Genomic DNA, 115343 nt, shown 5'->3' on the forward strand with positions numbered 1-115343 from the left:
ACGCGACCCAGACCATTGAACAACTGGCCTTTCGCAATGAACGAAACTCACGCCTCATCGCAAAAAGCTGAACCCTTCAGCGCCGCCAACGCCGTCGCGGCCGGTATCGACTTTGCCGAACTGCAGGTCGGCGCCCAGGGTTTGTTCTGGAACGAGTACCGCCCGGAGGATGCCGCGTGCCGGATCTGGCACTGGCGCGATGGCGTGGCCCACTGCCTGACGCCACCGCCGTTCAGCGTGCGCAGTCGGGTGTACGAATATGGCGGGGGCGCGTTTTGCCTGACCGGTGACGGCGTGGTGTTCGTCAATGAGGCCGATCAGCAACTGTATCGCCAATCGTTGCAAGGTGAGACGCCCCAGTTGCTGACGTCCGGCTTGTGTCGATACGGCGATCTGCAGTTCGCTAATGGCCAAGTGCTGGCAGTCGAGGAAAACCGCAATGAACACCGCCTGGTGGCGATCGACCTGGCGGATGGCACGCGGCATTTGCTGGCCGAAGGCGCGGACTTTTACGCCGCACCGACCTTGAGTCCCGAGGGGCAACGACTGGCCTGGATCGAGTGGAGTCGCCCGGACCAGCCGTGGACCGCGACCCGCTTGATGGTCGCCCATCGCCAGGCTGATGGCAGCTACGCCAGCCCCTTCTGCGTGGCTGGCGACCAATCCCAGGAGTCGCTGCAACAACCGCGCTTCGACAGTAACGGCCACTTGTACTGCCTGACCGATCGCGCTGGATACTGGCAGCCTTGGGTGGAGTCGGCCGATGGCCTGAAGCCGTTGCCCTGCGCCGCCGCCGACCACGGCCCGGCGCCCTGGCAACTGGGCGGCTGCACCTGGCTGCCACTGGGCAAAGGCAGCTACCTGGCCAGCTGGACAGAAGGCGGTTTCGGCCGACTGGGGCTTTGCGCTACCGGGTGCGACGACTTTACCGGCGACTACAGCCGCTTCCGCCATCTTGCCCTGGATGAGCGGTTCATCTACTGCATCGCGGCGTCCCCCGTCAGTTCCGCGGCGGTGATCGCCATCGATCGCCAAACCCGCCAGGTGAAGGTCCTCGCAGGCGGCATCGCACCGCTGCCCGCCGAGCAAATCAGTCGCCCACAAACCCTGCGCTACCCAAGCGGCTCGAGTGAAGCCCACGGCTTTTTCTACCCGGCCATGACCAGCGACGCCAGGCCGCCACTGGTGGTGTTCATCCATGGCGGCCCGACTTCGGCGTGTTATCCGATGCTCGATCCGCGCATCCAGTACTGGGCACAGCGCGGTTTCGCCGTGGCCGATCTCAACTATCGCGGCAGCAGCGGTTACGGCCGTGCCTATCGCCAGGCCTTACATTTAAGCTGGGGTGAAGTGGATGTCGAAGACGCTTGCGCGGTGGTCAGCCATCTCGCTGATCGTGGCATGATCGACGGCGACAAGGCCTTCATTCGCGGCGGTAGCGCCGGAGGCTACACCGCGCTGTGCGCGCTGGCGTTCCACCAGGTGTTTCGTGCCGGCGCCAGTCTTTATGGGGTCAGCGACCCTGTGGCGCTGGGCCGGGCCACGCACAAGTTCGAAGGCGATTACCTGGACTGGCTGATTGGTGATCCGCAACAGGATGCCGAACGTTACGCCGCCCGCACGCCGTTACTGCATGCCAGCAACATTCACGTGCCGGTGATCTTCTTTCAAGGCGAGCTGGATGCCGTGGTGGTGCCGCAGCAGACCCGCGACATGGTCGAGGCCTTGCAGCACAACGGCATTCTGGTCGAAGCCCATTACTACGCGGATGAGCGCCACGGCTTTCGCAAAGCCGCCAACCAGGCCCACGCGCTGGAGCAGGAATGGTTGTTCTATCGACGGGTTATTGCGTCAGCAAATTGAAGGGCTCAGCGCTTGGCGATGATGTACACCGCATGCACGATCCCGGGAATGTAGCCGCACAGCGTCAGCAGAATGTTCAGCCAGAACGCTCCGCCGAAGCCCACTTGCAGAAACACGCCCAGGGGTGGCAACAGAATGGCGATGATGATGCGGATAAAGTCCATGCGAGCAGCTCCTGATTGAAGGGGGCTCACGCGAGCCCATAACCAATCGACCTGTACCGTTGGTCAGGGTTCAGCCCGATTTGCCCGGCCAGTGTATCCAGGTCATGTTTCTGAACGACGCAGCTGCCACGAAAAAACGCCCCACGCCAAAAGAATCAGGCGTGGGGCGTGCGTTATACCGCGAGACGGTTCGGGAATTCTTGGGGCCTGCCTAGACGGCGATCCCTTTGCGACATTGCAGCTGCGCGGTGCGCACGCGGGAGAAAGCGCGGGCCAGGCGCAGCAGCATTTCATCGATGTTGGCCTTGCTCACCGTCAGCGCCGGGGTGAAACGCAGGCAATCGGCTTGCGGCGCATCGAGCAACAGCCCTTCGTACAGCGCGGCCTTGACCACGGCGTCGGCCGAGTCGTCGGACAGGGTCAGCCCCCAGAGCAGCCCTTGTCCGCGCAGTTCGCCATGTCCGTAGCGATGGGACAATCGCTGCAGGCCTTCGCGCAGGTGCTGGGCCATTTCCCCGACATGCTCGAGAAAACCCTTGTCCTGCACACTGTCGAGCACCGCCAGGCCGGCCGCGGTCAGCAGCGCATTGCCATGATGGGTGCCACTCATTTCGCCCGCCTCGATGCAGCAGGCCTTGCCCCGCGCCAACAGCGCCGCCACCGGCACACCACCGCCAAGCCCTTTGCCGAGCACGACGATATCTGCGCGCACGCCGTAGGACTGTTCAGCCAGCAGGCTGCCACAGCGACCGACACCGGTTTGCACTTCGTCGAAGATCAGCAGGATGCCCAGCTCGCGACACAGGCGCTCGACCCCTTTGAGGTAATGCGCAGTGGCCGCAATCACCCCGGCTTCGCTCTGGATCGGCTCGAGCATGATCGCCACGGTCCGTTCATCCACCGCCGCGTGAAGCGCCGCGAGATCATTGAAGGGAACGCGGCTGAAGCCCGGAAGCTGCGGCTCGAAACGGTTGATCAGGGTCGAGCTGTCCGACGCCGAAATCGTCCCCAGGCTACGACCATGGCAAGCCTGGTTGGCCACGATGATCCGCGAAGCGCCGCCGCGGTGCCGCTGCCCCCATTTGCGCGCCAGCTTGATCGCCGCTTCGCACGCCTCGCTGCCGCTGTTGAGCAGGTACGCCTGATCGCTGCCAGTGCTGTCACACAGGCGCTGGGCGAGATTGAGCATGCCGCGGTTATGCAAGCCGAAACCGGGATTGATCAGCGCTTGCGCCTGCGCGGTAATGGCACTGACCAGTGCCTTGGGGCTGTGGCCGAGGCTGTTGGCGCCGCCGCCCTGGGAGAAATCCAGGTACGCACGGTCCTCGCTGTCCCACAACCAGGAACCCTGGCCACGGACAAACACCTGCTTGGGACGATCGACACTGGGCATCAGGTACTCGCTGCAAAGATTGTCGTCCCTGGACGGGGCGCAATGGTCCGCCAGCAAATCATCGAGACTGGGCGATTGCCGACGCAGGCTGAACAGATTCATGGGTTCAACCCTCGCAGAAGGTTTTTTGCGTTACCTATGCAAATGCCATCGAAGCAAAGGATATTCATCGCGTTCCGGGGCCCTGTAAGCCTTGTGAATGCGGTTAGACTAGGCCCAGGCAAGGCGTTGAGCCATTTCGATTTAGCAGCATTTTTGATAAGCATTACTTATGGATTTCAAGCAACTGCGTTATTTCGTCGCTGTGTATGAAGAGGGCCATGTGGGCCGGGCTGCCGAGCGCCTGTCGATTTCACAGCCGGCGCTGTCCCAACAGATCCGCCACCTCGAACAATCCCTGGATGTGAGCCTGTTCGAACGCAGCAGCAAACGCCTGTTGCCGACCCTGGCGGCCCATACGCTGTACAACCATGCCCTGCCCTTGCTCGATGGCTTGCAACGGGCACGGGAAGCACTGGGCAACTTCAAGGGGCATGCGCTGCGCACCCTGGCCATAGGTGTGCTGCAAACCGTCCACACCAGCCTGGTGCCACAAATGCTCGAGCGGGTGCGCAAGGCGCAGCCCCATCTGGTGGTGCAGATCTATGAACTGACCGGGCTGGAAATCGAGCGACGACTGCTCAATGGCTCCCTGGACATCGGCATCGGCTACTTGCCGCCTCGCCAGCCGGGATTGCACGGGGTGATGTTGTACGAAGATGAACTGACGCTGGTCATCCCGGCCGACCATCCTTTGCGCGAATTCAAGAAAGTCTCCATGAGCCAGGCCGCCGAATTGCCGATGCTGCTGCTGGGCGAAGAATTTCAGATACGGCAAATCTGGCAGGCGCAACTGGCCAGCCTGGGACGACGCCCGCAGGTACAGGCCGAGCTGAACAACATGGCCGGCATTCTCGACAGCCTGCCGCACACGCGGTTGGCGACGGTGCTGCCCGGACGCTCGCAGAAAACCCACGGCAACCGGCAATTGTTGTGGAAACCCCTGAGCGAGCCGCGGGTGCCGCTGAAAGTCGGGTTGGTCTGTCGCGATGTGCAACGGCAACAGGCCTCGCTGGCCTTGCTGCGCACGTTACTGGAGGAGGTGATCAATCGGCCGGATGAGCGTTTGAACAGCCCGTCGATACTGGATGACCTGGGCTAAACACTTTTCTCGAGGCAAAAGAAAACCCCGCCGAAGCGGGGCTTTGCAGACTGTTTCCCTGACATCCTTTTCACTCCGCCGTCCTGGCAGAATCCTACGTGTCCGTGTTGTTACTTTGCGCTTCCTGCGCTACGTCCATGAGAAGTAGATTAGCTGTGGATCCAATTTCCGACTATGGGAGAACAGCAGCACGTCATGTAAGAGAATGCTTACATTAGGTTACATCATCAGAATTGCCCGGCATCCAGCAGGAACAACGACTCGCTACCGGCCTTCACCGACGCGCTCAACGAGTGAATACGCGGCAGCAAGCGGGCGAAATAGAAGCGTGCGGTGCCCAGTTTGCTGGCGTAGAAATCGTCCTGGGTTTCTTTGCCCAGGGCGGCCTTGGCCATCAACGCCCACATGTAGGCGTAAGCGACGTAACCAAAGGTTTGCAGATACTCGACCGACGCCGCGCCGATTTCATTCGGGTTGTTTTTCGCCCGATCCAGCAGCCAAGAGGTCAATTCGTCGAGGGTGGTCACCGCATCGTTCAGTGGCTTGGTGAACTCCGCCAGGTCCGCACTGGCGGTGGCGGTGAAGTGACGAATCTCGTCGGCGAACAGGTTGTAGAACGCACCGCCCGTGCCGACGATCTTGCGCCCGACCAGGTCCAGCGCCTGGATGCCGTTGGTGCCTTCGTAGATCTGGGTAATGCGTACATCGCGCACCAGTTGCTCCTGACCCCACTCGCGGATGTAACCGTGGCCGCCGAACACCTGCTGGCCGTGAACCGTGGTCTCCAGACCGAGATCGGTGAGGAACGCCTTGGCCACCGGGGTCAGCAAGGCCACCAGGTCTTCCGCGCGTTTGCGGGTGGTGGCGTCTTCGCTGAACTTGGCGGTGTCCAGTTGCATGGCCACGTAAGTCGAGAAGGCGCGGCCGCCTTCGTTCGCGGCTTTCATGGTCAGCAGCATGCGACGCACGTCCGGGTGAACGATGATCGGGTCAGCCACTTTGTCCTTGTTCTGCGCGCCGGTTGGCGAACGGCTCTGCAGACGATCACGGGCGTACTCGACGGCGTTCTGGTACGAGCGCTCGCCAGTGGCCAGGCCTTGGATGCCGACGCCCAGACGCTCGTAGTTCATCATGGTGAACATCGCCGCCAGGCCCTTGTTCGGCTCGCCGACCAGGTAACCCACGGCTTCGTCGAAGTTCATCACGCAGGTCGCGGAGGCCTGGATGCCCATCTTGTGTTCGATCGAGCCGCAGTTGGCCGGATTGCGCGCGCCCAGGCTGCCGTCGGCATTGACCATGAACTTGGGCACCAGGAACAGCGAAATGCCTTTCGGTCCGGCCGGTGCGTCCGGCAGTTTGGCCAACACCAGGTGGATGATATTTTCGGTCAGGTCGTGTTCGCCGCCGGTGATGAAGATCTTGGTGCCGCTGACTTTGTAGGAACCGTCGGCCTGAGGCTCGGCCTTGGTGCGGATGATCCCAAGATCAGTGCCGGCGTGCGGCTCGGTCAGGCACATGGAACCGGCCCAGACGCCGGCGTACATGTTCGGCAGGTAGGCGGCCTTCAGCTCTTCACTGGCGTGGGCGTTGATCGACAGGCAGGCACCCGCAGTCAGCATCGGGTACAGACCGAACGACAGGCTGGCCGAGTTGACCATTTCTTCGACCTGGGCCGAAACGGCCTTGGGCATGCCCATGCCGCCGTAGGTCGGATCGCCACCGACACCGACCCAACCGCCTTCAGCGTAGGTCTGGTAAGCCTGTGGGAAACCTGCCGGCGTGGTGACGGCACCGTCCGCCCAGTGGCAGCCTTCTTCGTCAGCGGCACGGCTCAGGGGTGCGATGCTTTTGCTGGTGACCTTGCCGGCTTCTTCGAGAATGGCTTCGACCGTTTGCGCATCAACGGTCTCGGCCAGCGCTGGCAGCTCGGCCCAGAGTTTGGCGACCTCGAATACTTCATTGAGGACGAAGCGCATATCGCGCAGGGGCGCTTTGTAGTCAGCCATGGCAAACCTCGCAAGATCTAAACAGGTGAATCGTAGGAGTTGTGTTTTTCGTTGGTTCCGAGTGTAACCCAACAACTTTTGCGACACATAGGGTCGGTCTATGACCGTTTTGTAATGTTTAGTCACCGACTATTCAGTCATAAAAAAGCCCGCAATTCAGCGGGCTTTCCTTTGTGATTCATTTTAAAAGATTAAAGCGCGAATATTTCCGCTGGCAGCTTCATCAGGCAATCACTGCCTGCCTCGATGGCTGCCCGATGAGCGGCAGTACGCGGCAGCAATCGCTTGAAGTAAAACTCGTTGGTGGCCAACTTGCCCTGGCAATAATCGGCATCACCGCTGCCCGAATCCAGCTGCGCCTGAGCCACCAGCGCCATGCGCAGCCACAAGTAGCCGAGGATGATGTATCCGCTGTACATCAGGTAATCCACCGACGCGGCGCCGACTTCATCCGGGTTTTTCATCGCGGCCATGCCGACCTGGGTGGTCAGTTCGCCCCACTGCTGATTGAGCGCGTTGAGTTGCGCCACATAGCTGGCCAAGTGCGGATGCCCGGCGTTCGCCGCACAGAACTTGTGGACGATCTTGGTGAAGCCGCGCAGGAGCTTGCCCTGGCTGCCGAGGACTTTACGCCCGAGCAGGTCCAGCGCCTGGATGCCGTTGGTGCCTTCATAGATCGGGGCGATGCGGCAGTCACGAACCAGTTGTTCCATGCCCCATTCACGAATGAAACCGTGGCCACCGAACACCTGCATGCCATGGTTGGTCACCTCCAGCCCGGTTTCGGTCATGAAGGCTTTGCAGATCGGTGTCAGGAAGGCCAACAGGTCTTCGGCGTCCTGGCGCGCCGTGGCATCCGCGCTCAGGTGCGCCACGTCGAGCAATTGCGCAGTGAAGTAAGTCAGGGCGCGGTTGCCTTCGTTGAAGGCTTTCATGGTCAGCAACATCCGGCGCACGTCCGGATGCACGATGATCGGGTCAGCGGCTTTTTCCGGAGCCTTGGGGCCCGTCAGCGCGCGCATCTGCAAACGGTCGTTGGCGTATTTGATCGCGCCCTGGAAACTCGCTTCGCCCAGACACAAACCCTGCATGCCAGTGCCCAGCCGCGCGTGGTTCATCATGGTGAACATGCAGTTGAGGCCCTTGTTCGCTTCCCCGATCAAAAAGCCCTTGGCCCCGTCGAAGTTCAGCACGCAGGTGGCCGAGGCCTTGATCCCCATCTTGTGCTCGATGGAGCCGCAGGAAACGCCATTGCGTTCGCCCGCTTCACCCTCGGCATCGGGCAGGAACTTGGGCACGATGAACAGCGAGATGCCTTTGGTCCCGGCCGGCGCATCCGGCAGTTTCGCCAGGACCAGGTGAATGATGTTGGCGCTCATGTCGTGCTCGCCGGCGGAGATGAAGATCTTGCTGCCGGAGATCGCGTAGCTGCCGTCGGCTTGAGGCACGGCGCGGGTCTTGATGATGCCCAGGTCAGTGCCGCAATGGGCCTCGGTCAGGCACATGGTGCCGGTCCATTGGCCGGCGGTGAGTTTGCTGAGGTAAGTGTGTTTCTGTTCGTCAGTGCCATGGGCGTGGATCGCCGACATGGCGCCGTGGGTCAGGCCGGGGTACATGCCCCAGGACGTGTTGCTGGAACCGACCATTTCGCTGATGACCAGCCCCAGTGAACTGGGCAGCCCTTGGCCGCCATACGCCGGATCAGCCGCCAGGCCATGCCAGCCACCCTCGACGTATTGGGCGAAAGCCTGCTTGAAGCCTGCGGGCGTGGTGACCACGCCGTTGTCGAAACGGCAGCCCTCTTCGTCGCCGCTACGGTTGAGCGGCGACAGCACGTTTTCACAGAACCGTGCGCCCTCTTCGAGGATCGCATTGATCATGTCCGGGCTGGCATCGGTGGCGCCGAGGGCGGCGTAGTTGCTGTGAAAATCGAAAACGTGGTCGATCAGAAAGCGCATATCGCGCAAGGGGGCCTTGTAGTCGGGCATGGTCATTTCTCCGGCAGCAGATGACTCAAACCTACTGCCGCCGACCCGCCCTTCACAATCACAGTCCAGACGCTGAATGCGCCGTCATCACTCAACCGTAGCGGCGTCCATGCGCACCGCGCCCCGCCGGCTCTGCCCGAACGCCATCACGCAGTTACGCCCGGCGCCCTTGGCGCTGTAGAGCGCCTCGTCCGCGGACTTGAGCACTTTCTCGGGGGTGCGTTGCTCCACGCGTTCGGCAACGCCGATACTCACCGTCACAGACACGCTCGAGGCACTGGCGCCCGCGCGACGCTGCCGGCCCTGATTGTCATCCTGTGGACGGCTGTCCTGATTGCGCAGATGAATGTTGTAGGTGGCGATGGACTCGCGAATGACCTCCAGGTGCGGCATGCACTCTTCGAGGGTCTTGCCTGCAAACACCAGGGCGAATTCTTCACCGCCATAGCGATAGGCCTTACCGCCCCCGCCGATTTTCGACAACTTGCTGGCGACCAGTCTCAACACCTGGTCCCCCACGTCGTGCCCGTGGGTGTCGTTGAATTTCTTGAAGTGGTCGACGTCACTCATGGCCAGCACATAGTTGCGCCCCAGGCGCTGCATGCGCTCATTCAACGCCCGGCGCCCCGGCAGCCCGGTGAGTTCGTCACGGAAGGCCATCTGATAGGCCTCATGGGCCACGGCGGCGGCGATCATCAGCATCACCTGGCTGCACATGATGTTCAGCGTGAAGGGCAGGATGAAGGTTTTCGGCAACATCCAGAATAGCCCGAGCAACCCCACCAGCTGGGCGGCATGCAGGGGCCTTGGGTGACGCCAGTACTGCCAGGTCAGCAGCAGGAACACGGCGATGAACACAGGATAGGACAGCTGGATCAGGCTCATCCAGGCGCCGTGCAAGACAGGCCAGCGAATCTCCGCCAGCCACACCAGCAGCGTCTGCGGATAACTTTGCTCAAGGGCCAGGGCCACGCTACCCACGGCCAGCAACACGGCGAAACGGGCGACCATGTCCTGGAACAGATGAGTACGCTCCTGCCACGCGGCGAACACGCCGAACAGCAACGGCAACAGCAGGCAACACAAATGAAACACCACCGCGGCGTCCTCACGCACCTTGCCGTGGTCGCGGTAGTAATCGGTCTGGGTGTCGAGCAGGAAGTAGGCGATGTACACCGTGACCATCAGGAACAGTTCACGCTGGCGTCGATAGACTGCGCAGTAGGCACCGCCAAGCAACAGCACCAGGGTGGGAAGCACCTGGAACAGCGACGTGAAGAAGACGTTCAGGTCCTTGATGTAGGCAGCCGCGAGCCCCGCCAGCAACAGCAGCAATGAAGGCAAAAAGTGACTTACACGCATAGGGGAAGAACGCGGCAAAGGTATGGCTCCGACCCGTCATATCAGTGATGGCAATGTGCCCATAACTGTAACGGCAGGAACCTGGACTTGCTTAGCCCATTACCGAGGTATTTTCATGACAGTGCCTGCGCAGGCACAAAAAAGCCGCTGCTCCGGAAGGAACAGCGGCTTTTCAAGAAGCGCGTTAGGACTTAGTAGCCCAGCGCGAAATCTTCTTCTTTCATGTCCATCAGGTTGTTGGCACCCGACAGCATGGTTGCAACGTGAGAGCGGGTACGTGGCAGGATGCGCTGGAAGTAGAAGCGCGCGGTCTGCAGCTTGGCGGTGTAGAACGCCTCTTCGGATGTGCCGGCAGCCAGTTTCTCGGCAGCCAGGCGCGCCATGTCAGCCCAGAAGTAGGCCAGGCAGGCGTAACCGGAGTACATCAGGTAGTCCACGGAGGCCGCGCCGACTTCTTCGCGATCTTTCATGGCGGCCATGCCGACCTTCATGGTCAGCTCGCCCCATTCCTTGTTCAGTGCAGCCAGCGGTGCAACGAACTCTTTGACAGCGTCGTTGCCTTCGTTGGTCTGGCAGAATTTGTGGACGATCTTGGTGAAGCCTTTGAGGGCTTCGCCTTGGGTCATCAGCACTTTACGGCCTAGCAGGTCGAGTGCCTGGATACCGGTGGTGCCTTCGTACAGCATCGAAATACGGCTGTCGCGAACGTTCTGTTCCATGCCCCACTCGGCGATGAAGCCGTGGCCGCCGTAGATCTGCACGCCGTGGTTGGCGGATTCGAAACCGACTTCGGTCATGAAGGCCTTGGCAATTGGCGTCATGAACGCCAGCAGTGCGTCGGCTTTTTTCTTCTCTTCCTCGTCCACGCCGTACTTGACGATGTCGACTTGCTTGGCGGTGAAGTAGACCATCGCGCGGTTGCCTTCGGCGAACGCTTTCATGGTCAGCAGCATGCGACGCACATCCGGGTGCACGATGATCGGGTCAGCGGCTTTGTCCGGCGCTTTCGGGCCAGTCAGCGAACGCATTTGCAGGCGATCACGAGCGTATTTCAGGCCGCCCTGGAAGCCGATTTCGGCGTGGGCCAGGCCTTGCAGCGCAGTACCCAGGCGTGCGGTGTTCATGAAGGTGAACATGCAGTTCAGGCCTTTGTTCGCCGGGCCGATCAGGTAACCGGTGGCCGCGTCGAAGTTCATCACGCAGGTGGCGTTGCCGTGGATGCCCATCTTGTGTTCCAGGGAACCACAGGACACGGCGTTACGCGCGCCAACCGAACCATCGGCGTTCGGCATGAACTTCGGCACGATGAACAGCGAGATGCCTTTGGTGCCAGCCGGTGCATCCGGCAGGCGGGCCAGCACGATGTGGACGATGTTGTCGGCCATGTCGTGTTCACCGGCCGAGATGAAGATCTTGGTGCCGGAGACTTTGTAGGAACCGTCGGCCTGAGGCTCGGCCTTGGTGCGCAGCATGCCCAGGTCGGTGCCGCAGTGCGGTTCGGTCAGGCACATGGTGCCGGTCCATTCGCCGGACACCAGTTTGGTCAGGTAAGCCTCTTGTTGCTCAGGCGTGCCGTGCTCGGAAATGGTGTTCATCGCGCCATGGGAGAGGCCCGGGTACATGCCCCACGACCAGTTGGCTTCGCCGACCATTTCGCTGACCGCCAGACCCAGGGACTCCGGCAGGCCTTGGCCGCCGTGCTCCACGTCGTGGGCCAGGCTTGGCCAGCCGCCTTCGACGAATTGCTTGTAGGCCTCTTTGAAGCCAGTCGGGGTCTTAACACCGGACTCGCTCCAGGTGCAGCCTTCGATGTCGCCCACACGGTTCAGCGGAGCCAGCACCTGCTCACAAAACTTGGCGCCTTCTTCAAGAATGGCGCTAACCATGTCTGGAGTTGCGTCTGCACAAGCCGGAAGGCTCTGATAGTGCGCCTCGTAGCCGAGCAGTTCGTCACGAACGAAGCGAATATCACGCAAGGGGGCCTTGTAGTCAGGCATAGCGATAAACCTCTGCTGATGTAACCGGGAATGAGCGACCGTTGTCGAAACGATCAAACAGTTGTTTGAAACATACGTTTACGCCCAAATCTTGTCAAGCACCGATCTTTTGCCATTCGTCATCCGACGACCAATTAGCGCGCACGCGGGCCTGACGCTGTTGGCCTGAGCAACGCGCAGCGTGAGAAAGATAGTGGATAGCAGGACTCACGCTGAAAGCGTACCCGTCAGACGGTGCGCTTTCAGCGTGAGTTCAGGCGTAGGTGTCGATCAGGGTGCCAAGCATTTCGTCGGAAGCCTTGGCGACTTTGGCGCCCAGCTCCACCTGAAACCTGCCTTCGGCCATGGCGATATTGCTGCTCACGAGGTCAGACTGCTGACTGCGGTCGACTGAACGCAGGCGATCGGCCTGAGCTTCGGAAGATTGGCTGGTCAACGAACGCTCGATCGTTGTATTGGCGATTTGTCCGGCGGCTTGATCGACACGGTTCTGCCCCGCCTGGACAGTGCTCAGGCCAGCATAAAAAGCGGTATTACCCGAAATTTCCATGGAAGAACTCGTCCTTGCAAAGAGTCGTCAATACCATTGAAGCAGACATACCGGGAAATGGCCCGTCAAAAACACTAATAGCACAGTGCCGCCATCGCCAATACCTTAGTCCAGCAGGTCCAGTTGCAGGTGCTCCGCCACCGCTTCGGCCGTGACCATCTTGAGTTTCGGCACCCGTCCCAGGCACGGCGCCGGGAGGCGTTCGGCGAGGGTTGCGAGGTTTTCTTCCAGGCGTGCGGTCTTCGGATCAATGATGTTCGCCACCCAGCCCGCCAGCTGCAAACCATCCCGGGCAATCGCCTCGGCCGTCAGCAACGCGTGGTTGATGCAGCCCAGGCGTATACCGACCACGAGGATAACCGGCAGGTTGAGCGCCATTGCCAGGTCCGACAGGTTGTCCTGGTCCGCCAATGGCACGCGCCAGCCGCCAGCGCCCTCGATCAGGGTGAAATCGGCCTGCATGTCGAGAATCTCGCGCATCGGCGTCAACAGCGATTGCACCGTCAACGCGATGCCTGCCTCGCGCGCGGCCAGGTGCGGCGCAATCGCCGGCTCCAGCGCCAGCGGATTGACCTGAGCGTAGGTCAGGGGCAGCGAACACTCCGCCAGCAGCGCCAGCGCGTCGGCATTGCGCAGGCCCTTGGGCGTCACCGTGCAGCCAGAGGCCACCGGCTTGCCCGCGGCCGTGCTTAACCCGGCTGATCGCGCGGCATACAGCAGGCCGGCGGCAATCGTGGTCTTGCCGACATCGGTGTCGGTACCGGTGACGAAATACGCGGAGCTCATAAGGGTTTCTCCAAAACGGCATACACCACTTGATAAGTCGCCGGCAGGCCCTGGGCCTGACGAAACTGCTCATAAGCCTCGACCAGGCCGAGAATCCGCGCCCGACCGGTCAAGCCCCCCGGTCGCCCGGGGTTCAGGTTGTGCGCCCCCAAGGCCTTGAGCTCATGGGTCAGGCTGCGCACGTCCGGGTAATGCAGCACATGCGCCTGGTTTTCCAGGCTGATCGCCCGCAAACCGCTGGCCGCGCACAGCTGCTGATAAACGCCAAACTCGCGGAAGCGGTTGACGTGCACCATGCCATCCACCTGACGCCAGCTGTCACGCAGTTCGAACAACGTGCCCACACATAGACTAGCAAATGCGAAAACGCCCCCGGGTTTCAGTACTCGATGGGCCTCGCTGAGTACCGAAGTGAAGTCCGCGCACCACTGCACCGCCAGGCTGGAGAAAATCAGGTCGCACGTTGCATCGCGCAACGGCATGCGCTCGGCGTCGCCGGCGATGAAGTGCGTGGCGCCGCCCAAGGGCCGGGCGTGGTTGAGCATGCCTTCGGCGATGTCCAGCGCCACACCTTGGCTGACGGGAAACCGCTCACCCAGCGCACGACTGAAATGGCCGGTGCCGCACCCAAGGTCGAGCCAGCGCTGCGGCACGAACGCCTGGGGCAAACGGTTGAGCAACTGGCTGCCGACATCACGTTGCAACTCAGCCACGCTGTCGTAGCTCGACGCCGCACGGGAAAACGACGCGGCTACCTGGCGCTTGTCGGGCAAAGCGCCGGGCAATTGGGGAAAAGATAAATCAGTCATCGCCGCACTCATGCAAAAAGGCCTGGATCGCCCCCGCCACACCGTGGGGATTTTCCAGGAGGAACGCGTGGCCGGCCTGTTCGATCAGACCGATTTCAACATCCGGCAGCAGCGCCAGTAACGCCTCGGCGGCTTCGGCCGGCACCAGCCCGTCGAGGCCGGCATACAGATGCAATTGCGGACCGCGGAACGTCTGCAGGGCCTGGCGGGTGTCCAGTTGCGCAAGCAACTCCAGGCCACTCATCAGCACCGCCGGCGAGGAGTGTGGCGCGCCCCCGAGCAACAGCCTCGACAAGCCGCGCGGGTCTTCGGCACCTTGGGCACAGAGCAGTGAAAAGCGCTTCAACGTCGTGCGCGGATCGGTAGCGCAACCCGCCAGGAAGGCATCGAAGGTTTCCCCGGGCATTGCGGTTGGCCATTGTTCATGGCTGACAAAACAAGGGTTGCTCGCCAGTGTCAGCAGGCCACAGCAACGGTCGCCACGACGCGCCGCCAACTCGGACGCAAGCATGCCTCCCAGCGACCATCCACCTAGCCAGGCGTCCTGTGGCACGCTGGCGTCGAGTTCATCGAGCCAATGTTCGAGATGGGTAGAGTCGAGCTCTGGCAGCGGCTCGATTTCCACGCGCAGATGTTCGTCCAGCCCCTGCAAGGCAGCGGCCAATGGCTCCAGCGGCGAAATCCCGAGACCCCAGCCGGGCAGCAGAATCAGTCGATCACGCATGGCCAGGCTCCGGTCCCAGTCGTTCATGACAATCGGCCAGTCCCTCTAACAATAGCTGCACTTGCGCCTCGCTATGGGAAGCGGTCAGGGTCACGCGCAGTCGGGCGCTGCCAGCCGGCACGGTTGGCGGGCGGATGGCGCTTACCATCAATCCGCGTTCGCGCAGCATCTGCGACAAACGCACCGCGCGCCCGGCGTCACCGATCATGATCGGCTGGATAGGCGTGAAGCTGTCCATCAGCTCCAGGCCGATCTGCTCGGCGCCTTGGCGGAACTGGCGAATCAGCGCCTGCAAATGCTCGCGACGCCAATGCTCGCTGCGCAGCAGTTCCAGGCTTTTGAGGGTCGCGCAGGCCAGGGCCGGGGGTTGGCTGGTGGTGTAGATGTAGGGGCGGGCGAACTGGATCAGGCTCTCGATCAACTCTTCGCTGCCGGCGACAAAAGCACCCGCCGTTCCGAACGCCTTGCCGAGCGTGCCGACCAATACCGGCACGTCTTCCTGGCTCAGGCCGAAATGCTCGACGCTGCCGCCACCCTGGGCCCCCAGGGGACCGAAACCGTGCGCGTCATCGACCATCAGCCATGCACCCTTGGCCCTGGTTTCCCGGGCCAGCGCTGGCAGATCGGCAATGTCGCCGTCCATGCTGAACACCCCGTCGGTGACGACCAGCGTATTGCCGGTGGCTTTTTCCAGGCGCTTGGCCAGGCTCGTGGAGTCGTTGTGCAGATAGCGATTGAAACGTGCGCCAGACAACAGCCCCGCATCCAGCAACGAAGCGTGATTGAGCCGGTCTTCGAGCACCGTATCGCCCTGCCCCACCAGCGCCGTGACCGCACCGAGGTTGGCCATGTAGCCGGTGGTGAACAGCAGGGCACGCGGGCGACCGGTGAGGTCGGCCAAGGCTTCTTCCAGGGCGTGATGCGGGGTGCTGTGGCCGATGACCAGATGCGAAGCCCCGCCACCCACGCCCCACTTCGCAGCCCCGGCGCGCCAGGCTTCGATCACTTGCGGGTGATTGGCCAGGCCCAGGTAATCGTTGTTACAGAACGCCAGCAATGGCTGGCCGTCGACCACTACTTGCGGGCCCTGCGGGCTTTGCAGCAATGGACGTTGGCGGTAGAGGTTTTCAGCACGACGGGCAGCCAGGCGTGCGGCGAGATCGAAAGACATGCAGGCCTCGGTGTCAGATCGCAGAGTGCAAAAGTTGCACGATCCCCTGTGGGAGCCAGCCTGCTGGCGATGACGGACTGTCACTCAACATTGATGTCGATTGACCTGACACCATCGCCAGCAGGCTGGCTCCCACAGGTTTGCATTTCTTCAGAAGGATCGGAGGTCAAACAGCCGCGTTATAGAACTGCTCGCTGCTCTTCTGCTCCACCAGCGCCTGTTCGATGGCAGCCTGATGCACTTCGTCGGCGTGTTCTTCGCGGGCTTCCGGCAGGATCCCCAAACGCCCGAACAGTTGCATGTCCTTGTCGGCCTGTGGGTTGGCAGTGGTCAGCAGTTTTTCGCCGTAGAAAATCGAGTTGGCGCCGGCAAAGAACGCGAGGGCCTGCATCTGCTCGTTCATGGCTTCGCGGCCAGCGGACAGGCGCACGTGGGATTTTGGCATCAGGATCCGCGCGACCGCGAGCATGCGGATGAAGTCGAACGGATCGACGTCGTCGGCATTTTCCAGCGGCGTACCGGCGACTTTCACCAGCATGTTGATCGGCACAGACTCCGGATGCTCCGGCAGGTTGGCCAGCTGGATCAGCAGGTTGGCGCGGTCATCGAGGGACTCGCCCATGCCGAGGATGCCGCCGGAGCAGATCTTCATCCCCGACTCACGTACGTAGGCCAGGGTTTGCAGGCGCTCGCTGTAGGTGCGGGTGGTGATGATGCTGCCGTAGAACTCAGGCGAGGTGTCGAGGTTGTGGTTGTAGTAATCGAGGCCGGCCTTGGCCAGCGCTTCGGTCTGGTCCTGATCGAGGCGACCGAGGGTCATGCAGGTTTCCAGACCAAGGGCTTTGACGCCTTCGACCATTTTCAGCACGTAAGGCATGTCTTTGGCCGATGGATGTTTCCACGCCGCGCCCATGCAGAAACGGGTCGAACCGATGGCCTTGGCACGCGCAGCCTCTTCGAGGACCTTCTGCACTTCCATCAGCTTTTCTTTTTCCAGGCCGGTGTTGTAGTGACCGGACTGCGGACAATATTTGCAATCTTCCGGGCAGGCACCGGTCTTGATCGACAGCAGGGTCGATACCTGGACGCGGTTGGCGTCGAAATGCGCGCGGTGCACCGTCTGCGCCTGGAACAACAGGTCATTGAATGGCTGAACGAAGAGTGCTTTGACTTCGGCCAAAGACCAGTCATGACGCAAAGTTGCAGAGGTGCTGGCGCTCATGGGCGTTTCCTTTGTTTTATGCTTTGGCAGGCGACCGGGAAAGGGAATTTCCACCGGCGCATCACAGGTGTTTCGGCATATTTAAGGAAGAGCCATGCGCTGTCAACCACGATACGACAAGCAGGTTTACATCTGGTTAAAAAACAAACAGCACTGTTTGCTGTGTGATGAAGCGGCTGATGGCTCCACGCCCATTTGCATGGCTTGCGAAACCGAACTGCCCTGGCTCGGCGAGCACTGCCAGACCTGCGCCCTGCCCTTGCCCGCTGCCGGCCTGACGTGCGGCCAGTGCCTCAAGCAGCCTCCGGCGTTTGAACGAGTGGTTGCGCCCTGGACTTACAACTTCCCGATCGACAGCCTGATCACCCGCTTCAAGCACAGCGCGCAATGGCCGTTGGGCCACCTGCTCGGCGAACTTCTCGCTCAATCCCTGCAACATCGCTTCGACGATGACTTGCCGCGACCCGATGCGCTGGTCCCCGTGCCGATGGCTGCCCGGCGCCTGCGCCAACGAGGCTTCAATCAGGCTGCAATGCTGGCGCGTTGGCTCAGCGAACGCCTCGATGTGCCTTCCGATGAACGGTTGCTATCGAGAACCCAGGACACCAACGCCCAACAAGACCTCAGCGCCGCGGCCCGCAAAAAGAACCTGCAACATGCCTTCGCCCTGGCACCCGACGTATCAGTGAAGAATCGCCATCTGGCGCTGGTGGACGACGTACTGACCACGGGTGCCACCGCGCAAGCACTGGCTTGCCTGCTGATGGACGCAGGCGCCACACGGGTCGACGTCTATTGCCTGGCACGTACACCCAAACCTGGCGAGTCGCCGTGACTTGACTCCCGGGCCCCGAGCCGCCAACGTCCTCTCCATCGTCATTGCCCAAAGCGTCTTGCCATGTCCTTGCCTACGCTGTTGTCCCAGCACATTGTCCGCCGCCCGCAACGCATTGCCCTGCTGCAACACATCGCCGAGCAGGGCTCGATCACCCGCGCGGCGAAAAGCGCGGGCCTGAGCTACAAGGCCGCCTGGGATGCCATCGATGAACTCAACAACCTTGCGCAAAAACCGTTGGTGGAGCGCAGTGTCGGCGGCAAAGGCGGTGGCGGCGCGAAACTGTCCACCGAGGGCGAGCGTGTGCTACGCCTCTATCAAAAGCTGCAGGTGTTGCAGGCCCAGGTCCTGGAGGCTGCCGAAGACGCCAGCGACCTCGACTTGCTCGGTCGCCTGATGCTCAGGACCAGCGCACGCAATCAGTTGCACGGCAAGGTGGTGGCCATTGAAACCCAGGGCCACAACGACCGGGTCCGCCTTGAACTGGCCGAAGGCTTGAGCATCGCTGCGCAGATCACCCACGACAGCACCGTGCGCCTGGACCTGCAAACCGGCACCGAAGTGGTCGCCCTGATCAAGGCCGGTTGGCTCGATGTGCTGGGCAGCGGCGACGAGGCAACACCCGGACACAATTGCCTCGAAGGCGTCATCGAGGAAATCCTCGACGCCGAAGACGGCCCCTGCGAAGTGCGTATCGGCCTGCCCAACGGCCAGACGCTCTGCGCCCTGGCCGAGCCCTGGCATTTGCAATCGCGCAAGCTGACCAGCGGCAAACCGGTGCGCGCACAGTTCTCCCCGTCCAACGTATTGCTCGGCACGCCGCTTTAAATACACCTGCAACAAAAGCGTCATCGTCCGCCATTAAGGTGACTGCAAAAATCGCAGGGAGCCTGATGTGAGCCTATTAGAAGACAACCAACCCACCGACCTCGAACAGATGGTCGGCCTCAGCCGCCGTGGTTTCATCAGCGCAGGCGCCTTGTGCGGTGCCGCCATGTTCCTCGGCGGCAACCTGCTGAGCCGCAGCGCACTGGCCGCCAGTGTCAGCGCCGGCACCAGCCGGTTGCTGGGTTTCGAGAGCATCCCCGCCGCGACCAGCGACGCGATCAGCCTGCCACCCGGCTACAAGTCTTCGGTACTGATCAGCTGGGGTCAGCCCCTGCAGAACAACGGCCCGGCCTTCGACGCGAGTGGCAACGGCAGCGCCGAGCATCAGGAAGTCCAGTTCGGCGACAACAACGACGGCATGAGCCTGTTCGCCTTCCCCGATGACAACAACCGGGCGCTGATGGCGATCAACAACGAATACACCAACTACCGCTACCTCTACCCCCACGCGGGCATGCCGCAATCAGCGCAGGAAGTGCACAAGGCCCTGGCCTGCGAAGGCGTGTCGGTGATCGAAGTGCAGCGCAAGGAGGGTCATTGGCAGTTCGTCCAGGGCTCGCCCTACAACCGGCGCATCCACGGCAATTCGCCGATCAGCCTGAGCGGCCCGGCTGCCGGTCACGCACTGCTGAAAACCAATGCCGATGCGCAAGGCAAGACCGTCCTCGGCACGTTCCAGAACTGCGCCAACGGCAAGACGCCTTGGGGCACCTACCTGACCTGTGAAGAGAACTTCACCGATTGCTTTGGCAGTACCAATGCCGAGCAGAAATTCGACGCCGCGCAGAAACGCTACGGCGTGGTGGCGACCAGCAAAGACATCAACTGGCATCAACACGATTCGCGCTTCGACCTGGCGAACAATCCCAACGAACTCAACCGCCACGGCTGGGTGGTCGAGATCGACCCGTTCGACCCGAAATCGACCCCGGTCAAGCGCACCGCACTGGGCCGTTTCAAACACGAAAACGCCGCCCTGGCTGAAACCAAAGACGGCCACGCCGTGGTGTACATGGGCGACGATGAGCGCGGCGAGTTCATCTACAAGTTCGTCAGCCGCGACAAGATCAACCACAAGAACCCCAAGGCCAACCGCGACCTGCTGGACCACGGCACCCTGTACGTGGCCCGTTTCGATGCAGGCGACGGCAATGCCGATCACCCCAAAGGCCAGGGTGAATGGATCGAACTGACCCACGGCAAAAACGGCATCGACGCCAGCAGCGGTTTTGCCGACCAAGGCGAGGTGTTGATTCATGCCCGTCTGGCGGCCAGCGTGGTGAAAGCCACGCGCATGGACCGTCCGGAATGGATCGTCGTCAGCCCCACGGACGGTCAGGTTTACTGCACCCTGACCAACAACGCCAAACGCGGCGAAGAGGGGCAACCGGTGGGCGGGCCGAACCCGCGCGAAAAGAATGTCTACGGGCAGATCCTGCGCTGGCGCACCGACCGCGATGACCACGCCTCGAACACCTTTGCCTGGGATCTGTTCGTGGTCGCCGGCAACCCGCAAGTGCATGCCGGCACGCCGAAGGGCGGTTCGTCGAACATCACCCCGCAGAACATGTTCAACAGCCCGGATGGGTTGGCGTTCGATAAGGCCGGTCGGCTGTGGATACAAACCGATGGCGATTCGAGCAATGCCGGTGATTTCGCCGGCATGGGCAACAACCAGATGCTCTGCGCCGACCCTGCGACCGGGGAAATTCGTCGGTTCATGGTCGGGCCGATCGGCTGCGAAGTGACGGGCATCAGTTTTTCGCCAGACCAGAAGACGTTGTTTGTCGGGATCCAGCATCCGGGGGAGAACGGTGGTTCGACCTTCCCTGAGCACCTGCCGAACGGCAAGCCGCGGTCTTCGGTGATGGTGATCACCCGGGAGGATGGCGGGGTCGTCGGCGCCTGACAGGGCCTCTTCGCTGGCAAGCCAGCTACAAAGTCATGCGCGATTTCAAAAATGGCGAATGACCTGTAGGAGCTGGCTTGCCAGCGAAGGCGTCAGCACAGTCACAACCTATCCATGTCTGTCTGCGCTACCATGCCTGGCCGGACGCAGCAGCCTGCTGCGCGCAGGAGTCAGCATGGCCCACCCGTTTGAAACGCTCACCCCAGACCTCGTGCTCGATGCCGTCGAAAGCATCGGTTTTCTCAGCGATGCCCGCATTCTGGCGCTCAACAGCTACGAAAACCGTGTCTACCAGGTCGGCATCGAAGACGCCGAGCCGCTGATCGCCAAGTTCTACCGCCCACAGCGCTGGACCAACGAAGCGATCCTTGAAGAACACCAGTTCACCTTTGAACTCGCCGGGGTCGACGTGCCGGTCGTCGCGCCGATGATCCATAACGGTGAAACCCTGCACGAACACAATGGCTTCCGTTTCACCCTGTTCCCCCGCCGCGGCGGCCGCGCGCCGGAACCCGGCAACCTCGATCAGCTGTATCGCCTGGGACAACTGCTCGGCCGCCTGCATGCGGTGGGCTCGACCAAGCCGTTCGAGCACCGTGAGGCGCTGGCGGTGAAAAACTTCGGCCATGACTCGCTGACGACCTTGCTCGAAGGCAATTTCATCCCCCGCAGCCTGCTGCCGGCCTACGAGTCCGTGGCCCGCGATCTGCTCAAGCGTGTGGAAGATGCCTACAGCAATACGCCGCACCAGAACATCCGCATGCACGGCGACTGCCACCCCGGCAACATGATGTGCCGCGACGAGATGTTCCACATCGTCGACCTGGACGACTGCCGCATGGGACCGGCGGTGCAGGACATCTGGATGATGCTGGCCGGCGATCGTCAGGACTGCCTGGGTCAGTTGTCAGAACTGATGGACGGCTACAACGAATTCCACGACTTCAATCCCCGGGAACTGGCGCTGATCGAACCCCTGCGCGCATTGCGCCTCATGCACTACAGCGCCTGGCTCGCACGGCGTTGGGACGACCCGGCGTTTCCGCGCAGTTTTCCGTGGTTTGGTACGGAGCGGTATTGGGGAGATCAGGTGTTGGCGTTGCGCGAGCAGCTGGCGGCGCTCAATGAAGAGCCACTGAAACTCTTCTGAGAAACACAAATTCACTGTGGGAGCGGGCTTGCTCGCGAATGCGGTGTGTCAGTCGACATCAAGTTTGCTGACACTGCGCATTCGCGAGCAAGCCCGCTCCCACATTTGTTCTGTGTTCACAATTGCCCAACCTATTCAGGCAGGACATTCGTAGACAAATCTCCTTACAATCCCCTCTTTGTTAGCTGCCTAAGCAAGGATTCTGCATGCAAGCCGCCAACCCGCGTCGCGGGTACATCCTGGGCCTGAGTGCCTACATCATCTGGGGACTTTTCCCGCTCTATTTCAAAGCCATCGCCAGCGTGCCCGCCGTGGAGATCATCATTCACCGCGTACTGTGGTCTGCGCTGTTCGGCGCCTTGCTGCTGATGGTCTGGAAACACCCGGGCTGGTGGCGCGAGCTGCGGGAGAATCCGCGCCGGCTGGCGATCCTGGCCCTGAGCGGCACGCTGATCGCCGCCAACTGGCTTACCTATGTGTGGTCGGTGAACAACGGGCGCATGCTGGAGGCCAGCCTCGGCTACTACATCAACCCCTTGGTGAACGTACTGTTGGGGATGCTGATCCTCGGCGAACGGCTGCGCCGCATGCAATGGATTGCTGTGGGACTGGCGGCGGTTGGCGTGGCGCAACAGGTCTGGCAAGTCGGCAGCCTGCCCTGGGTGTCGCTGGTGCTGGCATTGACCTTCGGTTTCTACGGGCTGATTCGCAAGCAGGCGCCGGTCAAGGCGCTCCCGGGGTTGGTGGTCGAAACCTGGATGCTGGTGCCGATCGCGCTGGCCTGGTTGCTGCTCAATCCAACCGCCAGCAGCGCCCAGGCTGAATTCTGGACCACCTCCGAAGCCTGGTGGCTGGTGGCTGCCGGCCCGGTGACGCTGGTGCCGTTGGTCTGTTTCAACGCCGCCGCGCGGCATCTGCCCTACACGACACTTGGATTCCTCCAATACCTGGCGCCGACCCTGGTGCTGCTGCAAGCCGTCCTGCTGTTTGGCGAACACTTGTCGTCCAGTACGCTGGTGGCGTTCATCTTCATCTGGGCCGGCCTGGCGGTTTACAGCATCGATGCCTGGTTCAGCCTGCGTCGGCGCAGCTGATCAAAAAACGCACAAACCTCTGCAGGCCACGTTCTCCGTGGCCTGCACCGATCCTTCCCAAGGTTATCCACAGCGTGATCCCCGCCGTTTGTGCGCAAGTTGCTGAAACTGCTGGTTTTTTGATCAATCTTTGATAAGCCACGTCCGGCGTGGCCTGGCGGGCTGTCTCTACAGGTTATCCACAGGCAGGTGCACGTTTAATCTGGATAACCCGATCAAGGCTCACTGCGCAGTACCAATTCCACCATCAGATCGTCCGCCAGGGTTTCCAGGCGCGATTGCAGCACGTCCAGGGACAGCGTCAACGGCACCGCCAGTATCGCTTCGGCGTGGAACAGCGGCTCGCTGCTCATGGGCGCCGGACGCACTTCGGTCACCAGTCTTTCCAGGTTGACCCCCTGCTCACTGAGCAAGCGCGTGATGTCGCGCACGATCCCCGGCCGATCATTGCCCACCAGTTCCATGGCGATCGGTTTCCAGGTGCACGACTGTTCGATACCGCTTTCGGCGATCAATACGCGAATGCCATGGGCCGACAACCCTTGCAAGGCATCGACCAGTGAATCGTAGGCTTCCGCAGGCACCCCGACCCGAAGAATCCCGGCGAATTGCCCAGCCATGCGTGACATGCGGCTTTCCAGCCAGTTGCCGCCCTGCTCGGCGATGCATTGGGCAATGCGCTCGACCTGCCCAGGCTTGTCCGGTGCAAAAACAGTGAGTACGAGGTGGTCCATGGCGCAGCCCTCTTTTGTTATTGAAAGAGAAGTATAGGCAAGGGTGGTTGCTGTGCTGAATCGACTGACGCCATCGCCTGCAGGAGCTGGCTTGCCAGCGAAGCGATGCACCACCGATCTGAGCGAACAATAAATCGTGTACAACTTTTTATATTTAACTGGAACAATCTCATGGTTTTTTGAGAACATCCCGATCCGCGACGTGACTGCAATGCGTCATGGGGTCGCAGAACGACGTAATTAGTCTAATTTTCACAACCGCAACTCATCATGTAGTATGCCGCTGCGCGCACTACATAACGTTGGATCGATGTCCGCCACAGGCGCAGTCGCATCCCTGAAAGCCCTGTCAGCAAGGCCCTAAAGCCGTTGATTGGTCCCCACCCAGCCGTCAGAAATGGCATGTACTGGTCGCAGGGTTTGTGGTTTAAATGGCCAGAGGCTTCATTGTTAAATTGAAGAGCTGAAAAGCGAAATAGCTGAGCAGAGTGAGGCAAGCAATGACTGAACACGTTCAAGTCGGTGGCCTGCAGGTCGCCAAAGTCCTGTTCGACTTCGTGAACAACGAAGCCATTCCCGGTACCGGCCTCACCGCCGATAAGTTCTGGGCCGGTGCCGACAAGGTCATTCATGACCTGGCGCCGAAGAACAAAGCCCTACTCGCCAAACGCGATGATTTCCAGGCTCGTATCGATTCCTGGCACCAGGAACGCGCCGGCCAGGCGCACGATGCCGTGGCTTATAAAGCCTTCCTGCAAGACATCGGTTATCTGCTGCCAGAAGCGGCCGATTTCCAGGTAACGACGCAAAACGTCGATGAAGAAATCGCCCGCATGGCCGGTCCACAACTCGTGGTGCCGGTGATGAATGCCCGCTTCGCGCTCAACGCCTCGAACGCCCGCTGGGGTTCGCTGTATGACGCGCTCTACGGCACCGACGCCATCAGCGAAGGTGACGGCGCGGAGAAAGGCAAAGGCTACAACAAGGTTCGCGGCGACAAGGTCATCGCCTTCGCCCGCGCCTTCCTCGACGAAGCGGCGCCCTTGGCAGCCGGCTCCCACGTCGATTCCACGCACTACAACATCGTTGACGGCAAACTGGTGGTCGCCCTCAAAGGCGGCAGCAACAGCGGCCTGCGCAACGATGCCCAGCTGATCGGTTTCCAGGGCGATGCCTCGGCACCCACCGCGATCCTGCTGAAAAACAACGGCCTGCACTTCGAAATCCAGGTTGATGCCAGTACCCCGGTCGGCCAGACCGACGCAGCGGGTGTCAAAGACATCCTGATGGAAGCCGCGCTGACCACCATCATGGACTGCGAAGACTCGGTCGCCGCCGTCGACGCCGATGACAAGGTGGTGATCTACCGCAACTGGCTCGGCCTGATGAAGGGCGACCTGTCGGAAGAAGTCGCCAAGGGCGGCAAGACGTTTACCCGCACCATGAACGCCGACCGCACCTACACCGGTGTCGACGGTAACGCGGTGAACCTGCACGGTCGTTCGTTGTTGTTCGTGCGCAACGTCGGTCACCTGATGACCATCGACGCGATCCTCGATAAAGACGGCAACGAAGTGCCTGAGGGCATCCTCGATGGCCTGGTGACTTGCCTGGCGGCGATGCACAACCTCAACGGCAACACTTCGCGCAAAAACACCCGCACCGGCTCCGTCTACATCGTGAAGCCGAAGATGCACGGTCCTGAAGAAGCGGCGTTCACCAACGAGCTGTTCGGGCGCATCGAAGACGTGCTGGGCTTGGCGCGCAACACCCTGAAAGTCGGCATCATGGACGAGGAACGCCGTACCACGGTCAACCTCAAGGCCTGCATCAAGGCCGCCAGCGAGCGCGTGGTATTCATCAATACCGGTTTCCTTGACCGCACGGGCGATGAAATCCACACCTCCATGGAAGCCGGCCCGATGGTGCGCAAGGCTGACATGAAGGCGGAAAAATGGATCGGCGCCTACGAGAACTCCAACGTCGATATCGGCTTGAGCACCGGCCTGCAAGGTCGCGCGCAGATCGGTAAAGGCATGTGGGCCATGCCGGACCTGATGGCAGCGATGCTGGAACAGAAAATCGCTCACCCATTGGCCGGTGCCAACACCGCGTGGGTACCTTCGCCGACCGCCGCTGCGTTGCACGCGCTGCACTACCACAAGGTCGACGTGTTCGCCCGTCAGGCCGAACTGGCCAAGCGTGCCCATGCGTCGGTGGACGACATCCTGACCATCCCGCTGGCCGTGAACCCGCAGTGGACCGCCGAACAGATCCAGAACGAACTGGACAACAATAGCCAGGGCATCCTGGGTTATGTGGTGCGCTGGATCGACCAGGGTGTTGGTTGCTCGAAGGTGCCGGACATCAATGACGTCGGCCTGATGGAAGACCGTGCCACGCTGCGTATTTCCAGCCAGCACATCGCCAACTGGCTGCGCCATGGCATCGTCACCGAAGAGCAAGTGATGGAAAGCCTCAAGCGCATGGCGCCGGTGGTGGATCGTCAGAACGCCGGTGATGCGCTGTACCGTCCGCTGGCACCGAACTTCGACAGCAACATCGCCTTCCAGGCGGCGGTCGAACTGGTGGTGGAAGGTACCAAGCAGCCGAACGGCTATACCGAGCCGGTTCTGCACCGTCGTCGTCGCGAGTTCAAGGCCAGGAACGCGCTGTAAAATATAGTTGCTCGACAACAATCCCCCGGCCTTACGACCGGGGGATTATTGTTTTTGCCCCGTTATTTCCTGAGCCGTAAGGCGCTTTCAGCGATGTAGTTCGCAATTCTTGGTGCAAACATGAATATGGCAATACCCAGGACCGTAAGCACGAGGGCAAATAGTTTCACGCCTTCAATGGGTTCATCGAGCACATACCATGAAGTCAGGATACCGGATACCGGAACGATGACAGACAACGGGGCAACCTGGCTCGCCGGATACTTCCTGATCAAGCGGTTCCACGCCCAATAACCGAAAATGGTCGCCACGTACGCCTGGAACAGGATGGACAACAACACCGACGTATTCAAGTCCGTCAACAACGCCTCAAAGGGCTCAGCCCCCTTCACCCAATAAGTCATCAGGTACAGCGGCGCAATTGCATACAGACTCGACCAGACGACGAAGGAAAAGATGTCGACGACCTTGCTTTTCTTGATCAGTACATTGCAAAGACTCCAGCAAAAGGCTGCCAGTAGTATCAGGAACAGACCTTGGCTCTGGTCATGCGATTCGGTCATATGAATGATGAACATCAGCCCCACCAATGCCAGGAGAATACCTGCTACCTGAATGGCCGACATTTTTTCGCCGAATAACATCACTCCCCATATGACCGTAAAAAAGGCACTGAATTGCAGGAGCAAAGAAGTCACACCAGCACTGACCCCGAGAAACATTCCGTAGTTCATCAGCCAACACATTCCGACCCCGAACAACAAACCGTAAAGCGCGAGGGTTGAGGCACTGATGTTTTTCGGCTTAGGAACGAAAAACACCAACGGAAATGCACAAAAAGTGAAACGCAAGGCAGTCAGCATAAACGGGTCTATTCCATCGAGGCTGATATCAATGACCGAATAGTTGCTACCCCACATGACTGTTACTACGAGAATCAAAAGCAAGTCGCGCCAATCCATTTTTATCATGTTGTTCCCTTATAACCATCCACACGCACACACGTGAAAACTCTAACTTCCAGGCAAAAATGGAATCACTCAGCAAAATGAGAACACGCTTGTTCAATAGCGCCACTCAATGAGTCGCTTCCGGGCTAAGAAATCGGCATGTAATGATTAGTTATTATTTTTCTGAGTTGATTAAAAAACGGACACAACAAAAGTCATCCGAACTTCAATATTTGGGAAGATATCTGAAAACTTGAGCAACAACCGCCAGCTATTTATGAGCAGACTTGTCTCAACTCAAGGAGAAAAATTTAATTACACCCAGGAGAACGCAAACTCCACTCAAACACGGTTGAAAGGAGATACGAGGCAACTATCACTTACAAATGTTTGGTTACTGAATTCCTAGTTCTTGCTTGACCAGCGCTAACAACTTGTCGGCATCAATCGGCTTGAGCAGAAAGTCCACTACGCTCAGGTGCATCGCGGCTATCGCGTCTTTTACGTCGGCGTCGCCGGAGACGATGATGATCGGCATCGCCGCCCGCACAGACTCCCGCACCTGGCGAATCAGGTCCAGGCCATCGATATGGCCCATGCGCAGGTCGGTGATCACCAGGCCAATCGAGGGTTTCTCTTCCAACATCTTGAGTGCGGTTTCGCCACTGGCTGCCGTCATGCAACGAATGCCGTCCAATGCCAGGATCTCCGACAACAACTCTCGGGCGTCCTTGTCGTCGTCGACGATCAGCACCCGTTGCGGCGGCAGGTCGGGTTCCAGCATGACGTCACTGAGCGCCTGGCGCTCGGCGTCACTCAAAATATCGTGGTCGGACATGGCATTCTCTACATGTTCAATTCAATTCCCTAGCACAGTGGTGAGACATCGCTGAGCACACCATCAATGTGCACTCCGTCGGAAAATTTTCCAATAGGGCAAAGGTGAGGTTTTTCTCACGTTTGGGTAGGTTCTTTCCGAATCTGCATCACGTTTGCGGCCTACCTAGACTTACGTCCAATGGGCACCCCGACCGTAGGGGTCGACCATGGGTGAGTCATCCGACAACAACAATTCAAAAAAAGACTGCGGTAATGGTTATGAGTAAAGCGGACGCCTTCACACAGGCAGGGAAAACCGCGGTGTTGCAGAACATCCAGGGCACTTTGCAATTCCTTCAGCGCTTCCCGCCCTTCAACCAGATGGAACACGCGCACCTGGCGTACCTGGTCGAGCAATGTCAGCTGCGTTTTTATGCCCCCGGCGAGAGCATCATCAAGCCCGCGGACGGCCCGGTTGAGCACTTTTACATCGTCAAGCAGGGTCGGGTCGTCGGCGAACGGCCGCACACGGCCAAGGGCGGCACCGAAACCACTTTCGAAATCACCACCGGCGAGTGTTTCCCCCTCGCTGCGTTGCTGGGGGAGCGTGCGACCCGTACCGAACATCTCGCCGCCGAAGACACCTTTTGCCTGCAGCTGAACAAACTTGCATTCATCAAGTTGTTCGCCATTTCCGGCACCTTCCGCGATTTTGCCCTGCGTGGTGTGAGCAGCCTGCTGGACCAGGTCAATCAGCAGGTCCAGCAAAAAGCCGTGGAAACCCTGGGCACCCAATATTCTCTCAACACCCGCCTGGGTGAATTGGCCATGCGCCATCCAGTGATGTGCAGCCCAATCACACCCCTGCGTGAGGCCGTGACCCAGATGCACGAGCAGCAGGTCGGCAGCATTGTGATCGTCAATGAACATAAGGCGCCGCTGGGGATTTTCACCCTGCGTGATCTGCGTCATGTGGTGGCCAACGGCACCGGCGACTTCAGCGAGGCGATCGAGCGGCATATGACCCGGTCGCCGTTTTTTCTGTCTCCGGACCACAGCGCCTTCGATGCCGCGATTGCAATGACCGAGCGGCATATCGCCCACGTCTGCCTGGTCAAGGATCAGCGCCTGTGCGGCGTGGTCTCCGAACGCGATCTGTTTTCCCTGCAACGGGTCGACCTGGTGCACTTGGCGCGCACCATTCGCAGCGCCCAGCGTGTGGAAAACCTGGTGCTGCTGCGGGGCGAGATCGGTCAACTGGTGGAGCGCATGCTGGCCCACGGCGCGTCTTCGACCCAGATCACCCACATCATTACTCTGCTCAACGACCACACCGTATGCCGGGTGATCGAGCTGACCCTGGCCGAGAAAGGCGACCCGGGTATCCCGTTCAGCTGGCTGTGTTTCGGCAGCGAAGGTCGCCGCGAACAGACGCTGCACACCGACCAGGACAACGGCATTCTGTTCGAAGCACAGGACGCCGCCCACGCCGCCGAGATTCGCGGAAAACTGCTGCCCATCGCCCATCAGATCAACCAGAGCCTGGCGCTCTGCGGTTTCACCCTGTGCAAAGGCAACATCATGGCCGGCAATCCCGAGCTGTGCCTGTCCCGGGCCGAATGGGCGCGACGCTTTGCGGCGTTTATCCGAGAGGCCACGCCAGAGAACCTGTTGGGTTCAAGTATTTACTTCGATTTGCGCGTGGTCTGGGGCAGCGAGCAAGGCTGCGAACAGTTGCGTCGGGGGATTCTCGACCAGGTGGCCGACAACCGCCTGTTCCAGCGCATGATGGCGGAAAACGCACTGCGCAATCGTCCTCCCGTAGGACGTTTCCGTGAGTTCGTGCTGGCGCGCAAAAATGGTGAGAAGGCCACTCTGGACCTGAAGATCCAGGGCCTGACTCCCTTCGTCGACGGCGCGCGGTTACTTGCCCTGGCCCACGGCATCGAAGCGAACAACACATTAGAGCGCTTCCGCCAGCTGGTGGCCAAGGAGGTCATCGAGCCACTGGACGGCGCGGCGTACGAAGAGGCTTATCACTTCATCCAGCAAACCCGCATGCAACAACATCAGCTGCAGACCCGGGAAAATTTGCCCTACTCCAACCGGGTCGATCCCGACAGCCTCAATCATCTGGATCGACGCATCCTGCGTGAATCCCTGCGCCAGGCTCAACGCCTGCAAAGCAGCCTGACCCTGCGGTACCAACTATGAGCCTGTTTTCATGGCTGCGCCCCGCAGGCCCAAGCTTGTCCGTAGAGCTGCAGCAGCGCCTTCAATGCCTGCCAACGGTGGGCGGATTGAGTGAATGCAGCCTGCGCGAGCAGCGCTGGGTCGTGCTCGACCTGGAAACCACCGGGCTGAACATGAACAAGGACCGAGTACTGTCCATCGGCGCCGTGGTCATCGAGGATGGCGCAATCGACTTCAGTCGCCAGTTCGAGCGCACGTTGCAATGCGACGAACTCAAACTCGGCCCCAGTGTGCTGATTCACGGCCTGGGACCCAGCGCCATTGCCGCCGGCAGCGATCCGGCCGAAGCGTTACTGGAGTTCATGGAGTTTGTCGGCGACAGCCCGGTGCTGGCCTTTCATGCGCCGTTCGACCAGCACATGCTGGGACGCGCATTGAAAGATCACCTGGGCTACAAGTTGCAGCATGCTTTCCTGGATGTGGCGGATATCGCCCCTTTGCTGTGTCCCCAGGCCAACATCCGCGAAGCCGGTCTGGACGAGTGGATCGACTGGTTCAAGCTGGAAGTCTTCGAGCGTCACAACGCCAGCGCCGACGCCCTGGCGACCGCCGAACTGGCGCTGATCCTGTTCAGCCGCGCGCGTCAGCAGCATATCCATAGCCCGTTGAACTTGCAGCAGCGGTTGAATCAGTGGAAGCGGCGGCAGCAAACCCATTCCTTTTGACACCCCCCCTGTAGGAGCGAGCTTGCTCGCGAAAAAACATCAGGCGCATCGGTCCTACCGGCAAAACGCGTCATCGTTGACGTTTTTCGCGAGCAAGCTCGCTCCTACAAGGTCTTACGACAAACCCTACCCCTACCCGACCGGTGTCAATTGCTTACCTTCCTCGCCTCTGACAGAATCGCGAACAATTCTCGTTAGTTAACACTTCCCAATCGGTGATGCTGCGTGTCGTCAGTCCCAAGCCCGCAAAGTGAGCTCGTTGGTGCGCTATATCGCGACCACCGCGGTTGGCTATTGGCCTGGCTACGGCGCAATGTCGCCTGCCCGCAACGGGCCGAGGACCTGAGCCAGGACACCTTCGTGCGCCTGCTCGGACGTGAGGAACTCAAAGAGCCGCGCGAGCCGCGGGCGTTCCTGGTGGCGATTGCCAAGGGCCTGCTGTTCGACTACTTCCGCCGCGCCGCGCTGGAACAGGCTTACCTCACCGAACTGATGCTGATTCCAGAAGCCGAACAACCGTCGGTGGAAGAACAGCAAATGATCCTCGAAGACCTGAAAAACATCGATCGTCTGCTGGGCAAGCTGTCGAGCAAGGCCCGTGCGGCGTTTCTCTACAATCGTCTCGATGGCCTGGGCCACGCGGAAATTGCCGAGCGCCTCGGGGTGTCGGTGCCGCGGGTGCGCCAGTACCTGGCCCAGGGCATCCGTCAGTGCTACATCGCCTTGTACGGTGAGCCAACATGAGCCCGGTCAGCTCCAAGCCGGTGTCGGCGCAGGTGCTCGATGCCGCCATCGCCTGGCAACTGTCCCTGGACTCCGGCAACCCGGTGGAACGCGAAGAGTTCGCCAAATGGCACGCCGCCCACGAAGAACACGCCCGCGCCTGGCGTCAACTGGGCATGCTCGACCAGCGTTTCAGCGTCGCCAGCGGCCCGGCCCGCACCGCCCTGCTGCAATCGCGCGAAGGCATTCGCCGGCGGGTGCGCAAGCTTGGCAGCGGCCTGGCCAGCGTCGTTGCAGTGCTGGGGTTGGCGCTGTTTGCCGGTGAGCGTTACCTGCCAATCGACTATTGGCTGGCCGACCAACGCACCGCCACCGGCGAGCAACGCACCATCCGCCTGGATGATGGCACCCTGATCAACCTCAACACCCACAGTGCGGTGGACGTGCGTTTCGATGAGAAGCAGCGGCTGGTCATCCTGCAGGAAGGCGAAATCCTGATCGAAACCGGTCACGGCGATGCCCGGCCGTTTATCGTTGAAACCCGCGAAGGCAGCATGCGCGCCCTGGGTACGCGGTTCCTGGTCAAGCGTGAAGAGCAAGGCACGCGACTGAGCGTGCTGCAATCGGCGGTGGCCGCCCATCCGCAATCCAGTCCCGAAGAGCAAATTCTGCGCGAAGGCCAGCAAATGCTGATTCGCAGCGACGGCCTGGGCCCGATTGCCGCGCTCAACCTCGGCGCCGATGCCTGGACCCGCGGCATGCTGGTGGTGGACAACGCGCGGCTGGAGGATCTGGTGCGTGAAATCGGTCGCTATCGCCCGGGTCACCTGGGTGTGGCGCCGGAAGTGGCTGATCTGCGGATCACCGGTAGCTTCCCACTCAAGGATACCAACCTGGCCCTGAACGCGTTGTTGCCGACCCTGCCGGTGCAGATCGAACAGCACACGCCATGGTGGGTGACGGTGGCGGCCAAGCCCTGACAGGTGGTGCAGGACACCGTGCAAATGATGAATCGAAATTATTTTCATCCAGCCCTATCACTTTTTGATTTTCGTCCGGCACCTAGGCAATTGAGAAGTATTCACTTTCAGGAGCCGCTGTATGTCCCGTTCGCTAGACACCTTGTTGCGCCCCGGTTTGCTGGCGCTTGCCATCGCTCTTTGCTCTCCCTTGGCCAGCAGCCAACTGATCGCCGCTGAACAGGCGTCCAGTGTTCGCGCTTACAACCTGCCGGCCGCCCCCCTGGCCAGCACCCTGAACCATATCGCCAGCCAGGCCGGCCTGGCGCTGTCGTTGAACCCGTCGCTGGCCGCCGGCAAGACGTCGGCCCCGGTCCAGGGCCAGTTCGACGCGGCCGGCGCCCTGCGCGAAGCCCTGCGTGGCACCGGTCTGCAACTGGAACAAAGCGGCGGCACCTACACCCTGGTGGCGGTGCCCGAGGGCGTGATGGCGCTGCCGGCGACCAGCGTCATCGGCGTGGAAGCAGATACTGAAAACGCCTGGGGCCCGGTGCAGGGGTATCTGGCCAAGCGCACGGCCGCCGGGACCAAGACCGACACCGCGCTGGTCGAGGTGCCGCGTTCGATTTCGATTGCAACGCGCGACCAGATGGACGACCGCAACGTGCACAGCCTCGACGACGCCGTGCGCTACATGCCCGGCATCACCGCCAGCAGCTACGGCAGCGATACCCGCGCCGACTGGTTGCGCGTGCGCGGCTTCGAGCCGACCCAGTTCCTCGATGGCCTGCCACTGCCTAAAGGCGTGTACGCCAACCCGAAACAGGAGACCTGGAACCTCGATCGCCTGGCCCTGCTGCGTGGCCCGGCTTCGTCGATCTACGGCCAGACCCCGCCGGGCGGCCTGCTGGACATGGTCAGCCGCCGTCCCAGCGCTGAATCGAGCAACGAGATCCAGATGCAGTACGGCAGCGACAATCATCGCCAGATCAACTTCGCCAGCACCGGCAAGATCGACGATGAAGGACAATTCCTCTACGGCCTGAGCGGTGTGGTCCGCGACAGCGGGACGCAGATCGACCACGTCGACAACAAGCGCTACAACATTGCGCCCAGCCTGACCTGGAACATCGACGAAGACACCACCTTCACTCTGCTCTCGCAGTTCACTCGTGACGATACCGGGATCACCAGCCAGTTCCTGCCGATCCAGGGCACCAGGATCCATTCACCGCTCGGCGATATTTCCCACCACAAAAACCTGGGCGACCCGGACTGGGAATACTACGACCGCACCTACTACGCACTGGGTTACGCCTTTGAACATCGTTTGAACGATGTCTGGCAGTTCCGCCAGAACCTGCGCTACACCAAGTCGGACCTGTCCTTCCAGGCGCTCACCGTCGGCGCCTATCCGTTCACTCAGGTCGATGCCGACGGCAACGTGGGCCGAACCAGTACCTCGACCGACGAGGACATCAGCCAGTTCGCCGTGGATAACAACTTCCAGGCCGACTTCGCCACCGGCGATGTCCAGCACACCTTGTTGCTCGGCCTCGATCACCAGCGCAGCAACACCAACTACACCTCGATCTTCGGCGATGGCCTGACCACCAACGTCAACAACCCGATTTATGGCCAGCCGATCGTGCGTCCACCACGCTCCGACGCGTTTTATGACTACGACCAGAAGACCTATCAGACCGGCCTCTACATCCAGGATCAGCTGGCCCTCGACCAATGGCGCCTGACCCTGGGCGGCCGCGAAGACTGGGTCCACACCGGCACCAAGTTCTTCAACAAGGGCGATGCCACCAACACCGAACGCGATACCAACTTCAGCGGCAACGCGGCGATCAGCTACGTGTTCGACAACGGCATCGTGCCGTACCTGTCGTACGCCGAATCGTTCCAGCCAACCAGCAACGCCACCGCATCGCCGACCGATTCGTTCAAGCCGACTGAAGGCGAACAATGGGAACTGGGCATCAAGTACCAGCCACCGGGCAGCGATACCTTGCTGAGCGCGGCGATCTACGACTTGACCCAGAAAAACGTTTCGGTCACCACGACCAATTCGGCCGGCGTCAATATCACCAGCCAGACCGGTGAAGTGAAGGTCAAGGGCCTGGAGCTGGAAGCCGTTTCCGACGTGACCGAAAACCTCAAGGTGATCGCGGCCTACACCCTGGCCAAGTCCGAAGTGCAGGATGGCACTTTCAAAGGCAACCGCCTGCAGCTGATGCCTAATCAACAGGCTTCGCTGTGGACCGACTACACCTGGCACAACGGCGTGATGGACGGGTTCGGCGTGGGCGGCGGCGTTCGCTACACCGGCAATACCTACGGCGACCAGGCCAACACCGAGCTGGGCAAGGCTGACGCCTACACAGTGTTCGACGCTGCCGTTCATTACGACCTCGGTCGCCTGGACAACAGCCTCAAAGGTGCCTCGCTGGCGCTGAACGCGACCAACCTGTTCGACAAGGACTACATCTCGACTTGCGACAGTTTCTACTGCTACTACGGCGACCAACGCAGTGTCGTCGCCAGTGCCACCTACAAGTGGTAACGGCTTGACCCGACAGGCCCAACGACCCGGCCGTCCTTCGTGGACGGCTTAGGTTTTTCTGAAGGCTATGAAATGAAAAGTAAAACAATTCGCCGCTGGTCCTTCGTCCACACCTGGACCAGCCTGATCTGCACCGTGTTTCTGCTGATGCTGGCACTGACCGGCCTGCCGTTGATCTTCCACCACGAGATCGACCATCTGCTGGGCGATGCCGCCGAGCTGAAGCAGATGCCGGCGGACACCCCGCAGCTGAATTTGCAGCAACTGGTGCAGGCCGCTGAAAAACATCGTCCCGGCGAAGTCATGCAGTACTTCGGTTTCGACGAGGACGAACCCAACGGCGCGATCGCGATCATGGCGGCCACCGCCGGCACCGAGCCGAACTCGTCCCACACCTTCATGCTCGACGCCCGCACCGGCGAAGCGCTGGAGATGCCGTCGGCCAATGGCGGCTTCATGATGGTCATGCTGCGCCTGCACGTGGACATGTTCGCCGGGCTGCCGGGCAAGTTGCTGCTGGCGTTCATGGGGTTGCTGTTCGTCGTCGCGATCGTGTCCGGCACCGTGTTGTACCTGCCGTTCATGCGCCGCTTGAAATTCGCCACCGTGCGCCAGGACAAGTCCACCCGCCTGCGCTGGCTTGACCTGCACAACCTGATCGGCGTAGTGACTTTGACCTGGGCGCTGGTGGTGGGTGTAACCGGCGTGATCAGTGCCTGCGCCGACCTGCTCATCGCCGCGTGGCGCAACGACAGCCTGAGCGCGATGGTCGCGCCGTATCGCGATGCGCCGCCATTGACGCAACTGGCGCCGGCCACGCGTTTGCTCGACATCGCCAAGGAAGTCGCACCCGGCATGCAGCCGGATTTCATTGCCTTCCCCGGCACGCGGTTCTCCAGCGAGCACCATTACGCGGTGTTCATGAAAGGCAGCACGCACCTGACCTCGCACTTGCTGACGCCGGTACTGATCGACGCCAGCACCCTGCAAGTCACCGCCGTGGCCGAACGACCGTGGTACATGGACGCCATGGGCATGTCACAACCGTTGCACTTCGGTGACTACGGCGGCATGCCGATGCAGATTCTCTGGGCGACCCTGGATGTGCTGACGATCATTGTGCTCGGCAGCGGCGTCTACCTGTGGGTGGTGCGGCGCAAGGCTGCGAAACCCGTGCTGGAAAAAGCGGAGAGCGTGGCATGAGGCCCCGGCAGTCGAATTTCTGGAAGGTGTTCGCCACCCCCACCGTCATCGCCTTATTCAGTGCGGCGGGGTTGTTCGCCGCGCTGCTGGGCGATGGGATCTGGGATGCCTTGAGCTGGCTTGGCCTGGGTATTCCAGCCGCCCTCGCCCTGCGCGGCCTCCTCCAACGCCGATAATGCGCCCCCTCTGTAGGAGCGAGCTTGCTCGCGATAAACCTGAGAACGCCTCGGGGAGTCAGGCTTCCAGTGTCATATTGAAGGCCATCGCGAGCAAGCTTGCCCCTACAAGTCATACGACGACAATGCCCCCCCGCCCGTCGCCTCACTCAGCGTAATCCCTGACATATTTGTTGACACATTCACCCTTGCGCTTCTATAAAGGCGCATGTTGTACGACAACCTACAACAAATGCGACACCCACAATAAATCCAAGAAAAATGACGGTGATGTGATGAAAGTCAAAGGCATCCGCTGGTGGATGGTCGGTCTGGTAACTGCCGGTCTGATCGTCAACTACCTCGCTCGCAATACCCTGTCAGTGGCCGCCCCGACCCTGATGAGCGAAATGAACATTACCACCGAGCAGTACTCACACATCGTGGTCGCCTGGCAGGTCTGCTATGCGCTGATGCAACCGGTAGCCGGCTACATCATCGATGCCATCGGCACCAAAATGGGCTTCGCGATCTTTGCCTTCGCCTGGTCGATTGCCTGCGCGCTGGCTGCATTGGCGAGTGGCTGGCAGGGCCTGGCATTCGTTCGTGGCCTGCTCGGGCTGACGGAAGCGGCAGGCTTGCCGGCGGCCGTGAAAGCCACCACCGAATGGTTTCCGGCCAAGGAGCGTTCGGTAGCCATTGGCTGGTTCAACATCGGCTCATCGATCGGCGCACTGCTGGCGCCACCCTTGGTGGTCTGGGCGATCCTGCACAGTGGCTGGGAACTGGCGTTCCTGATCGTCGGGGGCCTGGGCGTACTCTGGAGCTTGCTGTGGGTGCTCCTCTACAAACATCCCCGGGACCAGAAACGCCTGGGCGATGAAGAGCGCGCCTACATCCTCAGCGGCCAGGAAGACCACTTCAAGGAACCGGCGACGAAAAAGGGCAGTTGGAAGAAAATCATCGGCAGCCGTAACTTCTACGCCATCGCCAGCGCGCGGATCCTTTCCGAGCCGGCCTGGCAGACTTTCAATGCCTGGATTCCGTTGTACCTGATGACCGAACGGCACATGAACATCAAGGAGATCGCGATGTTCGCCTGGCTGCCGTTCCTCGCCGCCGACCTGGGCTGCGTGCTCGGTGGCTACCTGAGCCCGTTCTTCCACAAGCACTGCAAAGTGTCGCTGTTCACCTCGCGCAAAATGGTCCTGCTGTTCGGTGCCTCGTGCATGATCGGCCCGGCATGCATCGGCCTGGTCGCCAGCCCGTACACGGCGATTGCGCTGCTGTGCATCGGCGGTTTCGCCCACCAGACCTTGTCAGGTGCGTTGTACGCGATCACCTCTGACTCGTTCGGCAAAAACGAAGTGGCCACGGCCACAGGCATGGGCGGCATGTTCGGCTACCTCGGCGCGGCCGCTTTCACTCTGGTGTTCGGCGTGATGGTGACCAAGATCGGCTACAGCCCGCTGTTCGTGACTTTGGCGATTTTCGACATCGTCGCCGCCTTCATCGTCTGGACTGTTGCCCGGGAACTCAAGCCTCAGCAGACCGCTTCGGGCCCTGAAGCCGGTCAGACGCTGCAACCGGCCAGCTAAAACGCAAAACCTGTGGGAGCGGGCTTGCTCGCGAATGCGATATGTCATCTGATTAATTGTTGACTGACACGACGCCTTCGCGAGCAAGCCCGCTCCCACATGGCTCATCTTGAACCCACGCATCAACGCGCTATGCTGCCCGACACCTCCTCTGACCGAGACGTCGCCATGTCCACCCCGAGCATGACCCTCTACTACAACCCCCTCTCCCCCTTCGTGCGCAAAGTCATGGTGCTCCTGCACGAAACCGGTCAACAGGACCGCGTCGCCCTGCAGAACTGCGTACTCACGCCGGTCGACCCGGACCAGACCCTGATCGACGACAACCCCCTGAGCAAGATCCCCGCCCTGCGCCTGGCCGACGGCAGCGTCATCCACGACAGCCGGGTGATCCTCGATTACCTGGACCACCAGCACGTCGGCAACCCGCTGATCCCCCGCGAAGGCTCGGCCCGCTGGCGGCGCCTGACCCTCGCCTCCATGGCCGACGGGATCATGGACGCCGCGGTACTCGTACGCTACGAAGTCGCCCTGCGCGCCCCGGAAAAACACTGGGACCAATGGCTCGACGGCCAGCGCGATAAAATTCGCCGTGCACTGGCATTGCTGGAGAAAGACGCGATTGCCGAGCTGACCAGTCACTTCGACGTGGCGGCGATCAGCGCCGCCTGTGCATTGGGTTATCTGGATCTGCGCCACCCGGATCTGGATTGGCGGAAAGCGAATCCGCAGTTGGCGGCGTGGTATTTCGAGGTGAGTCAGCGGCCTTCGATGCTGGCGACGATGCCCAAGGTTTAGCACTTCGCTGGTTGAAGTGACGTTTGATGCTGCGCAACGACCCTATCAGTTCTGCTAGTAGGCAAAAAATGAAAAAAATCCGATGCTGAAGGTCCGACTTTATGAACCGTACCTGGAGCTCGGTCAATGCCTATACATTCCAGTAAAACAGTCCTGCTCGCGACCGATCAACAGCGCTCGGTCCTAAATGCCCTCGACGCGAATAGGCCTCACCCCATCGCCTACTCACCCTACGGCCATCGGCCGGCAAAAAACGGCTTGCTCAGTTTGCTCGGGTTCAACGGCGAACGTCCTGACCCGCTGACCGGGCACTATCATTTGGGCAATGGGTATCGGCTGTTCAATACGGTGTTGATGCGGTTTAACAAACCGGACAGTTCGAGTCCATTTGAAGAAGGAGGAGTGAATGCCTACTCGTATTGCGAGGGTAACCCGATAGGCCGGTGCGACCCGACTGGACATTCATTTTTGTCGATGATCAGGAAAATGGTCACGTTTGTGACACCTGCCCATCCGGCTGCAACGCTCAAGCTCACGGCATCAACCGCTGCGGCGGTAGTAGGCGCCGCCGGGTTTATGGTAGAGGCTGACGATGAAACGGCAAACACCGCACTTCTAATTGGGTCAGGTCTTCTTTTAGGCGCTGGATTAGGAGGGATGTACCGATTCCGTCCCTCCAGGACTCCTCGACTGGCATCGACACCTAATACCGTTACCAGGGGAGATTTTGAAATGGGTCCTCTGAGAAGCTCTCCTGCCGATCCCCCCACGATCCAGCAGTTCATTCCTCGCGCTAGAATCCCTGGAGTTGGCAGCCCCTCCAACGCCGCCAACCTACATATAAGAACCACCTGAACAAGTAAAAAGGGAAAAAAGGGCACAGATATATTTAAAAAGGAGTGTGCCCTCCGACCGGAGACGTCGCCCTGTCCGACGGGATCATGGACGCAGCGGCGTTGATCCGTTACAAGGTCTGGTTTTTCGCCGACTGGACCGGGCTTTTCACGAGCAAGTCGAACGCACCACACCGGATCAACCGGAAACAACCCGAAAACCAGCGTCGCCAGCACCTCCCCTTCCCGCTGATCTTCCCGCAACCCCAGCGACCGACTCATTCCATCGCTCCAATATCGAACGCCAACGGCTTGGCCGCTTTCTGTCCGACCCCATACCAACCCAGTTTGCGGGTCAGCACCATGAACACCCCGAGCAAGCCGAACAGCAACAACGACCCCATCAACAGCGCGTAATCCTCGGCACTCAACAAGCCATAAAGCAGGCCGTACAAAGCCGCCAGCCCCACCGAAAAAGGGAAAAGGAGGGAAAAGAGAGGGAAAAGGGGACGGATTTATTTAAAGAACGGCCTTCGATGCTGGCGACGATGCCGAAGGTTTGACACGGTAGGCGCCTTCACCCTAGCAGTTCTGATAGTAGGCAACGCCTGAGAAAACTACGATGCTGAAGGTCCGCATTCATGACTTTCAGCATCGGAGCTCCACCCATGCCTACGTCTTCACGCAAAACAATCCTACTGGCTACTGATCAACAGCGCTCGGTGTTGAATGCACTCGACGCGACGCAAAACCATCCCCTCGCCTATAGCCCCTACGGCCACCGTCCTCGTGGAAACGGCTTGCTCAGCTTGCTCGGTTTTAACGGCGAACTGCCGGATCCGGTCACCGGGCAATATCATTTGGGCAAAGGGTATCGGCAGTTCAATCCGGTGTTGATGCGGTTTAACTGTCCGGATAGTTGGAGTCCGTTTGGGAGTGGAGGAATCAATGCATATGCATATTGCAATGGAGAGCCAGTACTTGGGGCAGACCCCACAGGGCACTCCAATATATTCATGAGTGCCTGGAAAGGCTTTAAAAATACCTTTTTGGGAAGAATCCCAAAAAAGCTAAGAACGCCGACTCCCGTTGCTACACCAACCGCCGCGATATCAGAAACCTCTATTAACCAAAGCCATCTCAGTAACGCACCGACGTTCGATCTCGACAATTTATCCGAAGCAGAAAGAAACCTAAACTACGGAATAAAACCTAGAAAAAACTTCCCGCCGCAGCCTAAAGCAAGTAAAAAAAGAACAGCAACTGCAGTCAACAAGAAACCCACAAAAGTAGAGTTTAATAATTCAGATTCCCCTAGTCACACACAACAGGAAAACCTACTAACGACCGCTCGTAAGAAGTATATTAAATCTGCACCCCTTAATAATTTAATTGCGGATAATGACGGACTATTGAAGATTATGGAACAGCCTGGACCTTCAAGCAACATACAAAAGTTGTCAACCATCCAAAATGAAATTATCCGCCGCACAACCTAAGCAGATCTAAAAGAAATAAGGGGACGGATTTATTAAAAGTCTGGCGACTATGCCGAAGGTTGACACGGTAGGCGGCTTCACCCTAGCAGTTCTGATAGTAGGCAACGCTTGAGAAAACGCCGATGCTGAAGGTCCGCATTCATGGACCTTCAGCACTGGAGCTCAACCCATGCCTACGTCTTCACGTAAAACAATCCTGCTGGCTACTGATCAACAGCGCTAACTGGGCATTATCATTTAGGCAAAGGGTATCGGCAGTTCAACCCGGTATTGATGCGTTTTAATAGCCCTGATAGATGGAGCCCCTTTGGGAGCGGTGGATTGAATGCATATGCGTATTGCGTGGGAAATCCTATAAATCGGAAAGATCCAACGGGTCATTCTCTAGTACCCGCCAGGTTTTTCGATGAAATATTCATGAACATCTATAAGTTGATGAAAGGCTCGCAGAGTGAGCACTTCACGAACATCGTAGAATCTACAGAACAACTATTTGGCGGGATAGAGAAAATAAAATTTCTCGCAAACAGTAAGAGCACCCACCCAGAAGCATTAATTGCACGCGAACTACTCACCCCAAAAAAACTTTCTCACTTCAATAAAATAACGCCTTCAGATGCAGTAACCGGTATCAAGTATCTCCATACCGCCGATGAACACATTCGCAACACCTTGGATGCAGTCATTACAAATACCGGCCTGCTCAATCCAAGAAACCCTTTTTTAAACATCTGAATAAAGTAGAAATAATAAATCTGAGGACCGACCTACTTACTCAAAAAAATGAACTGGCAAGTGTCATTTCCCATGTCTCATCCCTGCGCATTGATGGCACCAGTCGTGTCGCCGGAGACTTCAACGCAAATGATTTTGTTGAGACCGCGAACAAAATCAGAGACTCACGATGAGGCCAGGCAACCCTGAGTTAACTATTAACAATCCGGCTTGTCCGCCGTAAACCGTCGCGCCGGATTCACGGCCGCACCAAACTCTCGCAAGGCCTTGGCACCAATCAACAGCGGGTAATTGAAACTGCTACGGTCGGTGAGGTTAACCTCGACCGTTCGCTTGACGTTGCCCAGGCACAACTCCAAATCCACCACCGGACGCTTGGTCGGCGCGGCCACATCTTCATCCTCGTCCTCTTCTGAACGGGTCTTGATCTTGCTGATGCGCGCGACCTTATGTTCATAGACCTTGTTGCTCGCACCCTTGGTCGCCAGGCGGAATCGCACCCAGTCTTCACCATCACGAGTGAAGGTCTCGATGTCCTTGGCCGAAAGCGATGCGGTCAGTGCGCCGGTGTCCATTTTAGCCTTGAGCACTTCACCACCGATTTCCGGCAGCGAGATGTATTCGTAGCGCCCGTACAGAGTCGGCTCGGCGGCCATGACCGGCAGTGCGAGGAGTGAAAGCAATGCAAGAAGGGATTTCACGTACTGGGAGTCCTTGAGGAGTTGGCAGCGCAATTTTAGACCGTTGTTGAGCTGATCGTTCCCACAAGGGTAACGGTCCGGAGGTGAAACATTCGTCAGCGCCGATTTGGCCTGTCGTCCGAAGCTGCTTATCATGGCGCGCCCTAACGCTTCCAAGAGTCATTTATGCGCCGCCTGCTCACCGGCTGTTTCGTCACATTGCTGCTGTTGCTCAACACGCTGGTCCTGATCGGACCTTTGATGGTGTTCGCCTTGCTCAAACTGGTCCTGCCCGGGCGTTTTCGCGATTACGCGTCCTCGGTGGTGATGTGGATTGCCGAGACCTGGTCGGAAATCGACAAGCTGATCTTTCGCCTGTGCATCCCCACTCAATGGGATATTCGCGGCGGTGACGATCTGCGTCGCGACACTTCCTATCTGGTGATCAGCAATCACCAATCCTGGGTCGATATCCCGGCGCTGATCCAGACGCTGAATCGACGCACGCCGTTCTTCAAGTTTTTCCTCAAGAAAGAACTGATCTGGGTGCCGTTCCTGGGCCTGGCCTGGTGGGCGCTGGATTACCCGTTCATGAAGCGCTACAGCAAGGCGTTCCTGGCGAAGAACCCGGAGTTGGCCGGCAAGGATCTGGAGATCACCCGACAAGCCTGCGAGCTGTTCAAGCGCCAGCCAGTGACCGTGGTCAATTATCTGGAAGGCACCCGTTTTACCGCCGCCAAAAGCGCCCATCAGCAGTCGCCCTTCACCCACCTGCTCAAGCCCAAGGCCGGTGGCGTGGCGTTTGTACTGGCGGCGATGGGCGAACAGCTGGATGCGATTCTCGACGTGACCGTGGTGTATCCGCAGCCGGCGATTCCGGGGTTCTGGGACTTGATCAGCGGCAACGTGCCGCGGGTGATCATCGACATCAAGACCCGCGAGCTCGACCCGGCGCTGTGGCAGGGCGATTACGAAAACGATCCGCTGTTTCGTGAGAAGGTCCAGAACTGGGTCAACCAGCTCTGGATCGAGAAGGACCGGCGTATCGACGAGTTGCGCGCCGAAAGCCGCTGAATCAGCTGCCGATTCCGGTGCCGGTGCCGGCACCCCAAATGCCACCCAGGCTTTGCAGCAGCGAACCGCCGACACCCTGCTGACCGAAGTATTGCAGGATCACCGGCGCAAACACGCCGATCATGCCAGTGTCCATGCCCAGGGCGCTGAAGGCGTTGTTCAGGTCGTTGGTGTCCTTGACGTTGCCCAGGGCGTTATCCAGTCCTGCGGATTTACCGGTCGCCCCCAACAAGCCGGCGAGCGCGCCCAGTTCGCCGCCGCCCGACAGTGTGTCGATTCCAGGTACGCTTTTGGCCAGCTCCGAATAGTCGGTCGAACTCAATTGATTCTTCGCCAGCCCGAGCATCGCCCCGGCACCGCCGACGGCTTGTTGTGGCGTCACATTCAGTTGGCTGAGCGCACCCAGCAGGTCCGCAGTCTCCGAAGTCGGCGCAGCATCCGTGGCCGCGTTGCCGCCCTTCATCCCCGCAATGGCATTGACCGCATCGCCCATGCTGAACTGTGCGAAGACCGGGCTGGCCACGAAGGTCATCAGGGAAGCCAGTACCAAACCGCGTGAAATCTTCATCCAGACATCCTCTTGTGCCATGAAACCGCCCGGTGTATGGACGGAAAAACTCCCGATTTGACCGGGTATCTACAGGCATGTTCCTCAGACCTGTGTCCTTTTCAAGCCGCTCGTCGCAACTTCCGCCAGAAGGCAGCCCACCTATCAGATCTGCTAGTACACAGCCTCGGTCGAGTGCGCCAAAGTGAAACTTTAAATTGACCACTTCTCCAGGGAGCTTTGGCCATGCGGTCCAACCAGGAAATGCTGCTCTGCCAATACCGATACGACGCAATGGATCGACTGATCGACTGTACTCCTTCTGTGTCAGTGAAGACCCAGCGCTTCTACCTGAAAGATCGCCTCGCTACCGAGATTCAAGGCACGGCACACCGTTCGATCCTGCAGCATGAGGATCATTTGCTGGCGCACCAGCAACGCCAAAACAACACCCTGCGAATCCATCTGTTCGCAACAGACCAGAAACGCACGGTGTCGAACTCGCTCGATGCGGGTCTACTTCATCCGTTCGCATACACACCATACGGTTTTCGTTCACCGGAAAACGGCATGCTCAACTTCCCTGGCTTCAAAGGCGAGCGACCGGATCAGGTGACCGGATACTATTTGCTTGGGAACGGTTATCGGGCGTTTAACCCAGTGTTAATGCGCTTTAACAGTCCAGACAGCTGGAGTCCGTTTGGAGAAGGCGGATTGAATGCGTATGCGTATTGTTTGGGAGATCCGGTGAATCGAGTGGAATTGGATGGACACTGGTCGATATTGGGCGGGCTCAAATCCCTTCTCAGAACGGCTGGACTCAGAAAATCAAGTCGAGTTGCGGAGTCAACGATTCAAAATGGCCGGATAGACAGCGTTGGTATTTTGTCAGATAGGATAGTTTACTTTGACAGTGTTTTTGAAGGCAGAAGACAATTAAACATCGAAGCGCATGGAAGCAAGCCATCATTATTCAGAAAATCAGCGCTCATTAGTAACGAAAAACATCTGACCCCAAAGCAAATTCACTCAAAACTCTTACAGAAAAAAGTCGACTTGCGCACTTACGACAATATCCACCTTATTGCTTGCTACGGTGGAAACGATGGTGGATCTTCGTTTGCAGGACGCTTAGCAAAAATCTCCAAAAAACCAGTAGACGGTTACTTGGGATCGGTAGCTATCTCTAGATCAAGAAGCCCACTTAAAGAATTAGAGTTACGCACGCTAACAAATACAGCAGAGGGTGCTCTTGACGTTAAGTTCAAGGGACAAAAAATCGCAAGCGACCTTGAAAAAATGGGAAAGGCTATTCGATACAACCCATAAAGTATTTCCCTTTCGTGAAAGAGGGCGACTGTACGTCGCCCTCTCATCCACGCCCCCTTTACGCCGCACTAAACAACTTATGCGGATCAATCACAAACTTCTTCGGCACGCCCGCATCGAACTCGCCGTAACCTTCCGGCGCCTGATCCAGGCTGATGACCTGCACGCCGACCACTTCAGCGATGTTGATGCGGTCCCACATGATTGCCTGCATCAGCTGGCGGTTGTACTTCATGACCGGGGTCTGGCCGGTGTGGAAGCTGTGGGACTTGGCCCAGCCGAGGCCGAAGCGGATGCTCAGGCTGCCCATTTTCGCGGCGGTATCCACAGCACCTGGATCTTCGGTGACGTAGAGGCCAGGGATGCCGATCTTACCGGCCACGCGCACCACACCCATCAACGAGTTGAGCACGGTGGCCGGGGCTTCGTGTTTGACGCCGTCATGGCCGTGACCGCGGGCTTCGAAGCCTACGGCGTCGATGGCGCAGTCCACTTCCGGTTCGCCCAGCAGCGCAGCGATCTGTTCGTGCAGCGGGGTGTCGGAAGACAGGTCGGCGATTTCGAAACCCTGGGCCTTGGCGTGGGCCAGGCGGATGGTATTGACGTCACCGACGATGACCACCGCCGCGCCCAGCAGGCGAGCGGAAGCGGCGGCGGCTAGACCCACTGGGCCGGCACCGGCGATGTAGACGGTGCTGCCTGGGCCAACGCCGGCGGTCACGGCACCGTGATAGCCGGTCGGCAGGATGTCGGAGAGGCAGGTCAGGTCACGGATTTTCTCCATGGCCCGGTCGCGATCCGGCAGTTTCAGCAGGTTGAAGTCGGCATACGGCACCATGGCGTATTCGGCCTGGCCACCGGTCCAGTCGCCCATGTCGACGTAACCGTAGGCACCGCCCGGACGGGCCGGGTTGACGCTCAGGCACACGCCGGTGTGCATTTCCTTGCAGGAACGGCAGCGCCCGCAAGCCACGTTGAACGGTACGGACACCAGGTCGCCGATCTGCAGGTTCTCGACGTCGCTGCCCTTCTCGATCACTTCACCGGTGATCTCGTGCCCCAGCACCAGGCCGGTTTGTGCAGTGGTACGGCCGCGCACCATGTGCTGGTCGGAACCACAGATGTTGGTGGAAACCACACGCAGGATGACGGCGTGGTTGATCTTCCTGCCGCGCGGGTCCTGCATTTTCGGATAGTCGATTTTCTGTACTTCGACCTTGCCAGCGCCGAGATACACCACACCACGATTGCCAGACATGCTTTCACCTCGCTGTTGTTTTTATGTAGCGGTCGCGTCGCCTGGGATCGGCGGCGCGTTGATTGCTCGGGTTATTGCCTGTGTGTCTTGCGTTGTTTGTTGCGGCCCCTTCGCTGGCAAGCCAGCTCCTACAGGGGGAGGCGATCTAGAGAACGACTGTTCTGTTCGCGTTCAAAAACACTCTTCTCTCAATGTGATACCCGACGGCCCGGGCCAGGGTCAGCCCTTCGATATCCCGCCCCTTGGCGATCAGGTCTTCCGGGTAATGGCTGTGATCCACCACCTCCACGCCTTGGGCAATGATCGGCCCTTCGTCGAGGTCGTTGTTGATGTAATGCGCCGTGGCGCCGACCAGTTTCACGCCCTTGTTGTAGGCCTGGTGATAGGGCTTGGCACCCTTGAACCCGGGCAGCAGGGAGTGGTGGATATTGATCGCCTTGCCATCGAGCTTGCGGCACAGCTCCGGCGACAACACCTGCATGTAGCGGGCAAGGATCACCAGTTCGGCACCGCACTCTTCGATCACCTGCAACACCTGACGCTCCTGGGACGGCTTGTCGTTCGGGTCCAGGGGGAAATGGTAGTACGGAATCTGGTGCCAGTCGGCCAGCGGCTTGAGATCGGGATGGTTGGAGACCACGGCGGCCACGTCCATCGACAGCTGGCCGATGCGTTGGCGGTAGAGCAAGTCGTTGAGACAATGATCGGCCTTGGAGACCATGATCACCACTTTCGGCCGGTAATGCGGCGGGGTCAGTTCGAAGATCATGCCGAAGGATTCACCACGTTCGGCCAGCCCTGCGCGGAAGGACTGCTCGTCGAAGCCATCGGGTTGACGGAATTCCACGCGAATGAAGAAGCGGCCCGAGAGCCGGTCGTCGAAGGAATGGTGCTCGGTGACGTAGCAGCCCTGCTCGAACAGAAAGCGCGTCACCGCGTCCACGGTGCCGAGCACGCTGGGGCAGTCGGCGGTCAGAATCCATGTGTCTGGGGCGCGGCTCATAGTGCGGTGACTCCTGAGAAATCGGTAAACCTGCCTGTAGGAGCGAGCTTGCTCGCGATGGACGTCAACGATAACGCGTGCATCCTGATGCAATGCGTCGCCCTCTGGTCCTTCGCGAGCAAGCTCGCTCCTACAGGTGATCGATGGTCAAGCCTGAACGCTAAGGCCATATTCGGCAGAAGCATCCTGCAACCACAACCACCAGTAATCCGAGAAGCTGCGGCGGATCAGCAGTTCCCAGGTGTCTTCGGCGGTGTGACGGATCACCAGTTGCGACTTGGCGAACACCGTGCCGACCGCCTTGCCCACCGGAAAGTTGTTGGGGTGCACGTCGTAACTGGTGGACTTCATCAGCACCTGGCGCACGTTCGGGCCGCTTAGTTCGAGGATCTGCTGGCCACCGCTGACGTTGACGATCTGGATATGCAGGTCGCCCAGCGCTTCACGCAGCTTTTGCTCGGCGGCGAATTCTTCGCCGGTCGGCACGATCAGCAGCCATTCATCCGGCCCCATCCATTGCAGGCTGGTTTCACCTTTGACGGTGACGGTCAGCGCACCTGGCAGTTCGATCCCGAGCGCCTTCTGCACACCGGCGGCGAACGCGGCATCGTGGCCGTCGCCACGGATGGTCAGGTGGCCGAGGAGTTTTTTCTCGCGCACGGTCACGCCGGCGCTCTTGCGACCCTTGCCCACCAGGCTTGGCAGGTCGGCGTGATGCAGCGACGACTCGGCCTTGGCCCCGGTGGTTGGGCGTTGTTGGTAAACATTGGCTGCGGTCATAAAGCACCTTTCCTGAATTCTGTTGGTTCTTGTGGTGGCTGCACTGCCGTCATCGCCAGCAGGGCTAGCTCCCACATTCAACTGTGGGAGCTAGCCCTGCTGGCGATTGGCAGCCCGCCCACAGATCTCGAGGTCGTTAAACGTTCTGGCGTTCGCCCTTAGGATCGAAGAACACCGAAGAAACGATTTCCGCCTCGATCACGCTGCCGTCCGCCAGTGGCGCGAACACACGCTCACCCATGCGGTTCAGGCCGCCCTTGACCACGCCCATGGCAAACGAATAGCCCAGGGAGTTGTGCGCGTAGCTGGAGGTCACGTGGCCGACCATGGTCATCGGGATCGCCTGCTTGGTGTTGAACACCAATTGCGCGCCTTCCGGCAGCCATTTGTTCGGATCGATCGGCTTCAGGCCAACCAGTTGCTTGCGCTGGTCACGCACGCAGTCTTCGCGATTCATCCCACGCTGGCCGATCCACGAGAACGGTTTGGTGCGACCGACACACCAGCCCATGTTCAAGTCGTCCGGAGTCATCGAGCCGTCGGTGTCCTGGCCGACGATGATGAAGCCCTTCTCGGCCCGCAGTACGTGCATGGTTTCGGTGCCATACGGCGTCAGGTTGTACTTCTTGCCGGCGTCGACGATTTTTTCCAGCACGCCCATGGCGTAGTCGGCTTGCACGTTGACTTCGTACGACAGCTCGCCGGTAAACGAAATCCGGAACACCCGCGCCGGCACACCGCCCACCAGGCCTTCTTTCCAGGTCATGAACGGGAAGGCTTCGTTGCTCAGGTCGATGTCGGTGACTTCGGCGAGCAGCTTGCGGCTGTTCGGCCCGGACAGGGTCATGGTCGCCCAGTGATCGGTCACGGAAGTGAAGTACACCTTCAGGTCCGGCCATTCGGTCTGGTGGTAGATTTCCAGCCATTGCAGCACGCGTGCAGCGCCGCCGGTGGTGGTGGTCATCACGAAGTGGTTGTCGGCCAGGCACGCGGTCACGCCGTCGTCGAAGACCATGCCGTCTTCTTTGCACATCAGGCCGTAACGCGCCTTGCCCACGTCTAGCTTGGTCCAGGCGTTGGTGTAGATGCGGTTGAGGAACTCACGCGAATCCGGGCCCTGGATGTCGATCTTGCCCAGGGTCGAGGCGTCCAGCAGGCCGACGCTGTCGCGCACGGCTTTGCATTCGCGCTTCACGGCAGCATGCATGTCTTCACCGGATTTCGGGAAGTACCACGGACGTTTCCACTGACCGACGTCTTCGAACTCGGCGCCGTTTTTCAGGTGCCAGTGATGCAGTGCGGTGAAACGCACCGGCTCGAAAATGTGCCCACAGTGACGACCGGCCACGGCACCGAAAGTCACCGGCGTGTAGTTCGGACGGAACATGGTGGTGCCCATCTGCGGGATGGTCACGTTCAGCGAACGGGCGGCGATGGCTAGGCCGTTGACGTTGCCGAGCTTGCCCTGGTCGGTGCCAAAGCCCAACGCGGTGTAGCGCTTGACGTGCTCGACCGACTCAAAGCCTTCGCGAGTCGCCAATTCGATACCGGCCGCGGTGACGTCGTTTTGCAGATCGACGAATTGCTTCGGCGCACGCGCAGTGACTTTCTCGTAAGGCACTTGAAACAATGCCAGCGTCGGTTCTTCCTGGCGGACCAGGGCTTTTGGCAACTTGGCTTCGACCGGACCGAAGCCGGCTTCGCTGGCCGCGCGAACGCCCCCTTCAAAACCGTCGGCCAGGGAATCGCCGAGGCCATAGACACCGTTGATGCCACCGACGCATACGCGTTTCTGCGGCGCCTCACCCGGTACAAAACCGAGGATGTCTTCGCGCCAGATCGGCTTGCCACCCAAGTGCGAGGCCAGGTGGACCACCGGGCTGTAGCCGCCGGAACTGGCGACCAGGTCGCATTCGAGCCATTCGCCCGGGCTGGTGACCTTGTGTCCTTTGACATCGATCGCCGCCACGCGCGCAGCGGTCACGCGCTTGCTGCCACGGGCTTCGATCACGGCGCTACCGGTGAGGATGCGGATGCCTTTGGCACGCGCCTCTTCCACCAGCGCACCACGCGGGTTGCTGCGGGCGTCGGCGACGGCCACCACTTGCAGACCGGCATCGAGCCAATCCAGCGCAACGCGGTAGGCATGATCGTTGTTGGTCGACAGCACCAGCTTCTTGCCCGGTGCCACGCCGTAGCGGCGAACGTAAGTCGAGACAGCGCCAGCGAGCATGTTGCCCGGCACGTCGTTGTTGCCGTAGACCAGTGGACGCTCGTGAGTGCCGGTCGCCAGCACCACACGCTTGGCACGAACCCGGTGGATGCGCTGACGCACCTGGCCAATCGGTGCGCGGTCGCCGAGGTGGTCGGTGAGGCGCTCGTGGATGGTCAGGAAGTTATGGTCGTGGTAACCGTTGACCGTGGCGCGCGGCAACAGCAGCACGTCCGGGGTGTCCTTCAATTCGGCGATGACGCTGGCGACCCACTCGGTCGCAGGCTTGCCGTCGAGGCTTTCGCGGGAGTCGAGCAGGCTGCCGCCGAACTCTTCCTGCTCGTCAGCCAGGATCACACGGGCACCGCTGCGTGCAGCCGCCAGTGCAGCGGCCAGGCCTGCAGGGCCGGCGCCGACGATCAGCACGTCGCAGTGCTGGTTCATGTAGTCGTAGGTGTCCGGATCGTTCTCGGTCGGCGAGCGGCCAAGACCGGCGGCCTTGCGAATGTACTTCTCGTAGGTCATCCAGAACGATTGCGGGTACATGAAGGTTTTGTAGTAGAAGCCCGGTGGCATCAGCTTGCCGCCGACCTTGCCGAGAATCCCCATCATGTCGTTGTTGACGTTCGGCCAGCCGTTGGTGCTGGTGGCGACCAGGCCCTGGTACAGCGCTTGTTGCGTGGCGCGTACGTTCGGGATTTGCGTGGCTTCGGTGGCGCCAATCTGCAGCACCGCGTTCGGCTCCTCGGCACCGGCAGCATAGATGCCGCGCGGGCGGGAATACTTGAAGCTGCGACCGATGATGTCGACGCCGTTGGCCAGCAATGCAGCGGCCAGCGAGTCGCCCTCGAAGCCTTTGTAGCTCTGGCCGTTGAAGGTGAAGGTCAGGACTTTGTTGCGGTCGATCCGTCCGCCGTTGGACAGGCGATTGGTCTGGCTCATACCTTCTCTCCCAGAGCCGTGGTGGCCGCTTTCGGGCTATCGGTCTTGTCGGTGAATTGTGGCTTGGCGCCGATCTTGTAGGTTTCGAGAATCTCGTAGGTCACGGTGTCACGGGTGGCGTTGAAGTACTGACGGCAACCGGCGACGTGGTCCCACAGTTCGTGATGCAGGCCGCGAGGGTTGTCGCGGAAGAACATGTAGTCGCCCCACTCCTCGTCGGTGCAGCTGTTCGGGTCCAGTGGGCGCGGGATGTGCGCCTGGCCGGATGCGTGGAATTCCTCTTCGGAGCGCAACTCGCCGCAGTGAGGACAGAAGATATGCAACATGGGGATTTCTCCTGTTAGTGGGCAACCGCAGCAGCGCCGTGTTCGTCGATCAACGCACCGTTGTGGAAACGGTCGATGGAGAAAGGTGCGGCCAGTGGGTGCATTTCACCCTTGGCCAGGCTGGCGGCAAATACGTTGCCCGAGCCAGGTGTCGCCTTGAAGCCGCCGGTGCCCCAACCGCAGTTGAAGAACATGTTCGGTACCGGGGTTTTCGAAATGATCGGGCAGGCATCCGGGGTGGTGTCGACGATGCCGCCCCACTGACGGTTCATGCGCACGCGGGACAACACCGGGAACATCTCGACGATGGCCTGCACGGTGTGCTCGATCACCGGGTACGAACCACGCTGGCCGTAGCCGTTGTAGCCGTCGATACCGGCGCCGATCACCAGGTCGCCCTTGTCGGACTGGCTGATGTAACCGTGCACGGCGTTGGACATGATCACGCTGTCGATGATCGGCTTGATCGGCTCGGACACCAGCGCTTGCAGCGGGTGGGATTCGATCGGCAGGCGGAAACCGGCGAGCTTGGCCATGTGTCCGGAGTTACCGGCAGTCACTACACCGACGCGCTTGGCGCCGATGAAGCCCTTGTTGGTTTCCACGCCGATGCACACGCCGTTTTCCTTGCGGAAGCCGATCACTTCGGTCTGCTGGATCAGGTCCACGCCCAGGGCGTCGGCGGCACGAGCAAAGCCCCAGGCCACGGCATCGTGGCGGGCCACGCCGCCGCGACGCTGGACGGTGGCGCCCATCACCGGGTAACGGGTGTTCTTCGAGCAGTCGAGGTACGGGATCTCATCGGCCACTTGCTTGGCATCGAGCAGTTCGCCGTCGACGCCGTTGAGGCGGTTGGCGCTGACCCGACGCTCGGAATCACGGATGTCTTGCAGGGTGTGGCACAGGTTGTAGACGCCACGCTGGGAGAACATCACGTTGTAGTTCAGGTCCTGGGACAGGCCTTCCCACAGCTTCATCGCGTGTTCGTACAGGTGCGCCGACTCGTCCCACAGGTAGTTGGAGCGCACGATGGTGGTGTTGCGCGCGGTGTTACCGCCGCCCAGCCAGCCTTTCTCGACCACGGCCACGTTGGTGATGCCGTGTTCCTTGGCCAGGTAGTAGGCGGTCGCCAGGCCATGCCCGCCACCGCCGACGATGACCACGTCGTAGACCTTTTTCGGGGTCGGCGTGCGCCACATGCGCTGCCAGTTTTCGTGGTGGCTGAGGGAGTGTTTGAAGAGGCCGAAGCCTGAGTAGCGTTGCATAGTCATTTACTCCAAAACCGCGCTCAGCGATAAACCGGGAAGTCCGCGCACAGTGCCGATACTTGCTGGGCGACATTGGCCTCGACATCGGCATCGCCGAGGTTGTCGAGGATGTCGCAGATCCAGCCGGCCAGTTCGACGCACTGGCTGACCTTGAAGCCGCGAGTGGTCACCGCCGGGGTGCCGATGCGCAGGCCGGAGGTCACGAACGGCGACTGTGGATCGTTCGGGACAGCGTTCTTGTTCACGGTGATGTGGGCGCGACCGAGTGCTGCATCCGCCTCTTTGCCGGTGAGGCCCTGACGGATCAGGCTGACCAGGAACAGGTGGTTGTCAGTGCCGCCGGACACTACATCGTAGCCGCGTTTGATAAAGACGCCGGCCATGGCCTGGGCGTTGTCGATCACTTGCTGCTGGTAAGCCTTGAAGCCTGGCTCCAGCGCTTCCTTGAAGCACACCGCCTTACCGGCGATCACGTGCATCAGCGGGCCGCCCTGGGCACCGGGGAACACTGCAGCGTTGAGCTTTTTCTCGATTTCTTCGTTGGACTTGCACAGGATCAGGCCGCCACGTGGACCGCGCAGGGTCTTGTGGGTGGTGGTGGTGACCACGTCGGCGTACGGCAGCGGATTCGGGTACAGGCCGGCGGCGACCAGACCTGCTACGTGGGCCATGTCGACGAACAGCAGTGCACCGACCTTGTCGGCGATCTGGCGGAAGCGCGGGAAGTCGAGGGTCTTGGAGTAGGCCGAGAAACCCGCAACGATCATCTTCGGCTGGCACTCGACGGCCAGGCGCTCGACTTCGTCGTAATCGATCAGGCCGGTCTTGGTGTCGATGCCGTACTGCACGGCGTTGTACAGCTTGCCCGAGGACGACACCTTGGCGCCGTGGGTCAGGTGACCGCCATGGGCCAGGCTCATGCCCAGGATGGTGTCGCCGGCTTGCAGCAGGGCCAGGTACACGGCGCTGTTGGCCGAGGAACCGGAGTGCGGTTGCACGTTCGCGTAGTCGGCGCCGAACAGCTGCTTGGCGCGTTCGATGGCCAGGGCTTCAACCTTGTCCACGTGCTCGCAGCCACCATAGTAGCGCTTGCCCGGGTAACCTTCGGCGTACTTGTTGGTCAGGCCGCTGCCTTGCGCTTGCATGACGCGTTTGCTGGTGTAGTTCTCTGACGCGATCAGCTCGATGTGATCTTCCTGACGTTGCTCCTCGGCATTCATCGCCGCCAGCAGTGCATCGTCGTAACCCTGGATCTGGTCTTGCTTGCTGAACATCGCGTCTCTCCCAGCGGCGGCGGTGCGCCATTCGTCTCGGTGAGGCACTGGCTTTTCGGCAGTGCCCTTTGATGCCGATGGTATGACCGGCGCAGACAGGTCAAATGCCTACGGACGCCACGCAAAGGTGCGTTTACGACATGGCGGGAAATGCTCTGACAGACACACCCTCCTAATCTGCGCAAATCCCCTGTGGGAGCCAGCCTGCTGGCTCCCACAGGGGTTATGTGAAAACTTGGCGGACTGCGAGCAACAGCAGGAAATGCAGCGGATACAGCGCATAGGCCCAGCGGCGCATGGGTGGTGCTTTTACGTCATGGAAGTGTCGCAACAGGAACAGTCCCAGCCATGGCGCAATCAGACAAGTGACGATGGCGGGAATGGCCGCGCTGTTGCCCAGTCGTGCGGCGTAATACAACACCTGCCATTGATTGGCCGCCAGACAGACCAGCCCCGGCAGCAGCGCGAAATACCAGGGACGACCGATCACCAGCAGCAGCGCCAATGGCAACAGGACTCCAAAGAAACCGAACATCACTTTTTGCGTGAACAGCGCCGCCAACAGCAAGGCGACGGCTGCCAGTAACCGCGATTGCAGCGTCGGCTGCTGCCAGCCACGCGCCACCAACAGACCAAGGACCAGGGTGGGCATTACGTTCAGCGTGTCGTGCCCAGGAATGAACATTCGGTAGGGAATTTCGCTCACGGCGCTAAACAGCAACAACCAGCCCAGATAGCGCCATTGCCCACCCCTCTCCACAGCAGGCTTTCGCGCAAGATTGGCAGCCATTGCCAGACAGAACCACGGAAACGCCAACCGCCCGGGCACATACAGCAGATCGACGGAATAACCGACATATCGCAGGTGATCGAGCACCATGCTCAAAAGCGCCAGCCACTTGAGCAGATCCAGAGCACCGTCGCGCTGCTTTAAGTGTGTAGTCACGTGCATAATTGCCCGGCATCCTTGTAATTTTCTGACAGCGACATCCCGTGTGCTCTCCTGACGATCTTGGGTACAGTGCGCACCATCATTGACCACGAGACGCTTCACCATAGGCGCCTCGACCACGGAAGCAGGCCATGACCGATAAGAGCCAACAATTCGCCAGCGACAACTATTCCGGCATCTGCCCTGAAGCCTGGGCTGCCATGGAACAGGCCAACCATGGCCACCAGCGCGCTTACGGCGACGACGAGTGGACCGCCCGCGCGTCCGACGATTTCCGCAAATTGTTCGAAACCGACTGCGAAGTGTTCTTCGCCTTCAACGGCACCGCCGCCAACTCGTTGGCCCTGTCGTCGCTGTGCCAGAGTTACCACAGCGTGATCTGCTCGGAAACCGCCCACGTCGAAACCGACGAATGCGGCGCACCGGAATTCTTCTCCAACGGCTCCAAGCTGCTGATCGCCCGCACCGAAAACGGCAAGCTGACCCCGGAATCGATCCGCGAAGTGGCGCTCAAGCGCCAGGACATCCACTACCCCAAGCCCCGCGTCGTGACCCTGACCCAGGCCACTGAAGTCGGCAGCGTCTACACCCCGGATGAAATCCGCGCCATCAGCGCCACCTGCAAGGAACTGGGCCTGAACCTGCACATGGACGGCGCGCGCTTCTCCAACGCCTGCGCGTTCCTCGGCTGCACGCCAGCGGACCTGACCTGGAAGGCCGGGGTTGACGTGCTGTGCTTCGGCGGCACTAAAAACGGCATGGCCGTGGGCGAGGCGATCCTGTTCTTCAACCACGCACTGGCTGAAGATTTCGACTATCGCTGCAAACAGGCCGGGCAGCTGGCGTCGAAAATGCGCTTCCTCTCCGCCCCATGGGTCGGGATCCTGGAAAACGGCGCCTGGCTCAAATACGCCCGCCACGCCAACCACTGCGCACAACTGCTGGCCGAACTGGTCAGCGACATTCCTGGCGTGGAACTGATGTTCCCGGTGCAGGCCAACGGTGTGTTCCTGCAACTGTCGGAGCCGGCCATCGCCGCACTGACCGCCAAGGGCTGGCGTTTCTACACCTTCATCGGCAACGGCGGCGCTCGCTTCATGTGCTCGTGGGATACCGAGGAAGAGCGGGTGCGGGAATTGGCCCGCGACATCCGCGAAGTCATGTCCCACTAACACCACAAACCCTGTGGGAGCGAGCCTGCTCGCGATAGCGGCGGATCAGCCAACATTGATGTTGGAGCAAAATCCGCCATCGCGAGCAGGCTCACTCCTACAAAGGCATCCGAATCCCCTGACATTCTGCACCTGAAGACTTCGTCTACATTGTCTGTCGAGCCGATCCGCTCACATAACAATAATCAGGAGCGTACGCATGTCACTGCAAGGCAAAACCCTGTTCATCACCGGCGCCAGCCGTGGCATCGGCCGCGAGATTGCGCTTCGCGCCGCGCGTGACGGTGCAAACATCGTGATCGCCGCCAAAAGTGCCGAGCCGCATCCCAAACTGCCAGGTACGATTTTCAGTGTGGCCCGGGAAGTTGAGGCCGCGGGCGGCAAGGCGCTAGCCCTGCAAGTGGATGTGCGCGATGAAGTCGCCGTGCGCGAGGCGCTGGCCCAGGCCAACGAACATTTCGGCGCCATCGATGCGCTGGTCAACAACGCAGGCGCGATCAAGTTGACCGGAGTCCAGCACATCGAACTCAAGCGCTTCGACCTGATGCACCAGATCAACACGCGCGCCGTGTTGCTGTGCAGCCAGGCTGCCCTGCCCTACCTGAAGAAATCCGCAGGGCACATCCTCAACCTGTCCCCGCCGCTGAATCTGGACACCAAGTGGTTCGCCCAATACAGCCCCTACACCGTGACCAAATACGGCATGAGCATGCTCACCCTGGGCATGAGCGAGGAATTCCAGAATTACGGGATCAGTATCAATTCGTTATGGCCGCAGACCATGATTGCCACTGCCGCGATCGAGTTTCAGCTGGGGTCGAGGGAGTCGTTCAAGCATGCGCGCCTGCCTGCGATCATGGCCGATGCCGCCCATATCATTTTGAGCAGTGCGAATCGCAGCCTGACCGGACGCTTGTTGATCGATGAGGAAGTATTGCGGGAAAACGGTGTGACGGAGTTCGAGCACTATCGGTTTGCACCGGATAGCAGCGACAAACTCATGACTGACCTGTTTATCGACTGAGATATCCTCAACCCCTGTAGGAGCTGTCGAGTGAAACGAGGCTGCGATCTTTTGACTTTAAAGATCAAGATCAAAAGATCGCAGCCTTCGGCAGCTCCTACAGTGGCTTCGGCGTTAGTTAGAACTCGATGCGCACGTCGCCCTTCGGCACGCTGCAGCACGACAAAATGTACCCTTCGGCTTCATCTTCCTCGGTGATCCCGCCGTTGTGCTCCATCTCCACTTCGCCACCCAGCTTCAAGACCTTGCAGGTGCCACAGATGCCCATGCCGCAGGCTTTCGGGATCAGCAAACCCGCCTTCGCCGCCGCTGCGTGAACGGTTTCGCCCGGCGCAATGCGAATGCTTTTCCCCGACGCGACAAACTCCACCTGATGCAGATCCGCCACGTCGAGTTCCGGTGCATCGGCCGCCTGTTCGGCGTGTTCCACGGCGTCGGCACGCGCCTCTGGCGGGGTCGCGCCGAAAGACTCCTCGTGGTAACGCGACATGTCGAAGCCAGCGCCTTCCAGCAAGCGCTTGACCGCATTCATATAGGGTGTCGGGCCGCAGCAGAATACTTCGCGCTCAAGGAAGTCCGGCGCCATCAATTCAAGCATTCGCTGGTTGAGGTAACCGCGATAACCGGCCCAGGGCTCACCCATGCCGTGCTTCTCGCAGATCAGGTGCAGGCTGAAGTTATCGATCCGCGACGCCATGTGTTCCAGCTCGCGGTGGTAGATGATGTCCTTGGGCGAACGGGCGCTGTGGATAAACACCATGTCGACATTGCCGTTGGTGTCGTAGAACCAGCGCGCCATGGACATGACCGGCGTGATACCCACACCGCCGCTGAGGTAAAGCACCTTTGGCGCGGTGAAGTCCATGGCATTGAACAGCCCGACCGGCCCGTGCACCGCCAGTTCCTGGCCTTCGTGCAGGGTGTCGTGCAGCCAGTTGGACACCTTGCCGCCCGGCACGCGCTTGATGGTCACCGAAAAGCTGTACGGCACCGATGGCGAGCTGGAAATGGTGTACGAACGCATGATCGGCTGGCCTTCGATTTCCAGCTCCAGGGTGACAAACTGCCCCGGCTTGAAAAAGAACAGGATCGGCTGGTCGGCCATGAAGCAGAAGGTGCGCACATCCCAGGTTTCCTGGATGACTTTGACGCAACGGACGATGTGCCGACCATTGGCCCAGGTCTGGGTGGTTACCGGGTTCAGGAAGCTGTTGGACATGCTGATCTCCACGGCCGACTGTCGGCCTTCATGTTGGCGATTCTGCGTATAGCGCGAACCACCCATTTACCTATCTGCGACATTCACATGCTTATCGCGACCAGCCCCCAACGACCGGGGCTTGCGCGTCGGGAACAGATTGCACCATGTCGCCCATGGATAAGGTTCTGGCCAGCGCCGGCCCCACACTCGCCACACACCAAGACACATTCTTTACACCTTGCGTAGCAACCCTGATTAGCCACTTTCGCCGGCCACACAGAATGGCCTTGAGGATTAAACGATGGACGTCACTACTACCCTTAGCCTGGGCGATCCGCTGGAACCCGCACGCAAGGCCACCGCGCAGATGCTGCAAGAGCGCGAGCGCACGTTCTCGCTGCCGCAGCCGTTCTACTCTGACGAGCGCCTGTTTGATATCGACATGCAGGAAATCTTTCAGAAAGAGTGGTTGATCGCCGGCATGACCTGCGAAATCCCCACCAAGGGCAACTACCTGACGCTGCAAGTGGGCAAGAACCCGATCATCGTGATTCGTGGCGCAGAAGGTGTAGTGCACGCGTTTCATAACGTCTGCCGCCACCGCGGCTCGCGCCTGTGCACCAGCGAAAAAGGCAAGGTCGCCAAATTGGTCTGCCACTACCATCAGTGGACCTACGAACTCGACGGTCGCCTGCTGTTCGCCGGAACCGAAATGGGCGCCGATTTCGACATGAAGCAATACGGCCTGAAACCGGTGAACGTGAAGACCGCCGGTGGCTACATCTTCATCAGCCTGGCAGAGAACCCGCCGGCCATCGATGACTTCCTGTCGACACTCAACCATTACATGGAACCGTACGACATGGAAAACACCAAGGTGGCGATCACCACCACCTTGATGGAAAAGGCCAACTGGAAGCTGGTGCTGGAAAACAACCGCGAGTGCTACCACTGCAACGCGTCGCATCCGGAGCTGCTCAAGACCCTGCTGGAATGGGACGACGTCACCGACCCGCGCGCCGACCAGGCCTTCAAGGACCACGTGGCCGCCTCCGCCGCTGCCTGGGAAGCCGAGAAGATCCCTTACGCCCACGCCAGCTTCGGCCTGCGTAACCGCATCGTGCGCATGCCGCTGCTCAAGGGCACCGTGTCGATGACCCTGGACGGCAAACAGGGCTGCGCCAAGCTCATGGGCCGCATCAAGAACCCGGACCTGGGCTCGATGCGCATCCTGCACCTGCCGCATTCGTGGAACCACTGCATGGGCGACCACATCATCGTGTTCACCGTGTGGCCGATCAGCGCCCAGGAAACCATGGTCACCACCAAGTGGATCGTGCACAAGGATGCCGTTGAAGGCGTGGACTACGACGTGGAGCGCATGCGCCAGGTCTGGGACGCCACCAACGACCAGGATCGTCGCCTGGCCGAAGAAAACCAGCGCGGGATCAACTCCACCGCTTATCAGCCAGGGCCTTACTCCAAGACCTATGAGTTTGGTGTGGTGAATTTTGTGGATTGGTACAGCGAGCGCCTGCTAAACAACCTCGGGGCTGAGCCTGCGCCTTACCTCAAAGGCGTCCCTGTTCAAGGCTAATGTAGGAGCGAGCTTGCTCGCGAAAAATTCAAGGACACCACTGGGTATCTGGTTTTACGCGTCATCGTTCACGACCATCGCGAGCAAGCTCGCTCCTACAAGGGGCTTGCTCACAACAGGTTCTCTCCCCGCTAAATATTCCGCATCATTTAGTACTGTACGAAATATGATCTATTCCGTTCAGCGCTATGCTCTACGTGCCTCACAGCCTTCCGCAAACAAGTTATCCACACCTCCACCCACAGCAAATGGGGACAACTGGGGAAATGCGCAAAACTTTTTCCACAAAACCCAAAGAAAAATCGTGACTTATCCGAAACCAAGGTTCTCCGAAAGCATTGATCATTTTTTGATCTAACGCCCGAAAGCCTTGCCACACCTACCCTGCAGAGGATCGCAAACACCTTATCCACAGAAGCGCCAACAGAGATTGGGGGCAACTTCGAGGCCGCTGTGGAAAACCGCTGAAAGCCGCGATATTTCTAGGTGTGCGGGCGGTTTGTAGATTGAAATAGGCAATTTGATCATTTTTCAACCATAACCCTGAAAACCATGAATCTAAAGGCCTGCAGCGTTGAGCGAACATCTTATCCACAGAAGCGCCAACAGAGATTGGGGGCAACTCAGCTGACTTGTGCACACTCCCTCTCGAAAAAAAGTCATGAAAAACCGCAGCTTAAGGTGGTTGTTTTTTGATCTGGTAGCTGCAAGCCGCGGTTTGTGTGGGTTTCAGCGAGGGGCGAACACGTTATCCACAGAAGCGCTAACAGGGATTGTGGGTAAAGAGGTCAACAGCTTCTGAAATGATCAACCCGTACAAGAACTAGCAAAGACCGCTTAAAAGACTTCATAGCCAACCCACTAATAAAAACCAGGTTTTATGATCAAGCGCTGAAGCACAGAAAATTTCGTGACCGGTTGCTGCACCCTCAACAGTGCACAATGGAAATGTAGCAGGAGGGTGAGGTCGCGAGAGGTAGCCGGTTATCCACCAGGCTGTGGATAACCGCTAGAGAAAGGATAATTCGAAGCCCTAGGGCCGATACATCAGATAGGCTTCACCCGTGACCCGAATCATCGGATGCGGCGTGATCTGGCAGGAATCGACGATGCGGAAGCCGTGGCGCTCATAGAAACGCCGGGCGCCGGTGTTCGCGGCGTAATCGATCAGGCTCAGGCCATTGAGTCCGAGCCGGTTGGCGCGGTCGTAGGCGTATGCAAGGAACTGCTTGCCCAGCCCCTGGTTGCGCCAGCCTTCATGCAGCGCCAGGCTGGAAATATAAAGGGTGTCGGGGATTTCCATGGTGGCGTACGGCGCCAGCACCGGGTCGGTCACCGGCGCTGCGAACGGGTCGTGACGCATTACATAGCTGTGCAACATGCCGATGACTTGCCCATTCGCTTGGGCAATAAGGCAGTTCTGCCAGGAGAAATCCACATCGTCGCGGGCATATCGCAGGGCCCCGACGTCCAGCAGATCCTGGCCGGGCTCGGCTAACTGGCTCCAGATGTAATCCGCGGCCCCTTCCGAGGAAATCTGGAACAAACGCGCAATCTCTCGCGCATCCGCGCGCACTGCCGAACGAAATTCAACCGACATGTATTGGAACTCCACCAATCATCGAGCGCCCGTTTTAACGTGGGCGCTTATGGCGCGGCAACGCGCCGGAGGGACAGTTATTTTTCCGGGTGTTGCAGCTTGAAGTTCAATGTCACCGCACCACACCCTCTTCAATCAGCAGTTTGAGAATCGCTTCAGCCCCCGCCTGTGCCGTAACGCCCTTGAGCACCTGCCCCCCGCCACCGCTGGCCTTGGCCGTGGCAGCTTTCATGCGATCGGCGCCGCTCTTGGCCTTGATCACCTTCAAGCGTTTCGGCCGTGGCTTGGCCGGTTGCAGGGTGGCGACGGTCAACAGTTCGTCGTCGACGACCTCCACGTCATCAGCCTGCAACACCCCACGCCGGGCCGGGCCGTAGGCGCTCTGACGTGGCTTGGGTGCGGCGTTATCCACAGTCGCCAGGAACGGCAAGCGCACTTTCAAGCGACGGCGCTGGCCGCGCGGCAACGCCTGCAGCACCAGCGCAGAACCGCCATCGATCGACTCGACCTGCGCCAGCCCCACCACCAGCGGCCAGCCAAGGCCTTCGGCCAGCAGGAACGGCAACATGCCCGAGCCCTCGCCGGTTTCCGCCTGGCTGCCGGTCAATACGACCTGAGCGCCAGCGTCGCGCAAATAGGCGGTCAACGCCGGCAGCGCATCGGCGCCTTGCGGTTGTTCCAGCACATGCAATTGCTCAAGTCCCATGCCCAGGTAAGCGCGCAAGGCCGGCTCGGCGACATCGCCGGCGTGTAGCACCTGCAAGTTATCCCCAGCCAGTTGCAAACCCAGTTCCACCGCCCGCGCATCCTGATCCGCACGGCGTGGTCGACCGGAGGTCGGGTGGGCGCCGATGGACACCAGGCTGATGATTTTCGTGCTCATAACCCTTTCCTTCCCTTAAGCCGCATCGCGCCTGGCCTCGTTGCGGTAGGCCTCTACCGCCGCGATCAAGGCTTGAAGAATCTCGGCGCTCTCGCCGATCACCGACAGGTCGGCCCGTTTGATCATGTCGCAGCCCGGATCGAGGTTGATCGCCACCACCTTGTCGCAGGCACCGATGCCTTGCAGGTGCTGGATCGCCCCGGAGATCCCCACCGCCACGTAGACCCGTGCGGTGACCCAGGTGCCGGACGCGCCGACCTGACGGTCGCGGGCCATGAAACCATCGTCCACCGCCACCCGGGACGCGCCTTCGGTGGCGCCCAGGGCTTCGGCGGTCCTGTGGAAAAGTCCCCAATCCTTGACCCCGTTGCCGCCGGAGAAGATGAATTCCGCCTCGGCCATTGGAATCGCTGCCGGGTCCACCGCCACCGCCCCCAGATCCTCGATGCGCGAGAGACTGCGAGCGACGGTTGTGGATAACTCCACCGGCAGGGCTTCGTGACGGGTTTCGCTGACCGGTTCGGTGCATTCCACAGCGGCCAGGATCAACCGCGCAAGCGGCCGCGCCAGGTCTTGCAAACCGGCACCGGCGCGGCCGATACATTCCTGATCCTTGACCTGCCAAACCCGCGTGGCCGGGCGTTCGCCCAAGGCGGCAGCAAAGCGTCGACCCAGTTCACCGCCACCAGTACGACTGTCCGGCAGCAGCCAATGACGTGGGCTGAACTGGTTATCCACAGCCCGCAGGCCCTGGACCCGTTGTTCCGGTGCATAACCGCTGAACTGCTCGCCTTCAAGCACCAGCAGGCGATCGACGCCAGCCGTGGCGAAGGCGTTCTCCTTGTGCTCGCCGAAGACCACGGCCAGTACCGCGCCGTCCTTGCCGGCCAATTGATGAGCCAGGCCGAGCAAGTCGCGGTCGTGGCTGCTCAAGCGGCCGCCGACCATGTCCGGCACCACGCTGATGTAGAACGCCGGTGCAGGCACCTGATGCAGCGGCAATTGCACTTCAACGGCGGCCGTACGCTTGGTCGCCCCGCCCTGCTGGGCGCCGCTGCGGTCGATGCGCTTGATGCCGTTGGGGCCGATGAAGCCGATGCCATGGGGGTTCTTGCGGATGACGCCGTTCGGCCCCATCCAGCTGTGTTGCGCCGGTTGCATGGCCGCGTGCAGCGGGTGCAGGCGGTTGCGGGCGATCCATTCGGCACGGGGGTCGCGGCGGATAATGTCGCTCATCAATGCACCTCAGCAGGTTCACGTTGGGCCGGTGTGGCCGGCTTGCTCGGTGCCTGGTCTTCCAGCAACGCGTCGGCCACCAGTTCGGCAATGTCCTTGATCAAAGGTCGCGGCTCGACCACGCCCTCAAGCATCGCGGTGCACTGCGGGCAGCCCACGGCCACCAGTTCGGCGCCCGTCTCGCGGATGTCGTCCATGCGCATGTCGGGGATACGCTGCTTGCCCGGAATGTCGGTGATCGGCGCGCCGCCGCCACCGCCGCAGCAGCGGGAACGGAAACCGGAGCGTTGCATCTCTTTCACTTCGATGCCGAGGGCACGCAGGACCTGACGCGGCGCCTCGTATTCGCCGTTGTAGCGGCCGAGGTAGCACGGGTCGTGATAGGTCACGCTGTCGCCCTTGTGCTGGCCGAGATTCAGCGCGCCGGCGCCGATGATTTCCGCCATGTAGGTGCTGTGGTGCTGCACCAGGTAGTTGCCATCGAAGGCGCCGTATTCGTTTTTCAACACGTGGAAGCTGTGCGGATCGCAGGTGACGATGCGGTTGAAGCTGTATTTGGCCAGGGTCTGGATGTTGCGTTTGGCCAGCAACTGGAAGGTTGCCTCGTCACCCAGGCGTCGGGCCACGTCACCGCTGTCACGCTCTTCGAGGCCGAGCACGGCGAAGTCGATTTTCGCCGCTTTCAACACTTTGACGAACGCGCGCAGGGTGCGCTGGTTGCGCATGTCGAAGGCGCCGTCGCCAACCCAGAACAGTACGTCGGTGGATTTCTTTTCGCTGAGCAGATTGAGGTTCAAGTCCGCCGCCCAGTTCATCCGTCCGCCCGGGGCGAAGCCGCCCGGGTTGTCGGTGGCGATCAGGTTTTCCAGGACTTCGGCGCCCTTGTTCGGGGTCGCGCCTTTTTCCAGGGTCAGATGGCGACGCATGTCGACGATGGCATCGACGTGCTCGATCATCATCGGGCATTCCTCGACGCAGGCACGGCAGGTGGTGCACGACCACAGGGTTTCGGCGTCCACCAGGCCGTTGACGATCGGCTGATGCGGATTACCCGCATGCTCGCCAATTGGTTTGCCTGGATACGGGCTACCGGCGAATTTCGCATCGGTGCCACCCGCCAGACCGACGACCATGTCCTGAATCAGTTTTTTCGGGTTCAACGGCTGTCCGGCGGCAAACGCCGGGCACGCCGCTTCGCACTTGCCGCACTGCACGCAGGCGTCGAAGCCGAGCAGTTGGTTCCAGGTGAAATCCTTGGGTTTTTCCACGCCCAGCGGAGCGTTCGGATCGTTCAAGTCCAGAGGCTTGAGACCCGTAGAACGACCTCCACCAAAACGCTCGGCGCGACGGTGCCAGGCCAGGTGCAGGGCACCGGCAAAGGCGTGCTTCATCGGCCCGCCCCAAGTCATGCCGAAGAACAACTCGGACACGCCCCACAGCACACCGATGCCGAGGATCACCGCCAACATCCAGCCACCGAAGTTTTCCGGGAGGATACCGGCCACCGGCAGGGTCACCAGGAAGAACGACGCCGAGAACGCCAGCAGGCTTTTCGGCAGGCGCATCCACGGGCCTTTCGACAGGCGCGCAGGTGGGTTGCGTCGACGCAGGTAGACGAAGATCGCACCGACGAACATCACCGCTGTCATCAACAGCAGCGCATAGCCGAGGAAGCGGTTATGCAGGCCGAATCCGTGAACCAGTATCGCCAGCACGACGGACGCCACCGCGCCGCCAGCCGTGGCAACGTGGGTGTTGGCGATGTATTTGTCCCGCGCCACCACGTGGTGCAGATCGACCATGTAGCGCTTGGGCATGGCGAACAGGCCGCCGATCAGGTCGACCTTCGAGGCTCGGCCCCGGCGCCACATGGCCACCCGCCGCAACGCGCCCAGAACCGCGAGGCCCAGGGCGGCGAACAACAGGATTGGAAGAAGGGTGTTCAACATGGTGGAGCTCCCACAAACCACGGAGTCATGCATCGGTCTTGTAGGAGCCGGCTTGCTGGCGATTCAGACGACGCGGTGAGTCAGGCAGACCGCGTTATCGTTCATCGCCAGCAAGCCGGCTCCTACAGGTGGTTGGCTTAGAAATCCTTGCACAGCCGCAGTGCGTCGTAGATCGCCGCGTGCACGTTGCGCTGGGCCACGCAGTCACCGATACGGAACAGCAGGTAACCGTCACCGCTCTGTGCAAGGCTTGGTTGCGGCTTGATCGCGAACAAGGCTTCGACGTCGATCTGGCCCTTGTTGCGCGAGCCTTCCTTCATCGCGTAGTAGATTTCCTCGTCCGGACGCACGCCGTTCTCGATCACCACCTGGTCCACCACCCGCTCCTCTTTGGCGCCGGTGTATTCGTTTTCCAGTACTGCGATCAACTTGTCGCCTTCGCGGTAGACCTTCTCCAGCATCATGTCGCCGGTCATGATCACTTCTTTCGGATACATGCTGCGGTAGTAGGTCGGGAACGACGTACCGCCGATGGCCACGCCCGGCTTGATGTCGTCGGTGACGATCTCGACCTGGCTGCCCTTGTCGGCGAGGAAGTCGGCGGTGGACATGCCGGTGAACTCGCAGATGGTGTCGTAGACCAGCACGTTCTTGGCCGGTGCAACCTTGCCGTCGAGGATGTCCCAGCTGCTGACCACCAGGCCTTCGGCCGCGCCCCAGTGCTCGTTCTGCTCGATGAACGGATGTCCGCCGACAGCCAGCACCACCACGTCCGGACGCAGGTCCATGATGGTCGGCGCATCCGCCGCGGTGCCCAGGCGCAGGTCGACTTTCAACCGTGCCAGCTCCAACTGGTACCAGCGGGTGATACCGGCGATCTGGTCCCGTTGCGGCGCTTTCGAGGCCGTGGTGATCTGCCCGCCAATGAACTCTTTCTTCTCGAACAGCGTGACGTCGTGACCACGTTCGGCGGCCACGCGGGCGGCCTCCATCCCGGCAGGACCGGCGCCGACCACCACCACCTTGCGTTTCACCCCGGTGGTTTTCTCGATGATGTGCGGCAGGCCCATGTATTCACGGGAGGTCGCCGCGTTCTGGATGCACAGCACATCCAGGCCCTGGTACTGACGGTCGATGCAGTAGTTGGCGCCGACGCACTGCTTGATCTGGTCGATCTGGCCCATCTTGATCTTGGCGATCAGGTGCGGGTCGGCAATGTGCGCGCGGGTCATGCCGACCATGTCGACGTAACCGCCCTCCAGAATCCGCGTGGCCTGGTTCGGGTCCTTGATGTTCTGCGCGTGCAGCACCGGAACCTTGACCACTTCCTTGATGCCGGCGGCCAGGTGCAGGAACGGCTCCGGTGGATAACTCATGTTCGGAATCACGTTGGCCAGGGTGTTGTGGGTGTCGCAACCCGAGCCCACGACGCCGAGGAAATCGAGCATGCCGGTGTCGTCGTAATACTTGGCGATCTGCTTCATGTCCTCATGGGACAAACCATCCGGGTGGAACTCGTCACCGCAGATGCGCATGCCCACGCAGAAATCGTCACCGACTTCGGCGCGCACGGCTTTCAACACTTCCAGGCCGAACTTCATGCGGCCCTCGAAGGTGCCGCCCCATTCGTCGGTACGCTTGTTGACCCGCGGGCTCCAGAACTGGTCGATCATGTGCTGGTGCACCGCCGACAGTTCGACACCGTCCAGGCCACCGGCCTTGGCGCGGCGCGCGGCTTGCGCGTAATTGCCGATCACCCGCCAGATTTCTTCTGGCTCGATGGTCTTGCAGGTGGCACGGTGCACCGGCTCGCGTACACCGGACGGAGACATCAGGGTCGGCCAGTTGAAGCCGTCCCAGCGCGAGCGCCGGCCCATGTGAGTAATCTGGATCATGATCTTGGCGCCGTGCTTGTGCATGGCGTCGGCAAGATTCTGGAAGTGCGGAATGATGCGGTCAGTGGACAGGTTGACCGAGCTCCACCACTCCTGCGGGCTGTCGATGGCCACGACGGACGAACCGCCGCAGATCGCCAGGCCGATCCCGCCCTTGGCCTTCTCTTCGTAATACTTGACGTACCGGTCGGTGGTCATGCCGCCGTCGGTGGCATAGACCTCGGCGTGCGCAGTGCTGAGCACGCGGTTGCGGATGGTCAGTTTGCCGATCTGGATCGGCTGGAACATTGCTTCGAAAGCCATGGCGGGTTCCTCGACTTACAACGGCTTGACGATGAACAAGCCGTCTTCGTGGCCCTCTTCGGAGCCACCGTAGACTTGCTCGGCCACGGTGCGAATCTTGCTGCCGCGGGCGGCGAGGATCTGGTCCATCGCGCCGGCAAACCAGCCTGTGAACATGTAGTCGACCTTGCGCCCGACCTTGCCGTACACATAGACGAAGGCGGAGTGTTCGAGCTTGACGCTGGCGGTGCCTTTGTCGAGGTCGATGTCCTGGATCTTGAACAGGCCCCAGCCGCGTTGCGACAGGCGCTTCATGTAGTGCTCGAACACCGCGACGCCTTCCAGGCCGTGGCATTCGGCTTCTTTTTCACACCAGTGCCAGGCGGACTTGTAGCCGGCCTTGTAGAGGATTTCGGCATAGGCGTCGGCGCCCAGCACTTCCTCGATGCCCATATGGTTATTGACGAAGAAATGACGCGGCACATACAGCATCGGCAGGGCGTCGGAGGTCCAGACACCGGTTTCGCTGTCGACTTCGATAGGCAATTGCGGGGCGATCTTGGCCATGGAAACTTAACTCCAGAAAAATTTTGGTGTTGCCTGCGGCGCGGATGGCCGCAGGTAAGGATTCAGAAGTGCGGCGGCTTATTCGCCCCAGACGTCTTTGAGCACGTTGACCCAGTTCTCGCCCATGATCTTGCGCACCACACGCTCGCTATGGCCGCGCTTGAGCAGGGTTTCGGTGAGGTTCGGGAACTCGCCGACGGTGCGGATGCCCAGCGGGTTGATGATCTTGCCGAAGCTGGTCAGGCGGCGGGCGTAGCCCTTGTCGTGGGTCAGGTATTCGAAGAAGTCCTGGCCATGACCCTGGGTGAAGTCGGTGCCGATGCCGATGGCGTCTTCGCCGACGATGTTCATGGTGTATTCGATGGCTTCGGCGTAGTCGTCGATGGTCGAATCGATGCCTTTGGCCAGGAACGGCGCGAACATGGTCACGCCGACAAAGCCGCCGTGATCGGCGATGAACTTCAGCTCTTCATCGGACTTGTTGCGCGGGTGGATTTTCAGGCCCGACGGCAGGCAGTGGGAGTAGCAGACCGGCTTCTTCGATTCGAGGATGACTTCTTCGGACGTCTTGGAGCCGACGTGGGACAGGTCGCACATCACGCCAACGCGGTTCATCTCGGCGACGATTTCGCGACCGAAACCCGACAGGCCGCCGTCACGCTCGTAGCAACCGGTGCCCACCAGGTTCTGGGTGTTGTAGCACATCTGCACGATACCCACGCCGAGCTGCTTGAACACCTCGACATAGCCGATCTGGTCTTCAAAGGCGTGGGCATTCTGGAAGCCGAAGAGGATGCCGGTCTTGCCCTGTTCCTTGGCCTTGCGGATGTCGGCGGTGGTGCGCACCGGAATCACCAGGTCGCTGTTCTCGCGGATCAGTTTCTGGCTGGCGGCGATGTTGTTGACGGTGGCCTGGAAGCCCTCCCACACCGACACGGTGCAGTTGGCTGCGGTCAGACCGCCCTTGCGCATGTCTTCGAACAGCTCACGGTTCCACTTGGCAATAATCAGCCCGTCGATAACGATGCTGTCGGCGTGCAATTCGGCTGGGCTCATCAGGCTGTCCCCTTGTTGTCGATTCATGCGCCGAATCGTCTGCCGGCGCTTTGGGGCCAGCATATGCCTGAGGGACGGGGCAGCCGGGTGCAAAAACGACAGGGGAATTGCCGAAAGCGTCAATCCGCGACAAAGGGTCGTCGCAAGGTACAATTGCCGACCTGTTCAAGGCGGTCCGCTTGGGCCAGAATTCGCCGCATCACTTGATGCTTCACTGGATGGGAGCGGCAACTCACATGAAATTCTTCTTCCTGGCATTGGCACTGATGGCGACCGGCGTACACGCAGCCGAGGAGTCCGAGGACACCCCCTGCGACAAAGTCGAAAACGACATCCAGACCCTGGAATGCTCGGCCTTCAACAAAACCACCGCCGAAGACTTGCTGGGCGAGAACTACAAGAGTCTGGCCGAGCGCATGCAGTCGCTCTACGGCAAGAACCCGTCGCAATTGGCCGACATCACCGCGAAGATCAAAGCCGCGCAACAGCAATGGCTGAAAACCCGCGACGCCGACTGCGCCATCGAAGCCTTCCCGGCCGCCGCTGGCAGCAAGGCCTTCACTATTGCGCAAAATGATTGCGTGGCGCGGATGAGCGATGAGCGGTCGGAGTTTCTGGAGTCGATTGGGCAGGAGTGAACGCAAGGATGGAAAACATGATGATCCCTCACGAAGTCGTTAGCCGCATTGTCGACGGTGCGTTGCCTGTACGCGCCTGGCGCGAACACTTGAACCTTACACAGGATGAAGTGGCCAAACGCATGGGCATCTCTCAACCGGCCTTCGCCCAGCAGGAAACGGTCGCGAAGCCGCGCAAGGCCACCCGCGAAAAAATTGCCGCGGCGCTTGGCATCACCGCCAATCAACTTGAGCTGTAAGCTTCACGCCTTCAGCCAGAAAAGGGATTCAACATGAAAGTCTGCGGCATCGAAATCAAAGGCAGCGAAGCGATCATTGCCGTGGCCACCCTCGAAGGCTCGGCCCTGGGCCACTTGGCGCTCGCCACCAAGAAAATCGCCCTCGAGGATGACGACGAAGCCGCCAACGTCAAAGTGTTCGCGGCTCAGGTGGCGTCGTTCGTGCGGGAGAATTCGATTGATCGCATTACGATCAAGAAGCGCAGCAAGAAAGGCGAGTTTGCCGGTGGGCCGACGACGTTCAAGATCGAAGGGGTTTTCCAGTTGCTGGAGAATTGCGAAGTGACGTTGTTGTCACCACAGACGATCAATGCCCAGGCCAAGAAGCACGGGTTTGAGCCTCCGGCGACGTTGAACAAGTATCAGCATGAGGCTTACAAGGCGGCGTGTTCGGCGTTGATGAAAAAATAAGATCAACCACAGATCAATCTGTGGGAGCTAGCCTGCTGGCGATAGCGGTGTATCAGTCAATCTAGATGTTGACTGACACACCGTTATCGCCAGCAGGCTAGCTCCCACAAGGCGTAATTTCAGATCACTTTTTGTATATCGCTGATCCGCCGCCGGTCTTCCCGCGGACACCGCTCAAACTTCGCCCGATAACTGCGGGTGAAATACGACGGCGATTCAAACCCGCAGGCAATACTCACTTCCAGCACGCTCATATCGGTCTGCCGCAACAACTGCCGCGCCTTCTCCAGGCGCAAACGCAGATAGAAATTGCTCGGCGTGTCGTTCAAATGCAGGCGAAACAGCCGCTCCAGCTGACGCCGCGTCACCTTGATCGATTCCGCCAATTCCAGCGTACTCAACGGCGGTTCGCTGTGCTGCTCCATCTCACCAATCACCTGCACCAGTTTCTTGTTACTGATGCCATAACGCGTGGCGACTTCCATGCGCTGGTGGTCTTTGCGCGGGCGGATGCGGCCGAGCACGAATTGTTCGCTGACCTGGATCGCCAATTCCGGGCCGTGGGCCTGGGCGATCAGATCCAGCATTAAATCGATGGACGCGGTACCGCCGGCGGAGGTGATGCGCCGACGGTCGATCTCGAACAGTTCCTGGGTGACGCTGAGCTGCGGATACGACTCCTTGAAGGCGTCGATGGCTTCCCAGTGCAGGGTCAGGCGGTGGCCGTCGAGCAGGCTGGCTTCGGCGAGGATAAAGCTGCCAGTGTCGATGGCGCCGAGGGTGACGCCTTCAAGGTCCAGCCGGCGCAGCCAGTGCTCCAGCGCTGGAGTGGCGAACTTCAGCGGTTCAAAGCCGGCGACCACCAACAAGGTCGAGCCCTTCTTCAGTGGTTCCAGCGCCGCATCGGCATTGACCGACATGCCGTTGCTGGCCAGCACTGCCCCGCCATCGGCGCTCAATACATGCCAGCGATACAACTCGCCACGAAAACGATTGGCGACCCGCAACGGCTCGATGGCCGAGATAAATCCAATGGCCGAGAAACCCGGCATCAACAAGAAGTAGAAATCCTGGGACATGGTGCGCACTCGATGGCCGGTAACGAGAGGGCGGGTAGCGTGAGGACGTTGATACGCCACTTGCAACAGCCATTCAAGAGCACAGGTCGCTGCAGTGCAAGAGCTGGTCGCCGCAGTGCGCTTTCATGGCCGCTTAGCTGCGTAACTTGTCATCACCGGCGCATCAGACGCCGGAACTCACAATAATGAAACTGCCGAGGAACCTGAGAATGAAACGACTGATCAGCAGCTGTGTTCTTGCACTCAGTGGTACCGCTTTGCTGAGCGCCAGCGTCATGGCCGCGGAACCCGCCTCTTGCCAGAATGTGCGCATGGGCGTGGTGAACTGGACCGACGTGATCGCCACCAGTGCGATGACCCAGGTATTGCTCGACGGCCTCGGCTACAACACCAAACAAACCAGCGCCTCCCAGCAAATCATCTTCGCCGGGATCCGCGATCAGCGCCTGGACCTGTTCCTGGGTTACTGGAACCCGCTGATGACCCAGACCATCACCCCGTTCGTCGACGCCAATCAGGTCAAGGTGCTTGAAGCACCCAGCCTGAAAGATGCCCGCGCCACCCTCGCCGTTCCGACTTATCTTGCAGACAAGGGCCTGAAAACCTTCGCCGACATCGCCAGGTTCGAAAAAGAACTGGGCGGCAAGATCTACGGCATCGAGCCCGGCTCGGGCGCCAACACCCAGATTAAGGCGATGATCGCCAAGAACCAGTTCGGCCTCGGCAAGTTCCAACTGGTCGAATCCAGCGAAGCCGGCATGCTCGCGGCGGTGGATCGCGCGGTGCGCCGCAAGGAAGCCGTGGTGTTCTTCGGCTGGGCGCCGCACCCGATGAACGTCAACGTGCAGATGACCTACCTCACCGGCAGCGACGACGCCCTCGGCCCTAACGAAGGCATGGCCACGGTCTGGACCGTCACCGCGCCGAAATATGCCGAACAGTGCCCCAACATCGGACGCCTGCTGAGCAACCTGACGTTCACCGCCGAAGACGAGAGCCGGATGATGCAGCCACTACTGGATCACAAGGACGCCTTCGAATCGGCCAAACAGTGGCTGAACGATCACCCGCAAGACAAACAGCGCTGGCTCGAAGGCGTGACCACCTTCGATGGCAAGCCGGCGGCTGAGAACCTCAAGCTGACCAGCAAATAACCCCCTGACTTGAACCACCGATTCGCAGCCCGAACGGGCTGCGAACGGAACCACTACGCCTGTAAGGAACCGAAAAATGAACCACGACGTCATCATCACCTGCGCACTCACCGGTGCTGGCGACACGACCGCCAGGAGCCCACACGTGCCGGTCACCCCGAAACAGATCGCCGCTGCCGCCGTGGAAGCCGCCAAGGCCGGCGCCACCGTGGTTCACTGCCATGTCCGCGATCCTGAAACCGGCAAGTTCAGCCGCGACGTGGCGCTGTACCGCGAAGTGATGGAGCGCATCCGCGAGGCCGATGTCGACATCATCGTCAACCTCACCGCCGGTATGGGTGGTGACCTGGAAATCGGCGCTGGCGAGAAGCCGATGGAGTTCGGCCCGAACACCGACCTGGTCGGCCCGCTGACCCGCCTGGCCCATGTCGAAGAACTGCTGCCGGAAATCTGCACCCTCGATTGCGGCACGCTGAACTTTGGCGATGGCGACACCATCTACGTCTCCACCCCGGCGCAGCTGCGTGCTGGCGCCAAACGCATCCAGGAGCTGGGCGTGAAGGCCGAGCTGGAGATTTTCGACACCGGTCACCTGTGGTTCGCCAAACAGATGATCAAGGAAGGCCTGCTCGACAACCCGCTGTTCCAACTGTGCCTGGGCATCCCGTGGGGCGCACCTGCCGACACCACCACCATGAAAGCCATGGTCGACAACCTGCCTGCAGACGCCGTCTGGGCCGGTTTCGGCATCGGCCGCATGCAAATGCCGATGGCCGCGCAAGCCGTGCTGTTGGGTGGCAACGTGCGCGTCGGGCTGGAAGACAACCTGTGGCTGGACAAGGGCGTGCTGGCGACCAACGGCCAGTTGGTCGAGCGTGCGACAGAAATCCTCAGCCGCCTCGGCGCTCGTGTGCTGACCCCGGCTGAAGGCCGCAAGAAAATGGGCCTGACCCAGCGCGGCTGATTGCACTTACACCCTACCCCTGCAGGAGCCGGCTTGCCGGCGAAGAGGCCGGTAAATCCACCGCATCTTCTGCGGTGCTGAAATCGCCTTCGCCGGCAAGCCGGCTCCTACAGGGGTTCACCGAACTCTTCAGGAAGTTGCCATGACCTTCATTACCGAAATCAAAATCTTCGCAGCGCTGGGCAGCGGTGTCATCGGCAGCGGCTGGGTGTCCCGTGCCCTCGCCCATGGCCTGGACGTGGTGGCTTGGGACCCGGCGCCCGGTGCCGAGGCCGCCCTGCGCAAACGCGTTGCCAATGCCTGGGGCGCCCTGGAAAAACAGGGCCTGGCACCTGGCGCCTCGCAGGATCGCCTGCGCTTTGTCACGACCATTGAAGAATGCGTGCGCGACGCCGATTTCATCCAGGAAAGCGCCCCTGAACGCCTTGAACTGAAACTGGAACTGCACAGCAAGATCAGCGCCGCGGCCAAGCCCGATGCCTTGATCGGTTCCAGCACTTCCGGCCTGCTGCCGAGCGAGTTTTACGAGAGTTCGACTCACCCGGAACGCTGCGTGGTCGGGCACCCGTTCAATCCGGTTTACCTGTTGCCATTGGTGGAGGTGGTCGGCGGCAAGAACACCGCCCCCGAAGCCGTGCAAGCGGCGATGAAAGTCTACGAATCCCTCGGCATGCGCCCGCTGCATGTGCGCAAGGAAGTGCCGGGATTCATCGCCGACCGCCTGCTCGAAGCGCTGTGGCGCGAGGCGTTGCACCTGGTCAACGACGGTGTCGCGACCACCGGCGAAATTGACGATGCGATCCGTTTTGGCGCCGGTTTGCGCTGGTCGTTCATGGGCACGTTCCTGACCTACACGCTCGCCGGTGGCGACGCCGGCATGCGCCACTTCATGGCCCAGTTCGGCCCGGCCTTGCAGTTGCCGTGGACTTACCTGCCGGCGCCGGAGCTGACCGACAAGTTGATCGACGATGTGGTGGACGGCACCAGCGATCAGTTGGGCAAACACAGCATTTCGGCGCTGGAGCGCTATCGTGATGACTGCCTGCTGGCCGTGCTGGAAGCGGTGAAGACCACCAAAGAGAAGCATGGGATGGCATTCAGCGAGTAATCGACTATCAGGACTGGCCCCATCGCCAGCAGGCTGGCTCCCACAGGAGAATGCATTCCAATGTGGGAGCCAGCCTGCTGGCGATGACGGCATTCCAATCACAATCTGTTCTGGATCAGCCATCATGCCCGCCCTCACCACCTACCAAACCAGAATCATCCCCGACTGGGTCGACTACAACGGCCACCTGCGCGACGCGTTCTACCTGCTGATCTTCAGCTACGCCACTGACGCCCTGATGGATCGCCTCGGCATGGACAGCAACAACCGCGAAGCCAGCGGCAACTCGCTGTTCACCCTCGAACTGCACCTCAATTACCTGCACGAAGTGAAGCTCGACGCCGAGGTCGAGGTGCACACACAAATCATCGCCCACGACAGCAAACGCCTGCACCTCTACCACAGCCTGCATCGGGTCGGTGACGACCAAGAGCTCGCGGGTAATGAACAAATGCTGCTGCACGTCGACCTCGCCGGGCCGCGCTCTACACCATTCAGCGAAGATACCCTGGGCAAACTGCAAGCCATCGTCGCCGAACAGACCGACCTGCCCGCCCCCGCCTACGTCGGCCGAGTGATCGCATTACCGCCAAAAAAATAACCAGGAGATCCCATGAACACCGCCGCCGCTTTTGCCGACTTCCGTACTTATCCATTGATCAGCGCGCTGACCGGCGTGCAGGCCATGGCCGATCGTGTCCTGGTGAAGTGGGCCGACAACCGCGTCAGCCCCTTTCACCACCCCTGGCTGCGGGACAATTGCCCGTGCCCGTCATGCGTCTACACGGTGACCCGCGAACAGGTGCTGGAAATCGTCGATGTACCAGAAAACCTGATGCCCGCCCAAACCAGCATCGACGCTGAAGGTTGCCTGAGCGTGCAATGGCAGGATGGCCACCTCAGCCGCTTCGACCCCGGCTGGTTGCGGGCCCACGCCTACGACGACGAATCCCGCGCCGAGCGCCTGGCCGGCAAGCCCAAGGCCAGGCTTTGGCACAGTGATCTGCAGTTGCCGGTGTTCGACTATCAAGCGCTGATGAAGGACAACGACGCCCTGCTGCAATGGCTGCTGGCCGTGCGCGACACCGGCCTGACCCAGGTCCGTGGCGTCCCCACCGAGCCCGGCTCGCTGAAGCTGATCGCCCAGCGCATTTCCTTCATCCGCGAGAGCAATTTCGGCGTGCTGTTCAACGTGCAATCCAAGGCCGATGCCGACAGCAACGCCTATACCGCTTTCAACCTGCCGTTGCACAGCGACCTGCCGACCCGGGAGTTACAACCGGGGCTGCAATTCCTGCATTGCCTGGTCAACGATGCCGAGGGTGGCGAGAGTATTTTCGTCGACGGTTTTGCCATCGCCGACGCCTTGCGCCGCGAAGACCCGGAGGCATTCACCAGCCTTTGCAAGATCCCCGTGGAGTTTCGCAACAAGGACCGCCACAGCGACTACCGTTGCCTCGCGCCGATCATCGCCCTGGATGCTTTGGGGCAGGTGTCGGAGATTCGCATGGCGAACTTTCTGCGGGGGCCGTTCGATGCGTCGGTGGAGCAGATGCCCAGGCTGTATCACGCCTATCGCCGCTTCATTGCGATGACGCGCGAGCCCCGATTCAGGCTGATGCAAAGGCTCAATCCGGGCGAGCTCTGGTGCTTCGACAACCGTCGCACTTTGCATGCGCGCAATGCGTTTGATCCCGCCACCGGGGCGCGGCATTTCCAGGGGTGTTATGTGGATCGAGATGAGTTGTTGTCGCGCATTCTTGTGTTGCAACGCTAGACCGCGTCATCGTTTTTCGCGAGCAAGCCCGCTCCCACAGGGGATCTGTGCACGACATTGATCCAATGTGGGAGATTCACAGGCAAAAAAAAGCCCCGATCAAGCCGTGACAGGATCGAGGCAGAGGGTACTGTTGAGGAGCTGCCGTGGGAAGGTGACCAAACCCTCGTGAAGCGAGCTGGGTCCAGTGTGCCGACTCTCAGCGCAGGGAAATAGCCCGAAAACGACCTGTTCATAGTCAATGCTGCCATAACGACAAATCGCCCTTGCCGCCACTGCGTGCCACTACCAGAATCGAGCCACGACACCGTCCCCAGAAGAAGGATTAGCGTCATGATGTACGCCGATTTGATAGACCAGGAAGACCTGTTGGGCCAGCTCAAGGCATTGGGCTTTCATGTACCGACCGGCGCCACCGCCGAGCAGGCTTGCGAGTGTGCCGTGCGGGGTTTGAACAACGAACGGGCCACCGAGCTGCGCACCATGGTCAAGCAGATGTACACCAGCAGCGCGACGATCCTGCCGGCGGTGCGCCAGGCCATTGACAGGCAATTGCTGCCGGCATTGGCGGAGTACCAGCAGGGCCGCACTGCCCGTTAAGACGCCTTCGCGAGCAAGCCCGCTCCCACATTCAACCGAGTTCCATCATGGGAATGCGGTTGAATGTGGGAGCGGGCTTGCTCGCGAATGAAGGTGCCTCGGTCTAGAGCCTTACACTGGCAAACGTCGACTCATTACGCGCCTGACTCAGCGCCGACAACGGCCCCGACAACGGCGACAGCACCAACGCCTGTGGCAGCGGCATCATCGCCACCTGTTGCGTGGTGTTGGAACCCACACGCTCGTCACGCGGCGGAATGCCGAAGTATTCGCGGTAGCACTTGGAGAAGTGCGGCGTGGACACGAAGCCACAGACCGACGCCACTTCGATGATCGACATCGGCGTTTGCTTGAGCAGTTGCCGCGCGCGGATCAGGCGCAGTTTCAGGTAGTAACGCGACGGCGAGCAATGCAGGTACTTCTGGAACAGCCGCTCGAGCTGACGACGGGACACGGCGACGTACACCGCCAGTTCGTCGAGGTCGATCGGCTCTTCGAGGTTGGCTTCCATCAGCGCGACGATTTCCTGCAACTTCGGCTGATTGGTGCCGAGCATGTGCTTGAGCGGCACGCGCTGGTGGTCCTGTTCGTTGCGGATGCGCTCGTAGACGAACATCTCCGAGATCGCGGCCGACAGCTCGCGACCGTGATCGCGGCTGATCAGGTGCAGCATCATGTCCAGCGGCGCGGTGCCACCGGAGCTGGTGAAGCGGTTACGGTCGAGGGTGAACAGGCGGGTACTCATGGCCACCCGCGGAAACGCTTCCTGCATCGCCGCCAGGCATTCCCAGTGCACACTGCAATCGAAACCGTCCAGCAGGCCGGCGCAGGCCAGGGCCCAGCTACCGGTGCAGACTGCACCCAGGCGACGGGACTGACGGGCCTGGCTCTGCAGCCAGGACACGTGTTCGCGGGTAACAGTGCGTTGAATGCCGATACCACCGCAGACGATCACGGTGTCCATGGGAGGCGCTTTGTGCATGGAAGCGTCAGGCGTGATTTGCAAACCGTCACTGGCCCAGACTTGACCGCCATCGACGGTGAGGGTGGTCCAGCGATACAGCTCACGGCCGGACAACTGGTTGGCCATGCGCAGCGGTTCGACTGCGGAGGCCAGGGAAATCAGCGTGAAATTGTCCAGCAGCAGAAAGCCGATGGATTGAGGCGCACGGTTCTGGGGTTGGGCCCCGGAGTTGAACGTCGTCATCGCGGTATCTCCTCACACAAAGCGGGTGATGGCCTCAGGCGGAGGCTCTTGTTATTGCCATCGTTCTCGCGTGGGAGACGGGCTTTGTAATGACAGAGCAATTGCCATGCCTAAATTTGAATGCGCGTTCAATAACTCCTGAAAACGACGTCGGAATGTGTCTATATATGACGCGGCGGGAGTAGGGGTTATAAGTGCCATCAATGGCGGCAAGCGCTCTGCCCCGTTGCGTGTGAGCAAATCGGTAGCACTTGTGGGAACAGGGCTGCGGCGAGCCCTGCAAGAGTGTCACCGCAGGCACGGGTGACGGGTGGTCAGGGACAGGAGTGGTCCTGATTTTGAAGTCAGGTACTTATCTGTAAGCGACGCGCCAAAAGGTGGCGTGTTTTAAATCGGGTGTTCACTTAACGCGCAGTTTTGACTGGTCTGGCCCCATCGCCAGCAGGCTGGCTCCCACAGGTTTTGTGGCCGATCCAAATCTACTGTGGGAGCCAGCCTGCTGGCGATAGGATCGACACGGTCTCAGCACTCCACCGCGCTTACCGCCAACCCACCCCGCGACGTCTCCTTATATTTGTCATGCATATCGGCACCGGTATCGCGCATCGTGCGGATCACCCGATCCAGCGAGATAAAGTGCTGACCATCGCCGCGCAAAGCCATCTGCGCAGCGTTGATCGCTTTCACCGCGGCAATCGCATTGCGCTCGATACACGGCACCTGCACCAGGCCGCCCACCGGATCGCACGTGAGTCCCAGGTTGTGCTCCAGGCCGATTTCCGCCGCGTTACACAGTTGTTCCGGTGTGGCCCCGAGGATTTCCGCCAAACCCGCCGCCGCCATGGCGCAGGCCGAACCGACTTCGCCCTGGCATCCGACTTCGGCCCCGGAGATCGAGGCGTTCTTCTTGCACAGGATCCCCACCGAAGCCGCGCCGAGCAGGTAGTCGACGACATTGGCGTCGGTCACGTCCTCGCTGAATTTCATGAAGTAGTGCAACACCGCCGGAATGATCCCCGCCGCGCCATTGGTCGGCGCCGTGACCATGCGCCCGCCGGCGGCGTTCTCTTCGTTGACCGCCAGGGCAAACAGGTTGACCCACTCCATCGCGCTCAGCGTCGAGCCGATCACATTGGGCTTGTTCAGCTCCTGCAAGCTGCGGTGCAACTTGGCCGCGCGACGGCGCACGTTGAGGCCACCGGGCAGGATGCCCTCGTGCTTGAGGCCGTGCTCGACGCAATCCTGCATGGCGCGCCACAGGTGCATCAGGCCACTGCGGATTTCCTCTTCGCTGCGCCAGACCTTCTCGTTGGCCATCATCAGTTCGGCCACCCGCAGGTTGTGCGTTTTACACAGCTCCAGCAACTCGGCCGCGCTGGAAAAATCGTACGGCAGCTCGGTGCGATCCATGTCGACCACCCCGCTGCTGGCTTGCGCCTCATCGACGACAAAACCGCCGCCGACCGAATAGTAGGTGTCGCGATGCAACTCGCCGTCATCGCCTTCGACAATCAGGGTCATGGCATTGGGGTGAAACGGCAGGTTTTCATCGATCAGGCGCATGTCCCTGGACCAGATGAACGGGACCGGCAAACGGCCGTCGAGCAACAAGGTGCCCGTTTCCCGCAGGATGTCGATGCGCAGGCCGATTTGCGACGGATCGATCGCATCCGGCCACTCGCCCATCAGCCCCATGATCACCGCGTTGTCGCTGCCGTGACCGATGCCGGTGGCCGACAGCGACCCGAAGAGCTGAACTTCGACTCGCCGAACCTGCTCGAGCAGCCCCCGCTCACGCAAACCCTGCACGAACAACGCCGCCGCCCGCATAGGCCCCACGGTGTGTGAACTGGACGGGCCGATGCCGATTTTGAACAGGTCGAAAACACTGATAGCCATTGCTGCCGGACTCCTGGATGTGCCAACGCCCAGGCGCAAAAGCGCCCGGTGACGGAGCTGCTACGCTCAAGCTGCAATCCGTCGGGATGGCCGCATCATCAGGCTTTTATCCTGTCGTTCGACGTCTCACACCGACGCACTCATGTCCACGAACGCCGCGTGTCTTTCACGTCGTGTTTGCGCCGTTTTTTTGCGGTTCAGACGGACAAAAGAGGCTGAAAAAAGCTGTAAACGACGTCACCGACACTGGATGCGACCATCCCTGTACTGGTTACGACGCACCCTGTAGGCGTCAGATTTTCACTGGTACATGATCGTATCGACTCGATTGCAAGGCGCCGTGGTAGAGCTGTCTCCAAAACGCCATCCAACCGCAACCTATAAGTGCGGTGGTTCCAGTCGGAAACACTGCCAAAAAAAACACCAAGGAGTCCATCCATGAAAGGTTCCCCGTCGTTGTTGTTGGCCGCCCTGCTTAGTCTGCCGGTTCTGGCGCAAGCCGCCGAACCGGCCCAATGCAACACCGTAAACTTCTCAGACGTCGGCTGGACCGACATTACCGCGACAACCGCGACCACCAGCGTCGTGCTCAACGCCCTCGGCTACAAGACCAAGACCACCATGATTTCCGTGCCCGTGACCTACAAGTCCCTGGCCGACGGCAAGAACATGGACGTGTTCCTGGGCAACTGGATGCCGACCATGGAAAACGACATCAAGCCCTACCGCGATGCCGGCACCGTGGACACCGTGCGCACCAACCTCAAGGGCGCCAAATATACCCTCGCCGTTCCCCAGGCGCTGTACGACAAGGGGCTGCATGATTTCGCCGACATCGCCAAGTTCAAGAAGGAACTGGACGGCAAGATCTACGGCATCGAGCCGGGCAACGACGGCAACCGCCTGATCCAGAGTATGATCGACAAGAACGCCTTCGGCCTCAAGGACGCCGGTTTCAAGGTCGTCGAGTCCAGCGAGGCCGGCATGCTGTCGCAGGTCGACCGCGCGCAGAAACGCGACACCGCCGTGGTGTTCCTGGGCTGGGCCCCGCACCCGATGAACAAGCGCTTCAAGATTCAATACCTGACCGGCGGCGACGACTTCTTCGGCCCCGATTTTGGCGCCGCCACCGTGGCGACCAACACCCGCAAGGGCTACGCCTCGGAATGCAGCAACGTCGGTCAGTTGCTGAAGAACCTGGAGTTCACCGTCGACATGGAAAGTGAACTGATGGGCAACATCCTGGACGACAAAATGAAGCCTGACGCGGCCGCCAAGGCCTGGCTGAAAAAGAATCCCCAGGTGCTCGATACCTGGCTCGCTGGCGTGACCACCATTGACGGTAAACCTGGCCTGGAGGCCGTGAAAGCCAAGCTCGCACAGTAATCGCTTATGCCGGGCGGGTTCGCCCGCCCGGGCTGTTTATCTCCTTGCATGCGGACGTTCACTACCATGCTGATTGATCAGAAAATACCTCTAGGCCAGTACATCGCAGGCTTCGTTGAATGGTTGACGCAACACGGCGCCAACACCTTCGACGCAATTGCCGTGTCACTGGAAACGATGATCCACGGCGTGACGTTTGCGCTGACCTGGTTCAACCCGCTGGTCTTGATCGGCCTAATCGCAATACTTGCCCACTTCATCCAGCGCAAATGGGGCCTCACCGCCTTCGTCATTGCCTCCTTCCTGCTGATCCTCAACCTGGGGTACTGGCAGGAAACCATGGAAACCCTCGCCCAGGTGTTGTTCGCCACCCTGGTCTGCGTATTGATCGGCGTGCCGTTGGGCATCGTCGCCGCGCACAAACCGATGTTCTACACCATGATGCGTCCGGTGCTCGATCTGATGCAGACCGTGCCGACCTTCGTCTACCTCATTCCTACCCTGACTCTCTTCGGTCTGGGTGTGGTCCCGGGCCTGATCTCCACGGTGGTGTTCGCGATTGCCGCGCCCATCCGCCTGACCTACCTGGGCATCCGCGATGTCCCGCAAGAACTGATGGACGCCGGCAAGGCCTTCGGCTGCTCGCGCCGTCAACTGCTCTCACGTATCGAACTGCCCCACGCCATGCCAAGCATCGCGGCCGGCATCACCCAGTGCATCATGCTGTCGCTGTCGATGGTGGTGATCGCGGCACTGGTGGGCGCCGACGGCCTGGGCAAACCCGTGGTCAACGCACTGAATACCGCTGATATCGCCCTGGGCTTCGAAGCAGGCCTGGCGATCGTACTGCTGGCGATCATGCTCGACCGTATCTGCAAACAACCCGACGCTAAAGTAGGGGGTGACGCATGAGCATAATTCGCTTCGAAGACGTCGACGTAATCTTCACCAAGGATCCGCGCGAGGCCCTGAAGCTTCTCGATCAAGGTTTGACCCGCAGCGAGATCCTGAAAAAGACCGGGCAGATCGTTGGCGTGGAAAAGGCCAGCCTGGACATCGAAAAAGGTGAAATCTGCGTGCTGATGGGCCTGTCCGGCTCCGGCAAATCCAGCCTGTTGCGTTGCATCAACGGCCTCAACACCGTCAGCCGTGGCAAGCTGTACGTCGAGCACGAAGGCAAGCAGATCAACATTGCTGCCTGTACCCCGGCCGAACTGAAAATGATGCGCACCAAGCGCATCGCCATGGTGTTCCAGAAGTTCGCCCTGATGCCTTGGCTGACGGTGCGCGAGAACATCAGCTTCGGCCTGGAAATGCAGGGCCGTCCGGAGAAGGAACGCAAGAAACTGGTCGATGAAAAACTCGAACTGGTAGGCCTGACCCAATGGCGCAACAAGAAACCCGATGAACTGTCCGGCGGCATGCAGCAACGTGTGGGCCTGGCCCGCGCGCTGGCGATGGACGCCGACATCCTGCTGATGGACGAACCGTTCTCCGCGCTCGACCCGCTGATCCGCCAGGGCCTGCAGGACGAACTGCTGGAACTGCAACGCAAGCTGAGCAAGACCATCGTCTTCGTGAGCCACGACCTCGATGAAGCCCTGAAGCTCGGCAGCCGTATCGCGATCATGAAGGACGGCCGGATCATCCAGTACAGCAAGCCTGAAGAAATCGTCCTCAACCCCGCGGACGACTACGTGCGCACCTTCGTCGCCCACACCAACCCGCTGAACGTGCTGTGCGGGCGCAGCCTGATGCGCACCCTGGACAACTGCAAGCGCATCAACGGTTCGGTGTGCCTCGATCCGGGTGGCGATTCGTGGCTCGACCTGGCCGAAGGCAACACCATCAAGGGCGCACGCCAGAACGGCTCGAGCCTGGATCTGCAGAACTGGGTACCGGGCCAGGCGGTTGAAGGCCTGGGTCGCCGGCCGACGCTGGTGGATTCGAACATCGGCATGCGCGATGCGCTGCAGATCCGCTACCAGACCGGCAACAAGCTGGTGCTGCACGACAACAACCATGTGGTGGGGATTCTCGGCGACAGCGAGCTGTACCACGCGCTGCTCGGCAAGAACCTGGGGTAAGGCAACAGACACAAAAACGCCGCGAGAGGATCGCGGCGTTTTTGTTTATGCGGACATCGGGCGATGCAGCGTTAAGGCCGATGGCCCCATCGCCAGCAGGCTGGCTCCCACAGGGGAATGCATTTCAATGTGGGAGCCAGCCTGCTGGCGATGGGGTCGACGCGGTGTTTCAGAGTGAAACACCGCGCCCCTCACAACTTAGCTATAGACCCGGCCAAGGAGCTGCCGATGGCTTTCAAACTGATCGAGCACATCACGGGTGATCTGATCCTGAGTGAAGCCCATCAGGTCGTAGTCCTGGCTGCCGTTGTGCAGGTACACCTCGGCGCGGTAGTAACGCTGGCGTGCCTCATCGGATTGAGCCGATTCGGTGGGCGTAGCCAGGTAACCATCCAGGCTGACTTCGTAGACAAACGGGTTGCCCTCTTCCATCTCCACCCGCACGCCCATGCAACGCTTGGACTTGCCCAGCAACGTCTGCACTTCCAGGCCCTGGGCGCGCATTTGCGTGGTCGCATCCTGCAAGGCAGGGCTCACATGCTTGTCCATGAAGCGCTGCACCACCGACTGGCTCGGCTGCAGGTCCAGCTGGGTCAAGCGCTCGCTGAAACCACGACGACCACGGGCCGCCAGTTCCGCTTGCTCCTGTTCGATCTGCACGTCCTGGCGCATGGCCTTGTGCAAGCCGAACATGAAGCACACCAACACCACCGAGAACGGCAGGCCGGCCAGCACCACCATGGTTTGCATGGCTTCGAAGTTACCGGCGAACAGCAGGCCGATGGTCACCAGGGTGATCACCACAGACCAGAAGATCCGCAGCCAGTGCGGCGCATCTTCATCGACGTTGCCGCCTTTGCACGACAGGTTGGCCATCATCACCGCGCCGGAATCCGCCGGCGTCAGGAACAACACGAATCCCACGAAGATCGACACGCCGATCACCACTTTCGACGCCGGGTAATGCTCGAGCAACTGGTAGATCGCCATGGACGGCTGCTCCAGCGCCGTCTTCCCGAGTTCCACCGCCCCGTGGTTCATCACCAGGTCCAGGGCCGAGTTACCGAAGATCGACAGCCACGCCAGGGTGAAACCCAATGGAATCAGCAACACGCCAGCCACCAGTTCACGCACCGTGCGACCACGGGAAATACGCGCGATGAACATGCCCACGAACGGCGCCCAGGAAATCCACCAGGCCCAGTAGAACAGGGTCCACAGGCCCAACCAGCGGTCGGACTTCTCGCTGTCGCCTTCGTACACATACAGGTCGAAAGTCTTCAGCACCACGCCGTTGAGGTAGTCACCGACGTTTTGCACGAAGCCGTTGAGCAGGTGCAGGGTCGGGCCGAACAGCAGGACGAAAATCAGCAGGCCGCTGAACAGCACGATGTTGAGGTTGGACAGGCGACGAATGCCGTTTTCCACCCCGGACACGGCAGCAATGGTCGCCACGGTGCTCATCACGATGATCACGATCAGCAGGTTGGTGTTGCTGTGTTCCATGCCGAACAGGTTTTCCAGGCCCGACGACACCTGCAGCGAACCGATCCCCAGGTTGGTCACCAGACCCAACAGGGTCACGAACATGCCGAAGCCGTCCACCGCATGCCCGGCCGCGCCCTTGACCCAACGCTCGCCCACCAGCGGATACAGCGCCGAACGCAGCGCCAGCGGCTGGTTATGCCGGTAGGCGAAATACGCCACCGCCAGGCCGACCAGGGCGTAGATCGCCCAGCCATGCAGGCCCCAGTGCAGGAACGTCAGCTGCACCGCCTGACGGGCGGCAAGGTTGCTGCCGGCCACGCCTTCCGGCGGGTTGAAGTAGTGGTCCAGCGGCTCGGAAGCACCGAAGTACAGCAGCGAGATGCCGATCCCCGACGAGAACAGCATCCCCGCCCAGGCGCCGTAGCTGAAGTCCGGGGTGTCGTCCTTGCTGCCCAGTTTCAATTTGCCGTAGGACGAGAACGCCAGGCCGACCACGAAGATCAGGTAGGCGGCAATCACCACCATGTAGTACCAGCCGAAGCTGCGGGACAACCAGGCTTGCGCCATACCGAGCAGTCTGCCGGCCTCTTGCGGGGCGATGATCAGAATGGCGGTCAACAACAGAATCAACGCGGTAGAGGTGTAGAACACCCAACCGTTGACCGTCACCTTCTCGGGTGGGGTCTTTATTAGCGAGGCAGAACTCATGGCACAGATGCTCCGGGCAGTGCGAGAGAAGAACGCAAGGCAAACGGGTTACCCGACCAATCGGTTAGTGGGCAGCCGACCAGCGGGTGATATAAAGACAACCCCAAAGGGCCCGAAGCCCCTTGAGCGCCGTGGCGCGTAGGTTTCGAGCATTTACGGAAGTCGTTTTTTTCGCCGCTACGCGTCGGAAAACTCTGTAGGCAGCGACGATTTGTCGCAGATCTTATTCTTTGTTGATTGAACGTTCAATCAAAACAAAATAGACTGGCCCTCAATCCGATAGACGTCCTGCGTCTGCCGGAAGGCCTAAGGAGATGTGCAAGATGCCCAAGGTCGGTATGCAACCCATCCGTCGCCAGCAGTTGATCGAAGCCACATTGCTGGCGGTCGACCAGGTCGGAATGGGGGACGCCAGCATTGCGCTGATCGCCCGTTTGGCCGGTGTCTCGAATGGCATCATCAGTCACTACTTTCAGGACAAGAATGGCCTGATCGCCGCCACCATGGGGTACTTGATGACTGTGCTGAGCGAGAACGTCACCGCGCGCCGACTGGCGCTGACAGATGACAGCCCGCGGGCGCATCTGCAGGTGATCATCGAAGGCAACTTCGACGCCAGCCAGGTCAATGGCCCGGCAATGAAAACCTGGCTGGCCTTTTGGGCCACCAGCATGCACCAGCCGTCTTTGCACAGGTTGCAGCGGATCAACGATCACCGTCTGTATTCCAACCTGTGCTGCCAGTTCCGCCGCGTGTTGCCGCTCGATGAGGCGCGCACCGCCGCCCGGGGCCTGGCAGCGTTGATTGACGGCTTGTGGTTGCGCGGCGCGCTGTCGGGAGATGCTTTCGACACCGGGCAGGCACAACAGATCGCTTACGAATACATGGATATCCAACTGGCCAAGCGGGTGAGTTAGAGCACATATAGAACGCTCGACATCCGCACCGTGCCAACAACCAATGCACTTGCGAGGACTTTATGGCCCGTTTCGAACTGCAAAAACTCTACATCGACGGCGGCTACAGCGACGCTGGCAGCGACGCCACTTTCGAAGCCATCAACCCGGCTAACGGTGAAGTCCTCGCAAAAGTACAACGCGCTACGAAGGAAGACGTCGAGCGCGCTGTGGTCAGCGCCGAAAAGGGCCAGAAGATCTGGGCCGCGATGACCGCCATGGAGCGTTCGCGCATCCTGCGTCGCGCCGTGGACATCCTGCGCGAGCGCAACGATGAACTGGCCGCCCTGGAAACCCTGGACACCGGCAAGTCGTACTCCGAAACCCGCTACGTCGACATCGTTACCGGCGCCGACGTGCTGGAGTACTACGCAGGCCTGGTTCCGGCCATCGAAGGCGAGCAGATTCCGCTGCGCACCACCTCGTTCGTCTACACCCGTCGCGAGCCGCTGGGCGTCGTGGCCGGTATCGGCGCGTGGAACTACCCGATCCAGATCGCCCTGTGGAAATCCGCACCGGCCCTGGCGGCCGGTAACGCGATGATCTTCAAGCCAAGCGAAGTCACCTCGCTGACCACCCTGAAACTGGCCGAGATCTACACCGAAGCCGGCCTGCCAGCAGGCGTGTTCAACGTCCTGACCGGCAGCGGCCGCGAAGTCGGCACCTGGCTGACCGAGCACCCGCGCATCGAAAAAGTCTCGTTCACCGGCGGCACCGACACCGGCAAGAAAGTCATGGCCAGCGCTTCGAGCTCTTCGCTGAAAGACGTGACCATGGAACTGGGTGGCAAATCGCCGCTGATCATCTGCGACGACGCCGACCTCGACCGCGCCGCCGACACCGCAATGATGGCCAACTTCTACAGCTCCGGTCAGGTCTGCACCAACGGCACCCGCGTGTTCGTGCCGGCGCACCTGAAAGCCGCTTTCGAAGCCAAGATCGTTGAGCGCGTTGCGCGCATTCGCGTCGGCAACCCGGAAGACGAAAACACCAACTTCGGCCCGCTGGTCAGCTTCGCCCACATGGAAAGCGTGCTGGGCTACATCGCCAAGGGCAAGGAAGAAGGTGCACGCCTGCTGTGCGGCGGCGAGCGTCTGACCGAAGGCGAATTCGCCAAGGGCGCGTTCGTTGCGCCGACCGTGTTCACCGACTGCAGCGATGACATGACCATCGTGCGTGAAGAAATCTTTGGCCCGGTGATGGCGATCCTCTCCTACGAGACCGAAGAAGAAGTGATCCGCCGTGCCAACGACACCGACTTCGGCCTGGCCGCCGGTATCGTCACCAAGGACCTGAACCGCGCCCACCGCGTGATTCATCAACTGGAAGCCGGTATCTGCTGGATCAACGCCTGGGGCGAGTCCGACGCGAAGATGCCGGTTGGCGGCTACAAGCAGTCGGGTGTTGGCCGTGAGAACGGCATCAGCTCGCTGAACAACTTCACCCGCATCAAATCGGTACAGGTCGAGCTGGGCGATTACGTCTCGGTGTTCTAACCCGGGTTGTGTATTGCCCTTGAGGCCGCTTTCGCTGGCAAGCCAGCTCCTACAGGGACAGCGCAATACCTGTGGGAGCCAGCCTGCTGGCGATCGAGTGCGCAGCACTCGCCGAGGCCTGACCTGAACCAACTTCAAAGAGGGTGCATTCAATGTCCCAAGAATTCGACTACATCATCATCGGTGCCGGCTCGGCCGGTAACACCCTGGCGACCCGTCTGACCGAAGACGCCGGCGTCACCGTCCTGCTGCTCGAAGCCGGTGGCCCGGACTACCGTTTCGACTTCCGCACGCAGATGCCGGCCGCCCTGGCGTTCCCGCTGCAAGGCCGTCGCTACAACTGGGCCTACGAAACCGATCCAGAGCCACACATGGACAATCGCCGGATGGAATGCGGTCGCGGCAAGGGCCTCGGTGGTTCCTCGCTGATCAACGGCATGTGCTACATCCGCGGCAATGCCATGGACTACGACGGCTGGGCGAAACTGCCAGGCCTGGAAGACTGGTCGTACCTGGACTGCCTGCCGTATTTCCGTAAAGCGGAAACCCGCGACATCGGCCCGAACGACTACCACGGTGGCGACGGTCCGGTCAGCGTGACCACACCGAAAGCCGGCAACAACCCGCTGTTCCACGCCATGGTTGATGCAGGCGTGCAGGCCGGTTACCCGCGCACCGAAGACTTGAACGGCTACCAGCAGGAAGGCTTCGGCCCGATGGACCGCACCGTGACCCCCAAAGGTCGTCGTGCTTCCACCGCCCGCGGTTACCTGGACGTGGCCAAGAAGCGTTCGACCCTGACCATCGTCACCCACGCCCTGACCGACAAGATCCTGTTCGACGGCAAGCGTGCGGTCGGCGTGCGTTACCTGGTCGGCGACGCCGAAGAGCGCGTTGAAGCCAAGGCGCGCAAGGAAGTGCTGTTGTGCTCCGGCGCCATCGCTTCGCCGCAGATCCTGCAACGCTCCGGCGTCGGCCCGGCCGAACTGCTGAACAAGCTCGACATTCCGGTGGTCCACGACCTGCCGGGCGTGGGTGAAAACCTGCAGGACCACCTTGAGCTGTACCTGCAATACGCTTGCACCCAACCGGTCTCGCTGTACCCGTCGCTGCTCTGGTACAACCAGCCGGCCATCGGTGCCGAGTGGCTGTTCAACGGCACCGGCATCGGCGCCAGCAACCAGTTCGAAGCCGGCGGTTTCATCCGTACCCGTCCGGAATTCGAATGGCCGAACATCCAATACCACTTCCTGCCGGTGGCGATTAACTACAACGGCAGCAACGGTGTGAAAGAACACGGCTTCCAGGCGCACATGGGCTCCATGCGTTCGCCAAGCCGCGGGCGCATCCAGGCCAAGTCCAAGGACCCGCGCCAGCACCCGAGCATCCTGTTCAACTACATGGCCACCGAGCAGGACTGGCAGGAATTTCGCGATGGCATCCGCCTGACCCGTGAAATCATGCAGCAACCTGCGCTGGACGCCTTCCGTGGTCGCGAAATCAGCCCGGGCATCGAAGTGCAAACCGATGAGCAGCTGGACAAGTTCATCCGCGAACACGCCGAAACCGCGTTCCACCCGTCCTGCTCGTGCAAGATGGGCACCGACGAGATGGCCGTGGTCGATGGCGAAGGTCGCGTGCATGGCATGCAAGGCCTGCGCGTGGTCGATGCGTCGATCATGCCGATCATCACCACCGGCAACCTGAACGCGCCGACGATCATGATGGCCGAGAAAATCGCCGACAAGATCCGTGGCCGCCAGCCATTGCCGCGCAGCAAGGCCAACTACTACGTAGCGGGCGATGCGCCGGTGAAGGGCAAGCCTATGCGTGAAGTGGGCCAGACGGCTTAACCACTAGCGAACTGGCTTCAAACAAAACCGTCAACCTTCCCGGGTTGGCGGTTTTTTTTGGCTAGCACATACTGCTTTAAACAAACAACAATCATCACAACAAGTAACTAAAAACAATTACAAACACTTCCACAAAACTCGCAACACATGTATTCACACTAACATAAAAACCTCCATTACTATCCGCGCCCCAATTCAATCGGACACGAGCAGTTTTAATGGAAATCAAGGACATGCCTGATATCGACTACCCCAAGGTCCTAAGTTATTTCCGAGACAACGGGGTGGTTCATTGATGGGGACTCCGGATGTATCGATTCGCTCTTCGGCCAGCAACGTTTTTATTGAAGGTGCACGGGACGCGATCACGTTTGGCGTTGCGTTCATTTTCCTGTACTTATCCATAGGTGTTTTAAGCGCGACACAATCATTATCACTGAGCCAAGCGCTCGCAACGACCCTGTTGATATTTTCCACCCCGCTGCAGTTTTTGCTGATACAAAGCTATAACGACGGATGGATATTGCTCCCCATCATCGTTGCGCTCAATGCTCGTTTCGTGCTGCTCTCCGCGACACTGGCACCTTATATAAGGAGCACTTCAACCACGAAAACCATGGCGTCCCTGATCCTCATCACTCCCTCGATATTCACAGGCTGCCTTACTCGATTCAAGCGGAAAACCGATCGCCCCTTCACTTACATGATAGGCCTTGGCATCCCAATATTTGGTGTATCGATTATCTGTACCTACATCGGTTTCGTCGCCGGTGCAGGACTTACCTCACCGGTCATCTATGCTGCGATGACACTGCTATTACCCCTCCAATTTACAGCGTTGGCCGGCAAGCACTGGCCTCATTACGCGGAAGTATCAAGTTATTGGCTGGGCTTTGTCGGTGCACCATTGCTGATCTATCTATTCAAGGATTACAGCTTGCTCTGCACGCCTTTTATAATTGGCGGACTGGTCGTACTCATCGAAAACAATTACAAAAAACGAGGCAACGTAGCTTCATGACAATCTGGCTTCTTATTGCATTCTCCGCCGTTACCGCCTTTGCATTTCGTGCCCTGCCCTTTGCCTTCAAAAACAGCACTGCGCTCACCCGAACCCAGGGTTCCTTTTATCGGTTCATCAGCTACAGCGCGCAAGCCATGTTGGGGGTCATCATCTACGACACCGCGTTCAACAAGATGGATGCGCTTACGCTGATAAGGCAGTTTCAGATGATGGATGCAGTGAAGCTGTTCTTGCTGGTGGGCACCTTCATTGCGGTCGTCAAAACAAAAAAAATCCTGCCTTCTTTCTTTGCAAGCCTGTTCATTTATGTGGCAGCGTTCGCCTACCTGAGCGCTTGAAAACAGCGCCTTGACTGACAGAGGGATTGATCGCGAGCAAGCCGCAATGGGGGTGTTCGCGAACTTCAATCGTCAGCAAACCTGTCACGCGTCCTCTGCAGTGCGCAATTCCCCCCCGCCATCCGCCCTTGATCCTCCCCACGCACAGGCCTACTCTAGTGCCGCGCAATCGCTTCATCCCCTCGCCGCACCGCAGCACCGCCACTCCATACCAAGGAGGTTCCCGAATGTTCGATTTCCACCCCCAGCTCAAGCAGCGCTTTGCTGCCTTGCGCACGGGCGCCGAATTCTTTTCCCTGCGTTATGTGCGCGAGTCCGGCCAGTACCTGTCGGTGCGCAAGAACGTCGCCGAACCGCCGAGCCTGAGCCGCGACGAGGGGGCGATGCTGACCGTGCGGGTCAACGGCGTCGAAGCCTATGCCGCCACCAACGATCTGTCGCAGCAAGGCCTGCAAGCCGCCCTTGAGCGCGCCGAACAGCAGGCGCGCCGGCTCAAACCTCACGCCTTGCTGGATCTGCGCGACCAGGCGGTATCCAGCGACCGTGCCGATTATTTCTCGCCGAACCTCGACCAGCCCTTCCCGGCCCTGAGCGACTGTTACGCCTTGCTCAGCGCCGAATCCGCCGCCGTGCCCAAGGACGAACGCCTGGTGAGCTGGCAGGTCAGCATCGGCATCACCCACGTCGAGCAGATCTACCTCAACAGCGCCGGCGCCGAACTGCGTCAGGCCCAGCGCTTCGTCTACCCAGGCCTCGATGTCACCGCCTACGACGGCAACGACAGCCAGACCCGCACACTCGGCCGGGAAAACTTCGGTCAGCAGGGTGGCTTCGATGTCATCAGCCGCTGCGGACTGATCGGCGCAGGGGTGAAAATTGCCGATCAGGCGCTGCAATTGCTGCTGGCACCCAACACGCCGCAAGGTCCGCGCGACCTGCTGCTGATGCCCGACCAGATGATGCTGCAGATCCACGAATCCATCGGCCACCCGCTGGAACTGGACCGCATCCTCGGGGATGAGCGCAATTATGCCGGCACCAGCTTCGTCAAGGCCGGCGACTTCGGCCATCTGCAGTACGGCTCGACATTGTTGAACGTGACGTTCGATCCCGATATCCCGGAACAGCTCGCCAGCTACGGCCATGACGACGACGGCACGGCCGCCAGCAAACAGTTCCTGATTCGCCAAGGCCTGCTGCTGCGCCCCTTGGGCGGTGCACTCTCGCAGTTCCGCGCCGGCCTCGACGGGGTCGCCAACAGCCGCGCCTGCGGCTGGAACCGCCCACCGATCGACCGCATGGCCAACCTCAACATCGAGCCTGGCGACCAGCCGCTCGAGCAACTGATCGGCAACATCGAACACGGCATCCTGATGAGCACCAACCGCTCATGGTCCATCGACGATGCGCGCAACAAGTTCCAGTTCGGTTGCGAATGGGGCCAGTTGATCGAAAACGGCGAACTCAAGGGCGTGGTGAAGAACCCGAACTACAGGGCCATTTCCGCGCAGTTCTGGAAGAGCCTCAGCGCGGTCGGCGATGCCAGCACCTTCAAGGTCCTGGGCACACCGAACTGTGGCAAGGGCGAACCGAATCAAGTGATCCGCGTGGGCCATGCCTCGCCAGCCTGCGTGTTCAGCAACGTTGATGTATTTGGGGGAGACAGCTGATGACTACGTCGAAAGCCCAGGCCGAGTCGTTCAAGGCATTGGTCGCCGAATTACGCGAAGCGCTGCACGAACCGGAACAGTTCACCCTCAGCTACGCCGCCGAATCCTCGGCCTTCGTGCGCTTCAACCACGCCAAGGTGCGTCAGGCCGGGCAGGTGCAACAGGCGAGCATCGGTTTGAAACTGATCAACGATGGCCGCCACGCCGACCTGCAGATAACCCTGGCGGGCGACCCTGCAGTCGACCGTCAGCGCCTGGCCGAAGGCCTGCAACAACTGCGCGAAACCTTGCCGCTGCTGCCCCAGGACCCGTACCTGCTGCTCAACCACAACGGTTGGCAAAGCAAAAACGTGCAGGAGCATCCGCTGCCGGACACCGAGCAGGTGGTCGGCGAAATCACCCAGGCCGCCGAAGGCCTGGACCTGGTCGGTTTCTATGCGGCCGGGCCGATCAGCCGTGGTTTCGCCAGCTCCGCCGGGGCGTTCGGCTGGCACCAGGCCAACAGCTTCAACTTCGATTTCAGCTTGTTCCATGAAAACGGCCAGGCGGTGAAGGCCAGCTATGCCGGGCACGACTGGAACAGCGCAGGCTTTGCCAAACGCATCCAGCAGGCACGTGAACAGCTTGAATACCTGGGACGGCCGCTACGCACCCTGGCCCCAGGCCAATACCGCGCCTACCTGGCGCCCGCCGCGCTGGAAGAAATCATGGGCATGCTGTGCTGGGGTGGCTTTTCGGCACAGTCGATCGCCAGCAAAAGCAGCCCGCTGCAGAAGCTCTACGGGGGCGACCAGGCGTTCAGCCCGCTGGTTTCGCTGGATGAAAAGGTCAGCGGCTCGCTGAGCCCGGCGTTCTCCGACGAAGGTTATCCGCGCAGCGATCTGGGCTTGATTGTCGAAGGCCGGGCCGGTGCGCAACTGGTGGGTTCACGCAGCGCCGCCGAATACGGCTTGACCGCCAACGGCGCCAGCGGCGGGGAATCGCCGACGGCCCTGAACATGCAGGCCGGGGATTTGCCCGAGGCACAGATCCTCAAGCAACTCGGTACCGGCCTGTACATCAGCAACCTGTGGTACCTGAACTTCTCGGATCAACCGGCAGCACGCCTGACCGGCATGACACGCTTCGCGACCTTCTGGGTCGAGAACGGCGAGATCCAGGCACCGGTCAGCACCATGCGTTTCGACGACAGCGCCTACAGCCTGCTGGGTTCACAGCTGGAAGCGCTGACCGCGGAGCGCGAATTGCTCTTGTCGGCGAGCACCTACAGCCAGCGGGCGACGGCATCGGCGCTATTGCCGGGGGCGATCGTCCGGCGGCTGACGTTGACCCTGTAAACACAATCCCCCTGTGGGAGCGGGCTTGCTCGCGAAAGCGGTGGGTCATTCAGCATTGATGTTGAATGTGATGGCCCCTTCGCGAGCAAGCCCGCTCCCACAGGGTTCGGTTCCCTGACCACCACAAGAGGTCCCATGCCCAACCGCCCGCCTCTCGATCCGGTCACCGCCCGCTGGGTGCCTTGGGTCGTCGCCATTGCCTTCTTCATGCAGTCCCTCGACGGGACGATCCTCAACACCGCCCTGCCGGCCATGGCCAGCGACCTGGCGGAAGACCCGCTGCGCATGCAGGGCGTGATCATTGCCTACATGCTCACGGTCGCCTTGCTGATTCCCGCCTCTGGCTGGATCGCCGACCGTTTCGGTACGAAAAAAATCTTCTTCAGCGCGATCCTGCTGTTCAGTTTCGGCTCGCTGCTCTGCGCCTTGTCCAGCAGCTTGAGCATGCTGATCGGCGCCCGGGTGATCCAGGGCCTGGGTGGCGCGTTGATGCTGCCGGTCGGGCGACTGGTGGTGCTGCGCGCTTACCCGCGCTCGGAACTGGTACGAATCATGGGCTTCATCACCATTCCCGGCCTGCTCGGGCCGTTGATCGGCCCGACCATGGGTGGCTGGATGGTGGAGTACCTGACCTGGCACTGGATCTTTCTGATCAACCTGCCGGTGGGTCTTGTTGGCTGCTACGCCGTGTGGAAATTCATCCCCGACCTGCGTGGTTCCGAACGGACCCGCTTCGATAGCCTGGGGTTCCTGCTGTTCGGCGCGGCGATGATCCTGATCACCGTCGCCATGGAAGGCTTGGGCGAACTGCACCTGCCACACCTGCGGGTGATGCTGCTGCTGTTCGGCGGCATGGCCTGCCTCGCGGCCTACTGGCTGCGTGCGGGTCACATCGACAATCCGCTGTTCGCGCCATCGCTGTTCAAGACCCGGACCTTTGCCGTCGGCATTCTCGGCAACCTCTTCGCCCGGCTCGGCAGCGGCGCGCTGCCGTTCCTCGTACCGCTGTTGCTGCAAGTGGCGCTGGGCTATTCGCCGTCCCAGGCGGGGATGAGCATGCTGCCGCTGGCGGCTGCGGCGATGATCGCCAAGTGGGTGGCGCGACCACTGATCGAACGCCTGGGCTACCGTATCGTACTGACCGGTAACACCCTGGCGCTGGGGATCATGCTGGCCAGCATGGGCCTGGTCAGCGAGCAGACGCCCTACTGGCTGCTGCTGTGCCTGCTGGCAGTGCTGGGGGCGATCAACTCCCTGCAGTTCACCGCGATGAACACCGTGACCCTGATCGACCTTGATGACGCCAGTGCCAGCAGCGGCAACAGTCTGCTGTCGGTGGTCGCGCAATTGTCCCTGAGCCTGGGCGTGGCCTGCGCCGGCGCATTGCTCGGCGGGTTCACCGCTGGGATCGGCAAGGACGGGGTGGACACGGTTTTGGGGGCATTCCAGCTTACGTTCGTGACCGTGGGGATCATGGCGATGCTGGCCGCAACGATCTTCTCGCAACTGTCAAAGAATGACGGACGGCGAGTCAAACGTCCGGAAGAACACATAGAGCCTTAGGGCGAATGGCCATCGGACTGGTACACTGCGCGACATTTTGTTTTGCAGGCCAGTCCCGTGACCACCATCGCCACCGAATTTAATACTTTGCCGCTGTCCGCCGCCATGCTGGCTAACCTCGACTCCCTCGGTTATGCCCAGATGACGCCGATCCAGGCGCAAAGCTTGCCGGTGATCCTCAAGGGGATGGACCTGATCGCCCAGGCCAAGACCGGCAGCGGCAAGACCGCCGCCTTCGGTATCGGCCTGCTGAACCCGATCAATCCGCGCTACTTCGGTTGCCAGGCGCTGATCCTGTGCCCGACCCGCGAGCTGGCTGACCAGGTCGCCAAGGAAATCCGTCGCCTGGCCCGTGCCGAAGACAACATCAAGGTCCTGACCCTGTGTGGCGGCGTGTCCCTCGGCCCGCAGATCGCTTCGCTGGAACACGGCGCGCACATCATCGTCGGCACCCCGGGGCGCATCCAGCAGCACCTGCGCAAGGGCTCGCTGGTCCTGCACGGCCTCAACACCTTGATCCTCGATGAAGCCGACCGCATGCTCGACATGGGTTTCTACGACTCGATCGAAGAAATCATCATGCAGGCCCCGGAGCGTCGCCAGACCCTGCTGTTCTCCGCCACCTACCCGGTAGGCATCAAGCAGCTGGCCTCGAAGTTCATGCGCAACCCGCAGCAAGTGAAGGCCGAGGCGTTCCACGACGACACGCAGATCGAGCAGCGCTTCTACGAAATCTCCCCGGACGATCGCATGAGCGCCGTGACCAAGGTGCTGGGCCACTTCCGCCCGGCGTCCTGCGTGGCGTTCTGCTTCACCAAGCAGCAGGTCCAGGAAACCGTTGATCACCTGACGGCCAAAGGCATCTCCGCCGTCGGCCTGCACGGCGACCTGGAACAGCGTGATCGCGACCAGGTACTGGCGATGTTCGCCAACCGCAGCACCTCCGTGCTGGTGGCCACCGACGTCGCGGCCCGCGGCCTGGACATCGATTCCCTGGACATGGTGATCAACGTCGAACTGGCCCGTGATTCGGAAATCCACATCCACCGCGTCGGCCGTACTGGCCGCGCCGGTGAGAAAGGCCTCGCGATCAGCCTGGTGGCGCCGTCCGAAGCGCAGCGCGCCCAAGCCATCGAACAATTGCAGAAGACACCATTGACCTGGGATCAGGTGGACAACCTCACCTCCAAGGGTGGTGGTCCCCTGCTGCCTCAGATGAGCACCCTGTGCATCGGCGCAGGCCGCAAGGACAAGGTGCGTCCAGGCGACATTCTTGGCGCACTGACCGGTGAAGCGGGCATCCCGGGCGCCCAGGTCGGCAAGATCGCGATTTTCGACTTCCAGGCCTTCGTGGCCGTGGAACGCGGCGTCGCCAAGCAGGCCCTGCAACGCCTCAACGACGGCAAGATCAAGGGCCGTTCGTTGCGCGTGCGCATCCTGTAAGCGATCTTCGACCCAACGAAGATCCCCCTGTGGGAGCGGGCTTGCTCGCGAAAGCGGTTTATCAGTCGACATTGATGTTGAATGTGATGGCCCTTTCGCGAGCAAGCCCGCTCCCACAGTTTGTTTTGTGGTGATATACCGAGAGGACACCGTTTTGCGCTCTACCGAAGTCGTGATCATTGGCGCTGGCGCCGCAGGGTTGATGTGTGCACTGACCGCCGCCGGGCGCGGGCGCCAGGTGCTGTTGCTCGACCACGCCAACAAGGCCGGCAAGAAAATCCTGATGTCCGGCGGTGGCCGCTGCAATTTCACCAACATGTACACGGAACCGAGCAATTTCCTTTCGCAGAACGCCCACTTCTGCAAATCTGCCCTGGCCCGCTATACCCAGTGGGATTTCATCGGCATGGTGGCCAAGCACGGCGTGCCGTACCACGAGAAAAAGCTCGGCCAGCTGTTCTGCGATAACAAATCCAGCGACATTCTCGAAATGCTGCTCAACGAGTGCGATCAGGTCGGCGTCAGCCTGCACCTGGACACCTCGATCCAGACCATCGAGAAACTCGAGAAGGGCTATTTGCTGGACACCACCCTGGGCCAGGTGACGTGCGAATCGCTGGTGATCGCCACCGGCGGCCTGTCGATCCCGACCCTGGGCGCCACCGGTTTCGGCTACCAGGTGGCCAAGCAGTTCGGTCACGACCTGCTACCGACCCGCGCGGGGCTGGTGCCGTTCACCATCACCGATCAACTCAAGGAACTGTGCACCGAGTTGTCCGGTACCTCGGTGGATTGCCTGGTCAGCTGCAATGACCAGAGCTTTCGCGAGAACATCCTGTTCACCCACCGTGGCCTCAGCGGACCGGCGATCCTGCAGATTTCCTCGTTCTGGGAATCCGGCGACACGGTCGAGATCAACCTGATGCCCGACCACGACGTACCGTCCTGGCTGCAACAGCAACAGGCCGAACGCCCAAACAGCGAACTGAAAACCCTGCTCGGTGAAATCTTCACCAAGAAAATGGCCAATCTGCTGGCGGACAACTGGTTCGTTTCCAAACCGATGAAGCAGTACACCCACGGGGAAATTGCCGCCATCGCCGAGAAACTGGCGAGCTGGAAAGTGGTACCGGCCGGCACCGAAGGCTACCGAACCGCCGAAGTGACCCTGGGTGGCGTCGATACCAACGAGGTGTCGTCCAAGACCATGGAATCGCTGAAAAGCCCCGGCCTGTATTTCATCGGTGAAGTGCTGGACGTCACCGGCCATTTGGGCGGCTTCAACTTCCAGTGGGCCTGGGCCTCCGGCTACGCCGCCGCACAATACGTCTGACACCCTGCTCCCTGTAGGAGCTGGCTTGCCAGCGAAGGCGACCTGACAGTCAACAAAGATGTTGGATGTACCGGCCTCATCGCTGGCAAGCCAGCTCCTACAGGTTCTTTGTCTGCCTGAAGAAATGAGGCGGGCGTGTGACATCAAGGAACAGAAATTGCTGTCAGATGTGATCGCCGCCATTGCGTCGGCGTCATTACTGGCTCAATTTAGCGTCATTGCCTCGGAAGGCCTTCGCATTTCATGTCATCGACCTCGTTCCGTCAGTCTCTGCGCCGGCTTTGGGCGCTGGATAAATTCAGCTACAGCGTGCGGGTGTTCATCGCCCTGACCGGTACCATGGCTCTATGCTGGTATCAGGATGAAATGGGGCTGTTGATCCCGTTGTTCCTGGGGATTATCGCCAGCGCCCTGGCCGAGACCGATGACAGTTGGCAGGGCCGCCTCAACGCGCTGGCGGTGACACTGGTGTGTTTCGCCGTCGCCGCGCTGTCGGTCGAACTGCTGTTCCCCTACCCCATACTCTTCATCATCGCCTTCGCCCTCGCCGCCTTCTGCCTGACCATGCTCGGCGCACTTGGCGAACGCTATGGGGCGATTGCCTCGGCGACGCTGATCCTGTCGGTCTACACCATGATCGGCGTCGACCAGCGCGGTGGTGCGGTCACCGATTTCTGGCATGAGCCGGTGCTGCTGGTGGCCGGTGCCGCCTGGTACGGCCTGCTGTCGGTGCTGTGGCAGGCGCTGTTTTCCAACCAGCCGGTGCAGCAAAGCCTGGCGCGGCTGTTCCGTGAGCTGGGCTTTTACCTGAAGCTGAAGTCTTCGCTGTTCGAGCCGATCCGCCAGATGGACGTGGAAGCCCGGCGCCTGGAACTGGCCCAGCAGAACGGCCGGGTGGTTGCCGCGCTGAACGTCGCCAAGGAAATCATCCTGCACCGGGTCGGCAACGGTCGCCCAGGCTCTAAGGTCAGCCGCTACCTGAAGCTGTACTTCCTCGCCCAGGACATCCACGAGCGTGCCAGCTCCTCGCACTACCCTTACAACGCCCTGGCGGACGCGTTCTTCCACAGCGACGTGCTGTTCCGCTGCCAGCGCCTGCTGCGCCAGCAAGGCAAGGCGTGCCGGGCGCTGGCCGAGTCGATCCAGATGCGCCAGCCGTTCACCTATGACGCGAGTTTCGCCGAAGCCCTCGGCGACCTGCACGCCTCCCTCGAACACCTGCGCATCCAGAGCAATCCCGCCTGGCGCGGGCTGTTGCGCTCACTGCGGGCACTGGCGGCCAACCTGGGAACCCTCGACCGCCTGCTCAGCGATGCCAGCAACCCCGACACCCTGGCCGACGCCACCGACAGCAGCCTGCTCGACCGCTCGCCACGCAACTTCAAGGATGTCTGGGTTCGCTTGCGCACGCAGCTGACGCCCACCTCCTTGTTGTTCCGCCATGCTCTGCGCCTGCCCCTGGCCTTGAGCATCGGCTACGCCATGGTGCATTTGATCCACCCGTCCCAGGGTTACTGGATCATCCTCACGACGCTGTTTGTCTGCCAGCCGAACTACGGTGCCACAAGGCGCAAGCTCGGCCAGCGGATCATCGGCACCGCCATCGGCCTGACCTTGGCCTGGGCGCTGTTCGACCTGTTCCCGAACCCGCTGGTCCAGTCCTGTTTCGCGATTGCCGCCGGGGTGGTGTTCTTTATCAACCGCACCACCCGCTACACCCTGGCGACGGCGGCGATCACCCTGATGGTGCTGTTCTGCTTCAACCAGGTGGGCGACGGTTACGGGCTGTTCCTGCCGCGGCTGTTCGATACCCTGCTCGGCAGCCTGATCGCCGGCCTGGCGGTGTTCCTGTTCCTGCCGGACTGGCAGGGTCGGCGCCTGAACAAAGTGCTGGCCAACACCCTGACCTGCAACAGCATCTACCTGCGCCAGATCATGCAGCAATACGCCGCCGGCAAAAGCGACGACCTGGCGTATCGCCTGGCGCGGCGCAACGCCCACAACGCCGATGCGGCGTTGTCGACCACCCTGGCCAACATGCTGATGGAGCCGGGACATTTCCGTAAGGAAGCGGATGTCGGCTTCCGCTTCCTGGTGCTGTCGCACACCCTGCTCAGTTATTTGTCCGGGCTGGGTGCGCATCGGGAAACCCAACTACCACAGGATGTGCGCGAACAACTGATCGAAGGCGCGGGCGTGAAACTGGCGGCCAGCATCGACGAAATCGCCCAAGGCCTGGCGAGCAAATCCGCGATTGCCATCCAGAGCGATGAGGAGGAAGCGCTGGCCAACGCGCTCGAGCAGATGCCCGATGAAATCGATGAGGGTCAGCGCCTGGTGCAGACGCAACTGGGTTTGATCTGCCGGCAGCTGGGGCCGCTGCGCACACTGGCGGCGCATCTGATCAAGGACACCAGTGAGGATTGAGCCATCAGCCTCGGCTTACATGCCGTGGCGTTTCATCAGCCGTGCATAAGTGCCGTCGGCCTTCATGGCCACGATGGCGCGATCAAAACCGGCGACGATCTGCTCATGCTGAGGATTTTTCAGGCTGACCAGAATGTGCAGGCCATTCTCGCTCAGCGGTTTGGGCAAGAACTCCACGGCATTGCGGACCTTGGGCGACTCACGGGCCAGGTAGTAACGAGCGACGTATTCGTCTTCCAGGGTCAGCTTGACCCTGTCGGCCGCGACCATGCGCACCGCCATGGCGAAGTTGTGCACCGGAATCTTCTGCAATGACACATCCTGATCGAAAGTCGGCGAATAGGCGTAGCCACGCACCACGGCAATCGGATAGGTGTACAGCTGCGGCAAAGTGCTGAATTCGATGGGAGCCTCTTTACGCTTGAGAAAGCGCACGCGATTGATCAGGTACTCGCCCGAAAACTGTCCGAGCTGTGTGCGCTCCTCGTTGAACCAGGCATTGACCAGAACGTCATAGCGACCCTCGCCCAACCCAAGCAACGCCCGTGCCCACGGCACCTGCTCGAAATCACTGGCATAGCCGGCCCGCGCCAGGGCGGTACTGACAATGTCCGTGGCCAACCCGCCGTTGAACAGCGTGGCGTCGGTAAAGGGTGGCCAGGCATCCGCCACCAGCCGCAATTTTTCTGCGGCCACACTTTCAGTCAGCAACAGCAATCCAAGCAAAGCAAAGGCTCGATGCAATCGCGGCATGCCAGAAAATCCTTAGCGGGCGGGCTGCCCGACGTGTTTTCAGCCAAAACGCCAAGACCCGTACCGGCACCCCCAGGCACTCAAATGTCAGCGCGTTGCAGCACTGCACAGCGCTTGATTGAAGATTACACAAAGAAGACAGCGTCGCGCCAAATGAATGATGGCATTTTGGTCTTTGTCATAGATTCCTGCGCCATAAAGACATCCTTCGTCGAGGCGCTTAGTATCAACAGGACGTTTTCAGGGAATCGACACATGACAATCAACTGGGTCTGTAAACACCACAGCGATCTGGGCAAGGAGCAGCTGTATGCCATTTTGCAGCTGCGCGCCGAAGTGTTCGTCATCGAACAGAAATGCATCTACCAGGACATCGATGGCCAGGATCTGGAGGGCGACACCTGCCATTTGATGGCCTGGGACGGAGATCGGCTGGTGGCGTATCTGCGCCTGCTCGATCCCGAGCTACAGGGCGGTGACGTGGTGATCGGGCGGGTGATCATTGCGCCACAGGCGCGAGGTACCGGGCTGGGGCATGAGATGATGGCCCAGGCGATGAAGCAGATTGAAAAGCGCTGGCCAGACATGCCGGTCTACCTCTCGGCCCAGGCGCATCTGCAGGGGTATTACGGGCGGTACGGGTTTGTGGTGGCGGGTGAGGAATACGTTGAGGATGGTATTCCACACATTGGCATGCGGCGTTCGTAAGGGCCCCTTCGCGAGCAAGCCCGCTCCCACATTGGAATGCGTTCCCCCTGTGGGAGCGGGCTTGCTCGCGAAGGCGTCAGATCAATCACCACAAAAACTCAGGGATACTCCAACACCGCCTTGATCTGCCGAAGATTACGCTCGATCCACCCGCGATCGATCGCCCCCCACCCGCGAATCCGATAGCGCCCGGCATGGTTGCGCGCGCCTTCTTCCTGCTCGAACTCGCAAACAATATCCAGGTCCGCCAGGGCGGCGATGGTGTCCTGGGCCGTGCGCCGGGGCATGCCGGTGGCTTCGGTCAATGCCGGAACGCTGCTGGCCAGGCCGCTGTCGATCAGGTACGCCACGTACAAGCGGCGGTAGAAGCTGCTCTTGGTCTTGCTTACGTCCATCCATGCGCTCCTTGTTCATTGGCTCTTTTCATTGCAGGTCGCGCCAGGTCAGGTACACCCGCACATCGAACTCCACCTGGTGATACCCCGGCAACATGTGCTCGCACAGCTTGTAGAAGGCCTTGTTGTGATCGGACTCCTTGAAGTGCGCCAACTCATGCACCACGATCATTTTCAGAAACTCCGAAGGCGCCTCCTTGAACAATGAGGCAATGCGGATTTCTTTCTTGGCCTTGAGCTTGCCGCCTTGCACCCGCGAGATGGTGGTGTGCAGGCCAAGTGCGCGGTGGGTCAGGTCCAGGCGATTGTCGAACAGCACCTTGTCGATGGACGGGGCGTTACGCAGGTATTCCTGCTTGAGGTCCAGCGCATAGGTGTACAGCGCCTTGTCGCTCTGGACCCCATGCTTTTGCGGGTAACGCTGGTTCAGGTAATCGCCCAGCCGACCGTCGGCGATCAACTGACGCACCTGGTCCTGCAAGGTAGCCGGGTAGGCCTGGAGGTATTTCAACGCGGTCATCGCAGCGGCAACACAAATCACGAAAAGGTCGCCAGTGTAGCGAATTCAGCCAGTCAGCGCGCCCCAGTCGAAGGGCTGCACAAAGCTCTCGGTGTCTTCGGCCATCATCGGTCGGGCCACCAGGAAGCCTTGCACATACTCACAGCCATTGGCTTGCAGCCACTGGTATTGCGCCATGGTTTCGACCCCTTCGGCAATCACCAGCATCCCGTACTCCTTGCACAGGTCGACCACATTGCGTACCAGCGCCGCGTCCCTTGAGGACTGCGGAAGCCGGCTGATCAGATGGCGGTCGAGTTTGAGCGTATCCAGTTGCAGATCGCGCAGGTGCGACAGTGAACACGGGCCGGAACCGAAATCGTCAAGCGCCACCCGCACCCCCAGATTGCGCAGCAAACGCAGCTGTTTACGGGTTTCCTCCGGATTATGCATCAAGGCCTCTTCCGTCACCTCGACTTCCATGTGACGTGGCTGCAAACCATGTCGCTCCAGTACCAGGCGCAACTCGGTGACCAGATGGGGCATGGCAAACTGGGTGCTGCTCAAGCTGACGCCCACCACCAGGTCCTCGGCAAACAATGTCTCCCAGGCTTTGCGTTGCCCGGCACTGCGCTGGTAGATCCAGCTGCCCAGGCGACTGATCAAGCGCGCCTCTTCCAGCAGCGGCAAAAACAAGCCTGGCGGAACATCGCCGACACTCGGGTGCTGCCAGCGCAACAACGCCTCGAACCCGCGAATCCGTCCATCGGCAACCGCCACCTGCGGCTGATACACGAGATTGAAATCACGGTTCTCGATGGCCGTTCGCACGCTTTCTTCGAGCATCAGCCGCGAACGTGCCCGGCCGTTCATTTCGTGATCGTAAAACCGATACTGTTGCCGGCCGGCGCGCTTGGCTTCGTACATGGCGATGTCGGACGCGCGCAGCAAGCCGTCGAGATTGGCGCCGCAGTCGGGGAACGTAGCAATGCCGATGCTGGCACCGAGGACGATATCCAGACCATCGATTTGCTGGCAGACCGACACCCGTTCGATGAGCTTTTCCGCAATCTTGGCCGCCTGCTCGGGAAACTCCAGGTCCAGCAACGCGGTGAATTCATCACCACCCATGCGTGCCAGGATATCGAACGGACGCAGGCAGGCCTTCAACTGTTCGGACACCCAACGCAACACCCGATCGCCAGCATCGTGGCCGAGAGAATCGTTTACCCGCTTGAAGCCATCGAGGTCCAGGTACAACAGGACCCAGGCGCTGTCGGCACGTTCGCCGCGCAACAGCAGGTTTTCCACGGTCTGGTAAAAGCCGCGACGGTTGAGCAGCCCGGTCAGCGGGTCGGTGACCGCCTGGAACTCGAGTTGCTGATGCAGGTGGCGCACCACCGACATGTCCAGCACTGTCACCACCATTGCATGTTGTTCCGTGGGCAGCGGCGCGCAAGAAAGTGCCACCGGCACCTGTTGCCCGGGGGCAGTACGCAGCAGGGCGTCGTGCAGGCGCAAGGTCTCGCCGCGCTTGTACCCGGCCAGCAGGTCAGAATCGGCCCAGACCGGTATGTGCGGTTTTTGCAGGAAATCCAGGAACTCCTTGCCCTGCAGCTCCTGCACCGTGGCGTTGAGCAGTCGCGACATCGCCGGGTTGGAAAATTGGATCAGGCCGTCCTCGCCGACCACCAGGATGCCCTCGGCGGCGTTGTCCAGCACCGAGGCGTTGAACGCGCGAGCGACCTCCAGGTCATGGCTCAGGCGCTGCAATGCCCGGCGATTGCGTTGATGCTCGAGCAGCGCCTGGACCTTGGGCTTGAGAATCTGCGGATCAAAGGGTTTGAACAGGTAATCCACCGCGCCACTGGCGTAACCCTTGATCACGGCGTCCTGGGACTGTTCGTTGGCGGTGAGGAAAATGATCGGTGTCAGGCGGGTCCTTTGGCTGCCGCGCATCAGGCGCGCCACTTCAAAACCGTCCATGCCCGGCATCTGCACATCCAGCAACACCAGGTCGACATCGTATTCAAGCAACAGCCCGAGCGCCTCGAAACCGGATGCAGCGGTGATCACCTGCCAATCCTGGCGCTGCAGCAAGGCGCGCATGCTCACCAGATTTTCAGGGTAATCATCGACGATCAACAGGGTTGAATTGCCTTCAGCTGGCATTGGGTGCGCGCATTCCATGCTGCTTCTCTAGGGCTGGATGTCAGGCCGACTTCTTGTGAAAACCGGACAGAAACTGTGCCTTCACTCTAGACCGGGATCTGCGAAAGCAGAAGGTGTCAGTGCGCCATCATTCGACCGAAGCGTCATTTGCCGACTAACGGTCGGCCACGCAGCCCGCTAAAACCGGGCAGGATGGCACTTCGACAGGATGTTGGCGCCAATTAACTGCCCGGCGGGCGTTAACAAAATAGTCCTCTACGCTTATAAAGACCGCCCCCAAAGGCACGTGCCAGAGCGTTTGGCACGTGCGTGCAGCATTAATTCGCGGAAGCTTTGATTATGATTGACCTCGCAACCTGGAACCTCAGTGTTCCCGTCGGCAGCCCGCCCTACACGGTTGAAACCTCAAAACTGGTGGACGGCTTCAAGGATCAATACTTCCACTCTGACACCGGCGTTCTGTTTTTCTGGTCACCGGTGACCGGCTCGCGCACTGAAAACGCGATCTACCCTCGTACCGAGCTGCGTGAAACCTACAGCAACGGCACGCTGAAAAACTGGTTCTACCCGGACGCCGACAACTTGCTTCACGCCACCCTGGCGGTGAACCAGGTCCCGAGCTCGGGCAAGATCGTGATCGGGCAGATCCACGCCTATAACAGCCAGAAGCCGATGGTCAAACTCGAATACCAATACAAGACCAAGACCGAGACCGGCAACCTCGTGATCAAGGTGCGCATGCACCCAGACGACGCCGAAAGCCGGGTCATCACCCTCGCCACCGGGATCAAGCTCAATAATGAGTTCAACTACCTCATCCACCTGAGCCCCGGCGGCGCACTGGGCGTCAGTGCGGCGGGCTACCAGTGGGACACCAATATCAGCGCCACCTGGCGCGACAAACCGCTGTACTTCAAGGCTGGGGTGTATGTGCAGGACAACACCGGGTACACCAGTGAGGGCGGGAAAGTGACATTCAGCAAGCTGGATATCGATCACGATAAATAAGCGCTTTTCGAGTTCACAAAAAACCCGTCCCTCACGACGGGTTTTTTCATGCAATTCAACACTGAAAGCTTATTACCTGATATTCGCACCAACATAACAACATCGAATAAATAACTGTCATTTATAACAGGTGAATATTCGCGATCTCGAAATTATTCTTTTTCAGCGCCCCCCAATAGTTCTCCTGGTCTCCAGATCGAATCAAGGAAGGTTCCATGAGTGCTCAGCAAAAGATCAACATGCAGGGATACATCACTGCCGCCTATAGCGCCACTGATGAAGCAGGAACGCCTTACGAATTGAACATCACTTCCAGCACTGACAGAAGCGGCGCCATGACAGGTACATTGCGCGTTGGCATGATTGAGTACGTGTTGGTCGGGGACTATCGGTTCAGAAATTCGACTGGCGCGCAAACTGATATTTACTTTGCCGGGTCAAACGAACGTGACCACTACGCGCGATCCGGATATTTCATTCTCGAAGCCAGCGATCGGCGTTATGAATCACTCAAGGGAAAACGCGTATGTTGCGATCCTCATACTCAGACACTGCGCATACTTGATATAGAATTTGTCAGAATTACCGCTCTTCCATAAAAAACCCGCCGATCGGCGGGTTTTTTATCAAACACCTGAGGCTTAGTTGACCTTGGCGTTCAACTCACCTTTCAGATAACGCTGGAACATCGCTTCCAGGGAGATCGGCTTGATCTTCGAAGCGTTGCCCGCGGTACCGAAGGCTTCGTAACGGGCGATGCACACGTCGCGCATGGCAGTCACCGTGGCGCCGAAGAATTTACGTGGGTCGAACTCGCTCGGGTTGGTGGCCATCAGGCGACGCATGGCGCCGGTGGATGCCAGGCGCAGGTCGGTGTCGATGTTGACCTTGCGCACGCCGTGCTTGATGCCTTCGACGATTTCTTCAACCGGAACGCCGTAGGTTTCTTTAATGTCGCCGCCGTACTGGTTGATGATCGCCAGCCACTCTTGCGGAACCGAAGACGAACCGTGCATCACCAGGTGGGTGTTCGGGATGCGCTTGTGGATCTCTTTGATACGGTCGATCGCCAATACGTCGCCGGTAGGCGGTTTGGTGAACTTGTAGGCGCCGTGGCTGGTACCGATGGCGATGGCCAGGGCATCCACCTGGGTGCGCTTGACGAAGTCAGCGGCTTCTTCCGGGTCGGTCAGCATTTGGCTGTGATCCAGAACGCCCTCGGCGCCGATGCCGTCTTCTTCACCGGCCATGCCGGTTTCCAGCGAACCCAGGCAGCCCAGCTCGCCTTCTACCGATACGCCGCAGGCGTGAGCCATGGCCACGGTTTGTTGGGTGACGCGTACGTTGTAGTCGTAGTCGGTCGGGGTCTTGCCGTCTTCGCCCAGGGAACCGTCCATCATCACCGAGCTGAAGCCCAGTTGAATGGAGCGCTGGCAGACGTCAGGGCTGGTGCCGTGGTCCTGGTGCATGCACACCGGGATGTGCGGGAATTCTTCGATGGCTGCCAGGATCAGGTGACGCAGGAACGGTGCGCCGGCGTATTTGCGAGCACCGGCCGAAGCCTGGACGATCACCGGGGAGTCTGTCTTGTCAGCGGCTTCCATGATGGCGCGCATCTGCTCAAGGTTGTTGACGTTGAAGGCTGGAACGCCATAGCCGAACTCGGCTGCGTGGTCCAACATCTGGCGCATGCTGATAAGTGCCATTGTGTGTGTCTCTCCCGGTTTGGGTCGTTAATCGTGCCAGCCTGCCGTAGCGGCGGCGGCTATTCAAGTTATTGCAGATCGGGGGTTGGTCCGGGCTGCGAATACGGTCAATGCTTTTGCGGTCTGGCCGTTGTTATTGGGCTTTACAGCCTCGGCCAATCAAATCATTGGTGGCGACCCAGTAGACCAGGCCTTCCTCACCTTTTATGTGAAACGCCAGCATGTTGTCGCTGTACAGCGAACCCGACGCGCCCGGCTCCTGCTTCAGGCGATGGACCTGATCGGCCCCGCCCAGGCGCACGTCGACTTCGTTGTGGCTGTCGTCGGTGTAGCGCCAAACCACTTTGGCCTGGCTGTCGCAGGTCCAGGTGGTCCAGTCATCCGCCGCGGTGGTCGACTGGAACGGGTTCCAGTTGGCGCACCCGCCCAGCAATGCCAGCGCCGTAATGGCGATAAAGCCTTTCATCCGTGTCCCTCGACTGACGGCAGACACCGCCAGCCCTGAGTAAAGAGTCAGACCCGTCAAGGACAACCATGTTCCTTGGCGGGGGTCTGTGTCTCGTATTTGTCCAGGCCTTCAGGCCCGGAACGCTTGTTGAGCACCGGGTTGGTCTCCGCCTGCCAGTCGGCCTGGTTGCAACCGTTCCGGGGCGCGGACGGCGCGGGTTCCGGCGTGGCTTTGGGATTACTCCCGCAAGCCGCCAGCGATCCCGCGACGATCAACAGCGCTAAGGTCTTGACCATTTGAACACTCCCTTTCCTGGTCAAACGGGCGACCCTCAGGCCTTGGCCCGGCTTTCCAGGACTTCAACGGCTGGCAACACCTTGCCTTCGACGAACTCCAGGAACGCGCCGCCGCCGGTAGAAATGTAGGAGATTTGCTCGGCGACGCCATATTTATCGATGGCCGCCAGGGTGTCGCCACCGCCAGCAATGGAAAATGCCGCGCTGTCTGCGATGGCCTGGGCCAACACTTTGGTACCGTTACCGAACTGGTCGAATTCAAACACGCCGACCGGGCCGTTCCACAGGATGGTCTTGGACGATTTCAGCAGTTCGGCGAAATTGGCCGCCGTCTGCGGACCAATGTCCAGGATCATGTCGTCGGCGGCCACATCGGCGATCAGCTTCACAGTGGCCGTTGCGCTTTCAGCGAATTCCTTGGCGACCACCACGTCTACCGGCAGCGGCACGCTGACTTTGGCGGCGATGGCGCGAGCGGTGTCCAGCAGGTCCGGCTCGTACAGCGATTTGCCGACAGGGTGACCGGCAGCCGCCAGGAAGGTGTTGGCGATACCGCCGCCGACGATCAGTTGGTCGCAGATCTGGCTCAGGCTGTTGAGCACGTCTAGCTTGGTCGAGACCTTGGAACCTGCCACGATGGCGGCCATTGGCTGAGCCGGGGCGCCGAGCGCCTTGCCCAGTGCGTCCAGTTCGGCCGCCAGCAAAGGACCGGCAGCGGCAATCTTGGCGAACTTGGCCACGCCGTGGGTCGAACCCTCGGCACGGTGCGCGGTGCCAAAGGCGTCCATCACGAACACGTCGCACAGGGCCGCATATTGCTGGGCCAGCTCATCGGCGTTCTTCTTTTCGCCCTTGTTGAAGCGCACGTTTTCAAACAGCACGATGTCGCCGGCTTTCACGTCGACGCCGCCCAGGTAGTCAGCCACCAGCGGCACTTCGCGACCCAAGGCCTTGCTCAGGTAGTCGGCCACTGGCTTGAGGCTGTTCTCGGACGAGAATTCGCCTTCGGTCGGACGGCCAAGGTGCGAGCAGACCATCACGGCCGCGCCTTTTTCCAGGGCCAGCTTGATGGTCGGCAGCGAAGCCAGGATTCGCGCATCGCTGGTGACGGCACCGTCCTTGACTGGGACGTTGAGGTCTTCGCGAATCAGTACGCGCTTACCTTGCAGATCGAGGTCGGACATCTTCAACACGGTCATGGGTCGCATTTCCTGAGTAGCTGTTCTTAGAGAGCAGGTTTTTTTGAGGCTGTGTGCAGATAGTGTTCCGCAACGTCCAGCATTCGGTTGGCAAAACCCCATTCGTTGTCGAACCAGGCCAGGATGTTCACCAGCCTTGGGCCGGAAACTCGAGTCTGACTGGCATCGACGATCGCCGAATGTGGGTCGTGGTTGAAATCACAACTTGCGTGGGGCAACTCGGTGTAGGCCAGCAGACCTTTGAGCGGGCCGCTGGTGGCAGCCTCGCGCAGGATCCGGTTGACCTCGGCGGCGTCGGTGTCGCTCACGGTCTGCATCGTGATGTCGAGGCAAGACACGTTAACCGTCGGCACACGTACGGCTTTGGCCTGAATTCGCCCGGCAAGTTCCGGCAGCAGACGTTCGATGCCGCGCGCCAGACCAGTGGACACCGGAATCACCGACTGAAACGCCGAACGGGTGCGGCGCAAGTCTTCGTGATGGTAGGCGTCGATCACCGGCTGGTCGTTCATGGCCGAGTGGATCGTGGTGATCGACACGAACTCGAGACCAATGGCCTGGTCCAGCAGGCGCAACAGCGGCACACCACAGTTGGTGGTGCAGGAGGCGTTGGACACCAGCAGCTCGTCGCCGGTCAGGCAATCCTGGTTCACACCGTAGACGATGGTGGCGTCGACATCCGCCTCGCTGGCCATCGGCTGGGAAAACAGCACGCGCGGCGCGCCGGCGTCGAGGAAGCGCTGGCCGTCTTCGCGAGTGTGGTAGGCGCCGGAGCATTCCAGCACCAGATCGACGCCCAACGACGCCCAATCGATGCCTTCGGGAGTGGCACTGCGCAGGACCTTCACGCAGTCGCCATTAATATGCAGACAATCGCCGTCGACCTTCACTTCTCCGGGAAAACGCCCGTGGGTGGAGTCGAAGCGTGTCAGGTATTCAATACTGGCCATGTCGGCCAGGTCGTTGATCGCGACAATTTCAAACCCGGCCTTTTCGCCTCGCTCGAACAACGCACGCAAGACGCAACGACCAATCCGGCCGTAGCCGTTGAGTGCAACTTTGTAGGGACGCGGTTGAGGCATTGGGGTTCTCGATGGACGCAGTCAGACGAAATTCTTATGTGCAACTCGCCCCTTGCAGGAGCGAGCTTGCTCGCGATGGACTTAAGGACAACGCATTTATCCAGATAGCCAGCGTTATCGTTAACGACCATCGCGAGCAAGCTCGCTCCTACAGGGGGGGACGGCGGCGGTCTTGAAACCGCCGCGTTTTGCTTAGTCTTCCAGCAGCTCTTCAGCCTGACCCAGGATGTTTTCCAGGGTGAAGCCGAACTCTTCGAACAAGGCAGGCGCAGGCGCCGACTCGCCGTAGGTGGTCATGCCGATCACGCGACCTTCCAGGCCGACGTACTTGTACCAGTAGTCGGCGATGGACGCCTCGATGGCGATACGGGCGCTGACCTGCAACGGCAGGACCGATTGCTTGTAGCCGGCGTCCTGGGCATCGAACACGCTGGTGCACGGCATGGAAACCACACGCACCTTGCGGCCCTGTTCGGTCAGTTTGTCGAAGGCCTGAACGGCCAGACCCACTTCGGAACCGGTAGCGATCAGGATCAGCTCAGGCTCGCCTGCGCAGTCCTTGAGCACATAGCCACCGCGGCTGATGTCGGCAATCTGGCCGGCATCACGGGTTTGGTGCTGCAGGTTCTGACGCGAAAAGATCAGGGCCGAAGGACCATCTTTACGCTCCAGCGCATACTTCCAGCACACCGCCGATTCAACGGCATCGGCCGGACGCCAGGTGTCGAGGTTCGGCGTGCAGCGCAGGCTGGCCAGTTGCTCGATTGGCTGGTGAGTCGGGCCGTCTTCGCCAAGACCGATGGAGTCGTGGGTGTAGACGTGGATCACGCGCTGCTTCATCAGGGCCGACATGCGTACCGCGTTGCGCGCGTATTCCATGAACATCAGGAAGGTCGCGCCGTAAGGCACCAGGCCGCCGTGCAGGGCCACGCCGTTCATGATTGCGGTCATGCCGAACTCGCGCACGCCGTAGTACATGTAGTTGCCGCTGGCGTCATCGGCGGTGACACCTTTGCAGCCTTTCCACAGGGTCAGGTTGGAACCGGCCAGGTCAGCCGAACCGCCGAGGAACTCTGGCAGCAGCGGACCGAACGCGTTCAGGGCGTTCTGGCTGGCTTTACGGCTGGCGATGGTTTCGCCCTTGGCGGCCACTTCGGCGATGTAGGCAGCGGCTTTTTCCGAGAAGTCAGCCGGCAGCTCGCCGCTCAGACGACGGATCAGCTCGTTGGCTTCGGTCGGGAACGCGGCGGAGTAGGCCGCGAAACGCTGGTCCCACTCGGCTTCGACCGCGCGGCCAGCTTCCTTGGCATCCCACTCGGCATAGATGTCGGCCGGCACTTCGAACGGGCCGTGGTTCCACTTCAGCGCTGCACGGGTCAGGGCGATTTCCGCGTCACCCAGCGGGGCGCCGTGGCAGTCTTCCTTGCCTTGCTTGTTCGGCGAACCGAAGCCGATGGTGGTCTTGCAGCAGATCAGGGTCGGCTGCGAGCTCTTGCGCGCGGTCTCGATCGCCGTCTTGATCTCTTCCGGGTCATGACCGTCGACGTTGCGGATCACTTGCCAGTTGTAGGATTCGAAGCGCTTTGGCGTGTCATCGGTGAACCAGCCTTCGACTTCGCCGTCGATGGAGATGCCGTTGTCATCGTAGAAGGCGATCAGTTTGCCCAGGCCCAGGGTACCGGCCAGGGAGCTGACTTCGTGGGAGATGCCTTCCATCATGCAGCCATCACCCAGGAATACGTAGGTGTGGTGGTCGACGATGTTGTGGCCAGGACGGTTGAACTGCGCCGCCATGACTTTTTCAGCCAGGGCAAAGCCCACGGCATTGGCCAGGCCCTGACCCAGTGGACCGGTGGTGGTCTCGACGCCTGGGGTGTAGCCCAACTCCGGGTGGCCCGGGGTACGGCTGTGCAGCTGGCGGAACTGTTTCAGGTCATCGATCGACAGGTCGTAGCCGGTCAGGTGCAGCAGCGAGTAGATCAGCATCGAGCCGTGACCGTTGGACAGCACGAAGCGGTCACGGTCGGCGAACGATGGATTGCTCGGGTTGTGCTTGAGGTAGTCGCGCCAAAGCACCTCGGCGATATCCGCCATACCCATGGGGGCACCGGGATGGCCGCTGTTGGCTTTTTGCACGGCATCCATGCTGAGGGCACGAATGGCGTTGGCACGCTCACGACGGCTAGGCATCGCTGATCTCCTGGGGTTTGATATAAACGAATCGGAAAAAGGCGAGCATTTTCCCTCACCGGGACACCTTGGGGCAATGACAGAAAGTCATCTGAAGGCGTTTTTCCCATGCTTGTTGACGGATTAGGCGGGTGAAACCTTTCCGCTGTTGCCTTGTAGAGTTAACCAGTTCGTGAGAAGTGCCATCTATCGATCAATATCAAAACTTTTTGATATTGATCTTGCGGTGCTTCCGGTGCGTGACTAGACTGCCGGCCTATGAATTTACGC

Annotated in this window: 97 protein-coding genes and 4 pseudogenes (1 of these 101 running past the window's edge); 53 read left to right on the top strand and 48 right to left on the bottom strand. The window is 60.4% G+C overall.

What is annotated here, in order from left to right; all coding sequences use genetic code 11:
• Positions 1-105: 105 nt before the first annotated feature.
• Positions 106-1863, top strand: coding sequence for a S9 family peptidase (locus tag SOP95_RS06120; protein WP_442967726.1), 1758 nt, complete (start codon positions 106-108; stop codon positions 1861-1863).
• A 5-nt stretch (positions 1864-1868) separates the two neighbouring features.
• Here SOP95_RS06120 and SOP95_RS06125 read toward each other — a convergent pair whose 3' ends face one another.
• Positions 1869-2027, bottom strand: a complete 159-nt coding sequence (locus tag SOP95_RS06125) for a YqaE/Pmp3 family membrane protein (RefSeq protein WP_003228885.1) — start codon at positions 2025-2027, stop codon at positions 1869-1871.
• A gap of 211 nt (positions 2028-2238) precedes the next feature.
• On the bottom strand, positions 2239-3522 hold the full coding sequence (locus tag SOP95_RS06130; RefSeq protein ID WP_323606561.1) for an aspartate aminotransferase family protein: 1284 nt from the start codon (positions 3520-3522) through the stop codon (positions 2239-2241).
• Between the two features lie 169 nt (positions 3523-3691).
• Between SOP95_RS06130 and SOP95_RS06135 the strand changes: the two genes are divergently transcribed.
• Positions 3692-4621, top strand: a complete 930-nt coding sequence (locus SOP95_RS06135) for a LysR family transcriptional regulator (RefSeq protein ID WP_274075526.1) — start codon at positions 3692-3694, stop codon at positions 4619-4621.
• Positions 4622-4848: 227 nt separating this feature from the next.
• Here the strand turns inward: SOP95_RS06135 and SOP95_RS06140 are convergent, their stop codons facing one another.
• The 10 genes from SOP95_RS06140 to bioB all read right to left on the bottom strand — a co-directional run bounded on the left by SOP95_RS06140 (position 4849) and on the right by bioB (position 17236).
• Positions 4849-6627: an acyl-CoA dehydrogenase C-terminal domain-containing protein gene (locus SOP95_RS06140; RefSeq protein ID WP_323606562.1), complete on the bottom strand. Its 1779-nt coding sequence runs from the start codon at positions 6625-6627 to the stop codon at positions 4849-4851.
• 191 nt (positions 6628-6818) lie between these two features.
• A complete protein-coding gene (locus SOP95_RS06145) occupies positions 6819-8615 on the bottom strand; it encodes an acyl-CoA dehydrogenase C-terminal domain-containing protein (RefSeq protein WP_323606563.1) in 1797 nt (598 codons plus the stop codon).
• A gap of 87 nt (positions 8616-8702) precedes the next feature.
• A complete protein-coding gene (locus tag SOP95_RS06150; protein ID WP_323606564.1) occupies positions 8703-9995 on the bottom strand; it encodes a GGDEF domain-containing protein in 1293 nt (430 codons plus the stop codon).
• Positions 9996-10168: 173 nt separating this feature from the next.
• Positions 10169-11974, bottom strand: a complete 1806-nt coding sequence (locus SOP95_RS06155; protein WP_323606565.1) for a phenylacyl-CoA dehydrogenase — start codon at positions 11972-11974, stop codon at positions 10169-10171.
• A 253-nt stretch (positions 11975-12227) separates the two neighbouring features.
• Positions 12228-12524 (bottom strand): pyrroloquinoline quinone biosynthesis protein PqqE, encoded by a 297-nt coding sequence (locus SOP95_RS06160; protein WP_274075531.1) that lies wholly within the window; start codon positions 12522-12524, stop codon positions 12228-12230.
• A gap of 105 nt (positions 12525-12629) precedes the next feature.
• Entirely contained in the window at positions 12630-13310 is a 681-nt protein-coding gene (gene bioD / locus SOP95_RS06165) for a dethiobiotin synthase (RefSeq protein ID WP_274075532.1), read from the bottom strand.
• Positions 13307-14119, bottom strand: a complete 813-nt coding sequence (gene bioC, locus SOP95_RS06170; RefSeq protein WP_274075533.1) for a malonyl-ACP O-methyltransferase BioC — start codon at positions 14117-14119, stop codon at positions 13307-13309. Before bioC ends, bioD begins: the two co-directional genes overlap by 4 nt.
• Positions 14112-14843: an alpha/beta fold hydrolase gene (locus tag SOP95_RS06175; protein WP_323606566.1), complete on the bottom strand. Its 732-nt coding sequence runs from the start codon at positions 14841-14843 to the stop codon at positions 14112-14114. Before SOP95_RS06175 ends, bioC begins: the two co-directional genes overlap by 8 nt.
• A complete protein-coding gene (gene bioF, locus SOP95_RS06180; RefSeq protein ID WP_274075535.1) occupies positions 14836-16014 on the bottom strand; it encodes an 8-amino-7-oxononanoate synthase in 1179 nt (392 codons plus the stop codon). The genes SOP95_RS06175 and bioF overlap by 8 nt, the downstream gene beginning before the upstream one ends.
• Positions 16015-16180: 166 nt before the next feature.
• Positions 16181-17236, bottom strand: a complete 1056-nt coding sequence (gene bioB, locus SOP95_RS06185) for a biotin synthase BioB (protein ID WP_020796035.1) — start codon at positions 17234-17236, stop codon at positions 16181-16183.
• 94 nt (positions 17237-17330) lie between these two features.
• On the opposite strand from bioB, the gene SOP95_RS06190 reads away from it, so the two are divergent.
• The 5 genes from SOP95_RS06190 to rarD all read left to right on the top strand — a co-directional run bounded on the left by SOP95_RS06190 (position 17331) and on the right by rarD (position 23112).
• On the top strand, positions 17331-18071 hold the full coding sequence (locus SOP95_RS06190; protein ID WP_323606567.1) for a ComF family protein: 741 nt from the start codon (positions 17331-17333) through the stop codon (positions 18069-18071).
• A gap of 63 nt (positions 18072-18134) precedes the next feature.
• Positions 18135-18899 (top strand): TOBE domain-containing protein, encoded by a 765-nt coding sequence (locus SOP95_RS06195; RefSeq protein WP_274075537.1) that lies wholly within the window; start codon positions 18135-18137, stop codon positions 18897-18899.
• Positions 18900-18966: 67 nt separating this feature from the next.
• Positions 18967-20868 (top strand): PhoX family protein, encoded by a 1902-nt coding sequence (locus tag SOP95_RS06200; RefSeq protein ID WP_323606568.1) that lies wholly within the window; start codon positions 18967-18969, stop codon positions 20866-20868.
• Positions 20869-21043: 175 nt separating this feature from the next.
• Positions 21044-22018, top strand: coding sequence for a serine/threonine protein kinase (locus tag SOP95_RS06205; RefSeq protein WP_274075539.1), 975 nt, complete (start codon positions 21044-21046; stop codon positions 22016-22018).
• Between the two features lie 206 nt (positions 22019-22224).
• Positions 22225-23112: an EamA family transporter RarD gene (gene rarD / locus SOP95_RS06210; protein WP_323606569.1), complete on the top strand. Its 888-nt coding sequence runs from the start codon at positions 22225-22227 to the stop codon at positions 23110-23112.
• A gap of 215 nt (positions 23113-23327) precedes the next feature.
• On the opposite strand, the gene SOP95_RS06215 is transcribed toward rarD, so the two are convergent.
• Positions 23328-23846, bottom strand: a complete 519-nt coding sequence (locus SOP95_RS06215) for a glycine cleavage system protein R (RefSeq protein WP_274075541.1) — start codon at positions 23844-23846, stop codon at positions 23328-23330.
• Positions 23847-24346: 500 nt separating this feature from the next.
• Between SOP95_RS06215 and SOP95_RS06220 the strand changes: the two genes are divergently transcribed.
• On the top strand, positions 24347-26524 hold the full coding sequence (locus SOP95_RS06220; protein WP_323606570.1) for a malate synthase G: 2178 nt from the start codon (positions 24347-24349) through the stop codon (positions 26522-26524).
• 62 nt (positions 26525-26586) lie between these two features.
• Here the strand turns inward: SOP95_RS06220 and SOP95_RS06225 are convergent, their stop codons facing one another.
• Complete coding sequence (locus SOP95_RS06225; protein ID WP_274075543.1) at positions 26587-27495, bottom strand: EamA family transporter; 909 nt, start codon at positions 27493-27495, stop codon at positions 26587-26589.
• 373 nt (positions 27496-27868) lie between these two features.
• Positions 27869-28312, bottom strand: coding sequence for a response regulator (locus SOP95_RS06230; protein WP_323606571.1), 444 nt, complete (start codon positions 28310-28312; stop codon positions 27869-27871).
• A gap of 254 nt (positions 28313-28566) precedes the next feature.
• On the opposite strand from SOP95_RS06230, the gene SOP95_RS06235 reads away from it, so the two are divergent.
• The 10 genes and pseudogenes from SOP95_RS06235 to SOP95_RS06280 form a co-directional block, all read left to right on the top strand.
• A complete protein-coding gene (locus SOP95_RS06235; RefSeq protein WP_274075545.1) occupies positions 28567-30507 on the top strand; it encodes a putative nucleotidyltransferase substrate binding domain-containing protein in 1941 nt (646 codons plus the stop codon).
• Positions 30504-31211: a 3'-5' exonuclease gene (locus SOP95_RS06240; protein WP_323606572.1), complete on the top strand. Its 708-nt coding sequence runs from the start codon at positions 30504-30506 to the stop codon at positions 31209-31211. Before SOP95_RS06235 ends, SOP95_RS06240 begins: the two co-directional genes overlap by 4 nt.
• A gap of 225 nt (positions 31212-31436) precedes the next feature.
• Positions 31437-31955 (top strand): RNA polymerase sigma factor, encoded by a 519-nt coding sequence (locus SOP95_RS06245; RefSeq protein ID WP_032831242.1) that lies wholly within the window; start codon positions 31437-31439, stop codon positions 31953-31955.
• Entirely contained in the window at positions 31952-32914 is a 963-nt protein-coding gene (locus tag SOP95_RS06250; protein ID WP_323606573.1) for a FecR family protein, read from the top strand. The genes SOP95_RS06245 and SOP95_RS06250 overlap by 4 nt, the downstream gene beginning before the upstream one ends.
• Positions 32915-33035: 121 nt before the next feature.
• Positions 33036-35465 (top strand): TonB-dependent siderophore receptor, encoded by a 2430-nt coding sequence (locus tag SOP95_RS06255; protein ID WP_323606574.1) that lies wholly within the window; start codon positions 33036-33038, stop codon positions 35463-35465.
• Between the two features lie 72 nt (positions 35466-35537).
• Complete coding sequence (locus tag SOP95_RS06260; protein ID WP_323606575.1) at positions 35538-36668, top strand: PepSY-associated TM helix domain-containing protein; 1131 nt, start codon at positions 35538-35540, stop codon at positions 36666-36668.
• Positions 36665-36844 carry a hypothetical protein gene (locus SOP95_RS06265; RefSeq protein WP_274075550.1) on the top strand — a complete coding sequence of 60 codons (180 nt, stop codon included), beginning with the start codon at positions 36665-36667 and terminating at the stop codon, positions 36842-36844. The genes SOP95_RS06260 and SOP95_RS06265 overlap by 4 nt, the downstream gene beginning before the upstream one ends.
• 275 nt (positions 36845-37119) lie before the next feature.
• Entirely contained in the window at positions 37120-38421 is a 1302-nt protein-coding gene (locus SOP95_RS06270; protein WP_323606576.1) for an MFS transporter, read from the top strand.
• 168 nt (positions 38422-38589) lie between these two features.
• Positions 38590-39219 carry a glutathione S-transferase gene (locus tag SOP95_RS06275; protein ID WP_323606577.1) on the top strand — a complete coding sequence of 210 codons (630 nt, stop codon included), beginning with the start codon at positions 38590-38592 and terminating at the stop codon, positions 39217-39219.
• A 147-nt stretch (positions 39220-39366) separates the two neighbouring features.
• A pseudogene (locus SOP95_RS06280) lies at positions 39367-39691 on the top strand (RHS repeat-associated core domain-containing protein); the annotation flags it as partial.
• Between the two features lie 639 nt (positions 39692-40330).
• Here SOP95_RS06280 and SOP95_RS06285 read toward each other — a convergent pair.
• Positions 40331-40528: pseudogene (locus tag SOP95_RS06285) on the bottom strand (inner membrane CreD family protein); the annotation flags it as partial.
• A gap of 165 nt (positions 40529-40693) precedes the next feature.
• Between SOP95_RS06285 and SOP95_RS06290 the strand changes: the two are divergent.
• The 3 genes and pseudogenes from SOP95_RS06290 (at position 40694) to SOP95_RS06300 (ending at position 42286) form a co-directional block, all read left to right on the top strand.
• Positions 40694-41551, top strand: coding sequence for an RHS repeat-associated core domain-containing protein (locus SOP95_RS06290; RefSeq protein WP_323606578.1), 858 nt, complete (start codon positions 40694-40696; stop codon positions 41549-41551).
• A 219-nt stretch (positions 41552-41770) separates the two neighbouring features.
• A pseudogene (locus SOP95_RS06295) lies at positions 41771-41933 on the top strand (RHS repeat-associated core domain-containing protein); the annotation flags it as partial.
• Positions 41934-41968: 35 nt separating this feature from the next.
• Entirely contained in the window at positions 41969-42286 is a 318-nt protein-coding gene (locus SOP95_RS06300; RefSeq protein ID WP_323606579.1) for a hypothetical protein, read from the top strand.
• Positions 42287-42483: 197 nt separating this feature from the next.
• On the opposite strand, the gene rloA2 is transcribed toward SOP95_RS06300, so the two are convergent.
• Positions 42484-42987, bottom strand: a complete 504-nt coding sequence (gene rloA2, locus SOP95_RS06305; RefSeq protein WP_274075557.1) for a retropepsin-like aspartic peptidase RloA2 — start codon at positions 42985-42987, stop codon at positions 42484-42486.
• A 165-nt stretch (positions 42988-43152) separates the two neighbouring features.
• Here rloA2 and SOP95_RS06310 point away from each other — a divergent pair, with 165 nt between their 5' ends.
• On the top strand, positions 43153-44040 hold the full coding sequence (locus tag SOP95_RS06310) for an acyltransferase (protein ID WP_274075558.1): 888 nt from the start codon (positions 43153-43155) through the stop codon (positions 44038-44040).
• A gap of 1 nt (position 44041) precedes the next feature.
• Here the strand turns inward: SOP95_RS06310 and SOP95_RS06315 are convergent, their stop codons facing one another.
• On the bottom strand, positions 44042-44608 hold the full coding sequence (locus SOP95_RS06315) for a DUF2780 domain-containing protein (RefSeq protein WP_323606580.1): 567 nt from the start codon (positions 44606-44608) through the stop codon (positions 44042-44044).
• A 225-nt stretch (positions 44609-44833) separates the two neighbouring features.
• Here SOP95_RS06315 and SOP95_RS06320 point away from each other — a divergent pair, with 225 nt between their 5' ends.
• Positions 44834-45916: an RHS repeat-associated core domain-containing protein gene (locus SOP95_RS06320; RefSeq protein ID WP_323606581.1), complete on the top strand. Its 1083-nt coding sequence runs from the start codon at positions 44834-44836 to the stop codon at positions 45914-45916.
• A 58-nt stretch (positions 45917-45974) separates the two neighbouring features.
• On the opposite strand, the gene fdhA is transcribed toward SOP95_RS06320, so the two are convergent.
• The 8 genes from fdhA to SOP95_RS06360 all read right to left on the bottom strand — a co-directional run bounded on the left by fdhA (position 45975) and on the right by SOP95_RS06360 (position 55931).
• A complete protein-coding gene (gene fdhA / locus SOP95_RS06325) occupies positions 45975-47174 on the bottom strand; it encodes a formaldehyde dehydrogenase, glutathione-independent (protein ID WP_323606582.1) in 1200 nt (399 codons plus the stop codon).
• Between the two features lie 145 nt (positions 47175-47319).
• The gene (gene purU, locus SOP95_RS06330) at positions 47320-48177 is read right to left on the bottom strand and encodes a formyltetrahydrofolate deformylase (RefSeq protein WP_046818241.1); all 858 of its coding nucleotides are present in this window, start codon (positions 48175-48177) and stop codon (positions 47320-47322) included.
• A 147-nt stretch (positions 48178-48324) separates the two neighbouring features.
• The gene (locus tag SOP95_RS06335) at positions 48325-48957 is read right to left on the bottom strand and encodes a sarcosine oxidase subunit gamma (RefSeq protein WP_323606583.1); all 633 of its coding nucleotides are present in this window, start codon (positions 48955-48957) and stop codon (positions 48325-48327) included.
• Between the two features lie 136 nt (positions 48958-49093).
• Complete coding sequence (locus SOP95_RS06340) at positions 49094-52111, bottom strand: sarcosine oxidase subunit alpha (protein ID WP_274075561.1); 3018 nt, start codon at positions 52109-52111, stop codon at positions 49094-49096.
• Positions 52108-52437, bottom strand: a complete 330-nt coding sequence (locus SOP95_RS06345; protein ID WP_274075562.1) for a sarcosine oxidase subunit delta — start codon at positions 52435-52437, stop codon at positions 52108-52110. Before SOP95_RS06345 ends, SOP95_RS06340 begins: the two co-directional genes overlap by 4 nt.
• A 14-nt stretch (positions 52438-52451) precedes the next feature.
• Positions 52452-53702, bottom strand: a complete 1251-nt coding sequence (locus tag SOP95_RS06350; RefSeq protein ID WP_008057117.1) for a sarcosine oxidase subunit beta — start codon at positions 53700-53702, stop codon at positions 52452-52454.
• Positions 53703-53725: 23 nt separating this feature from the next.
• A complete protein-coding gene (gene glyA, locus SOP95_RS06355; RefSeq protein WP_274075563.1) occupies positions 53726-54979 on the bottom strand; it encodes a serine hydroxymethyltransferase in 1254 nt (417 codons plus the stop codon).
• A 223-nt stretch (positions 54980-55202) separates the two neighbouring features.
• Positions 55203-55931, bottom strand: a complete 729-nt coding sequence (locus tag SOP95_RS06360) for a TraX family protein (protein ID WP_274075694.1) — start codon at positions 55929-55931, stop codon at positions 55203-55205.
• Between the two features lie 131 nt (positions 55932-56062).
• Here SOP95_RS06360 and SOP95_RS06365 point away from each other — a divergent pair, with 131 nt between their 5' ends.
• Positions 56063-57103 (top strand): threonine aldolase family protein, encoded by a 1041-nt coding sequence (locus tag SOP95_RS06365; protein ID WP_274075564.1) that lies wholly within the window; start codon positions 56063-56065, stop codon positions 57101-57103.
• A 199-nt stretch (positions 57104-57302) separates the two neighbouring features.
• Positions 57303-58127, top strand: a complete 825-nt coding sequence (locus SOP95_RS06370; RefSeq protein WP_323606584.1) for an SDR family oxidoreductase — start codon at positions 57303-57305, stop codon at positions 58125-58127.
• A gap of 118 nt (positions 58128-58245) precedes the next feature.
• Here the strand turns inward: SOP95_RS06370 and gbcB are convergent, their stop codons facing one another.
• Positions 58246-59346 (bottom strand): glycine-betaine demethylase subunit GbcB, encoded by a 1101-nt coding sequence (gene gbcB / locus SOP95_RS06375; RefSeq protein WP_046818719.1) that lies wholly within the window; start codon positions 59344-59346, stop codon positions 58246-58248.
• 283 nt (positions 59347-59629) lie between these two features.
• On the opposite strand from gbcB, the gene gbcA reads away from it, so the two are divergent.
• Positions 59630-60925, top strand: a complete 1296-nt coding sequence (gbcA, locus tag SOP95_RS06380) for a glycine-betaine demethylase subunit GbcA (RefSeq protein ID WP_274075566.1) — start codon at positions 59630-59632, stop codon at positions 60923-60925.
• A 1033-nt stretch (positions 60926-61958) separates the two neighbouring features.
• On the opposite strand, the gene SOP95_RS06385 is transcribed toward gbcA, so the two are convergent.
• The 7 genes from SOP95_RS06385 to SOP95_RS06415 all read right to left on the bottom strand — a co-directional run bounded on the left by SOP95_RS06385 (position 61959) and on the right by SOP95_RS06415 (position 70393).
• Positions 61959-62525 (bottom strand): GNAT family N-acetyltransferase, encoded by a 567-nt coding sequence (locus SOP95_RS06385; protein WP_323606585.1) that lies wholly within the window; start codon positions 62523-62525, stop codon positions 61959-61961.
• A 112-nt stretch (positions 62526-62637) separates the two neighbouring features.
• The gene (gene etfB, locus SOP95_RS06390) at positions 62638-63408 is read right to left on the bottom strand and encodes an electron transfer flavoprotein subunit beta (protein WP_274075568.1); all 771 of its coding nucleotides are present in this window, start codon (positions 63406-63408) and stop codon (positions 62638-62640) included.
• Between the two features lie 15 nt (positions 63409-63423).
• Complete coding sequence (gene etfA / locus SOP95_RS06395; RefSeq protein ID WP_323606586.1) at positions 63424-64644, bottom strand: electron transfer flavoprotein subunit alpha; 1221 nt, start codon at positions 64642-64644, stop codon at positions 63424-63426.
• A complete protein-coding gene (gene dgcB, locus SOP95_RS06400) occupies positions 64644-66593 on the bottom strand; it encodes a dimethylglycine demethylation protein DgcB (RefSeq protein WP_274075570.1) in 1950 nt (649 codons plus the stop codon). Before dgcB ends, etfA begins: the two co-directional genes overlap by 1 nt.
• A 137-nt stretch (positions 66594-66730) precedes the next feature.
• Complete coding sequence (gene dgcA, locus SOP95_RS06405) at positions 66731-68791, bottom strand: dimethylglycine demethylation protein DgcA (RefSeq protein WP_274075571.1); 2061 nt, start codon at positions 68789-68791, stop codon at positions 66731-66733.
• Between the two features lie 15 nt (positions 68792-68806).
• Complete coding sequence (locus SOP95_RS06410) at positions 68807-69337, bottom strand: 4-vinyl reductase (RefSeq protein ID WP_046818255.1); 531 nt, start codon at positions 69335-69337, stop codon at positions 68807-68809.
• Positions 69338-69415: 78 nt separating this feature from the next.
• Entirely contained in the window at positions 69416-70393 is a 978-nt protein-coding gene (locus tag SOP95_RS06415) for a dipeptidase (RefSeq protein ID WP_008033250.1), read from the bottom strand.
• A gap of 236 nt (positions 70394-70629) precedes the next feature.
• Here SOP95_RS06415 and SOP95_RS06420 point away from each other — a divergent pair, with 236 nt between their 5' ends.
• The 3 genes and pseudogenes from SOP95_RS06420 to SOP95_RS06430 all read left to right on the top strand — a co-directional run bounded on the left by SOP95_RS06420 (position 70630) and on the right by SOP95_RS06430 (position 71720).
• The gene (locus SOP95_RS06420; protein WP_274075572.1) at positions 70630-71031 is read left to right on the top strand and encodes a lysozyme inhibitor LprI family protein; all 402 of its coding nucleotides are present in this window, start codon (positions 70630-70632) and stop codon (positions 71029-71031) included.
• Positions 71032-71048: 17 nt separating this feature from the next.
• Positions 71049-71270, top strand: a pseudogene (locus SOP95_RS06425) (helix-turn-helix domain-containing protein); the annotation flags it as partial.
• Positions 71271-71303: 33 nt separating this feature from the next.
• The gene (locus tag SOP95_RS06430; protein WP_323606587.1) at positions 71304-71720 is read left to right on the top strand and encodes a DUF3010 family protein; all 417 of its coding nucleotides are present in this window, start codon (positions 71304-71306) and stop codon (positions 71718-71720) included.
• Between the two features lie 119 nt (positions 71721-71839).
• Here SOP95_RS06430 and SOP95_RS06435 read toward each other — a convergent pair whose 3' ends face one another.
• Positions 71840-72799, bottom strand: coding sequence for a GlxA family transcriptional regulator (locus tag SOP95_RS06435; RefSeq protein ID WP_323606588.1), 960 nt, complete (start codon positions 72797-72799; stop codon positions 71840-71842).
• 209 nt (positions 72800-73008) lie between these two features.
• On the opposite strand from SOP95_RS06435, the gene choX reads away from it, so the two are divergent.
• The 6 genes from choX to SOP95_RS06465 all read left to right on the top strand — a co-directional run bounded on the left by choX (position 73009) and on the right by SOP95_RS06465 (position 78402).
• Positions 73009-73953: a choline ABC transporter substrate-binding protein gene (gene choX, locus SOP95_RS06440; RefSeq protein ID WP_274075575.1), complete on the top strand. Its 945-nt coding sequence runs from the start codon at positions 73009-73011 to the stop codon at positions 73951-73953.
• 76 nt (positions 73954-74029) lie between these two features.
• Entirely contained in the window at positions 74030-74917 is an 888-nt protein-coding gene (locus SOP95_RS06445) for a 3-keto-5-aminohexanoate cleavage protein (protein WP_274075576.1), read from the top strand.
• A 142-nt stretch (positions 74918-75059) separates the two neighbouring features.
• A complete protein-coding gene (locus SOP95_RS06450) occupies positions 75060-76025 on the top strand; it encodes an L-carnitine dehydrogenase (protein WP_274075577.1) in 966 nt (321 codons plus the stop codon).
• A gap of 124 nt (positions 76026-76149) precedes the next feature.
• Positions 76150-76626, top strand: a complete 477-nt coding sequence (locus SOP95_RS06455; RefSeq protein WP_274075578.1) for a thioesterase family protein — start codon at positions 76150-76152, stop codon at positions 76624-76626.
• A gap of 12 nt (positions 76627-76638) precedes the next feature.
• Entirely contained in the window at positions 76639-77802 is a 1164-nt protein-coding gene (locus tag SOP95_RS06460; protein ID WP_274075579.1) for a gamma-butyrobetaine dioxygenase, read from the top strand.
• A gap of 333 nt (positions 77803-78135) precedes the next feature.
• Positions 78136-78402 carry a hypothetical protein gene (locus tag SOP95_RS06465; protein WP_274075580.1) on the top strand — a complete coding sequence of 89 codons (267 nt, stop codon included), beginning with the start codon at positions 78136-78138 and terminating at the stop codon, positions 78400-78402.
• 103 nt (positions 78403-78505) lie between these two features.
• Here the strand turns inward: SOP95_RS06465 and SOP95_RS06470 are convergent, their stop codons facing one another.
• Positions 78506-79609, bottom strand: coding sequence for a GlxA family transcriptional regulator (locus SOP95_RS06470; protein WP_007975492.1), 1104 nt, complete (start codon positions 79607-79609; stop codon positions 78506-78508).
• A gap of 522 nt (positions 79610-80131) precedes the next feature.
• A complete protein-coding gene (locus SOP95_RS06475; protein WP_323606589.1) occupies positions 80132-81508 on the bottom strand; it encodes an L-serine ammonia-lyase in 1377 nt (458 codons plus the stop codon).
• A gap of 438 nt (positions 81509-81946) precedes the next feature.
• Here SOP95_RS06475 and SOP95_RS06480 point away from each other — a divergent pair, with 438 nt between their 5' ends.
• The 3 genes from SOP95_RS06480 to choV all read left to right on the top strand — a co-directional run bounded on the left by SOP95_RS06480 (position 81947) and on the right by choV (position 84981).
• Positions 81947-82894: a choline ABC transporter substrate-binding protein gene (locus SOP95_RS06480; protein ID WP_274075581.1), complete on the top strand. Its 948-nt coding sequence runs from the start codon at positions 81947-81949 to the stop codon at positions 82892-82894.
• A gap of 66 nt (positions 82895-82960) precedes the next feature.
• Positions 82961-83806, top strand: a complete 846-nt coding sequence (choW, locus tag SOP95_RS06485) for a choline ABC transporter permease subunit (RefSeq protein WP_274075582.1) — start codon at positions 82961-82963, stop codon at positions 83804-83806.
• Complete coding sequence (gene choV, locus SOP95_RS06490) at positions 83803-84981, top strand: choline ABC transporter ATP-binding protein (RefSeq protein ID WP_274075583.1); 1179 nt, start codon at positions 83803-83805, stop codon at positions 84979-84981. The genes choW and choV overlap by 4 nt, the downstream gene beginning before the upstream one ends.
• A 198-nt stretch (positions 84982-85179) precedes the next feature.
• Here the strand turns inward: choV and SOP95_RS06495 are convergent, their stop codons facing one another.
• Positions 85180-87120, bottom strand: coding sequence for a BCCT family transporter (locus tag SOP95_RS06495; protein ID WP_274075695.1), 1941 nt, complete (start codon positions 87118-87120; stop codon positions 85180-85182).
• Positions 87121-87500: 380 nt separating this feature from the next.
• Here SOP95_RS06495 and betI point away from each other — a divergent pair, with 380 nt between their 5' ends.
• The 11 genes from betI to yccS all read left to right on the top strand — a co-directional run bounded on the left by betI (position 87501) and on the right by yccS (position 102617).
• A complete protein-coding gene (gene betI / locus SOP95_RS06500) occupies positions 87501-88094 on the top strand; it encodes a transcriptional regulator BetI (RefSeq protein ID WP_274075584.1) in 594 nt (197 codons plus the stop codon).
• 62 nt (positions 88095-88156) lie between these two features.
• Positions 88157-89629 carry a betaine-aldehyde dehydrogenase gene (betB, locus tag SOP95_RS06505; RefSeq protein ID WP_274075585.1) on the top strand — a complete coding sequence of 491 codons (1473 nt, stop codon included), beginning with the start codon at positions 88157-88159 and terminating at the stop codon, positions 89627-89629.
• Positions 89630-89781: 152 nt separating this feature from the next.
• On the top strand, positions 89782-91482 hold the full coding sequence (betA, locus tag SOP95_RS06510) for a choline dehydrogenase (RefSeq protein WP_274075586.1): 1701 nt from the start codon (positions 89782-89784) through the stop codon (positions 91480-91482).
• A gap of 295 nt (positions 91483-91777) precedes the next feature.
• Entirely contained in the window at positions 91778-92503 is a 726-nt protein-coding gene (locus SOP95_RS06515; protein ID WP_323606590.1) for an AzlC family ABC transporter permease, read from the top strand.
• Complete coding sequence (locus SOP95_RS06520) at positions 92500-92844, top strand: AzlD domain-containing protein (RefSeq protein ID WP_274075588.1); 345 nt, start codon at positions 92500-92502, stop codon at positions 92842-92844. Before SOP95_RS06515 ends, SOP95_RS06520 begins: the two co-directional genes overlap by 4 nt.
• A gap of 227 nt (positions 92845-93071) precedes the next feature.
• Complete coding sequence (locus tag SOP95_RS06525; protein ID WP_323606591.1) at positions 93072-94514, top strand: TldD/PmbA family protein; 1443 nt, start codon at positions 93072-93074, stop codon at positions 94512-94514.
• On the top strand, positions 94514-95851 hold the full coding sequence (locus SOP95_RS06530; RefSeq protein WP_323606592.1) for a TldD/PmbA family protein: 1338 nt from the start codon (positions 94514-94516) through the stop codon (positions 95849-95851). Before SOP95_RS06525 ends, SOP95_RS06530 begins: the two co-directional genes overlap by 1 nt.
• Positions 95852-95986: 135 nt before the next feature.
• On the top strand, positions 95987-97414 hold the full coding sequence (mdtD, locus tag SOP95_RS06535) for a multidrug transporter subunit MdtD (RefSeq protein ID WP_274075591.1): 1428 nt from the start codon (positions 95987-95989) through the stop codon (positions 97412-97414).
• 105 nt (positions 97415-97519) lie between these two features.
• A complete protein-coding gene (gene dbpA, locus SOP95_RS06540) occupies positions 97520-98857 on the top strand; it encodes an ATP-dependent RNA helicase DbpA (protein WP_425313632.1) in 1338 nt (445 codons plus the stop codon).
• Between the two features lie 154 nt (positions 98858-99011).
• A complete protein-coding gene (locus tag SOP95_RS06545; RefSeq protein ID WP_274075593.1) occupies positions 99012-100190 on the top strand; it encodes an NAD(P)/FAD-dependent oxidoreductase in 1179 nt (392 codons plus the stop codon).
• 243 nt (positions 100191-100433) lie between these two features.
• Positions 100434-102617, top strand: coding sequence for a YccS family putative transporter (gene yccS, locus SOP95_RS06550; protein ID WP_274075594.1), 2184 nt, complete (start codon positions 100434-100436; stop codon positions 102615-102617).
• 15 nt (positions 102618-102632) lie between these two features.
• On the opposite strand, the gene SOP95_RS06555 is transcribed toward yccS, so the two are convergent.
• A complete protein-coding gene (locus SOP95_RS06555) occupies positions 102633-103370 on the bottom strand; it encodes a substrate-binding periplasmic protein (protein ID WP_323606593.1) in 738 nt (245 codons plus the stop codon).
• Positions 103371-103625: 255 nt separating this feature from the next.
• On the opposite strand from SOP95_RS06555, the gene SOP95_RS06560 reads away from it, so the two are divergent.
• Positions 103626-104078, top strand: coding sequence for a GNAT family N-acetyltransferase (locus SOP95_RS06560; RefSeq protein ID WP_274075596.1), 453 nt, complete (start codon positions 103626-103628; stop codon positions 104076-104078).
• A 98-nt stretch (positions 104079-104176) separates the two neighbouring features.
• On the opposite strand, the gene SOP95_RS06565 is transcribed toward SOP95_RS06560, so the two are convergent.
• From SOP95_RS06565 to SOP95_RS06575, 3 genes are read right to left on the bottom strand one after another with little or no spacing between them, the layout of a single operon-like run.
• On the bottom strand, positions 104177-104473 hold the full coding sequence (locus SOP95_RS06565) for a winged helix-turn-helix domain-containing protein (RefSeq protein ID WP_274075597.1): 297 nt from the start codon (positions 104471-104473) through the stop codon (positions 104177-104179).
• A 28-nt stretch (positions 104474-104501) separates the two neighbouring features.
• On the bottom strand, positions 104502-104993 hold the full coding sequence (locus tag SOP95_RS06570) for a M48 metallopeptidase family protein (protein ID WP_274075598.1): 492 nt from the start codon (positions 104991-104993) through the stop codon (positions 104502-104504).
• 45 nt (positions 104994-105038) lie between these two features.
• Positions 105039-107162 (bottom strand): putative bifunctional diguanylate cyclase/phosphodiesterase, encoded by a 2124-nt coding sequence (locus tag SOP95_RS06575; protein ID WP_274075599.1) that lies wholly within the window; start codon positions 107160-107162, stop codon positions 105039-105041.
• A 321-nt stretch (positions 107163-107483) separates the two neighbouring features.
• On the opposite strand from SOP95_RS06575, the gene SOP95_RS06580 reads away from it, so the two are divergent.
• The gene (locus SOP95_RS06580) at positions 107484-108152 is read left to right on the top strand and encodes a polysaccharide lyase family 7 protein (protein WP_274075600.1); all 669 of its coding nucleotides are present in this window, start codon (positions 107484-107486) and stop codon (positions 108150-108152) included.
• Positions 108153-108367: 215 nt separating this feature from the next.
• Positions 108368-108751: a hypothetical protein gene (locus SOP95_RS06585; RefSeq protein WP_274075601.1), complete on the top strand. Its 384-nt coding sequence runs from the start codon at positions 108368-108370 to the stop codon at positions 108749-108751.
• 42 nt (positions 108752-108793) lie between these two features.
• Here the strand turns inward: SOP95_RS06585 and fba are convergent, their stop codons facing one another.
• The 6 genes from fba to tkt all read right to left on the bottom strand — a co-directional run bounded on the left by fba (position 108794) and on the right by tkt (position 115073).
• Positions 108794-109858, bottom strand: a complete 1065-nt coding sequence (fba, locus tag SOP95_RS06590) for a class II fructose-bisphosphate aldolase (protein WP_019694035.1) — start codon at positions 109856-109858, stop codon at positions 108794-108796.
• Between the two features lie 133 nt (positions 109859-109991).
• Positions 109992-110324, bottom strand: coding sequence for an MliC family protein (locus SOP95_RS06595; RefSeq protein WP_274075602.1), 333 nt, complete (start codon positions 110322-110324; stop codon positions 109992-109994).
• 56 nt (positions 110325-110380) lie between these two features.
• Positions 110381-110602: a hypothetical protein gene (locus SOP95_RS06600; protein ID WP_274075603.1), complete on the bottom strand. Its 222-nt coding sequence runs from the start codon at positions 110600-110602 to the stop codon at positions 110381-110383.
• A gap of 35 nt (positions 110603-110637) precedes the next feature.
• Entirely contained in the window at positions 110638-111801 is a 1164-nt protein-coding gene (locus tag SOP95_RS06605) for a phosphoglycerate kinase (RefSeq protein ID WP_323606594.1), read from the bottom strand.
• Between the two features lie 26 nt (positions 111802-111827).
• Complete coding sequence (gene epd, locus SOP95_RS06610) at positions 111828-112883, bottom strand: erythrose-4-phosphate dehydrogenase (RefSeq protein ID WP_323606595.1); 1056 nt, start codon at positions 112881-112883, stop codon at positions 111828-111830.
• 192 nt (positions 112884-113075) lie between these two features.
• A complete protein-coding gene (gene tkt / locus SOP95_RS06615) occupies positions 113076-115073 on the bottom strand; it encodes a transketolase (protein WP_323606596.1) in 1998 nt (665 codons plus the stop codon).
• A gap of 258 nt (positions 115074-115331) precedes the next feature.
• Here tkt and SOP95_RS06620 point away from each other — a divergent pair, with 258 nt between their 5' ends.
• Positions 115332-115343: the 5' end (the start) of an ArsR/SmtB family transcription factor gene (locus SOP95_RS06620; protein WP_274075607.1), read on the top strand. Its footprint extends 984 nt past the window's final position; 12 of the gene's 996 nt are visible here — the first part of the coding sequence; the start codon lies at positions 115332-115334; its stop codon lies beyond the right edge, outside the window.

This window comes from Pseudomonas sp. YuFO8 (assembly GCF_035065025.1).
Lineage (GTDB): Bacteria > Pseudomonadota > Gammaproteobacteria > Pseudomonadales > Pseudomonadaceae > Aquipseudomonas > Aquipseudomonas putida_AE.

Coding starts and splice junctions, on each gene's coding strand:
- SOP95_RS06565 (WP_274075597.1), bottom strand. CDS start 104,473: ATGGACGTAAGCAAGACCAAGAGCAGCTTCTACCGCCGCTTGTACGTG.
- rarD (WP_323606569.1), top strand. CDS start 22,225: ATGCAAGCCGCCAACCCGCGTCGCGGGTACATCCTGGGCCTGAGTGCC.
- SOP95_RS06385 (WP_323606585.1), bottom strand. CDS start 62,525: ATGTCGGTTGAATTTCGTTCGGCAGTGCGCGCGGATGCGCGAGAGATT.
- SOP95_RS06140 (WP_323606562.1), bottom strand. CDS start 6,627: ATGGCTGACTACAAAGCGCCCCTGCGCGATATGCGCTTCGTCCTCAAT.
- SOP95_RS06135 (WP_274075526.1), top strand. CDS start 3,692: ATGGATTTCAAGCAACTGCGTTATTTCGTCGCTGTGTATGAAGAGGGC.
- gbcB (WP_046818719.1), bottom strand. CDS start 59,346: ATGTCCAACAGCTTCCTGAACCCGGTAACCACCCAGACCTGGGCCAAT.
- SOP95_RS06240 (WP_323606572.1), top strand. CDS start 30,504: ATGAGCCTGTTTTCATGGCTGCGCCCCGCAGGCCCAAGCTTGTCCGTA.
- SOP95_RS06215 (WP_274075541.1), bottom strand. CDS start 23,846: ATGGACCACCTCGTACTCACTGTTTTTGCACCGGACAAGCCTGGGCAG.
- SOP95_RS06205 (WP_274075539.1), top strand. CDS start 21,044: ATGGCCCACCCGTTTGAAACGCTCACCCCAGACCTCGTGCTCGATGCC.
- mdtD (WP_274075591.1), top strand. CDS start 95,987: ATGCCCAACCGCCCGCCTCTCGATCCGGTCACCGCCCGCTGGGTGCCT.
- SOP95_RS06270 (WP_323606576.1), top strand. CDS start 37,120: ATGAAAGTCAAAGGCATCCGCTGGTGGATGGTCGGTCTGGTAACTGCC.
- SOP95_RS06580 (WP_274075600.1), top strand. CDS start 107,484: ATGATTGACCTCGCAACCTGGAACCTCAGTGTTCCCGTCGGCAGCCCG.
- SOP95_RS06300 (WP_323606579.1), top strand. CDS start 41,969: ATGAACATCTATAAGTTGATGAAAGGCTCGCAGAGTGAGCACTTCACG.
- choW (WP_274075582.1), top strand. CDS start 82,961: ATGCTGATTGATCAGAAAATACCTCTAGGCCAGTACATCGCAGGCTTC.
- SOP95_RS06350 (WP_008057117.1), bottom strand. CDS start 53,702: ATGCAACGCTACTCAGGCTTCGGCCTCTTCAAACACTCCCTCAGCCAC.
- purU (WP_046818241.1), bottom strand. CDS start 48,177: ATGAGCCGCGCCCCAGACACATGGATTCTGACCGCCGACTGCCCCAGC.
- glyA (WP_274075563.1), bottom strand. CDS start 54,979: ATGTTCAGCAAGCAAGACCAGATCCAGGGTTACGACGATGCACTGCTG.
- SOP95_RS06475 (WP_323606589.1), bottom strand. CDS start 81,508: ATGGCTATCAGTGTTTTCGACCTGTTCAAAATCGGCATCGGCCCGTCC.
- bioD (WP_274075532.1), bottom strand. CDS start 13,310: ATGAGCTCCGCGTATTTCGTCACCGGTACCGACACCGATGTCGGCAAG.
- SOP95_RS06430 (WP_323606587.1), top strand. CDS start 71,304: ATGAAAGTCTGCGGCATCGAAATCAAAGGCAGCGAAGCGATCATTGCC.
- SOP95_RS06455 (WP_274075578.1), top strand. CDS start 76,150: ATGCCCGCCCTCACCACCTACCAAACCAGAATCATCCCCGACTGGGTC.
- SOP95_RS06600 (WP_274075603.1), bottom strand. CDS start 110,602: ATGGTCAAGACCTTAGCGCTGTTGATCGTCGCGGGATCGCTGGCGGCT.
- SOP95_RS06595 (WP_274075602.1), bottom strand. CDS start 110,324: ATGAAAGGCTTTATCGCCATTACGGCGCTGGCATTGCTGGGCGGGTGC.
- SOP95_RS06480 (WP_274075581.1), top strand. CDS start 81,947: ATGAAAGGTTCCCCGTCGTTGTTGTTGGCCGCCCTGCTTAGTCTGCCG.
- SOP95_RS06515 (WP_323606590.1), top strand. CDS start 91,778: ATGGGGACTCCGGATGTATCGATTCGCTCTTCGGCCAGCAACGTTTTT.
- fdhA (WP_323606582.1), bottom strand. CDS start 47,174: ATGTCTGGCAATCGTGGTGTGGTGTATCTCGGCGCTGGCAAGGTCGAA.
- SOP95_RS06175 (WP_323606566.1), bottom strand. CDS start 14,843: ATGCGTGATCGACTGATTCTGCTGCCCGGCTGGGGTCTCGGGATTTCG.
- SOP95_RS06460 (WP_274075579.1), top strand. CDS start 76,639: ATGAACACCGCCGCCGCTTTTGCCGACTTCCGTACTTATCCATTGATC.
- yccS (WP_274075594.1), top strand. CDS start 100,434: ATGTCATCGACCTCGTTCCGTCAGTCTCTGCGCCGGCTTTGGGCGCTG.
- SOP95_RS06555 (WP_323606593.1), bottom strand. CDS start 103,370: ATGCCGCGATTGCATCGAGCCTTTGCTTTGCTTGGATTGCTGTTGCTG.
- SOP95_RS06160 (WP_274075531.1), bottom strand. CDS start 12,524: ATGGAAATTTCGGGTAATACCGCTTTTTATGCTGGCCTGAGCACTGTC.
- SOP95_RS06195 (WP_274075537.1), top strand. CDS start 18,135: ATGTCCTTGCCTACGCTGTTGTCCCAGCACATTGTCCGCCGCCCGCAA.
- SOP95_RS06410 (WP_046818255.1), bottom strand. CDS start 69,337: ATGGCCAAGATCGCCCCGCAATTGCCTATCGAAGTCGACAGCGAAACC.
- betI (WP_274075584.1), top strand. CDS start 87,501: ATGCCCAAGGTCGGTATGCAACCCATCCGTCGCCAGCAGTTGATCGAA.
- tkt (WP_323606596.1), bottom strand. CDS start 115,073: ATGCCTAGCCGTCGTGAGCGTGCCAACGCCATTCGTGCCCTCAGCATG.
- SOP95_RS06465 (WP_274075580.1), top strand. CDS start 78,136: ATGATGTACGCCGATTTGATAGACCAGGAAGACCTGTTGGGCCAGCTC.
- SOP95_RS06320 (WP_323606581.1), top strand. CDS start 44,834: ATGCGGTCCAACCAGGAAATGCTGCTCTGCCAATACCGATACGACGCA.
- SOP95_RS06290 (WP_323606578.1), top strand. CDS start 40,694: ATGACTTTCAGCATCGGAGCTCCACCCATGCCTACGTCTTCACGCAAA.
- bioF (WP_274075535.1), bottom strand. CDS start 16,014: ATGTCTTTCGATCTCGCCGCACGCCTGGCTGCCCGTCGTGCTGAAAAC.
- fba (WP_019694035.1), bottom strand. CDS start 109,858: ATGGCACTTATCAGCATGCGCCAGATGTTGGACCACGCAGCCGAGTTC.
- SOP95_RS06365 (WP_274075564.1), top strand. CDS start 56,063: ATGACCGATAAGAGCCAACAATTCGCCAGCGACAACTATTCCGGCATC.
- SOP95_RS06335 (WP_323606583.1), bottom strand. CDS start 48,957: ATGACCGCAGCCAATGTTTACCAACAACGCCCAACCACCGGGGCCAAG.
- dgcA (WP_274075571.1), bottom strand. CDS start 68,791: ATGGCTTTCGAAGCAATGTTCCAGCCGATCCAGATCGGCAAACTGACC.
- betB (WP_274075585.1), top strand. CDS start 88,157: ATGGCCCGTTTCGAACTGCAAAAACTCTACATCGACGGCGGCTACAGC.
- SOP95_RS06130 (WP_323606561.1), bottom strand. CDS start 3,522: ATGAATCTGTTCAGCCTGCGTCGGCAATCGCCCAGTCTCGATGATTTG.
- SOP95_RS06420 (WP_274075572.1), top strand. CDS start 70,630: ATGAAATTCTTCTTCCTGGCATTGGCACTGATGGCGACCGGCGTACAC.
- etfA (WP_323606586.1), bottom strand. CDS start 64,644: ATGAGCGACATTATCCGCCGCGACCCCCGTGCCGAATGGATCGCCCGC.
- SOP95_RS06575 (WP_274075599.1), bottom strand. CDS start 107,162: ATGGAATGCGCGCACCCAATGCCAGCTGAAGGCAATTCAACCCTGTTG.
- betA (WP_274075586.1), top strand. CDS start 89,782: ATGTCCCAAGAATTCGACTACATCATCATCGGTGCCGGCTCGGCCGGT.
- epd (WP_323606595.1), bottom strand. CDS start 112,883: ATGCCTCAACCGCGTCCCTACAAAGTTGCACTCAACGGCTACGGCCGG.
- SOP95_RS06225 (WP_274075543.1), bottom strand. CDS start 27,495: ATGATAAAAATGGATTGGCGCGACTTGCTTTTGATTCTCGTAGTAACA.
- SOP95_RS06470 (WP_007975492.1), bottom strand. CDS start 79,609: ATGACGACGTTCAACTCCGGGGCCCAACCCCAGAACCGTGCGCCTCAA.
- gbcA (WP_274075566.1), top strand. CDS start 59,630: ATGGACGTCACTACTACCCTTAGCCTGGGCGATCCGCTGGAACCCGCA.
- choV (WP_274075583.1), top strand. CDS start 83,803: ATGAGCATAATTCGCTTCGAAGACGTCGACGTAATCTTCACCAAGGAT.
- SOP95_RS06520 (WP_274075588.1), top strand. CDS start 92,500: ATGACAATCTGGCTTCTTATTGCATTCTCCGCCGTTACCGCCTTTGCA.
- SOP95_RS06260 (WP_323606575.1), top strand. CDS start 35,538: ATGAAAAGTAAAACAATTCGCCGCTGGTCCTTCGTCCACACCTGGACC.
- SOP95_RS06190 (WP_323606567.1), top strand. CDS start 17,331: ATGCGCTGTCAACCACGATACGACAAGCAGGTTTACATCTGGTTAAAA.
- choX (WP_274075575.1), top strand. CDS start 73,009: ATGAAACGACTGATCAGCAGCTGTGTTCTTGCACTCAGTGGTACCGCT.
- SOP95_RS06250 (WP_323606573.1), top strand. CDS start 31,952: ATGAGCCCGGTCAGCTCCAAGCCGGTGTCGGCGCAGGTGCTCGATGCC.
- SOP95_RS06605 (WP_323606594.1), bottom strand. CDS start 111,801: ATGACCGTGTTGAAGATGTCCGACCTCGATCTGCAAGGTAAGCGCGTA.
- SOP95_RS06415 (WP_008033250.1), bottom strand. CDS start 70,393: ATGAGCCCAGCCGAATTGCACGCCGACAGCATCGTTATCGACGGGCTG.
- SOP95_RS06585 (WP_274075601.1), top strand. CDS start 108,368: ATGAGTGCTCAGCAAAAGATCAACATGCAGGGATACATCACTGCCGCC.
- SOP95_RS06265 (WP_274075550.1), top strand. CDS start 36,665: ATGAGGCCCCGGCAGTCGAATTTCTGGAAGGTGTTCGCCACCCCCACC.
- SOP95_RS06340 (WP_274075561.1), bottom strand. CDS start 52,111: ATGAGCCAGACCAATCGCCTGTCCAACGGCGGACGGATCGACCGCAAC.
- SOP95_RS06235 (WP_274075545.1), top strand. CDS start 28,567: ATGGTTATGAGTAAAGCGGACGCCTTCACACAGGCAGGGAAAACCGCG.
- SOP95_RS06230 (WP_323606571.1), bottom strand. CDS start 28,312: ATGTCCGACCACGATATTTTGAGTGACGCCGAGCGCCAGGCGCTCAGT.
- SOP95_RS06560 (WP_274075596.1), top strand. CDS start 103,626: ATGACAATCAACTGGGTCTGTAAACACCACAGCGATCTGGGCAAGGAG.
- SOP95_RS06445 (WP_274075576.1), top strand. CDS start 74,030: ATGAACCACGACGTCATCATCACCTGCGCACTCACCGGTGCTGGCGAC.
- SOP95_RS06275 (WP_323606577.1), top strand. CDS start 38,590: ATGTCCACCCCGAGCATGACCCTCTACTACAACCCCCTCTCCCCCTTC.
- bioC (WP_274075533.1), bottom strand. CDS start 14,119: ATGACTGATTTATCTTTTCCCCAATTGCCCGGCGCTTTGCCCGACAAG.
- SOP95_RS06525 (WP_323606591.1), top strand. CDS start 93,072: ATGTTCGATTTCCACCCCCAGCTCAAGCAGCGCTTTGCTGCCTTGCGC.
- SOP95_RS06125 (WP_003228885.1), bottom strand. CDS start 2,027: ATGGACTTTATCCGCATCATCATCGCCATTCTGTTGCCACCCCTGGGC.
- bioB (WP_020796035.1), bottom strand. CDS start 17,236: ATGAGCGCCAGCACCTCTGCAACTTTGCGTCATGACTGGTCTTTGGCC.
- SOP95_RS06255 (WP_323606574.1), top strand. CDS start 33,036: ATGTCCCGTTCGCTAGACACCTTGTTGCGCCCCGGTTTGCTGGCGCTT.
- SOP95_RS06345 (WP_274075562.1), bottom strand. CDS start 52,437: ATGTTGCATATCTTCTGTCCTCACTGCGGCGAGTTGCGCTCCGAAGAG.
- dgcB (WP_274075570.1), bottom strand. CDS start 66,593: ATGTTGAACACCCTTCTTCCAATCCTGTTGTTCGCCGCCCTGGGCCTC.
- SOP95_RS06370 (WP_323606584.1), top strand. CDS start 57,303: ATGTCACTGCAAGGCAAAACCCTGTTCATCACCGGCGCCAGCCGTGGC.
- SOP95_RS06220 (WP_323606570.1), top strand. CDS start 24,347: ATGACTGAACACGTTCAAGTCGGTGGCCTGCAGGTCGCCAAAGTCCTG.
- SOP95_RS06530 (WP_323606592.1), top strand. CDS start 94,514: ATGACTACGTCGAAAGCCCAGGCCGAGTCGTTCAAGGCATTGGTCGCC.
- SOP95_RS06435 (WP_323606588.1), bottom strand. CDS start 72,799: ATGTCCCAGGATTTCTACTTCTTGTTGATGCCGGGTTTCTCGGCCATT.
- SOP95_RS06360 (WP_274075694.1), bottom strand. CDS start 55,931: ATGCACGTGACTACACACTTAAAGCAGCGCGACGGTGCTCTGGATCTG.
- dbpA (WP_425313632.1), top strand. CDS start 97,520: ATGCTGGCTAACCTCGACTCCCTCGGTTATGCCCAGATGACGCCGATC.
- SOP95_RS06145 (WP_323606563.1), bottom strand. CDS start 8,615: ATGCCCGACTACAAGGCCCCCTTGCGCGATATGCGCTTTCTGATCGAC.
- SOP95_RS06450 (WP_274075577.1), top strand. CDS start 75,060: ATGACCTTCATTACCGAAATCAAAATCTTCGCAGCGCTGGGCAGCGGT.
- SOP95_RS06155 (WP_323606565.1), bottom strand. CDS start 11,974: ATGCCTGACTACAAGGCCCCCTTGCGTGATATTCGCTTCGTTCGTGAC.
- SOP95_RS06315 (WP_323606580.1), bottom strand. CDS start 44,608: ATGAAGATTTCACGCGGTTTGGTACTGGCTTCCCTGATGACCTTCGTG.
- SOP95_RS06310 (WP_274075558.1), top strand. CDS start 43,153: ATGCGCCGCCTGCTCACCGGCTGTTTCGTCACATTGCTGCTGTTGCTC.
- SOP95_RS06570 (WP_274075598.1), bottom strand. CDS start 104,993: ATGACCGCGTTGAAATACCTCCAGGCCTACCCGGCTACCTTGCAGGAC.
- etfB (WP_274075568.1), bottom strand. CDS start 63,408: ATGAGCACGAAAATCATCAGCCTGGTGTCCATCGGCGCCCACCCGACC.